76 protein-coding genes (2 of these 76 only partly in view) are annotated in these 115,343 nt (G+C 41.8%); 43 read left to right on the forward strand and 33 right to left on the reverse strand.

Annotation, left to right across the window (positions count from 1 at the left end):
- Positions 1 to 105, forward strand: the final stretch of a protein-coding gene (locus POV27_RS00730; protein ID WP_272860808.1) for a hypothetical protein. It extends 777 nt beyond the left edge of the window; the window shows 105 of its 882 coding nt (coding positions 778–882); its start codon lies beyond the left edge, outside the window; the stop codon is at positions 103 to 105.
- A gap of 27 nt (positions 106 to 132) precedes the next feature.
- Complete coding sequence (locus POV27_RS00735) at positions 133 to 2,136, forward strand: T9SS type A sorting domain-containing protein (RefSeq protein ID WP_272860809.1); 2,004 nt, start codon at positions 133 to 135, stop codon at positions 2,134 to 2,136.
- A gap of 91 nt (positions 2,137 to 2,227) precedes the next feature.
- On the opposite strand, the gene POV27_RS00740 is transcribed toward POV27_RS00735, so the two are convergent.
- Both POV27_RS00740 and POV27_RS00745 read right to left on the reverse strand, forming a co-directional pair.
- Positions 2,228 to 4,075: a T9SS type A sorting domain-containing protein gene (locus POV27_RS00740; RefSeq protein WP_272860810.1), complete on the reverse strand. Its 1,848-nt coding sequence runs from the start codon at positions 4,073 to 4,075 to the stop codon at positions 2,228 to 2,230.
- Between the two features lie 270 nt (positions 4,076 to 4,345).
- Positions 4,346 to 5,098 carry a LytR/AlgR family response regulator transcription factor gene (locus POV27_RS00745; RefSeq protein WP_272860811.1) on the reverse strand — a complete coding sequence of 251 codons (753 nt, stop codon included), beginning with the start codon at positions 5,096 to 5,098 and terminating at the stop codon, positions 4,346 to 4,348.
- A gap of 16 nt (positions 5,099 to 5,114) precedes the next feature.
- On the opposite strand from POV27_RS00745, the gene POV27_RS00750 reads away from it, so the two are divergent.
- The 10 genes from POV27_RS00750 (at position 5,115) to POV27_RS00795 (ending at position 20,138) form a co-directional block, all read left to right on the forward strand.
- Positions 5,115 to 7,022: a histidine kinase gene (locus tag POV27_RS00750; RefSeq protein ID WP_272860812.1), complete on the forward strand. Its 1,908-nt coding sequence runs from the start codon at positions 5,115 to 5,117 to the stop codon at positions 7,020 to 7,022.
- A gap of 69 nt (positions 7,023 to 7,091) precedes the next feature.
- A complete protein-coding gene (uvrC, locus tag POV27_RS00755; protein ID WP_272860813.1) occupies positions 7,092 to 8,879 on the forward strand; it encodes an excinuclease ABC subunit UvrC in 1,788 nt (595 codons plus the stop codon).
- A gap of 28 nt (positions 8,880 to 8,907) precedes the next feature.
- Entirely contained in the window at positions 8,908 to 11,145 is a 2,238-nt protein-coding gene (locus POV27_RS00760; RefSeq protein ID WP_272860814.1) for a patatin-like phospholipase family protein, read from the forward strand.
- A 162-nt stretch (positions 11,146 to 11,307) separates the two neighbouring features.
- A complete protein-coding gene (locus POV27_RS00765) occupies positions 11,308 to 12,468 on the forward strand; it encodes a homogentisate 1,2-dioxygenase (RefSeq protein ID WP_272860815.1) in 1,161 nt (386 codons plus the stop codon).
- A gap of 94 nt (positions 12,469 to 12,562) precedes the next feature.
- Positions 12,563 to 13,726 (forward strand): 4-hydroxyphenylpyruvate dioxygenase, encoded by a 1,164-nt coding sequence (gene hppD, locus POV27_RS00770; RefSeq protein WP_272860816.1) that lies wholly within the window; start codon positions 12,563 to 12,565, stop codon positions 13,724 to 13,726.
- 103 nt (positions 13,727 to 13,829) lie between these two features.
- The gene (locus POV27_RS00775; RefSeq protein ID WP_272860817.1) at positions 13,830 to 14,600 is read left to right on the forward strand and encodes a DUF3108 domain-containing protein; all 771 of its coding nucleotides are present in this window, start codon (positions 13,830 to 13,832) and stop codon (positions 14,598 to 14,600) included.
- Positions 14,601 to 14,606: 6 nt separating this feature from the next.
- The gene (locus tag POV27_RS00780) at positions 14,607 to 15,539 is read left to right on the forward strand and encodes a tryptophan 2,3-dioxygenase family protein (protein WP_272860818.1); all 933 of its coding nucleotides are present in this window, start codon (positions 14,607 to 14,609) and stop codon (positions 15,537 to 15,539) included.
- Positions 15,540 to 15,552: 13 nt separating this feature from the next.
- On the forward strand, positions 15,553 to 16,788 hold the full coding sequence (locus POV27_RS00785) for a M23 family metallopeptidase (protein ID WP_272860819.1): 1,236 nt from the start codon (positions 15,553 to 15,555) through the stop codon (positions 16,786 to 16,788).
- A 186-nt stretch (positions 16,789 to 16,974) separates the two neighbouring features.
- Positions 16,975 to 19,590 carry a TonB-dependent receptor gene (locus POV27_RS00790; RefSeq protein ID WP_272860820.1) on the forward strand — a complete coding sequence of 872 codons (2,616 nt, stop codon included), beginning with the start codon at positions 16,975 to 16,977 and terminating at the stop codon, positions 19,588 to 19,590.
- 104 nt (positions 19,591 to 19,694) lie between these two features.
- Positions 19,695 to 20,138: a hypothetical protein gene (locus POV27_RS00795; protein ID WP_272860821.1), complete on the forward strand. Its 444-nt coding sequence runs from the start codon at positions 19,695 to 19,697 to the stop codon at positions 20,136 to 20,138.
- Positions 20,139 to 20,202: 64 nt separating this feature from the next.
- On the opposite strand, the gene POV27_RS00800 is transcribed toward POV27_RS00795, so the two are convergent.
- The gene (locus tag POV27_RS00800; protein WP_272860822.1) at positions 20,203 to 21,258 is read right to left on the reverse strand and encodes an endonuclease/exonuclease/phosphatase family protein; all 1,056 of its coding nucleotides are present in this window, start codon (positions 21,256 to 21,258) and stop codon (positions 20,203 to 20,205) included.
- A 127-nt stretch (positions 21,259 to 21,385) separates the two neighbouring features.
- Between POV27_RS00800 and POV27_RS00805 the strand changes: the two genes are divergently transcribed.
- The gene (locus POV27_RS00805; RefSeq protein WP_272860823.1) at positions 21,386 to 24,241 is read left to right on the forward strand and encodes a TonB-dependent receptor; all 2,856 of its coding nucleotides are present in this window, start codon (positions 21,386 to 21,388) and stop codon (positions 24,239 to 24,241) included.
- 36 nt (positions 24,242 to 24,277) lie between these two features.
- Positions 24,278 to 25,747, forward strand: coding sequence for a DUF5689 domain-containing protein (locus POV27_RS00810; RefSeq protein WP_272860824.1), 1,470 nt, complete (start codon positions 24,278 to 24,280; stop codon positions 25,745 to 25,747).
- A 51-nt stretch (positions 25,748 to 25,798) separates the two neighbouring features.
- Here POV27_RS00810 and POV27_RS00815 read toward each other — a convergent pair whose 3' ends face one another.
- Entirely contained in the window at positions 25,799 to 27,172 is a 1,374-nt protein-coding gene (locus POV27_RS00815) for a glycoside hydrolase family 113 (protein WP_272860825.1), read from the reverse strand.
- A gap of 210 nt (positions 27,173 to 27,382) precedes the next feature.
- Here POV27_RS00815 and POV27_RS00820 point away from each other — a divergent pair, with 210 nt between their 5' ends.
- The 12 genes from POV27_RS00820 to POV27_RS00875 all read left to right on the forward strand — a co-directional run bounded on the left by POV27_RS00820 (position 27,383) and on the right by POV27_RS00875 (position 60,894).
- On the forward strand, positions 27,383 to 28,771 hold the full coding sequence (locus tag POV27_RS00820; RefSeq protein ID WP_272860826.1) for a cytochrome c peroxidase: 1,389 nt from the start codon (positions 27,383 to 27,385) through the stop codon (positions 28,769 to 28,771).
- A gap of 240 nt (positions 28,772 to 29,011) precedes the next feature.
- Positions 29,012 to 30,592, forward strand: a complete 1,581-nt coding sequence (locus tag POV27_RS00825; RefSeq protein WP_272860827.1) for a hypothetical protein — start codon at positions 29,012 to 29,014, stop codon at positions 30,590 to 30,592.
- Positions 30,593 to 31,043: 451 nt separating this feature from the next.
- Entirely contained in the window at positions 31,044 to 32,918 is a 1,875-nt protein-coding gene (locus tag POV27_RS00830; protein ID WP_272860828.1) for a tetratricopeptide repeat protein, read from the forward strand.
- A gap of 518 nt (positions 32,919 to 33,436) precedes the next feature.
- Positions 33,437 to 38,893, forward strand: coding sequence for a DUF6443 domain-containing protein (locus POV27_RS00835; protein ID WP_272860829.1), 5,457 nt, complete (start codon positions 33,437 to 33,439; stop codon positions 38,891 to 38,893).
- A gap of 14 nt (positions 38,894 to 38,907) precedes the next feature.
- Entirely contained in the window at positions 38,908 to 39,606 is a 699-nt protein-coding gene (locus POV27_RS00840) for a hypothetical protein (protein ID WP_272860830.1), read from the forward strand.
- 41 nt (positions 39,607 to 39,647) lie between these two features.
- Complete coding sequence (locus tag POV27_RS00845) at positions 39,648 to 43,256, forward strand: hypothetical protein (protein ID WP_272860831.1); 3,609 nt, start codon at positions 39,648 to 39,650, stop codon at positions 43,254 to 43,256.
- A gap of 589 nt (positions 43,257 to 43,845) precedes the next feature.
- Positions 43,846 to 44,301: a hypothetical protein gene (locus tag POV27_RS00850; RefSeq protein ID WP_272860832.1), complete on the forward strand. Its 456-nt coding sequence runs from the start codon at positions 43,846 to 43,848 to the stop codon at positions 44,299 to 44,301.
- A 170-nt stretch (positions 44,302 to 44,471) separates the two neighbouring features.
- Entirely contained in the window at positions 44,472 to 45,776 is a 1,305-nt protein-coding gene (locus POV27_RS00855) for a hypothetical protein (protein WP_272860833.1), read from the forward strand.
- A 101-nt stretch (positions 45,777 to 45,877) separates the two neighbouring features.
- Complete coding sequence (locus POV27_RS00860) at positions 45,878 to 47,344, forward strand: T9SS type B sorting domain-containing protein (RefSeq protein ID WP_272860834.1); 1,467 nt, start codon at positions 45,878 to 45,880, stop codon at positions 47,342 to 47,344.
- 1 nt (position 47,345) lies between these two features.
- Complete coding sequence (locus POV27_RS00865; protein ID WP_272860835.1) at positions 47,346 to 50,096, forward strand: PorP/SprF family type IX secretion system membrane protein; 2,751 nt, start codon at positions 47,346 to 47,348, stop codon at positions 50,094 to 50,096.
- A 75-nt stretch (positions 50,097 to 50,171) separates the two neighbouring features.
- Positions 50,172 to 59,861 (forward strand): T9SS type B sorting domain-containing protein, encoded by a 9,690-nt coding sequence (locus tag POV27_RS00870; RefSeq protein WP_272860836.1) that lies wholly within the window; start codon positions 50,172 to 50,174, stop codon positions 59,859 to 59,861.
- Positions 59,862 to 59,904: 43 nt separating this feature from the next.
- Entirely contained in the window at positions 59,905 to 60,894 is a 990-nt protein-coding gene (locus tag POV27_RS00875) for a PorP/SprF family type IX secretion system membrane protein (protein ID WP_272860837.1), read from the forward strand.
- Between the two features lie 200 nt (positions 60,895 to 61,094).
- On the opposite strand, the gene POV27_RS00880 is transcribed toward POV27_RS00875, so the two are convergent.
- A complete protein-coding gene (locus tag POV27_RS00880) occupies positions 61,095 to 63,686 on the reverse strand; it encodes a LytTR family transcriptional regulator DNA-binding domain-containing protein (protein ID WP_272860838.1) in 2,592 nt (863 codons plus the stop codon).
- A gap of 323 nt (positions 63,687 to 64,009) precedes the next feature.
- On the opposite strand from POV27_RS00880, the gene POV27_RS00885 reads away from it, so the two are divergent.
- From POV27_RS00885 to POV27_RS00900, 4 genes are all read left to right on the forward strand, one after another.
- Positions 64,010 to 67,501: a T9SS type A sorting domain-containing protein gene (locus POV27_RS00885; protein ID WP_272860839.1), complete on the forward strand. Its 3,492-nt coding sequence runs from the start codon at positions 64,010 to 64,012 to the stop codon at positions 67,499 to 67,501.
- A 113-nt stretch (positions 67,502 to 67,614) separates the two neighbouring features.
- Positions 67,615 to 68,760 carry a T9SS type A sorting domain-containing protein gene (locus POV27_RS00890; protein WP_272860840.1) on the forward strand — a complete coding sequence of 382 codons (1,146 nt, stop codon included), beginning with the start codon at positions 67,615 to 67,617 and terminating at the stop codon, positions 68,758 to 68,760.
- A gap of 419 nt (positions 68,761 to 69,179) precedes the next feature.
- Positions 69,180 to 69,761: a hypothetical protein gene (locus tag POV27_RS00895; RefSeq protein ID WP_272860841.1), complete on the forward strand. Its 582-nt coding sequence runs from the start codon at positions 69,180 to 69,182 to the stop codon at positions 69,759 to 69,761.
- An 84-nt stretch (positions 69,762 to 69,845) separates the two neighbouring features.
- Positions 69,846 to 70,226, forward strand: coding sequence for a nuclear transport factor 2-like protein (locus POV27_RS00900; RefSeq protein WP_272860842.1), 381 nt, complete (start codon positions 69,846 to 69,848; stop codon positions 70,224 to 70,226).
- Between the two features lie 64 nt (positions 70,227 to 70,290).
- On the opposite strand, the gene POV27_RS00905 is transcribed toward POV27_RS00900, so the two are convergent.
- From POV27_RS00905 to POV27_RS00920, 4 genes are all read right to left on the reverse strand, one after another.
- Positions 70,291 to 72,177 (reverse strand): OmpA family protein, encoded by a 1,887-nt coding sequence (locus tag POV27_RS00905; RefSeq protein WP_272860843.1) that lies wholly within the window; start codon positions 72,175 to 72,177, stop codon positions 70,291 to 70,293.
- A gap of 20 nt (positions 72,178 to 72,197) precedes the next feature.
- Positions 72,198 to 73,112, reverse strand: coding sequence for a PorP/SprF family type IX secretion system membrane protein (locus POV27_RS00910; protein ID WP_272860844.1), 915 nt, complete (start codon positions 73,110 to 73,112; stop codon positions 72,198 to 72,200).
- Between the two features lie 37 nt (positions 73,113 to 73,149).
- Entirely contained in the window at positions 73,150 to 76,302 is a 3,153-nt protein-coding gene (locus POV27_RS00915; RefSeq protein WP_272860845.1) for a T9SS type B sorting domain-containing protein, read from the reverse strand.
- 123 nt (positions 76,303 to 76,425) lie between these two features.
- Complete coding sequence (locus POV27_RS00920; protein WP_272860846.1) at positions 76,426 to 77,385, reverse strand: endonuclease/exonuclease/phosphatase family protein; 960 nt, start codon at positions 77,383 to 77,385, stop codon at positions 76,426 to 76,428.
- A gap of 73 nt (positions 77,386 to 77,458) precedes the next feature.
- Here POV27_RS00920 and hflX point away from each other — a divergent pair, with 73 nt between their 5' ends.
- Positions 77,459 to 78,667 carry a GTPase HflX gene (hflX, locus tag POV27_RS00925; protein WP_272860847.1) on the forward strand — a complete coding sequence of 403 codons (1,209 nt, stop codon included), beginning with the start codon at positions 77,459 to 77,461 and terminating at the stop codon, positions 78,665 to 78,667.
- A gap of 54 nt (positions 78,668 to 78,721) precedes the next feature.
- On the opposite strand, the gene POV27_RS00930 is transcribed toward hflX, so the two are convergent.
- The 18 genes from POV27_RS00930 to POV27_RS01020 all read right to left on the reverse strand — a co-directional run bounded on the left by POV27_RS00930 (position 78,722) and on the right by POV27_RS01020 (position 96,996).
- Positions 78,722 to 79,639, reverse strand: a complete 918-nt coding sequence (locus POV27_RS00930; RefSeq protein WP_272860848.1) for a DUF3078 domain-containing protein — start codon at positions 79,637 to 79,639, stop codon at positions 78,722 to 78,724.
- Between the two features lie 109 nt (positions 79,640 to 79,748).
- Positions 79,749 to 80,258 carry a DUF2480 family protein gene (locus POV27_RS00935; RefSeq protein ID WP_272860849.1) on the reverse strand — a complete coding sequence of 170 codons (510 nt, stop codon included), beginning with the start codon at positions 80,256 to 80,258 and terminating at the stop codon, positions 79,749 to 79,751.
- Between the two features lie 19 nt (positions 80,259 to 80,277).
- Complete coding sequence (locus tag POV27_RS00940; protein ID WP_272860850.1) at positions 80,278 to 80,601, reverse strand: SUF system Fe-S cluster assembly protein; 324 nt, start codon at positions 80,599 to 80,601, stop codon at positions 80,278 to 80,280.
- Between the two features lie 6 nt (positions 80,602 to 80,607).
- Complete coding sequence (locus POV27_RS00945; RefSeq protein ID WP_272860851.1) at positions 80,608 to 81,042, reverse strand: SufE family protein; 435 nt, start codon at positions 81,040 to 81,042, stop codon at positions 80,608 to 80,610.
- Positions 81,029 to 81,463, reverse strand: a complete 435-nt coding sequence (locus POV27_RS00950; protein ID WP_272860852.1) for an META domain-containing protein — start codon at positions 81,461 to 81,463, stop codon at positions 81,029 to 81,031. The genes POV27_RS00945 and POV27_RS00950 overlap by 14 nt, the downstream gene beginning before the upstream one ends.
- A gap of 52 nt (positions 81,464 to 81,515) precedes the next feature.
- Positions 81,516 to 82,733: an aminotransferase class V-fold PLP-dependent enzyme gene (locus POV27_RS00955; protein WP_272860853.1), complete on the reverse strand. Its 1,218-nt coding sequence runs from the start codon at positions 82,731 to 82,733 to the stop codon at positions 81,516 to 81,518.
- Between the two features lie 14 nt (positions 82,734 to 82,747).
- Positions 82,748 to 84,061 carry a Fe-S cluster assembly protein SufD gene (gene sufD, locus POV27_RS00960; protein ID WP_272860854.1) on the reverse strand — a complete coding sequence of 438 codons (1,314 nt, stop codon included), beginning with the start codon at positions 84,059 to 84,061 and terminating at the stop codon, positions 82,748 to 82,750.
- Positions 84,062 to 84,079: 18 nt separating this feature from the next.
- Positions 84,080 to 84,829: a Fe-S cluster assembly ATPase SufC gene (sufC, locus tag POV27_RS00965; protein ID WP_272860855.1), complete on the reverse strand. Its 750-nt coding sequence runs from the start codon at positions 84,827 to 84,829 to the stop codon at positions 84,080 to 84,082.
- 1 nt (position 84,830) lies between these two features.
- Positions 84,831 to 85,238, reverse strand: a complete 408-nt coding sequence (locus POV27_RS00970; protein WP_272860856.1) for a hypothetical protein — start codon at positions 85,236 to 85,238, stop codon at positions 84,831 to 84,833.
- A gap of 25 nt (positions 85,239 to 85,263) precedes the next feature.
- Positions 85,264 to 86,712, reverse strand: coding sequence for a Fe-S cluster assembly protein SufB (sufB, locus tag POV27_RS00975; RefSeq protein ID WP_272860857.1), 1,449 nt, complete (start codon positions 86,710 to 86,712; stop codon positions 85,264 to 85,266).
- A 15-nt stretch (positions 86,713 to 86,727) separates the two neighbouring features.
- The gene (locus tag POV27_RS00980) at positions 86,728 to 87,057 is read right to left on the reverse strand and encodes a HesB/IscA family protein (RefSeq protein ID WP_272860858.1); all 330 of its coding nucleotides are present in this window, start codon (positions 87,055 to 87,057) and stop codon (positions 86,728 to 86,730) included.
- Between the two features lie 151 nt (positions 87,058 to 87,208).
- A complete protein-coding gene (locus tag POV27_RS00985) occupies positions 87,209 to 88,279 on the reverse strand; it encodes a cytochrome-c peroxidase (RefSeq protein WP_272860859.1) in 1,071 nt (356 codons plus the stop codon).
- 2 nt (positions 88,280 to 88,281) lie between these two features.
- Positions 88,282 to 89,094 carry an MbnP family protein gene (locus POV27_RS00990; RefSeq protein ID WP_272860860.1) on the reverse strand — a complete coding sequence of 271 codons (813 nt, stop codon included), beginning with the start codon at positions 89,092 to 89,094 and terminating at the stop codon, positions 88,282 to 88,284.
- A gap of 54 nt (positions 89,095 to 89,148) precedes the next feature.
- Positions 89,149 to 90,570, reverse strand: coding sequence for a hypothetical protein (locus POV27_RS00995; protein WP_272860861.1), 1,422 nt, complete (start codon positions 90,568 to 90,570; stop codon positions 89,149 to 89,151).
- A gap of 6 nt (positions 90,571 to 90,576) precedes the next feature.
- Positions 90,577 to 91,986 carry a choice-of-anchor B family protein gene (locus POV27_RS01000; protein WP_272860862.1) on the reverse strand — a complete coding sequence of 470 codons (1,410 nt, stop codon included), beginning with the start codon at positions 91,984 to 91,986 and terminating at the stop codon, positions 90,577 to 90,579.
- Positions 91,987 to 92,104: 118 nt separating this feature from the next.
- On the reverse strand, positions 92,105 to 94,024 hold the full coding sequence (locus POV27_RS20300; RefSeq protein WP_336375823.1) for a choice-of-anchor B family protein: 1,920 nt from the start codon (positions 94,022 to 94,024) through the stop codon (positions 92,105 to 92,107).
- A gap of 34 nt (positions 94,025 to 94,058) precedes the next feature.
- Entirely contained in the window at positions 94,059 to 95,495 is a 1,437-nt protein-coding gene (locus POV27_RS01015; RefSeq protein WP_272860863.1) for a choice-of-anchor B family protein, read from the reverse strand.
- Between the two features lie 241 nt (positions 95,496 to 95,736).
- The gene (locus POV27_RS01020) at positions 95,737 to 96,996 is read right to left on the reverse strand and encodes a choice-of-anchor B family protein (RefSeq protein WP_272860864.1); all 1,260 of its coding nucleotides are present in this window, start codon (positions 96,994 to 96,996) and stop codon (positions 95,737 to 95,739) included.
- Between the two features lie 170 nt (positions 96,997 to 97,166).
- On the opposite strand from POV27_RS01020, the gene thiL reads away from it, so the two are divergent.
- The gene (thiL, locus tag POV27_RS01025) at positions 97,167 to 98,219 is read left to right on the forward strand and encodes a thiamine-phosphate kinase (RefSeq protein WP_272860865.1); all 1,053 of its coding nucleotides are present in this window, start codon (positions 97,167 to 97,169) and stop codon (positions 98,217 to 98,219) included.
- Position 98,220: 1 nt separating this feature from the next.
- Here thiL and POV27_RS01030 read toward each other — a convergent pair whose 3' ends face one another.
- From POV27_RS01030 to POV27_RS01040, 3 genes are all read right to left on the reverse strand, one after another.
- Positions 98,221 to 98,424 (reverse strand): hypothetical protein, encoded by a 204-nt coding sequence (locus POV27_RS01030; RefSeq protein ID WP_272860866.1) that lies wholly within the window; start codon positions 98,422 to 98,424, stop codon positions 98,221 to 98,223.
- Positions 98,405 to 98,674: a hypothetical protein gene (locus POV27_RS01035; RefSeq protein ID WP_272860867.1), complete on the reverse strand. Its 270-nt coding sequence runs from the start codon at positions 98,672 to 98,674 to the stop codon at positions 98,405 to 98,407. Before POV27_RS01035 ends, POV27_RS01030 begins: the two co-directional genes overlap by 20 nt.
- A 62-nt stretch (positions 98,675 to 98,736) precedes the next feature.
- Positions 98,737 to 99,507: an alpha/beta fold hydrolase gene (locus tag POV27_RS01040; RefSeq protein WP_272860868.1), complete on the reverse strand. Its 771-nt coding sequence runs from the start codon at positions 99,505 to 99,507 to the stop codon at positions 98,737 to 98,739.
- Between the two features lie 31 nt (positions 99,508 to 99,538).
- On the opposite strand from POV27_RS01040, the gene brnQ reads away from it, so the two are divergent.
- Positions 99,539 to 100,822, forward strand: coding sequence for a branched-chain amino acid transport system II carrier protein (gene brnQ, locus POV27_RS01045; protein WP_272860869.1), 1,284 nt, complete (start codon positions 99,539 to 99,541; stop codon positions 100,820 to 100,822).
- Between the two features lie 258 nt (positions 100,823 to 101,080).
- Positions 101,081 to 101,377: an isoamylase early set domain-containing protein gene (locus POV27_RS01050; RefSeq protein WP_272860870.1), complete on the forward strand. Its 297-nt coding sequence runs from the start codon at positions 101,081 to 101,083 to the stop codon at positions 101,375 to 101,377.
- A gap of 37 nt (positions 101,378 to 101,414) precedes the next feature.
- On the opposite strand, the gene POV27_RS01055 is transcribed toward POV27_RS01050, so the two are convergent.
- Together POV27_RS01055 and POV27_RS01060 are read right to left on the reverse strand one after the other, a co-directional pair.
- On the reverse strand, positions 101,415 to 102,707 hold the full coding sequence (locus POV27_RS01055; RefSeq protein WP_272860871.1) for an aminopeptidase P family protein: 1,293 nt from the start codon (positions 102,705 to 102,707) through the stop codon (positions 101,415 to 101,417).
- Between the two features lie 71 nt (positions 102,708 to 102,778).
- Positions 102,779 to 103,363, reverse strand: a complete 585-nt coding sequence (locus tag POV27_RS01060; protein ID WP_272860872.1) for a Crp/Fnr family transcriptional regulator — start codon at positions 103,361 to 103,363, stop codon at positions 102,779 to 102,781.
- 126 nt (positions 103,364 to 103,489) lie between these two features.
- On the opposite strand from POV27_RS01060, the gene POV27_RS01065 reads away from it, so the two are divergent.
- From POV27_RS01065 to POV27_RS01090, 6 genes are all read left to right on the forward strand, one after another.
- On the forward strand, positions 103,490 to 106,336 hold the full coding sequence (locus POV27_RS01065) for a WD40/YVTN/BNR-like repeat-containing protein (RefSeq protein WP_272860873.1): 2,847 nt from the start codon (positions 103,490 to 103,492) through the stop codon (positions 106,334 to 106,336).
- Positions 106,337 to 106,371: 35 nt separating this feature from the next.
- Positions 106,372 to 107,136, forward strand: a complete 765-nt coding sequence (locus POV27_RS01070) for an SMI1/KNR4 family protein (RefSeq protein ID WP_272860874.1) — start codon at positions 106,372 to 106,374, stop codon at positions 107,134 to 107,136.
- Positions 107,137 to 107,300: 164 nt separating this feature from the next.
- Positions 107,301 to 107,975, forward strand: a complete 675-nt coding sequence (locus POV27_RS01075) for a succinate dehydrogenase cytochrome b subunit (RefSeq protein WP_272860875.1) — start codon at positions 107,301 to 107,303, stop codon at positions 107,973 to 107,975.
- An 11-nt stretch (positions 107,976 to 107,986) separates the two neighbouring features.
- Complete coding sequence (locus tag POV27_RS01080; protein ID WP_272860876.1) at positions 107,987 to 109,990, forward strand: fumarate reductase/succinate dehydrogenase flavoprotein subunit; 2,004 nt, start codon at positions 107,987 to 107,989, stop codon at positions 109,988 to 109,990.
- A gap of 10 nt (positions 109,991 to 110,000) precedes the next feature.
- The gene (locus POV27_RS01085) at positions 110,001 to 110,747 is read left to right on the forward strand and encodes a succinate dehydrogenase/fumarate reductase iron-sulfur subunit (protein WP_272860877.1); all 747 of its coding nucleotides are present in this window, start codon (positions 110,001 to 110,003) and stop codon (positions 110,745 to 110,747) included.
- 79 nt (positions 110,748 to 110,826) lie between these two features.
- Positions 110,827 to 111,303: a very short patch repair endonuclease gene (locus POV27_RS01090; protein ID WP_272860878.1), complete on the forward strand. Its 477-nt coding sequence runs from the start codon at positions 110,827 to 110,829 to the stop codon at positions 111,301 to 111,303.
- Here POV27_RS01090 and POV27_RS01095 read toward each other — a convergent pair.
- Entirely contained in the window at positions 111,296 to 113,533 is a 2,238-nt protein-coding gene (locus tag POV27_RS01095) for a response regulator (RefSeq protein ID WP_272860879.1), read from the reverse strand. The genes POV27_RS01090 and POV27_RS01095 overlap by 8 nt on opposite strands.
- A 115-nt stretch (positions 113,534 to 113,648) precedes the next feature.
- Here POV27_RS01095 and POV27_RS01100 point away from each other — a divergent pair, with 115 nt between their 5' ends.
- The 3 genes from POV27_RS01100 to POV27_RS01110 all read left to right on the forward strand — a co-directional run.
- Positions 113,649 to 114,788, forward strand: coding sequence for a methionine aminotransferase (locus POV27_RS01100; protein WP_272860880.1), 1,140 nt, complete (start codon positions 113,649 to 113,651; stop codon positions 114,786 to 114,788).
- 77 nt (positions 114,789 to 114,865) lie between these two features.
- Positions 114,866 to 115,339 carry an ankyrin repeat domain-containing protein gene (locus POV27_RS01105; protein WP_272860881.1) on the forward strand — a complete coding sequence of 158 codons (474 nt, stop codon included), beginning with the start codon at positions 114,866 to 114,868 and terminating at the stop codon, positions 115,337 to 115,339.
- A protein-coding gene (locus tag POV27_RS01110; protein ID WP_272860882.1) for an amidohydrolase crosses the window boundary here: on the forward strand, positions 115,336 to 115,343 show its 5' end (the start). Its footprint extends 772 nt past the window's final position; the window shows 8 of its 780 coding nt (coding positions 1–8); its start codon is at positions 115,336 to 115,338; its stop codon lies off the right edge, out of view. The genes POV27_RS01105 and POV27_RS01110 overlap by 4 nt, the downstream gene beginning before the upstream one ends.

Genomic DNA, 115,343 nt, shown 5'->3' on the forward strand with positions numbered 1-115,343 from the left:
CGAATTCAGCAGGAAAAGATAGAAGAATTAACCCTTTACATTATCGAGTTACAAAAGCAAGTAGACGCGCTTAACCAAAAGGTGAGAGATCTTTCTGAAAAATAATTTAAGTCGAACTTTAAATTGAACGTCATGAAAGATTTAAATAGAATTTGCATAGCGCTTATTTGCATGCTGTTTTCCGTATCCCTAACGGCACAGGAAGACAGAATTGATACGAAGATTGATAACTGGAGGTACTGGAAAGAAAGAGCCGAAATGGGGCTTATTCCTTTTAACCCAGACGATCCGGCCGATCCGGCCACTTATGTGGGAGACCAAAACCGAATGATGGATGGTCCAGATGTTGTTTTGATTAGTGGAGGAACTACCACCCAGAGCGAAAACTCTGTATTTGTAGACCCTAATAACAATCAGACAGCTTTGGTGTCCAATAACTCTACTTTGGGAAGTTCCGTCCAGGGAACCAATGCGCTCTTCTCCTTCGATGGAGGAGCTACTTGGACCGGAGGCACCGGTGGAGCCGGAGGAAACAATTCTGGAGACCCTGCCGCAGCCATTAGTTTAGGAGGAACCAGTTACATTGGGCATATTGCGCCTGGCTTTAAACAAGGGGTTTCCATTTCTAACGACAATGGGGTTACTTGGAGCGTGAGTAGCGTTTCCGCAGCTGCCGGATTTTTGGACAAAAACCACTTATGGGTAGATAATTCTGGGGCGAGTTCCTTCCAGGGCAATGTATACAGTGCCTGGACCAATTTTGGAGGAGCTAACAATAACCAGATTGAGATTTCGAGATCTACCAATAATGGTACGACTTGGTCTGCTCCCCTTAATATTAGTGGAGCGGTAACAGCCGGAAGCCATAACCAAGGAGTGAATATTCAAACCGGACCCAATGGGGAAGTATATGCGGTTTGGGCTATTTACGACAGTTGGCCTTCTCGGGAAAATGCGATTGGATTTTCGGTGTCTACCGACGGAGGAGTCACCTATAGTCCTGCAACCCGTATTTTCAATAACATCCAAGGGGTGCGTTGGCAACCTGGATTTCCAATTGCCAATCCACATGGAAAGAACATGCGCAGTAATTCCTTCCCCGGGATGGCCGTGGATATTAGTGGTGGACCCAACAATGGGACTATTTACGTAACCTGGGCCAATGTTGGGGTTCCTGGAGTTAATACTGGGTCCGACGTTAGTATCTATGTAATGAGTTCTACCGATAGTGGAGCTACTTGGTCTACTCCTTTGAAGGTGAATACGGATCCCTCGGGGAACATTCAGTATTTTCCTTGGATCACTTGCGATCCGGTAAACGGAAACCTAAGTATTATTTTCTATGATGATAGAAATGTAGGTGCCACAGAAGTGGAAGCTTGGGTAGCCGATTCTACCGATGGCGGGCTTACTTGGAGTGATTTCCGTGTAAGCGATGTATCCTTTACACCTGCTCCGATTCCCGGATTAGCTGGGGGTTATATGGGGGATTATCTAGGAATTTCTGCCAACGGAGGCAATGTATATCCAGTTTGGACGGACAACCGATCCGGTACAGTTTTAACCTATACATCGCCCTATACCTTGGCAGGTTGTGTGAACAATTTGGTAATTACGACCGATGTGCTTAGTGGATCGACAGATAACCAAGAAGCACTGAATACCATTACAGCGTCCAATACCGTGAATTCTGGTGCAACTGCGGTATACCATGCTGGGGATGAGGTGCTTTTGGTCGATGACTTCGATGCATTGAATGGTTCTGTCTTCAGAGCTTATATCGAGGCGTGTACGGGAGTATTTACCCCATTGACCGATGGCGATATTACCCGAGCCAGCAAGCCGAGATTGAATGAACATTATGAGGAAGATCCCAAGGCAATGGGACTTAGTATCTACCCGAATCCCACACATGGTGTTTTCAATGTGGGCTTAGATAATGCTAAGTTGAATGCTTTCGAAATTGAAATCTATAGTATTAGTCGAGGGTTATTGTATTCCAATGCATTTCAGCAGGATGGAGTGGATACCTTTCAGATTGACATTTCGAACTTCCCAGATGGGGTTTACGTAGTAAAGCTGATAACATCCGACACCCAACAAATATATACGGGTAAAATTATTAAGGATAGGTAATTTTTTAGGTTGCACGAGTACCTAGCTCTTAAAAATGAAATCGCCGTGAATTTTCACGGCGATTTCTATTTCCAATTATTTGATTAAGAATTTATTCCTTGATGATCTTCTTCACAATAGAGCTACCATCTTCAAATTTTATTAGAACAAAATAAATTCCTTCCTTTTGATCATTTAGCATTATCTCACGGGATAGTTGTGTATTCATTTTCCGAATCAGCACCCCGGCCATGTCGGTAACCTTAACTTCGGAAATTGCTTTGTCCCCTTGGTTAAGGATCCGGAAGGCCCTATTGGTAGGATTGGGAGATAGTGTTAGTTGGTGTCCACCACCACCATTTCCACTACAACTCAATAGTCTGGTGCCCGTTTTCTTGGGACAGCTTGTACCATCGGTAAGCGTGGGATATGCATTAACGATAAGAATACAATTGTCGTAATTATTCCCTGGAGGCAAGTAAATAGGAACTGTATGCATATTCCAAGCATTCCCAGTGGTAGTGCCGAGGAATACCTCGTTACCGCCATTTACACCGCAGATTCTATAATACCAGTTTATACTTGCAATATCTGGGTAGCCACCAAAACTTGCCTGATAATCCACACAGTTTTCTACTTCTGCAATGAACATTTGGGCTGAGGTAGGAGGACACGTAGGATCTGGGTCTGGACCCATACAGGAAACAGTTATGTTTTCTTCATGGGTGTCTTGACATATCTTAAATGGTGAAGTTGGATTCACAATTCTGAATTTCACATTATAGGTTCCGGTACTCTGAAAATCGTAGGTAAAGTCCTCTGCGGTACTTACCAAAACATTGTCGACAAACCAACGGTATTCAAATTCTGGGCAATGCTGTCCAGTGTTGATTCCATTGAAATTCACAACGCACTGATCAATGTTTGCATTGAAATCGGCTACCATTCCACAGGCTGTTGGACCACATGTGGTGACAGAGCAATTGGTTAGAATTGAACTTTGGATTTCCAAGGGAGGAATTACATTTTGAGGATCTTCCAAGAAGTATTTCATTCGTCTTACCTGTAGGGGTGTAAATCCATCTGCGCACGAAAGAGGATTACAGCTCGAGGTAAACGGGAACATATAGTTCGTGATATCGGGATTGGGAAATTCTGAGCTTCCGCAGCCCAAAGGAATGGTTGTGTTATCATTTACAGCGGTCGCAGTACATGTGCTAGTGTTGCAAATATAATCGCTATCAATAGCACTAGTATCTCCTACGTAATCTCCAGCAAAGTTAGCATTGCTTCCGCTAGGACATTCGGCTACGTGGCCAGAGAACCCGTCCCCATTTTCACAATTACTATTGTTCGCCCCAGAAGCGCCATATCCAATAGTTCCGTGGTAGGGATGAAACAGTCCAAGAACGTGACCCAATTCATGAGCTAGTGTTGCCGTACTTAAATGTTCTGGGGTAAATGCTGCCATGGCCTGATCTGCTATTCCGTTGGCGACAGAACCCCCAATACTTCTTCCGTAAAAGAAAAGATCAATACCATCGCTGTGGGCATAAGAGTTTAATGGGCCAAAATTGATGGTTGGGCACGTACCTCCCTGAATGATGTCCCAATCGTAAACAGTATCATCGTTAATCTCCATGATATTGCCGTCCCAGACAAAACTGATCCCGGTTCCAGAGAACTGACTGTTCAATTGGTTTACTTGCGTATTCAGGACAGATTCGGAAACACCTCCCGTAAGATCACTGCGCATAACATTATGCACATAAACCTTGAGGCAATAAGAATTGGTATTCACATGAGGAAATGTATTCACATGAATGTAATCGCTCATCTTCTGCCCACCGTTGGAATGGGTTGTGGCACAAGAATGTTGTGCTTGAGTACTCATACTGAAGAAAAGACCCAGCACCATAAGGAACAAAACCTTACGCAGGTAATTGAATGCATTTTTCATATTATTTGATTTTTGAGTTACTACAATCGGGATATAACCGTATACCAGTTAAGCTCTTTTTTTGATGATGAATAGAATGAAGCTTAAAGAGCTTAGTACTGTTGGCAATATCGCTCTGGAGTAAGTCTGCAAATAAATGTCAACACACGCTACCTTAGTAGGGAATATATCAAATGTACGGCTTTACACTAAATTTTGTGGAATGTAATGGATAAGCGTAGTTAAATGAATGATAGGCGTTTATAATTGGATGATAAGCGTTAACGCTACTTAAGATAGTGCATTGATAAGTCGGGTTAGACTGGGTTTGTTCCGTACCGAAACATGGATCTTTTCCTTCGTCGTTAGGATAATGGTCTCCTTTTTATAAATGGATTTTATGAAATCGATGTTTATGATCACCGAACGGTGGGGCTTAAAAAAGCCTTTTTCGGTTAATAAAGATTCGTAATACTTCAAGGATTTTGAAGCCAAATGGGTTTTGCCATCTTCCAAAAAGAAAAGCGTATAATTTCCTTGCGCTTCACATTTCACGATTTCCTTTATGGCTATGGAAATATGTTCGTTCCCTACCTGTACTAGAAAACGACTGTCTTTATTGAAAAGGAAGTTGGAAAAACTCTCTAGTTTATGTTGGTTGAAAAGCCGTTCCTTGAGTTTTAAATAACGATGGGTGGCATCGATCAATTTTTGCGGATCGATGGGTTTTATGATGTAGCTAAAGGCATAGTGATCCATTGCCTTTTGAATGAGATTATCGAACGCGGTGACGAAAATCACTTCAAAATTAGGTTTGGGAAAATGCTCGAAAATACGAAAGCAATAGCCGTCCTTAAGTTCAATATCCATGTAAATAAGCTCAGGATCTTTTCTCTGGATAAGAGAGACCGCATCCTTGATACTTTCCGCACAGCCAATTACCTCAATATTCGGTAAGTCTGTATTTATGAAATCTAGTAGATATTCTTGAGAACGGACATCATCCTCTACTATAATTGTATTAATTTTAAGCGCTTCATTCATAAAAACTAATCATCGCATGAAATTACTGTTTTTTTTTGTTCCGCTATGGTGTAGTGTGCTTTTTGCACAGGAGGGTGAGTTAATAACATTCAATCCAGAGAAAGAATATACGCAAGAATACATAGATTCCCTCATCGGTGAACTAAAGGTTGCCCGGCAAAAGCGAATTGAACCCCAAGAACTTAAAAAAATGCTAGAGTCCAACCCGGAACTAACGGGATGGAGCTATTATTATTTGGGAAGAACCGTAGTCGCATTCCGTGAGCAGAAATACGATTCTGCTATTTACTACGGGAATCAAGGGATTGCTAAGTTTTATGAAACCAAGGAGCAGCGCGATTTTTACAAGCAGAATGTAATGCTCATTTACAATGCCATGGCCGATGCCCATACGGAGGCCAAAAGGCATAAGGAAGCCATTCAATGTTACCAGAAAGCATTGGAAATTACCAAAGAGAATCCGTACGCCTTTAGCGCATTTTTTGTCGCAGGAATTGCTTCGAGTCACTATAAAATGGGAAATGATAGTCTTGCCTTTAATTACTACCTAGAAACCGTAAAGGATTCGGCATTCATGAGTTTTCCGCGTGCAGCAGGATCTACCTATATCCGGTTGGGTGTCCTTCAGGCAAATTGGGGAAATGATGACGAAGCGAAACTCTATTTTAATAAGGCCCTGAAAATTGGGGATAGTACAGATTATAAGGGGGATGTTACCCCGGCCAATACCAAATTGGGGAATATGGCCTTGCGCGATTCCAATTTGGATCTAGCATTGGACTATTATAAGAAAGCAGCCGTTGCCATAGATTCGTTCGGATCGTCGCAATACGATGGCTCCATAGAACAAGAGCGTTTCGTGAAAGCCAGTATTAAAGTTCTGGAGGGTCCCGTTAACCAAGGAATCGAAGAATTGGAGGATTTGGTGGAGATTCTCAAGAATGAAGAAGTCAAAGCCAAACATGATTATGACCAGATCATGCGGGCCTTCGATGTTTTGGGAATTGCCTATCAAAAACAAGGGGATTATTCCAAATACCAGACTTTACTGCAGGATTCTTTCGAGTATTTCAATGCTTTTCAGGAAGATCAATTGCAAGAGAATATCCAACGTTTGGAAACAGAGTACCAAACCAAGGAAAAAGATGCCTCCATCGCCCAATTGGAGCAAAACCGGGAACAACAAAAGACCATCATTAACCAGCAGCGAACCATTGGTTTTATTTTGGGGGGCTCATTGCTCTTTATTTTAGGATTGGGCGGATTGCTTTGGAGACAACGCAAAATAAGGACCCTGTACGAAAAGGAAAATCTGGAGCAACGATTGTTAAGAACCCAAATGAATCCGCACTTCATAGGAAATGCCCTAAACACTGTGGGAGCTTTGGTAGAAAAAGGTTCGGAAAATACGCAGCCCTATATTCGGAAACTGTCCGAACTTTTCAGGCTTATTCTTACCAATAGCCGGGAGGAATTTGTGAGTTTGGAAGATGAGGTGGTTACCTTAAAAAGCTATCTGGAACTGCAATCGAATTTCTCCAAAAACTTCGATTATTCTTTCAATATTGAAGATGACTTGCACGAGGATGAAGTGATAGTTCCTCCTATGCTTATTCAACCGTTTATAGAGAACTCTATTCTTCACGGTCTTTCACATACAGAAGAAAGAGGGCGTATACAAGTCAACATTTCAAAAGAAGGAAAAGGATTGCTTCGCTGCGATATCGTAGACAACGGAATTGGATACAGTGAAAGCCTTAAGATAAAGCGGGATGTGAATCATAAATCGGTTTCCCAGAACATTATCAAGGAGCGATTGGAGATTTTAAAGAAACAGTTTAAAGTGAATTCGCGCTTCCTTATCAATGACAGTACCAAGGGAACCCATATTTCGTTGTACCTTCCTTATTTATTGGATGAGTAAGGCTAATTTAAGGGGAGTATTTCAACCCTGTAGTTATTTCAAAACAAAAATACCCAGTATCTTTGGGGCATGGCAGAGGCACCTGTAAAACTTCAGATTTCCACCTTACCCAACGATCCCGGAGTGTATCAATATTATGATAAGGAAGGGAAGCTTTTGTATGTGGGGAAGGCAAAAAACCTGAAGAAAAGGGTGAGTTCTTACTTCAATAAGGAACATGACAATGCCCGCACCCGATTGTTGGTTAAAAGGATCCACACGATAAAGCACATTGTGGTAGCTACCGAAACGGATGCCTTATTACTGGAAAACAATCTCATTAAAAACTACCAGCCCAAGTACAATGTGATGCTCAAGGACGACAAAACCTATCCTTGGCTTTGCATTAAAAAGGAACGTTTCCCAAGGGTCTTTCCCACCCGGAAACTCATAAAAGACGGGAGTGAGTACTATGGGCCTTACACCAGTATGAAAACGGTGCATACCCTATTGGATCTCATTAAGGGGCTCTACCCGTTGCGTACCTGCAACTACGATCTTGCCGAAGACAAAATAAGAGCCGGGAAGTACAAAGTGTGCTTGGAGTATCATTTGGGCAATTGCCTGGGACCATGTGAAGGCAAATATTCGGAAGCTACCTATAACGAAAACATCCAATCCATTCGCAATATCATTAAAGGGAACTTTAAGGAATCGTTGAACGGTTTCAAACAACAAATGAAGGAACACGCCGAGGCCCTTCAGTTTGAGGATGCCCAGCGCATAAAGGAGAAGATCGATGTATTGGAGAACTATCAGGTCAAATCGACGGTGGTAAATCCGAAGATCAATAACGTAGATGTATTCTCTATTGTTAGTGATGAAGGTTACGCCTATGTGAATTACCTTCAGCTTTCTTTTGGGAGTATCATTAGGTCGCATACCTTGGAAATGAAGAAAAAACTGGACGAAACCGATGCGGAATTGTTGGAATTGGCCGTGGTAGAATTGAGACAACGATTTCAGTCCCAATGCAAGGAAATCTATGTGCCCTTTACCGTTAATGTGGAGGAAGGGCTCAAGGTTCATATACCCAAATTAGGGGATAAAAAGAAGATTCTGGAATTATCCACAAGGAATGCCAAGTACTACCGTATGGAGCGCTTTAAACAGGCCAAAATTGTAGATCCCGATCGTCATGCTAATAGAATCATGGCGCAGATGAAAAAGGACCTGCGATTAAATGAAGAGCCTAGACATATCGAGTGTTTCGATAATAGCAATATACAAGGAACCAATCCTGTGGCTGCATGTGTGGTTTTTAAAAACGGAAAGCCTAGCAAAAAGGACTATCGTAAATTCAACATTAAGACCGTAGAGGGGCCGGATGACTTTGCTTCTATGGAAGAAGTCGTGTACCGTAGGTACAAAAGATTGAAGGAAGAAGGGCAACCCTTACCACAATTAATCATCATAGATGGGGGGAAGGGACAGCTGTCCTCGGCCCTGAAAAGTTTGGAGAAGTTGGAGTTAAGGGGGAAGATTGCCATTGTCGGGATCGCCAAACGCTTGGAGGAATTGTTCTATCCAGATGATCCCATTCCGCTCTATTTGGACAAAAAATCCGAAACTTTAAAGATCATTCAACAATTAAGGAACGAGGCGCATCGTTTTGGTATCACTTTTCATCGCGATAAACGAAGTAAAGAGGCCCTAGAATCGGGATTGGAAACCATTCCTGGGATAGGCGATAAAACCATCGTAGAGCTGCTTCGGCACTTTAAAAGCGTGAAAAGGATTAAAGAAGCCGATTTCGATGCCTTGGAAAAAGTAATCGGAGCCAGTAAAGCAAAAAAAATTGTATCGCATTTCCAATAAGTGCGTCTAATAAAAGAAAATTGTATCGTTGAGAAAAGCACTAACCATATGCATACTACTTGTACATTGCTTTTCTTTCTCACAGGAAAAGGAAGATGTCAAGGTAGGATTGGTACTCAGTGGCGGGGGAGCCAAGGGGTTGGCACATATTGGAGCCCTAAAGATTATTGAAGAGGCCGGCGTTGAGATTGACTACATTGGCGGTACCAGTATGGGAGCTATTGTTGGTGCGCTCTATGCTTCGGGGTACAAGGCGCAACAGTTGGACTCTATTTTCAATGTGCTCGATTTCGAAACCCTCATACAGGATGATGTTCCCCGCGGAGCCAAGACGTTCTATGAAAAAGATGATGCCGAAAAGTACGCCGTTACCCTTCCATTCGATGATTTTAAACTGAAGGTCCCTTCGGGAATATCCAAAGGACAAAACGTTTACAATTTACTTTCCCGCCTACTCTTGCATGTTAAGGATGTAAACGATTTTAACGAACTACCCATTCCATTTTTTTGTGTTGCCACTAATATTGAAACTGGAGAAGAAGTTATCCTGGACAAAGGATATTTGCCTAGGGCGCTAACGGCCAGTGGAGCCTTACCTTCCCTTTTTCAGCCCGTAACCATTAACGATACTATTTATGTAGATGGCGGGGTGGTAAATAATTATCCCATCGATGAAGTGTTGGCCATGGGGGCGGATATTGTGATTGGGGTCGATGTGCAAGACGAATTGAGGGATCGGGAAAAACTAAAAAGTGGGGTAGAGGTTTTGGTGCAGATCAACAATTACAGGACCATTAAGGACATGGAAGCCAAACGGGAGAAAACCCATATCTATATCAATCCCTCCATTGATGATTTTTCGGTAGTTTCCTTCGACGAAGGGAAGCGGATCATACAATCGGGTGAAATGGCGGCGCAAGAGATGCGCACTGAGTTGGAGAACTTAGCAGGTTCACAAACAAAGAAGGAAAAACGGGAAGCTATTCCTTTTGTGAGTAAGAACTCCCTGTACATTAAGAACGTGTTCATTTATGGAAACCAAGATTATACAAGGTCGTATGTGTTGGGAAAACTCAAGTTGAAGACCCCTTCCGAAATTACCTATGAAGCCTTCAATAATGGTGTAAATAACCTTTCAGCTACGGGAAATTTTGATGGTATTGACTATAAGTTTGTAGAGGATCCGGATAATACAGGAGAATATTCTTTGGAGTTTTATCTTCGGGAAAGTGAATCCCGGACCCTACTCCGTTTGGGGGCTCATTACGACGACCTTTTTCGATCCGCTGCCTTATTGAATGTCACCCAAAAAAGACTGCTTACCAACAATGATGTGGCTTCCTTGGATATTGGGATTGGAGACAATATCCGGTATAATTTGGATTATTACATAGATAAGGGATTCTATTGGAGCGTGGGGCTTCGGTCTGCATTCAATAGTTTCGACAAGGACGTTGCCATCGATTTTATTCTGAATGAAAACAACGTGCCCGATACAGCGGAGGTGAATGCAATTAACCTTCAATATGACGATTTTACCAATCAGTTGTTTGTGCAGACCGTTTTCCAAAGGAGTTTCTTGCTTCGATTGGGTGCCGAGCATAAATGGTTGAGGTACCTTTCAGAAACCATCGGTATTGATGAAAACAACCTTCCTAGAACAGTGTTTGAGAATACCAACTACTACAGCACGTATGGCATTTTGAAATATGACACCTTCGACAACAAGTATTTCCCCAGAAAAGGGATTTATTTTGAAGGCGATTTTCATTGGTACCTCTTTGCCAAAGGGGGAAATAGGGACTTTGAGCCTTTTAGTATAGCAAAGGCCCAAATGGCCTATGCGCATTCCTTTACTCCCAAGCTTTCCGCAGTGATTACGAACGAAGGTGGGGTGAAGGTTGGAAACCGCTTTACGAAGTCCCTCGATTTCTTTCTGGGAGGCTATGGCTTTAAACCATTGAACAACATTGTGCCATTGTATGGATACGAAGGGCTCAGTCTAAGAGGGGATACCTACTTAAAAGCTTCCCTTTTGGTAGACTACGAGATTTTCAGAAAACACCATATAAGCGTTGCCGGAAACATTGCCAATGTGGGGGACGAACTCTTCGAACGCGGGGAATGGATCGATGGGATCGACTATAGTGGTTATGCTATAGGATATGGACTGGAAACCATTTTAGGTCCTGTAGAAGTGAAATATTCCTTTTCACCCGAGAGGGATACGGACGAATGGTATGTAAACGTGGGCTTTCGCTTTTAGTGAATTCTTAATCAGGCGGAAACTTTTTTTTCCGATATTTGTAATATGGTAAACAAGACTTGGAAATATACATTGCTTCTTCTCAAGATGCTCATCAAGAGAAATCCAGAATAGTACGCTTCTTTTTTGCTGAAAAACAAGTACTAACGTAAATTTACTACCATGCCATTTTATCATAAATTAGGGAAGATTCCTCCCAAACGTCATACCCAGTTTCGGAAACCCGACGGAAGTCTGTATGCCGAACAATTATTTGGAACCATTGGGTTCGACGGAATGTATAGTAACTCGTACCACGAGCACCGTCCTACTCAAGTAAAAGCGATTAAAAATCAATACAGCGTTGCGCCCAAGGTGGCCAAGGCCAATAATATGCAATCCTATCGTTTCAGGGGCTTTCAAGTGCCTGCCGAAGACGATTATTTGAAAAGCCGAAAGGTGATCCTCACCAATAGCGATTGTAACATCATTTTATCGGCACCCAAAAAATCGCAGGACGATTATTTCTATAAAAACACCGATGCAGACGAACTGCTCTTCATTCATAAGGGAAGTGGGAAATTGAGAACCCATATGGGGAATCTCGACTTTGGCTACGGGGATTATTTATTGATTCCCCGGGGGATGATCTATAAATTGCAATTTAACGATGAAGATAATAGATTATTCATTGTAGAATCGAGAAGACCAATTTATACCCCCAAACGTTACCGCAATTGGTTCGGCCAATTGTTGGAGCATTCTCCATTCTGTGAAAGGGACATAAGAAAACCTGAAGAGTTGGAGACTTATGATGAAAAAGGGGACTTTCTCATCAAGATTAAAAAGAATGATGAAATCATCGATATGGTATATGCCACACATCCCTTCGATGTAGTGGGATATGACGGGTACAATTATCCGTATGCTTTTTCCATTCACGATTTTGAGCCCATTACAGGACGGATTCATCAACCCCCACCAGTGCATCAAACGTTCGAGACCGATGCCTTTGTGGTATGTTCTTTCTGTCCAAGATTGTACGATTATCACCCCGATAGCATTCCAGCACCTTACAATCATAGCAATATAGATAGCGATGAGGTGTTGTACTATGTAGATGGTGATTTTATGAGCCGTAATGATATCGATGCCGGCCATATATCCTTGCATCCTGCAGGGATACCCCACGGACCACATCCAGGGGCTGCCGAACGAAGTATTGGACAGGTGAAAACGGACGAATTGGCGGTGATGGTAGATACCTTCAAGCCGTTAATGGTGACCGAAGAAGCCTTGAAGATAGCAGACGAAACCTACTTCCAAAGTTGGTTAGAAGAATGAAAAACCTTTTAGACATAGCACCCCATTCAAGGGCCATGTGGTAATTGGGTCTTTTCTTTTCATGAAGTATTAATGCACTAAAAAATTAAAAGAAATGGCACGAGAAATAAAAGATCTAACAGAATTACAAAATACAGAATATACACTCAAGAAATTATTTGACGAAGCAGAGGATTTTCTTCCGCTTTTGGGAACCGATTATGTCGAATTGTATGTGGGGAATGCCAAGCAGGCCGCGCACTACTACAAGACCGCTTTTGGATTTCAATCCGAAGCTTATGCCGGTTTGGAAACGGGCCTAAAAGACCGAGTTTCCTATGTATTGAAACAGGACAAAATCCGTTTGGTACTTACTTCTCCACTTAATAAAGGCGGAGACCTTAACCGTCATATCGACGAGCACGGAGATGGAGCCAAGGTCATTGCCCTTTGGGTAGAGGATGCCACCAAAGCGTTCGAAGAAACGACCAAGCGCGGAGCAAAACCGTATATGCAACCAACGAAGGAAGAAGATGAACATGGGCACGTAATCCGTTCTGGAATCTACACCTATGGAGAAACCGTTCACATTTTCGTGGAGCGCAAGAACTACAATGGAGTATTCCTTCCTGGATTCGAAAAATGGGAATCGCACTACAATCCACCTCCGGTGGGCTTAAAGTTCATTGACCACATTGTGGGAAATGTTGGGTGGAATGAAATGAATACTTGGTGTAAGTTTTATGCCGAGGTAATGGGTTTTGCACAGATTATTTCGTTTGTAGATGACGATATCGCTACCGAATATACGGCCCTTATGAGTAAGGTGATGAGCAATGGGAATGGCCGAATTAAATTCCCTATCAATGAACCGGCGGAAGCTGAGAAGAAATCGCAAATCGAAGAATATTTGGATTTCTACAATGGCGCAGGGGTGCAACACCTTGCTTTGGCCACCGATGATATCGTAGCGACCGTATCGGCCATGAGAGAACGAGGGGTAGAATTTTTGTACGTTCCAGAAACCTATTACGACGATATTACAGAGCGCGTAGGAATTATTGATGAGGATATTGAAGTTCTGAAGAAACACGGAATTTTAATAGATCGAGACGAAGAGGGGTATTTGTTGCAGCTATTTACCAACAATGTACTGGATCGACCTACGATGTTTATTGAAATTATACAGCGCAAAGGAGCACAATCCTTTGGAGTGGGGAACTTTAAAGCCCTTTTCGAAGCCATTGAGCGCCAGCAAGCGAGAAGAGGAACCTTATAAACCGTAACAACGGCAAAGCTCCGTCGTCTAAATAGATGGGGCTTTGTCCATTTTTGGAACAGTCCTTGCGTACCCCTTTGCGATGACCTCAAAATCTATACGAATGAAATATGCAATGTTCCTCTTTTTTACAATGGTATTTGGCCTGTCCCAAGCACAGGAAAAAGCCTATGATGCCGGAGAATGGTTTAAGTTTCGGGTGCACTACGGTTTTGTGACTGCTGGATATGCCACCTTGGAGGTGAACAATGAAGTACTCAATAACAAGGAAGTGTACCACATTAAAGGATATGGTAAAACGACGGGATTGTCCAGGGCATTTTTTAAAGTAGAGGACAATTACCATTCTTATGTAGACAAGGAGAAGGATATTCCCTACCGTTTTATACGGGATATCGACGAAGGAGGCTACACCAAGGATATTCAGATCGACTTTAACCATACCACCCGACAAGCACTCGTTCATAATAGAAAGAAGGACACAAAGGATTGGGTTACCTTTCCGGCAGATGCTCAAGATATGGTGTCGGCTTTTTACTATCTGCGAAATCGTTTGGATGCTTCTTCGTTAAAAGAAGGGGAAACCATAGATATAAATATGTTTTTCGATAAGGAAAACTACAAGTTTCGTTTAAAGTTTTTAGGGCGGGAAGTAATCCGCACCCGATTTGGTAAGGTGCCTACCCTAAAGTTTCGTCCCTATGTACAGTCCGGTAGGGTATTTCGTGAGAAGGAAAGTTTAACCGTATGGGTGTCGGACGACGAGAACAAAATGCCCATGCTTATCAAGGCCGATTTGGCTGTCGGGTCCCTTAAGGCTTCCCTCACAGAATTCAAAGGACTTAAAAATTCATTTAAAATACACGTAGACTAACAACCCATGGAGATCCAACCAGAAACCAAAAAACTCCTAGAGCAACTTCAGAAGAAATACAATGCCATAGATCAGGATTTAGATACCCACTTAGAAGGCCTGTTATATGGAGAACCCATTACCTATTGGGATTACATACAAACCGAAGCCTTGCTCAACCTCCAGGTGCAACGTACCACCTTACCCGATGAGATGGTATTTATCATGTACCATCAGATCAACGAACTATTGTTTAAAATGATCCTTTGGGAAATTGCCCAAGTATCGCATCACGAAAATCTAACGGCGAAGTTCTTTTCGGAGCGCCTTATGCGTATAAGCCGTTATTTCGATATGCTTACCTCTTCCTTCAATATCATGTCCGAAGGAATGGAAGTGGAGCAGTACCTTCAATTCAGGAATACACTTACACCGGCTAGTGGTTTTCAAAGTGCTCAGTACCGAAAGATCGAATTTGCTTCTACGGATCTTATTAATCTAATAGATGCGCGGTACCGTGCAACGATCGATAGAAACACTTCCTATGAACATGCTCTGGAGCATTTGTATTGGCAAGCAGCTGGGAAGAATTTTAAGACTGGAAAGAAGAGCTATTTGTTAAAAGCGTTCGAGGAACAGTATAAAAATGAGTTTATTGCCTTCACAAAAGAATATAATACTATAAATTTGTACGCTAAATTTAAAAGTTTACCGAAAGACGTTCGGGAAAACCCCAAATTAAGGGAAGCCATGCGTCATTACGATTATACCGTGAACGTTACTTGGGTAATGGCTCACTATAATACCGCAGTGAAGTATTTGAATCATGGCAACGAACCGGAAGAGGCAACTGGAGGCAGCGATTGGGCAAAATACATGCTTCCCAAATATCAGAAGCGAATTTTCTTCCCAGATGTTTGGACTGCCGAGGAACTCGAGAACTGGGGTCAGGACGTTTAGAAAAATTGAAGTATTGAAGCAGCTACTTATTATCCCCATACTCGTTTTTTTCTTCGTGGCTTGCGAAGACACTAAAGACGATTTAGATACAATTGTCCCCGTAGAAGAGGAAGTGGCCCCTATCGTCCTAGAAGAATATGGCTATGTGCTTAACGATTATAATGTTGTACGGGATACCATAAGGAATGGGGATACTTTCGGAGCCATTTTAGATGCCAATGGAGTTTCCCAGAACAAGATTTTTGAAGTAGCTACCGTTTTTAAGGATAGCTTCGATGTTCGGAAGTTGGTTGTAGGACGTCCCTATGTGTTATTGAATTCCAAGGATTCCCTTCAAAATACACAAGTATTTATTTACGAGAAAAACCGGGTGGATTATGCCGTAATCGACCTTCGCGATAGTATTGCCGTTTTCAACGAAAAGAAACCGGTAAACTTTGTAGAGAAGGAAGCCTCTGGAATTATTACAAGTTCCCTTTCCCAAACCATGTCGGACAATAATTTGAGTCCATATATGACCGAACGATTGGCCAATATCTATGCTTGGACCATTAACTTCTTTGCGCTGCAAACGGGGGATAACTTTAGGGTTATTTATACTGAAAAGTATATTAACGATACCATTCCTGCTGGGTTAGATGAAATCAAGGCCGTATATTTTGAACATAGAGGGAAGCCCCTTTATGCGTTCAATTATGCACCCGAGGTAGATACCACCAATGTCGTGGCCGATTTTTACGATGAAGAGGCTAATAATTTACGCCGGGCCTTCCTGAAAGCTCCAGTGAAGTTTAGCCGCATTTCTTCCCGCTACAACTTGAAAAGAAGAATTGCCTATTATGGATACAAAGTGCGTCCGCACAAGGGAACTGACTTCGCAGCACCTATAGGAACCGAGATTCTCGCAACGGCAGATGGGGTGGTGACCAAATCGGAACGAAGGGGAGGAAACGGGAATTATGTAAAAATTAAACACAACAGTACTTACGAAACCCAATATCTACATATGAAGGCCCGTAAAGCCAAAGTGGGAGATTTCGTACGGCAAGGAGAGGTGATTGGATGGATTGGGATGACCGGAAATACGGGTGGCCCGCACGTATGTTATCGTTTTTGGAAGAACGGTAAACAAGTGGATCCCTTTAGAGAAGACCTGCCGGCTTCTAAGCCATTGGACGCGTTATACCATGAGGACTACTTTGCCAAAATGAGCGCATTAAAAGAGCAATTAGACTGCATTCCTTATTAATTTTTTTCGGTTGAAAAATTGTTAATAACCCTGTTCTTAATTTAATCCTTTCATTTTCAGTAAATACAGTTAAAATTTGTTAAATTTCACTGAAATACTGTTAGCCATTTCTTAACATTTAAAATTAGCCATAACCTGTAGGTTAATAGTATTTTTGCAAACACTTATTTAATTAAACAAACAATTATGAAACAACTATTACTATTTGTAATGCTATTGGGTAGCGTTGCTACCTTTGCACAAGGAACGGTATCTGGGACAGTGACCGACGCTGACCTAGGTGGTCCTATGCCAAGTGCTACGGTAATTGAAGCAGGAACCAGCAATGGTACTGTAACCGATTTTGACGGAAACTTCTCTCTTTCCGTTAGCAGTAATTCTGGTGAGATTGAAATTTCTTACATAGGGTATGCAACCAAAACGGTTTCCTATACACTATCTGGAGGGTCTGCAGATTTAGGATCTATCGGGTTAACCGCCGATGCGAACACTCTTTCTGAGGTAGTAATCGTAGGTACTGGGGTAATTGACCTTGCCGAGGATCGTAAGACTCCTGTGGCAGTATCTACTATTAGAGCTCAGGAAATTCAAGAAAAAGTAGCCGGTAACGTTGAGATTACCCAAGCACTTAAGAGTACGCCTTCTGCGTATGTCTCTGGACAATCTGGATTTGGTGATTCTCAGTTGTTCTTACGTGGATTCGACAATAGTAACATCGCGGTACTATTAAACGGTCAGCCTATTAACGCTATGGAAGATGGTCGTATCTTCTGGTCCAATTGGTCAGGTATTGCAGACGTTGCAAACGCCATTCAGGTACAACGTGGATTGGGATCTTCTAAATTGGCAATCTCTTCTGTTGGGGGTACTACCAACATCGTAATGAAGGCTGCTGAGCAAAAAGAAGGTGGATTTGCTCGTTTCTTAGGAGCAAACGATAGCTACATGAAAGGAACCGCTGCTTACAACACTGGAGTAAGTGATAGCGGATGGGCCTTCTCTGTATTGTTAGATTACTGGCAAGCACACAGAAAATGGTCAAGAGGAACCTACGGTGAAGGGCAAAACTACTTCTTCGCTGTTGGGTACAAGCCAAACGACAATCATAACTTCAACTTCTTGATTACGGGTGCTCCTCAGTTGCACGGACAGAAATGGTCACAACCAAGAGACCGTATCGAAGCAGATCCTAAGTGGAATCAGCACTGGTGGTATGATGAAGACGGAATTACTTCCGAAAGACAAAACTACTACCACAAACCCGTTATGAACCTTAACTGGGACTGGAATATTGGAGAGAAAACAGATCTTTCTACTGTATTGTATGCATCCTTCGGACGTGGAGGAGGAACTGGACCTAGAGGGATAAGTACTTCTAGAGGAAGCAGTATCCTAAGAGGACCAGACCCTGATGGAGACGGACCCTTATTCGGACAGTTGGATAGAGATCTAATTTTTGAATACAACGCAGGAATTGGTACTGGAGACAACGCAGAGCGCGAAGGATACATCCGTAGAGCTTCTGTAAACAACCACCAATGGTATGGTATGGTAACTAACCTTAACCACCAATTTACTGAAAACTTAAGTGCTAATTTTGGTGGAGATATTCGTTTATATACAGGAGACCACTTCCGTCAGATAGTAGACTTATATGGTTTGAACGGTTGGGCTAATGACCGTCCTGATGGAGCTACTGTAACTAACACATTCGATGCAGATCCATGGGCAGCACTTTCTAATTTTGCCGATGAGGGAGACCGTATCGACTACGATTACTCTGAGGATATCAACTACATTGGTGGATTTGGCCAATTAGAGTATAGTACCGATGACTTCTCTGTATTCTTCCAAGGAGCTGTTTCTACGCAGTCTTACCAAAGAGAAGGAAGATTCGAAACTGATGCAAACGGAAATCAAACAACCGAAACTTCAGATCAAGTAAATAAGTTAGGGTACAACCTTAAAGGAGGTGTTTCTTACACCATCGAAGGTGAGCACTCTATCTTCTTCAACGGAGGATACTATTCAAGACAACCTTTCTTGGATAACATCTTTACCAATGTTAGAACTTCTAATGATCTTGTAAACCCTGAAGTAGACAACGAAATCATTCGTAGTTTCGAGGGGGGATACCACTTCCAGTCTAGCAACATCCGTGCTAGCTTCAACGCTTACGTTACAGATTGGGCGAATAGAACTACTGTTTCTACCGGTGAGATCGATCCAGATCCAAAAGTGGAAGGAGACGAAATTTTCACGAACAGATTGCAAAGAGGAATCCGTCAATTCCACAGTGGTGCCGAGTTGGACTTCAGCTGGAGAACTACAGACTGGTTAACGCTTAACGGATACCTTTCTGGAGGTAGCTGGATTTTCAAAGGAAAGTCTACTGTTGCAGAATACAACGATGATACAGGAGAGCTAATCTCTGAAGTAGCTGGTATTGACCGTCAAGGGGTAAAAGTATCCCGTGCGCCTCAGTTCACCACAGGTTTAGGATTTAGAGCTAAGGTTGTAAAAGGACTAAGCGTAGATGCCAACCTTAACTATAGAGCGAGTCACTATGAGTTCACCGATGAGTTCACTAGTGCTGTAGACTACACACCTGCTGAGTTGAAGCCTTACTCTCAGACAGACGCTGGTCTTACATACAAGTTCGATCTTGGAAGTAACAAGTTAACTTTAAGAGCTAACATGTATAACGTATTCGATTACATCGGAATTTCTAACACAGATCGTTTTGGATTCTTCACTGAAAACGGAAGAACTTACAACGCATCCCTACGTTATACTTTCTAATACAAGATTGTAGTTAATAAATTAGGAAGAGGTCGGCATTTGCCGGCCTCTTTTTTTATTGAATAATCCCTACCTTTGAAAGGAAACCAAAAACACTTCTATCTATGTATACCACCGTTCAGTTCCTGCATTCGTATTGGGCCTATTTAACCCTTTTCATGGTCCTCATCGCAACCTTGAATGCCCTGGCAGGGTTCTTCGGAAATAAGGAATACCAACCCAAGGATTTCCGCATTTCCCTTTTTGCACTTATCGTAACCCACATACAATTGCTTATAGGATTACTCTTGTATTTCATTTCACCTTTGGGGCTTAAATCCATTACCAACAATGGCATGGGTACGGTGATGAAGGACTCGATGCTTCGGCTATATGCTGTAGAGCATATAACGGTGATGATTCTAGCCGTTATTTTCATAACCATAGGATATTCCAAACACAAAAAGAAACTGGTTTCTAAACCTAAATTTAAGATGCTGGCCATTTTCTATACCATAGCCTTGGTATTTATGCTGAGCCGAATTCCATGGCAACAGTGGTTTGCCTAAAGACATTAAAAAAAGCCCTGAGATATCAGGGCTTTTTTTATATGATTTAAAGAGTTTTTGCGTCTTATGGTGCTGTTTCCTTGATGAGGTAGATATACACCGGGAAATGGTCGCTATAGCCTCCTGTGTAGGCGCCATTAGCGAAACTTCGGTAGGGATACCCCTTATAACGTCCTCGCGGATTCGCCAAATAGGTTTTGTTGAAGATTCCGGTCTTGTACAAGCGGTAGGAAGAGTAGTCCTTCTTGGTAAGCTCGGTAGAAACAATGATCTGATCGAAAAGGTTCCAACCATCACGCCATGCCAAGGTACCTAGACCCTTTTTGTGCATGTCTTCCATAGGATTGTATAACTCCTTAATATCCATCTTGTTTTTCTTCTTTTGGGTCTTAAGAACCTCCTTTACACTGGGACTGGTAGGGTCGTCGTTAAGGTCGCCCATGGTCACGATCTTGGCATAAGGATCATCGCCAAATAGAGAGTCGATAATACGCTTGTTCAATTTGGCCGCTTTTATTCGTTTTGGGCGACTACGGGCTTCACCACCACTACGGGAAGGCCAGTGGTTTACGATAACGTGGATTTTTTCACCATCCAACAGGCCACTCACCAATAACTGGTCGCGCGTGTAAATACGCTTCGTAGCATCGTTGTTATCGTAGATTTTCAATTCGTACTTGTCGTAGTTCGTAGGCGTAAACACCTTTTTCTGATAGAGTAATGCCACATCGATTCCCCTTCTGTCGGGAGAGTCGAAATGAATGATGCCGTAATTTCTGTTAAGCAGGGGCTCCTGTACGATAAGGTCTTCCAGTACCCTGCGGTTTTCAATTTCACACACTCCAATAATGGCTGGGGCGGTTCCCGTAACATCCTTTCCTATTTCGGAAATGACCTGAGCCATATTCTTCAACTTGGCCTTGTAGATTTCTTCAGTCCAGTGATCTTTTCCGTCCGGAGTTCTATCGTCATCGAACGTTAGAGGATCGTCTTCATAGTCAAAAAGGTTCTCCAGATTATAAAAGGCAACGGTATTCACCTTATAGGTTTTTTCGTTCTGGGCGAACCCTGTAAATACGGTTGCAGTAAAGAGTGCAATCAGCGTATAGGTTAATTTCATTTTTGCGTTGTATTAAGTTTGCGTAAAGTCAATTACAAATGCTGGGCCAAAAGTACTTAATTCATTGAAAAAACGTACTTTTGCACCCCATTTATAACAATTTTTTAAACCAAACACTATTTACTAAATGAAACATGTATTAGGAGCTCTTTTCTTGCTGTTTTTCAGCGGTTTCACAATCGCGCAGGAAGCAGTGGTGAAGGGAAGAGTGGTGGATACCAATTCCAATGAGCCAATTTTGGGTGCACAAATTCGCATTCAAGGGAGCAATTTGGAGGCGCAAACCGACGATAACGGGTTGTTTTCCATCACAGGAATGGATCTCCCTCAAGGAGAACAAATCTTAATTGTAAATAAGGAAGATTACCTGTTGCAGCGCATACCCATTACCATTCAGAATGGTAGCACGGTAAATCTGGATCCCATTCTTTTACAGTTGGATCTCACCGAAGTAGAGGCCCAGATTGGAATTATTAGTCTTTCCGACAACGAATTGAACCAAGACGAAGGTACTTCTTTTAACATCTCAGGATTACTACAGGCCTCGCGCGATGTGTTCTTAAATGCAGCTGCGTTCGACTTTAGCGCTACCTTCTTCCGTCCAAGAGGATTGGACAATGCCAATGGAAAGGTATTGATTAACGGTATCGAAATGAACAAGCAATTCAACGGTCGCCCACAATGGGGGAACTGGGGTGGATTGAACGATGTGCAGCGTAACCGTGAATTCACCATGGGACTTAAGGCTAACGAATATACCTTCGGGGATTTAGCCGGTACCACCAACATTATCATGAGAGCTTCCCAATACCGTGAAGGCGGGCGGGTTTCTTATGCCATGGCTAATAGAAGTTACGAAGGCCGTATCATGGGAACCTATAATAGTGGTCTATTAGGAAGCGGATGGGCTTACTCTGTTTCGGCGGCAAGACGCTTTGGGGACGAAGGGTATATAGACGGAACCTTGTACGATGCGAATTCGTTCTTTGCTTCTGTAGAGAAAAAATTGAATGACGATCATAGCATTAACTTTTCGGCTTTCTACACGCCTAATAGAAGAGGTCGTTCTACGGCAATTACCCAAGAGAATAGGGATCTTAAAGGGATTCGATACAATCCCAACTGGGGATTCCAAGATGGGGAAATAAGAAACAGTAGAACCCGTGAGATTGAAGAGCCAGTAATCATGTTGAACCATTACTGGAACATTTCAGATAACACCTCTTTAAATACCAATGTTGGGTACCAATTCGGAACGATAAAGAATAGTCGAATTGATAACAACGGAACACGTTTGGTAACCATCGATGGACAAGACTTTTTTGCTGGAGGAGCTAGAAACCCTCTGGGGAACTACTACCAATTATTACCTAGTTATCATTTGAGAAATGAGAATCCTACGGAGTTCGAATTCCAACAAGCGTATTTGGCACAGCAGGAGTTCATTAACAATGGGCAGATCAACTGGAATTCGTTGTACGAAGCCAATATCGATGGAGCTACAGGATTGGCTAGAAATGCTACCTACATCATCCAGAACGATGTAAATGAAGACACACAGTTAACCTTCAACACGATTTTAGATACTAGAATCAATGAAAACATCACCTTGAATGCCAGTGCTTCTTACCGTACCTTGAAAAGTGAAAACTATGCAGAGGTAGAGGACCTTTTAGGAAGTACAGGATACCTGGATATCGATAACTTTGCTGAAGCTGCTGCGGAGGATGCTACCGATGAGCTACAAAGCAACTTGGCACAGAGTGATATTAGAAACCCTAATAGAATTGTTACTGAAGGCGATCGCTACAAGTACAACTACGATCTAAACGCAGATGTATTCACAGGATTCGCACAGGCTCAGTTTAAGTACAATACGGTAGATTTCTACCTAGGTGCTACTGTGAGTCAAACTACATACCAAAGAACGGGATTGTATGAAAACGGAAACTTCCCAGGAGCCGAATCTTTCGGAGATAGTGAGGAGTTGAGTTTCACCAATTTCGGAGCCAAAGGAGGTTTGGTCTACAAAGTTACCGGACGTCACTTAATTGACTTGAACGCCGGGTACTTCACCAAAGCACCGACTTTGAGAAATTCCTTCACGAATGCCAGACAGAACAACAATACTGTAACGGGTCTTACTGAAGAGAAAGTCCAAGCCTTGGACTTGAGTTACATTTACCGTTCTCCTATCGTGAAGGCAAGGGTTACCGGATTCTATAACACTATTCAAGATCAAACGGAAATTGGGTTCTACTTTACTGAGAACCTTTCTGGATTGGGAATAGAGCAAGATGCCTTCGTTCAAGAAGTATTGACCGGAATCGATACCCGCAGAATGGGAGTTGAGGTAGGTATTGAAGCGCAGGTAACGCCAACCGTGAAGGTGAAAGGTGCTGCTTCTGTGGGTCAGAACATATTCACCAACAACCCGAACCTATATCTGAACAGTGATGATTTCTCTGGCGACCTTACCTTTGGTGATGGTACTGCCAAATTGAAGGACCTTCACGTGGCAGGTGGACCCGAAAGAGCTTACCAAATAGGAATGGAATACCGCGATCCAGATTTCTGGTGGGTTGGGGTAACTGGAAACTATTTCTCCAATGCTTATATCGACGTAAACAACCTGGCGAGAACTTCGAATTTTACCAGCGATTTCGATGGACAAACATTCAATGATTATGATGAAGAAATCGCAAGAGAACTATTGCAACAAGAGCAATTCGATAGTTATCCATTGGTAAACGTAGTAGGAGGTAAGTCTTGGAAGATCAAGCAATATTTCGTTGGGTTCTTTGCTACCATCAACAACGTATTCGGAGAAGAATTTATAACCGGCGGATTTGAGCAAGGGAGGAACACGAATTACCGTGATGTCCTTACCGATAAGTCACGACCTAACGGACCTGTTTTTGGGCCGAGGTACTTCTTCGGAAACGGAACCACGTATTACGTTAATGTATACGTACGATTTTAATTAAACAATTCAGCAAAAAAATAATATCCATATAACATGAAACATTCAAACATTTATAAACTGATCTTGTTCCTGATGGTAGTAACCTTTGTTACTTCCTGTGTGGAGGACGATGAATTCGGAACACCCGATCTTACCGTAAACGATCCGCAATTGGAGACCACTCCAATTTCTATCGATGCATTGTACGGGCAATTCTTGCAGGATGCCATCGACGCGGTAGATGACCTTGGGGTAGATCCTAGCGATCCAAATTATGATGAGGTGCTTGCCGGGGTACTTTTAGACCTTAAAGTGACCTTTGACGAAGGAACAAACTATATTGAAGGATACGTAATTTCGAGTGATGAGGCTGGAAACTTTTTCGAAGAAATCATTCTTCAGAACGCTCCTGCCAATCCAACGCGTGGGGTACGTTTCTTAATCGACGTAAACCCATTATTTACAAGTTATGATTTAGGAAGAAAGGTATTTGTTAAGCTAGACGGTCTTTCTATGGGAATCTCTAATGGAGTATTTACGATTGGAGTATTGGATGCAAACGACCTAGAGAAAGTAGCCTCTTCCCAGTTGGAAGAAACGTTACTTCGTTCTTCTGAAGTTGCTACATTGGAGCCACTTCCTATCACCTTCTCAGACTTTTCGGCTGATTTAACGAACCTATACGTTCGTTTGAGTGATGTTCAGTTTAACCGTAACCAAGTATTGGGAGAGGATGCCTTGACGTATGCTGCGGAGCCTACCGATGAGTTCGACGGAGAGCGTATTTTGGAAAGCTGTTCTACCGGTGCGAACATCATCTTTAGCACCAGTACCTTTGCAGACTTTAAAGCAATTAACTTGCCTTCAGGAAGAGGAACGATGGACGGAATTTTCACCTACAACTTCTTTGGAGATACTTTCAATATGGTGATCAACGATCCTTCTTTCGTCAACTTCGACAGTGCCGATCGTTGCGACCCCGATGTATACGAATGTAATGAGCCTAGTGGTGGTGGATCCGATATTTTCTTCGAAAACTTTGAGCAGTTCAATGCGATCGAAGATTACGTAGACCAAGGATGGACCAACGTGAACACTGCAAACTCGAATGGAGAGCTTTGGGTGATCGGAAACTTTAGTAACAACAACTACGCTCAAATTTCTGGATTTAACTCTGGAGAGGATATTATCGATACATGGTTAATTACACCGGCCATCGATATGTCTGCTACTACAGGAGAAGAACTTTCTTTCGATATTCAGGTGAATTTCGACAATGGGGAGATCCTAACGGTATTGTTCTCTAACGACTTTACTGGAGATCCAACAACCGCGACTTGGTTCCAATTGGATGCTGACATTCCAGAAGGACCTTCTGGTGGGTTTGGTGATTTCGAGCCTGTAGGGCCTATTAACGTATCTTGTGTAGAAGGAAGCATGTATGTTGCTTTCCGTTACCAAGGAAGCGACCCAGATGCTACAACGCGTTACCATATAGACAACCTAACGGTTACCGGTAACTAAGGAAACACATAAAGCAAATTATAGAAAAGCGTCTCGAAAGAGGCGCTTTTTTTATGGGGAAACAAATCGTTTGGCCACGAGATTCATGGCGGGTTTGAATTCTATACTGAAACTGGTATTATCCCCGTGGGTCATACTGCCTTGCCATTCCCAAATATGAACTCCATGAAACCAGGGTTGTTTCCAAACAGTGTTGAAAAAGGATTCATAGCAATGATACTGCTCCTTTTTTGAAATTTTGGAAAACCAATGCGAAAAGCTGCCCCATTCCCAAGGGATACGGGAAGTGCCTTGTAATGAACGATAACCCATTTCGGTGAACAGCACGGGTTTTTGGAAACGATCACTCACTTCTTTCATTTCTGAAATAAAAGGCTGCCAAGCATCTTCTAATTGCTCCAAGGAAGGGTTGCCTCCATCACTCAAAGGAAAGTAAGCCTGAATCCCAATATAGTCCAATTCACTCCAAAAGGGCACTTCCTGATACTCTCGGTTCCAATTGGCTGCATAGGTGAGCTTACCCGTATATACTGTTTTCACATTCTGAATAAAAGCCGACCATTTTTCGGGCTTTTCCCGTACGGTGGATTCCAATTCGGTTCCCACACAAAACTGTTCGAAGCCCAGGTCTTGGGCAATTTGGGCGTACATGAGCATGACCTTTTCATAGTTGTCGAACCAAAGGTCCCATTGGTCGCTGTCATTCATTTCAATGTTCGAGCGCCATTTGCCGGGCACATTTTCGCGCATCCAGATGTGTGGTTTCAACATGATCCGAATGCCGTATTTGTCGCATTCCTCCTTGATCTGGGTATACCGCTCCTTGGTTTCCTGAAATCGAACTTCGGAAGGAATTCCCATTTCTGGCTCATTGTAATTGGCTTGCCAGATAAAGGGGGTGAGCGTAATCCATTCGAAATTATGTGTCTTTAGCTTTTCAATGTCGTTGAGGTTGGATGCGATATTAAAGGTATGGATGCCTCGCTGTTTGTCGTCTTGAGCTTCGAAATCTTGTATGTAAGATGATGAGTTCTCTACGGTATGATCCCATGTGTAGTCGAACGATTCTGAAAGACGATAGTATTGTAGGCTTTCTTTGATGGTAAATAAGAGAAGTAAGGGAAGGATAACTTTTAAGCTTAGACCTATAAGAAGTCCTTTGGTGCCTTTTTTACGATAGTTGGAGATCAAACCTTTCACCAAAAGAAACAATAGAAAAGGAATGAGCAAAAGGATCCAATAAAACGGATGGCTTAAGATGTTGAGGCATACTTCTACCAAGATACTCCAAGCCTGCTTTAGGGTACGGCCATTCCCAACATAAATGAGCAGGAATAGTACCACCCAAGAAATGAGAAAGGTGATTCCGTAAAAGACAAGGAACCTTTGTGCTTGTTTTTTTAGCTTTACCTTGTTGAGTTGCATGGGCTATGCTTTTTCCATTAGTAGTCAATCCCAAGATTTTGATACAAATTATGGATTGTTTTTGCTTTTCGCTTTGTAACCCGCAAAAGTTGAATAGGGATCAAATATTTGCATCCGGCTAGTTTTTAGGTATAACTTACCCCAATAAATTACTATCTTGGAATCGAATCCAAAAAGATAACGCCCAATCCGAATCAATAACCTAACATTATGAAAAAGATACTGGTAAATGTAACGCTTCTATTGGGTTTTGGATGGTTATTTATTAGTGCTACCGTCGATTTGGATAACCTTTTCAATTATGCCAACCAGGAGGTTCCAGACTATATTACAGAGGACAATACCGATGGAAATCCCATAGATGATAAAACAGCGACCCTAGGTCGTGTACTTTTCTATGATAAGAACCTTTCCAGTACTAATACCATAGCCTGCGCCAGTTGCCATATCCAAGAACGAGCCTTTGGGGATCCCGCAGTTCAGAGTGTCGGGGTGAATGGGCTTACGGGAAGGCATTCTATGCGCTTGGTAAATCCTAGGTTCGCACACGAACATCATTTCTTTTGGGACGAACGGGCCGAAACCTTGGAAGACCAAACCACCCAACCCATACAAGATCATATAGAAATGGGTTATAGCGGAACCAATGGAGATCCTACGATGGAGGATCTTATAAATCATTTGGAAAGCCTTGATTATTACAACACGCTTTTCGAATTTGCTTTTGGTGATACAGAGATTACAGAAAACCGTTTGAAATTGGCACTAGCCCAATTTATGCGAAGCATGCAATCTTTCGATTCCCGATTCGATGAAGGGATGGCATTAGTAGACAACTACACAGAACCTTTTCCAAATTTTACACCCCAAGAGAATATGGGGAAAAGCTTGTTTATTAACACGCCCAATGAGGGAGCGGGTTGTGCAGATTGTCATTTCCCTCCAGAATTTTCTATTACGACCAATACCCAGAACAATGGAGTGATAGGTGTTGCTGGAATGCCCGGTGAGATCGATTTAACAAATACCAAGCCGCCCACCTTACGGGATTTGGTAAACCCCGATGGTACCTTAAACAGTCCCTTAATGCACGATGGAAGTTTTAACAGCCTTATGCAGGTGGTGAATCATTACAACGCAATTCCCGACAATCCTGAAAATACCAGTTTAGATGGACGATTAACGGACCTTAATGGAGATCCACAACAGCTCAATCTTTCTGAAGCCCAAAAACAAGCCCTCGTTGCCTTTTTAAGAACACTTACCGGTTCGGATATTTATACCAATGAAAAATGGTCCGATCCCTTCGATCCCGATGGTTCTATAACCATTATCGGAGGTACTTTGGGTATTTCTGAAGCGAGTTTGGCCCCTTTCGTTTCCATTTCGCCCAACCCTGTGGATAGCAACGCTGCCATTGAAACTAATCTGGGTCAACTCAAATTATGGGTGTACAGCAGTACTGGAAAGTTGTTGTCGTACCAAGAAGCCCATACTCGAATCACCTTGGATTTTAGCAACAAAGCTTCTGGATTGTACTTCGTAAAAATAATGACCGAAGATGGCTTGCAAATAACCAAGCGTTTGCTCAAGAAGTGAGACATTAAAGGTTCTCCTTAAAATCCAAACACGCTTCCACTTTATCTTCTAAAAAGACACAATTATAGCTAAGCTTATTAGCGAAACATTAACAGCTAAAGCACTTATTTTTAGATTATTTAAAATAAGAAAGCGTAAATTTAATAGATGTAAAATTATACGTTACAACTGAAATTTACGAACGAAGAAATGCAACCCGAACGCCTCAATTTTTATTCGTTTTTCACCAAATATTCGCTCATGGAGGATTACGGGTTCAGTTCGGGTCTTATAAGCCGTTTGTTCCGAAAAATATTGCCCATTGTCCCCGAAGCACACACGATCGAATATATATTGCTAAAGGAAGAAGATCCTGTTCCTTATGCACTGAATCTTCTGGATTTCGGAACATTATCGAATGGTGTTATCTCCAATCAGTTGGATCTTAGTATCAAGGCACTTTGCTCCAAGGTCATTGCATTTGGGTTGGATAGCAATATTAAAGGCAAGTACAGTTTCCTTCAGTTAAATTCAAAACCCTTCGAAACGTTGCTTGAAAAAGTAAATCACCTTACACAATGCAAAAGGGAAGAGATTGAAGGGATTACCGCTTCATTAAAGGCCATAGAGTCATTGATTACCGATCTGCGGAAAAACAAAAATAAGATTGGAACCAATTTTCACCTTACCATTACTACAAGAAGAATTTTAGAATACACCCGTAGAATAAAAGAGTTACTACACCTTAAACAGAATATCGAATCGAAAGAAGCATGGGAGCACCTATTTCTAAAATACATTGCCTATGCAGAGCATAAGAATAGCATAAGACGTTATATCGATAGACATTCTGATTTGGTGGCTTTAGAAATTATAGAGCATACGTCCAACAAGGGGGAGAAGTACATAGCCGAAGGCAGAAAGGGATATTGGAATTTCTTTTACAGGTCGCTATTGGGAGGCGGTTTAATTTCGGTATTTGCCCTGTTCAAAATCATGATAGATTCCTATCAATTACCCCAATTGAACAATGCCTATTGGTACAGTATAAATTATGCGCTCTGTTTCGTGCTGGTGAAAAAGGTAGGAGGTATCATTGCGACCAAGCAACCTGCGATGACGGCATCTACTATTGCTAAGAACATAGACAAACAGGATGATCTTAAAATCGATTCGATTCAAAGTATCACTATCCTTGTAAAAAAAGTGTTCCGAAGTCAGTTCGTTTCTATCCTAGGTAATTTTATTATGGCATTAATGCTTGCAGGAATCATTATGTATTCTTTACGTGCTTTTGGTGCGGAAAATTTCACACGGGCTGTTGATTCCGAATATCTTATCCAAAATGCCGTACCCAGTTTCGGCTTGCTGTTCTTTTCTGCGGTGGCCGGTTTGTTCCTTGCATTATCTGGTTTGGTGTCGGGATATTTCGACAACAAAGCGGTGGCTTCAAATTTTGCATATCGCATTCAGAACAGTAGTTTGTTTTTCAATAGTAAAAGACTCGCGCGTTACGTAGAAAAGAAGGCAGGTGCCATTCTGGGGAATATATCCCTTGGTTTTTTTCTGGGGTCGGCATTTTTATTGAGCAATCTCTTACCCTTTTCCATAGATATTAGACATATTGCCTTTAGTTCGGCCAATGTGGGATACGCCGTTATGAACCAAGATTTTAATATGAGCATGATCCTCTTGGCGCTGTCGGGTGCTCTTCTTATCGGTTTGGTAAATCTTATTGTTAGTTTTTCAATTACGCTGTATTTGGCATTGAAATCTCGGGGTGCCAGTTTCAGGCTTGTTCCCAAAATACTTACGAATCTTTTCCGTAGTCCATCTCAATAATGGATATCATATGGTGATAAAAAAGGACCGGAAATACACCCACCAGTCCCAAGGGTAACCAAATCACCAAGCTCCATTGCCAACTTCATGGTCTTGTGTATTTAGGGCAAGCCGGCGAAATTTTCCTTATGGGTCGGGGTCCAAGTGATCTGAGAATAACAGAAGAACAGTTTTGACAAAATTTTTGATTCGTTCCATACAATCTGCCATCCAGAACTCTAACTTTCTTTGGTTTTTGTTATCAGCTTGCATAATCTCCATAGCGTGTAGGTTTGTATACGATAAGTATATACTCTAAGTAGGGATATACCTATTCGTTTTTTGATTAATGATGCTGCTAAAGTCACTGGAAATGAGATGGTAGCAAAAAATGTCCTATACCATTATTATACTATAGTAGTAGATTCTTATACTAATTACACTACTTTAGGGGAGCAAATAATTGTGAGATATGATACGCGGATTCGCCAAATACCTGCTCATATGCATACCCCTATGTTCCATGGCACAGGATGAGTTGCCTGAACAAAAGAGGAAACTCCAAGTAACTACTAGTGAAGCCGAAAGGATTGAACTACTAAAAGATGTTACGGAATACTACTTACAAGAGGATCGAAATGCCGATAGTGCCTTTGTGTATATCGAAAAGATAGAGCGCATTGCGAAAAATGATCCCGACCATATATTACATGCTTGGGTATATAAGTATAAAGCACATGCCCATTATCTCAATTCCGAATTTGAAAGCATAGATACATTTTCTGAAAAAGCGCTGGATATATTCGAGTCCCAGAATATGTGGAGGGAATGGGCAGAGGTAAATTACTGGTTGGGGAATGCACATCAGGTACGATATAATAATAAGGAAGCCTTGGATGCGTACTATGCGGCCAAGCCCTATCTCGATGGAACGTTTAAAATTAGGTTACACATTGGGTTGGGAGCGGTGTATGCCCAAATAAGCGATCTGGATCAGGCCATGGTTAGTTATAATGAGGCCTTTTCGATTTCCAATGAACTGAAAACAAAGAAATTTCACTACGATATTTATAATGGCCTGGCGGTAATAAATAATCGAAGCGGTGATTACAACAAGGCGCTGGAATCTATGAACAAAGCACTGATGGAAGCTAGAGCATCCCGGGACGCACTGGCGCAAGTAGTCTGCCATCATAACATGGGCTACCTTTTAAAAACCTTAGAGCGCTATGAAGAGGCCAAAAGACAGTTCGAAATGGGAATAGGGTTGTTCCCGTCCATTACCACAACATATTTGAAGGCGTCTACCTATATGAATTATGCCGAAGTACTTTTCGAACTGAACGCCCTAGAAGAAACCAAACGAAATCTGGAAGAGGCAGAGCAATTGTTTAACGAGATTCAAGCGACGGACCGATTGGGGGTTATTTATAATATACGAGCCAAAGTTCATTATAAGGAAGGTAACCCAGAAAAGAGTATTGAACTACTTAAGGAAGCGATCGCTATGTATGACATGGAAGATCTCAGTTATATAACCGAAGAGAACCACCTGTTCCTTTCCGAGATATACGAGAAACTTGGAGATCCTATAGAGGCCCTAAATGCCTATAAGAAATATGAATACGTTAAGGATAGTCTTCAAAAACGCATCAAGAAGGAAGAAACCGAAGCCCTTAAGGTAAAGTTCGATATTGCGAATTACCAACAAGATTTACAAACGGCCAATCAGGAGTTAAATTTATTAGAGCAAAAAAAGAAGACGAGTAATTATCGCAATATTCTGTTGGGGGTGCTTTCGCTGGGTCTTATTTTCTTTATCTATAGACAGCGTAAGTTGAATCGAGCGAAACGACATGCACTGGAAACCGAAAAGGAGTTGATTGCACTTAAGGAGATCCAGCTCAATATGGAAATGGAGCATAAGAATACCGAGATTACCGATTTTGCCTTACAGATCACGGAGCGTAATAAACTTTTGGAGATGTTCCATGAAAAGATCAGGGATATCAAAAAACACGCCTCTACCGAGATCAAAAGTCAGTTAACCGAGCTTCAGCTGTTTGTTGGGAATCATATGGAGTTGAACAAGGCAAAGGTCTCGCTTAATGCCAAGGCCGAGGAGACCCAGGAATCTTTCCGCTATAAATTGCGACAAAACCCTGCGAGTTTAAGTCCCAAGGAAATGCAGGTAGCCACTTATTTGCGGCTCAACCTTTCCTCCAAGCAAATTGCCACCCAAATGGGCATCGCGGAGCAGTCGGTTAATAATTATCGTAGATCGATACGGAAAAAATTCGATCTCAGAAAAGAGATCAATTTGGGTGAATTCCTGCGCAATATTTAGTAATACCCAAAATTCTTCAAGGCATAATTCGAAAAAACCATGGTCTTTTGAGAAACCTAAGGCCCATAATGACAAACACAGTTATCATGCTCATAGGGACATTTCATCTTAGATAGGGACCCTTCTCCGTTTTCAAAAGAAATCATAGATCAAAAAAGTGTATTCAATACAGTAATTAGTTCCTGGCATTGGCGGCACAAGATTCATGAATCAAGATAGGCATTCATGAATCTTCAATATCCTATTAGTGCCAGATCGAAATTATATTCTTAATTTCAAACTGAAAGAGTCCCTCCTCCATTTATTGAAACAACTTTTAGAAAGTTTTTTAAGTGATTTCCATTAGCATATTCTGTTTGAATTGTTCATGAGATATGTTTTTCACTTGAAAGGCCTAGTGCACGATTTACACTATCGACATTGCTGTTGTATACCGCAAATTATTGAAAACCCTCCCTTTACTAAGCAATCTAATAGGTGTTTTTGTTAGAAATACGAATCATCAAAAAAATGAGCAAATGACTTGGAGAATTTTAAACAAACTTCTTTTAATTACTTTCTTTTATGGTTGTTTTTTTCAGATCCATGGGCAATCTGCGAACCAGAATTATATCAAGAAGGCAGAGTTTCTGGAGCCCGCAACAGTGGATGACGTTAATAACAATTATCATTCTTTAGAAAAGATTGAGAGTGTTACCTATTTGGATGGTTTTGGGAATGCGAAGCAAACCGTAGCCGTAAAGCAAAGCCCTCAAAAGAAAGATTTGGTGCAACATATAGAATACGATCAGTTTGGTCGTAACACACGGCAGTACCTTATTCTTCCATCCTCTCAAAATAATGGTAATTATGTTGCCAATGCGTCTTCGGAAATAGTATCCTATTATCAGGAAAGTTTTGGCGATCAGCGCCCATTTACAGAAATAGTATATGAAAATTCCCCGCTTAATAGAAAGAGTAAGACTGCTGCACCTGGAGAACTTTGGCAGGCAGTTGAGAATTCTGAGACCGACCATACCACCAAGTATTCGAATAGTGTTAATGGCGCAGGAGAAGTTTTACGTCTGGATATTGACGAAACAAACTCAGAATTCCCTCTTGTTAGTTCATTTTATTTGCCTGGGGAACTTTTAAAGAATACGGTAAGAAATGAGAATTGGGTTCCTGCGGATGATAGGATGAATACCAGGGATATATTTTCGGATAAGAATGGAAGAACCATTGCCGAATTCACCTATGAGTCTAACGACGTATTCACGACATATTATGTATACGATGATATAGGGAATTTACGATATGTACTACCCCCCAAGATATTCGATGATGACAATACTATTAATGTTGATAATTTTCAGGAACAATGGTTCATAAATGATTTCTTACAAACAGGGAATGCACTGTTGAGTAAGATCACCTTCGATATCACAGATAATGTTCTGACACTGAAATCTGGAAGGCAAAAATTAAGCCTCGCGGTTAATGTGCTAGCCAATCAAACCATAAAAATATTGAATACCTCTAGCCCTTTGCCGGATATGTACCTGGGGGTTGTAAATGCGGCCAGTGGACTTATTGGTCCAGATGGGCCGGTTGTTTATCAAATAGGAACGGCGAGCATTGAAAATGGTAATTTGGTGATAAACAGAACTTCATCCGATGCCTTTTCCCGCCTATTGATTGATATAGAAATAGACTTGGACAATATACCATTTAATGAGTCTGCATTAAGTGATTTGGCTTTTCAGTACAAATACGATAAATACAATAGACAGATTGAGCAGAAAGCGCCAGGGATAGGTTGGGAATATATGGTATATGACCGTTTGGATCGACCAATTTTGACTCAAGATGCGAATTTTAGATCGCAAGGGAAGTGGCTTTTTACTGCCTATGACATGTTAGATAGGGTAGTATATAGTGGAATCCATGAAAACAGTTTGGATCGCGCTGCATTGCAATTACAAGTGGATGCCTTTATTGCTTCAAATCCCACAAATAGGAACAATGTAGAATCTAGAAAAAGCACTCCAAGCAATATAGGTGGCGTCAACATTAATTATACAAATGAGGCCTTCCCAACGACCAATTTGGAAATTTTGAATGTAAACTATTATGATGATTACAGTTTTACGGACGGTGATCTACCCACGTTACCATCTTCAGTTCTTGGGCAAGAAGTAACCGGAAGAACAAGGGGGTTAACGACATCTGTTTGGTCCAAGACCATTGGCGAAAGTTCATGGTCCAAGGTCTATTCATTTTATGACAAGAGAGGTCGCACAATTCTTCTTTATGAAAAAAACCACTTAGGGGGTTATACACAGACTCAAAGTAAATTGGACTTTAGGGGGAAGGTGGAGAAATCCATAACCTTACATAAAAGACTTAATTCTGATGATGATATCATAATCGCGGAGCGCTTTGAATATGACCATGCCGAAAGACCTAAAAAACACTATCAAAAGATAAATAATCAGGCCGAAGAGCTAATCGCATTAAACAATTATAATGAACTGGGGCTATTAGAATCTAAAAGTATTGGGGGTAAGACCGCTTCAGACCCTACGAATTTCACGGATATAACTAACCTGTCTATCCATGGTAACAAAATTAAAAAAGTTGCTGGAGGAAATTCATGGAATGCCGGATTGGCTTCAGAAAAGATCGTGTACGGAGATGGATATGTAGAATTCTCGCCAACCCAGAACAATAAGAACGTTATGGTGGGCCTTTCCACCACAAATACCAATGCCAATTACAATACCATCAACTATGCCATTTACGCACAATGGGAGCAGAAGGTTATCGTGTATGAAAATGGTGTTTTCAAAGGGAATCACGCTACATACGAAGCTGGGGATATCTTACGGGTGGAACGCGTCGGAACGACGATCTACTATAAGAAGAACAACGAAGTGATTTATACTTCTACTGTAGCCTCTACAGGTAACTTAATTGCAGATATTTCCGTATACCACGGCAATACGGTTATTGAAAATCTGGCTGTACAGGCTTCCTATAAAGATATGGTTGGTGTAGAAACGAATTACGATACCAATACCATTACCAAAATAAGCGGTGGAGGCTGGAATGCAGGATTTGCCTCGGTGAAATCGATACATGGAAATGGAAGTATCAACTACCGATTGGGTTTTGCCAATAAGGCCATTGTGGTAGGGTTGTCCACTTCTAATGATGACTTGCATTACAATTCCATAGACTATGCGATATATGCCGTTTCCAACGGACAGGTAAGGGTTCACGAATCTGGAATAAATAGGGGGGTTATGACCACCTATGAACCCAACGACAGTTTTAGCATTGAACGAAAGGGAAGTACTATCTACTATAGTAAAAATGGAGAAGTATTCTATACTTCGACCATTGCGTCCTATGGTAACCTTATAGGAGATGTTTCTATGTACCATACAGGAGGGGTTATCTACAATCTTGAAATTGGAAATGAAGAAGCCGGACTACAAACCATTAATTACACCCGAAACATAAGGGGCTGGTTAACCCATATAAATGACGTAAACGAATTGGGGAACGATCTGTTTTCCTATCAGATGAACTATACCTATACTGAGGGGGGTAATTTCGGAAATAATCCATACTACAATGGGAACATTGCTCAGGTAATTTGGAGCTCCGTAATAGATAATACAAAAAAATCATACTTCTTCCAATATGACAAATTGAATCGCTTGGCGTATTCCAGATATGGAGAGGGGCAGAATCTAACGGACAATTGGCAAAAATACCTGTCCTCAGTTGCGGGTTATGATAGCAACGGGAATATTCTTGGGATCTATAGAAGGGGGATTACGAGTTCGGGTAGCGTTGGAAATGTAGACGGTCTTGTCTATACCTACGATGATGGAAACAAGTTGCAGAGCGTAAAAGATGATTTTGGAGATCCGAACGCTGGATTTATTGAGGCAACCAGTGCCACTGTCGATTACGATTATGATAGGAATGGTAATTTGATATTTGATGCCAATAAGAAAATAGATCTTATAGAATACAACCACCTTGATTTGGTCGAGAAGGTTACTTTCAACAACGGCAACACCATCGAGTTTGCATATAGTTCGAAGGGGGAAAAACTACAAATGAAAACTACCGAAGGTAGTACTGTAATGACCGTAGATTATCTAGGGGGCTTTCAATATATCAATGCCGAAATGCAATTTTTTGCAACTCCTGAAGGATTCGCCAAGGTAAATGGAAGCACTTTTGATTATGTATACGTGTTTAAGGATCATGTAGGAAGTTCCCGTCTTGGTTTTAGCGATTTAGATGGGGATTATCAACAGGTCTTGGATAGTAATTTCAATGAAGATAGGGATAGTTGGTGGCATAATGGAAATGTAACTTCAGAACTTGTTAATGGAAGGCTCAAGGTGTTCGTAGATGGTGCCTGGGAAGGGGTTAAAAATGAGCTTGCTGGACTAAGTACCGAGCCGGGTGATGTCATTAATGTCTCACTGAAATTCGATAAAGGAGATACTCAGGCCAATGTGAGACTGTATTTTCAAGAATTGGATGCCGACGGAAATCATTTGAGTTGGAATCTACTCAACGGAAATCTTTCAACAGGTTCCCATGAATATGCCTATACCGTGAACGCAGCGAATAGGCTACGCTTGCGTATAGACAAACAAAATACGCATTTGGGAGACCTTACCCATTTCTTCATAGATCATGTGAGTGTTTCAAAAGGTGATCTGGAAATAATATCCAACACGGACTACTATCCCATGGGGATGGCCCATTATGGAGAACTCATCACCTATTCCCGATACACTTATAAGTTTCAGGCAAAGGAACAATTATCCGCCTTCGGATTTAACATGTACGATTTTGGTTCTCGTATGTATGACCCTTCTGTAGGGAGGTGGTTTAATGGAGACCCTCAAAACCAGTTTTGGAGTCCTTATGTTGCTATGGGGAACAACCATGTTATGATGGTAGACCCCCATGGTGAATTTTCTTGGCTCATTGGGGCTCTTATAGGCGGAGCGGTAAATACTTTGGCCAATTGGGCAAGGGGGAATATTAATGGTTGGGATGATTTTGCACTGTCATTTTTAGGAGGAGGAGCAAGCGCCTATGCCAGTGGATATAATAGTATTGGCAGTTTGGTCTCCGGAACGCTGTATAATCAATTCTCTTCGATAGCCAGTGGAGATACTGGTGTAAGTTTTGGATTCTCGAGAAGTGTTGTCCTTAATTTCATTAAGGAACCCAGTAAAATATTGAATGCCCCAATGGCAGCAAAATTGTATTTGGCGAAAAAGCTGGATGGGACTGTGGCTGGAGATGTGCTCAATTTCGGAATTGGATTTGAAAATGGTTTTGGAGAGGCCGTAATTGATACCGGCGAATTTATTGGCGGACTATTTACTGGGGAAAGTTGGGTAAGTATATACGACGGGATTGTGTATTCGGCAAAACATAGCCTTACTTACAGTCCGGGTGGAGGATTTAATCCCTACTTCATTGCAACCGATGAAAAATTTAGAGAGCAGAACAATGCCATGTACGAGTCTATGCGCGATCTCGAAAATCGTTGGGTAAATGGAAGTTGGCGTGATCGAGGTTTTATTGTAGGCTATGCTACAGAAAAAGTTGGAGAAGGCTTTGTCCTTAAGAGGTTGCCCTTGCCTAAGATAAATTTAAGGGGAGGTCCTACCTTTAGCCAGTATAAATACCAATTTTGGAAAAATAATCCGCAAATAAATAGATCTATTGAAATTTTGCATGGGCCAGATGGTCAATATTTCAAGAATTTTATGGAATTGCACCATAGATATATTCCGCAGAGATGGCAAAAGAGGTTTAGGTTGCCTAATTGGCTAATAAATAATAAATTCAATTTGAAGCCCATGAGGTCCTTGGACCATGGATTGGTTGATCCTTACAGGTATCAATTTTTCCCCAAATGGCTGAAAAATGAGTACCCTTTTTGAATTAAGAGATAAATATGTTTGGTTTTTTTAAGAAAAAGAAAATAGAAAAGAAAAAGTATTGGGAGGTAACGGATACCGATCTGGAAAACCTTAAAAAGATACTTTTGGCTTTGCCCAAATCGTATCACTTTATTGTAGATACCATAGATAAGAATGTATTGCTAAGCAAGTACAGGAATACCCGATTGGGGGATCATTGGTTTTCCTTTTCTTTCGAAGAAAAGGGATTTGAAAGCCTTGAAAAAACAGACGTGGATTTTCCTTCTCGGATTGTTTCGAATATTGTTTTAGAATCTGAAGATGGAGACAAGTTACATGCAGAGCTTTATTTTTTAACTAAAGGAATCTTAACCAGTTATAATTTAAACTCGGAAAAGACATTGGAAACCCTAAAAATTAAAGATATCGATGTCCAAAAAGTTCGGGCCAAAATTTTTACCAATGAAGAACACGACCTTTTTAAGCGTAACTTAAAAGAGACTCTAAATAAGGACCTTTTTAATTTTCTGGATACAGAGGATTCCTTTGTTCTGGACGCCTTTCAGACAAAGTTAAGAACAATCAAGTATTTCAATAACGGAGACTACCTGTGCGTCGATGATGACTGGAATTTATACAAAGCCTATCACGATCCTTTCGAGCTTGTAGAAACTTCCATAAATCTGAAACAACTGAATAGTGTATCGGAAATAGAGAATCTTTTAAAAGAATAAAGGGTCCAAATAGTAAAAGCAAACTGTCAAATTACAAGATCATGCACAAACATTTTTCATATAATACAAGAATAAGAGCCATCCTTTCGGTGGTCATTTTAATCTGTTTACCATGGGGTTCTTTTTCGCAAACAGAAGATCATGAAATTCCTTCATATAATGCCGCAGATGTTTCTATAGATGACGTCTCGACAGAAAACCTAAATCTTAATCGGGGTAAAGTTAATTTTAAGATTCCGGTCGCCAGTGTGTCATCAAATGGGGTTGGTGTGGGCTTAAACTTGATCTATAGTGGAGAACAAGGATTGAAGAATGCTTTATACACGAACAAGAAAAGGCCAACGGGAATCGTTGGATTGGGTTGGGAACTTAGTAGTTCGCGAATCGTATGCGATAATAAACAGACAGGTTATCGTGATGATGATGACTTTTATTTAATGGAGAATGGAGCCCTTCAAAAAATGATTTGTGTGAAAAAGACGGGCACCAGTTTCTATGAGTTCAAAATAGAGAACCTGCCCAATTGGAATGTCCATTATTTTAAGAATTCGAATTATTGGAGAATTACCAAGGATGATGGCGTAGTCTATTATTATGGAGACTCGGACCCAAATGTGGATAATAATGCCAACGAAAACATTATTAGGTGGAATAATTGGATTGGAGATTCGAAAGATACGGGAGGAACCACTCAATCCATTGCATGGAATTTGTCAAAGATTTGGGATCAATGGAATAATGAAATACAATTGTATTATGAAACTGTAGATCGGGCAGTACAGCCTGATAATATGGGACCAAAGCATACCGAAGCTTCCTACTTGGTAAGTGTGGAAGCTACAAACGGAAATACGATAGAAATCAATTATGCAGAAAAGACAAATAACGCTTCTGTAAAAGAATACTACGAGCCGCATACGGAAATAAACGAACCGGATGCCTATCAGGAATACTATCAGACCCGATATATAGATGACGTTCAGTTAAAAAACAGGAACAACAATTTGGTGCTTAAGTATGATTTCGATTACGGTATATTTGGTACTGGTCTTATGGCGAAACGATATCTTACGAAAATCACAACGCTGAACTCGGCAAATGAATCCCTAAGGCCACAAATCTTCGAATATCATACTTCCGGGGATTTTCAAGGAGCACTGCACAAGACAATTAATTCCATGGGGTCGGTAATAACCTATTCCTATCAGAACAAATTGTTATATACCAATTCGGAAAACAGATATCATCCAGATTACCAATACGACAATAGTGTTAAGTTAAAAAGTAAGTATTTAAACGACAATTCCATATTCGTCAAGACCGGTAGCGATATAAAATTAATGGATTGGGATGGGCAGTATTGGCGTGTTACAGAAATAAATGGCGATGATTCCATGTTTTACGAAAACACCTATTTTGGATTTCAGGATGCGGATGCAGATGAGCTACATCTATGGTCGAAAGATGCAGATGGGTATAGCTATTCGGAGACTATTATCCCTCTGGACGATGGGGGCAATGGATTGTTAAAGTATGACGATTTCCTATTGTACATTAAGGATAAAATATATCCTATTTATTACGATGGGAAAAAATGGATTAAATCTGTTGGTATTCCTTTTGCCGTCGATGGAGAAGGAGTGGATCACAGTGACATCAATACCTATGGTGAACAGGGGAACCAAATTTGGTTTTCTACCTCCTTGGGCCACCCAAATTTTCATACAAACGTAATTGATGGGATTGGAAGAACCACGAACCATTATATTCTAAGTAAGGAAATGGACAACTCCTTTAAGTTGGAGACCTTTCCGCCTCCTTCTAGTACGGGGACCAATACTATATATGACATCAATTTTGTAATGGAAGACATTACATTGTCTAAAAACTTATTTCGCGACGATTTCATCCATAACAGGGCATACCATGGTACTACTCCACGTTTCTTTAGTGGGGTTAATTGGCAATATAGTGGTACGGGCAGTAATATGATTCGTAAATCCTATGGCGTGAACAAACTTTTTCATGCCGAAAGTGATTATGTATATGCGGATCAGAGATATTATAATACGGCGTGGCAAAGAACCTATGACCCTAATACGGATATTGTTACAGAATACCATATGACAGATATAGATGGGAAGTTCGATTTGCGCTTTATATACGAGCTCGAGGATTATAGATTTATTGGAAACTCTATTTTCGAAGACGATGATAACAATTTTAGTTTTGTATCCCAGTACGATACGAGTACGTTCGATGATGATTTTTTCCAGTACACAGGATTCTCGTCCTACGATAAGATTATAATGCAAAAACTGGTAGATAGGCCTAATGATCTCGATGGGGTCGAGGACAAGTCATGGTATTTTTACATAAAGAAAAATGGAGATATGGCGCAGATGGAGTTACCCAATAGTCGGGCTTCTGCAGTTTGGAATGATTTTTCACCTCCCACTTATACGTATACGGGCCTTTCCAATTCGGCATTGTTTATTCAAAGATTGGATCAAAGCAGTTATTTTCAAAATCTGTATCATCTGTATGAAAATGAAATGAATCAGGATGTATACGATATTGTGGTTGCTTCCATAGATGTGGATAATGGCAACGGCCAGAGCGTTGTATATGCCTATGACTTTAATGCCCCAAATTCCCTTCCCAACAATAGCACATACTATGGGGAAACCATCGTTGAGAACCGAGGGGATGGGAGTTCCAGTCTAGGGAAAACCTACTATTATTACAATGATGGAGCTCAGGATATTAGATTGGTGGGGTTAAATGAAAGAACGGTGATAAAAGATAGATTAGACGTTACCGTGAGTGAAAGTGAAACCCAATATACATTGAACACCGATGTTAGTTATGATAATTCCAATGGAGAAGCCATATATATAGGAAGCCATCTCCTCCCAACGAAAAAAACATCAAGTTCCTTTTTCACGAATGGAACGGGCACCACTTCTTTGGTGAATATTGAACAATTTGAATACAACAATAAAGGACTTCTTCAAAGTACAAGGAAAACTAATAGCAAAGGACAGATTGAAGAAGAGCTAATAGAATATGCCTATGAGACATCTAATGCTTTCGAGAATCTCAATAAATTGGATGCGATTACCAAAAGAATACGTAAAATCGATAATTCGGTGAGGAAAGTTTCTCGTATCGATTGGCAGAACCTTACCGGACATCTTACGCCTTACAAAGTTTACGGAGGCCCAGACGAGAATAATTTACGTTTGGTGACGGAGATCCTTCGTGTAAATAATAGGGGTATTGTAGAAGAATCCAGTAATGATGCAGTTTCTACGGTAAACCTCCTGGGGTATAATAACCGATATTCGGTAGCCAAAGTGCTTAATAGCACATTTGCTGAAGTGATGGGTGCATTGAATATATCCTTTTCAGAATTGCAGAATTTGTCGACACCAGAGCTTAAAACGGAACTAATGAACCTGTATGCTAATTTGCCCAATGCTTTAATTACTTTAACATTTTACAATGAGAATGGGAGGGCTATCAATACAGTGGATGCAAGACAGGATGAGTTTTTCTATTATTATGATTCCTTCGGAAGGTTGGATTACACAACCGATGCCGAAGGTAATGTCTTGAACAAGAACGAATACAATTTCGGAAATTGAGAAACGGAAGAAGTACTAATATTCCCGAAACAAGGAGTAACTGAAGGTTCGGTGTCGGTCCTTGGTTGTTTTGTTGTCTTTCCTGTCGCAGTATGAGGTAATAGGATGCAAAGACTCAATTAGGTGTCCGTTGGGCAAAGGGTGTTATTTTCAGAAAGCTTGATGGGACACTTTAATGGATGGACTGGCGAAAAAATTAGGGCTTAAGCACAAATTATGAGTCGCCGAACTACTGAATAAATATCTCCTATCCGCTATACCTCAAAGTAATAATGTCATTTCCCTAAAGCTTTTGTTCATGATTGCATTTTGAACAAATTGATAATCTTATCTTTAATCATTACTAAAATACTACTGCCGTCTTACTTAAATATTATATCTTTGTAGTCTTAATCTTACAAATTAAATATATGTTTTTTAGGCAATAGCTTTTTTTTCAGCAGCTCCGCACTTCTGCATTTTTCGGGCCTTTGCGGCGATTGAAACCTCCAAAAAATGCATTTTATCGATGAAATTTGCATTTTATGGGATTTAATTGTAGAATTGGGGAGCAAAACTTATTGCCCCCGAACCTTTAAATCTAGTTGTTATGACTTTAAAATCTAAATTTAACCTACTTACTGTTGTGCTTTTGCTATGTACAACTTTTGCTTTTGCTCAGACCAATTCAGGTGGACAGCCTTCCATCATCACAGGTGATGTAGCGATCAACAAGTATCACGAACGTGAGGAACTTGAAAGAATGCGTAAAGGTCACTTGTTGCAGTTGTACAATAAACGTATAGAAGTAATTATCAAGATCCTTCCTAACATCGCATTCGCAACAAAACCGGGTGTTACCATGAGTTCCTTAGGTATTCCAGATACCAAAGAAAACCGTATTGCACTTCAGGAGAATACAAATGCGACGACCACCTATTTTCAGAACACTCTAAAGTTTCAGAAAATTGTATTGCCTTATTCGGATAAGAGTAATTTGATTGCGGCTATCCTCTTCTACGAAGAAACTCTCAAGGCATTGCACACGTACGAAGACTTCAATTAATGAAGTGAATATACTCGGCGAATTTTAACAACCTTCTGAGGCACAAATTCCTACGTTTAAGAGGATTCTTTGTTAAATTTCGTGTATTTCATCGATATTATTTGCATTTCGTGGAATTTGCAGTATATTTATAATCTTCTTTATGAAGTATTTAACACAAACGAAAGCGTATGAACAAAAACTACCCTACAATATTTTTATTACTACTATTACCTCTTCTGTGTTTTTCGCAGCAGGAGAAAGGGATTTACGGTAATGAAAATTGGCTGAGCATCTGGACCGAATTTAATTCGAAGTCCAAGCAATACCCCGAACCTACACAAATTCTTTCCGGAACAATTTCGAAGGACACCAAGCTAATGAAGAAAGAAACTTATCTTCTGCTTGGAGACGTATTTGTGACAGACAGTACCACACTTTCCATCGAACCTGGTACAGTGATCCTTGCCGACTACAAGTCGAAAGCGTCATTGGTTATCAGCAATGGTTCCAAAATCATGGCCGAAGGTACCCAAACTGATCCTATTATCTTTTCATCCAACAGAGGCGTGAAGAAAAAAGGTGATTGGGGAGGAATCGTTCTTCTGGGAGATGCCCCTGTGAACAAGGTTGGCGAAACTTGGGATTTCGATTATGGAATGAGAGCTCCATCTGCAGGTCTACTGCGTTATGGAGGTCAGAACCCAGAAAGTAATTCTGGAGTGATGAAGTACGTAAGAATCGAATATGCTGGTAAAAGAACCAAAGATCATGGTTATTTCAACGGTTTAACGTTGGCTGGAGTTGGCGACGGAACTGTGATCGAAAATATTATGGTATCCTACAGTGAAGGAGGTTCCTTCTATGTGCTAGGTGGAAATGCCATCATGTTCCAATTGGTTTCTTTTAGAGCAAAAAGAAATGACTTCATATTCAACTATGGGGCGCAAGCGCTACTAACGAATTCGTTGGCGGTAAAGTCACCCTACCATACTACCTCAGGAAAAGCAAGTAGTGTTTACTTGGCTTCTTATGAAGAGAAGAGCGAAGTGGATCCTACGAAAAAAGGTACTTATCTCTATGCAGAGAACCTTACTCTTATGGTCTTAAGTGACAACTTGGAGGCCGATACCAATGTAGGGCTTGTACACGAAGCTATGTATGTTAAGGAGGGAACGTCGTTCTTAGTGGATAAAAGTATTTTCTCTGGTTTCAATCCAGCAGTTGTATTGGATAACAAGATCTTCGTTAACAACGAAAATCTTAGCAAGATGCGATTCACCAATATGTATTTCAACAACTGTAAAGGAAATATTTTCACCGAAAACGTACCCAACAACGAAGACCTAGAGAATTGGTACGGCAACAGTGCCTTTGGTAATGTGTACTCTCACGGATCAGATTCTGAAACATTTATCAATGTTAAGAATATGAGCGACCCAGATTTCAGACTGAGAATCAACAAAATCATTGCGAGTAGTATTCCTGAAAAATAAGAAAAGCATACATCAAAAGATTTTTTAACTAGTATATCTGGATCTCTTTCTAGATGTACTGTTAGCTACCTTATTGGTTATAAACAGCAAAAAACATCTGGATGGAAAAAACTACTTTTCTAAAATTCTTATCGCTCCTAATTGGCTTTTTCATGGCTTCGCACATTGGAAAGATCAACGGGCAGATTGTTATTGGAACTCCGGATCTCCAGTTTACCCAGGCATGCGCCAACGAAGACTTTAATACGTATGCGGTAAACTTTGTATTCAACCCAGAATCTGGAGTAAATCCATCCAATCAGTTTATCGTTGAAATGTCCGATGCCGAAGGTGATTTTTCCGAACCCGTAGTCGTATACACGTCCAATCCGGGAGATATAAGTACTTCCCCAGCCACGGCAAACTTTTCGATTCCAACAACCACTGGAGGCGAAGGGTACAAGGTAAGGATACGCAGTACCCAGCCAGAAGCTACGAGTACACCTTCAGATAGTTTTCCTGCTTATTACAAAATACAGGATAGCCCCTTTACCATTAACAATTTGGATCCTGAAGCCAGTTTTTGTCCTGGGGGGAGTTACCTCCTTACCATAGACAACCCTGGAGAAGGTCAGAACGATTCACCTTTAAATTACCCGTCCCTTACCTTTAATTGGTTCAAGGAAACAGGTCCTACTTCCTCTGTTTTGGTAGCCCAAACAGAAACGCTATCGGTTACCCAACCCGGTGTTTACTTCGTAGAGACCAATTATGGAACCTGTACGTCAGATTCATTTTCCAATCGGGTTACCGTGACCGAAGCAACCGGACAGGACGAAGTGTCTGCGCCGATTATATCCAGCTTAGGGAATCCCTTTTGTGCAGAAGAAGGTCCCACCGAATTGAGTACCGTTCCAGGAAATAGCTATCAGTGGTTCCTAGCAGGTTCTCCAATTCCCGGTGCGACAGGACAAACGTATGTAACAGATGTTTCCGGTTCGTATTCTGTAGTCGTAAATTTTGGAAGCTGTGAAGCCACTGGAACCATAGAATTGGATGCAGGAGATTTCACTAGCAGCATCGATGTACCCGACTTAAATATGCTTGAAGAAGGCGATACGCTTTTTGTGACGGTTACAACAGATGCGACAAGTCCCGTTTTCGAATGGTTTCTCAACGAGGAAGCTATTCCAGGAGCTTCCCAAAGCACATTTAGCGTTACCGAATTTGGAGCGTATCGCGTTGCCATTACACAAACCGGCGATTGCGTAATTACTAGAGAACACACCTTTCAGGTGGATGAATTTATAAACCCTTTTCCTGAAGTGAGTAATATCCCTAACCTAATAAGCCCAAACGGAGATGGAATTAATGATACTTGGATTATTCCCGTCTCTTACGTAAGTGGTACAAATACAGAGGTTATTATTATTTCAAGCAGAGGAGAAACCGTATTGAGCACCAAAGAATATTTGAATGATTGGCCCCAAGATCAGCTCACCCTTAATAGTGTTAACCAAATCTACTATTACATGATCATTCCCGAGGGCCAGGACCCTAAAAAAGGTTCTATAACCATCGTAAAATGACGTGAGAACATTAACCATCTATATCATTCTATTTTTCTGTTTTGCGACAACAGTTTATTCGCAGGACGGGGATGGTGTGGTTGCCCTAGACATACCTGCTAGAAACTCCCTGATGTTCAATAGGTTCATCGCACAACCTACCTTTAGCTTCGTGCGTGAGCAGAACAAGTATATCACGGTAACCAACAAAAGGGAATTGGTCGAGGTGGAAGACGCCCCTCTTACCTATTTTTTCAATTACTCAGGACGTATTAGAGAAAACATAGGTGCAGGAATTGGGGTGTACCAACAAAATTATGGGGTGCTCACGACTTTTGGTGGAATCCTAAATTTCGCCTATAACATTCAGGCAGAAGAAGACAGTAATATCACATTTGGAATCAATGTGGGTGCCTACCAAAGTGGTTTGGACAGTGGAAAGGTAGTCACAAATTTCGACGACCCTGCCCTAAATAACATTCCATCCAATTTCCTACTTACCATACATCCTGGAATTAATTACGGGACCGGTTTTATGGATTTTGGTCTTTCCCTTAATAACGTAGTGACCTATAACTTCAACACCTCTGGATTGGTAGAAGACAATCCGAAACAAGGTGTTCAAGGTCATATGATGTACACGGGATATTTCAGCGGATATGGCTTTTTCGGACAGAGTAGATTCTCTGCTTTGGCCAGATCCGAATTTCAAAAAGACAACACCATAGTATCGGGGGCAGTTATGCTCACGGTACCCAAAGGAATATGGGCACAGGTAGGTTACAATACCATGTACGGAGCCTCAGGTGGATTGGGGGTTAATTTAACGCCTCAGATTGCCGTGGAATACAACTACGAAAGACCTATCGTAGGTCTTACCAACCTGGGTGCGGCCCACGAGATTACCCTTGCCTATAGATTCAAAAACAATAATTACTACAAGTACAGTAGGGATGACGAATTATCGGGTCTATTCAATCCCGATAGACCTAGAAGAAGGAGAAGTACAAAGAAACCTGTTGCCAAGGTACAGGAGCCTAAAGAAGACGATCAAGCTAAACTTGAAGCTGAAGAACAGGCTAGGATAGAGGCCGAAGAACAGGCCCGACTTGCTGCCGAAGAACAAGCAAGATTGGAAGCTGAGGAACAAGCCCGATTGGATGCCGAGGCCGAAGCACAACGTGAAGCTGACGATGAGGCGAGAAGAGAGGCGGAGGCACAAGCCAAGCGTGAAGCTGAAGCACAGGCGAGAAGAGAAGCCGAAGCACAAGCCAAGCGTGAAGCTGAAGCACAGGCGAGAAGAGAAGCCGAAGCACAAGCCAAGCGCGAAGCTGAGGAACAAGCGAGAAGAGATGCCGAAGCACAAGCCAAGCGCGAAGCTGAAGAACGGACAAGATTAGAAGCCGAGGCACAGGCCAAACGTGAAGCTGAAGAACAAGCAAGATTAGAAGCGGAAGCTCAGGCCAAACGAGAAGCTGAGGAGCAAGCCAGAAGAGAGGCCGAAGCGCAAGCCAAACGTGAAGCTGAGGAGCAGGCTAGAAGAGAGGCCGAGGCACAGGCCAAGCGTGAAGCTGAAGAACAAGCAAGATTAGAAGCGGAAGCTCAGGCCAAGCGTGAAGCTGAGGAGCAGGCGAGAAGAGAAGCCGAAGCACAAGCCAAACGTGAAGCTGAAGAACAGGCAAGATTAGAAGCGGAGGCTCAAGCCAAGCGTGAAGCGGAGGAGCAAGCCAGAAGAGAAGCTGAAGAACAAGCAAGATTGGAGGCAGAAGAACAAGCGCGATTGGAAGCCGAGGAACAAGCTAGGATAGAAGCAGAAGAGCAAGCCAAGCGTGAAGCTGAAGAGCAAGCGAGATTGGAAGCAGAAAGATTGGCGAGAGAGCAACGCGTTAAAAATCCTCAGGATGCTATTGGTAGGTCCATAAGTGAATTGGCACAGGAAACTGAGGAAACCAGAAAGGAACAGGAGGATCTTATCAAGCAATTAGAGGACGCGGTTGCAGTGAAGGAACAAGACCTTAAGGACCTTAAGGAAGAGAATGATCTTAGTGAACAAAACATTTATGTAGAGCCTAAGCCTTTCAAAAGTGTGACGGCAGAAAATCAAGCTATTGAGCTTCTAAAGATCGATTTAGATACGATCATCCTAAGGCAGGAGAAGAAGATCGCCATGTTAGAGTCCTTATTAGAAGATAGGAAGCGAACCATTAGTGATCCTAGGGACGAAACGAATGTTTACTACCAGAATGAAATTGCTACGCTGAAGAAGGAGCAGGCAGAAGCGATTCGAAGACGCGAGTTCTTAGTATCCTCCTTGGAGCAGATATCCATCGCTACCGACTTTGAGCGCAAGCGAAGAATTAAGCGTGCTGCCTATGACAATGATCAGGATAGGTACCAACAAGACAGAAATACGCTGAGCAGTTTAAAACGAACTGTTACGCCAAGTGATACTCCATTGCCCTTAGAGGAATACGATTTTGGTAAACAGCGAAGCGGTAATATTGAAATTCTTAAGGATGTTAAGAATACAGAAAACGGCTATTACTTAGTACTTGCCGTACATAATGACGTGTTAAAACGAGACAAGTTCTTGGTACAGGTGCTTTCATCTGGATACAAGGATGTGGATTTCTTCTTCAATGTAGATACGAGTGAGTATTACATCTACGCTAAGAAATTCACCTCGATTAATGAAGCGGAAAATGCTTTAAGAAACAAAGGCAATGAGCCTTACAACGAAAAGATGAGTATAATAAAAATTGAAAATCAATAATGACGTAAGAAAGTAGTGCGCCGCCCCCGGCTCTCCTAAGATATGGGAGATAGCAAACCATTAATACCAGCCACCATGAACAAAACTACTGTTAAAAGATTCCCCGTATATCTTATAATTCTATTTTTAGGTATACAAGCCTACGCTCAAAACTATGTCCCATTCACCCCTAGATTCGATCAAGATCTCAAAGGAGATATTGTACTCATTGGAAACAATATTTTAGGGCCAGACAACAATCCTTTCAACGACAATACTGCATATAACCACCAAGTGGACATGCAGTATATTGACATTGATAGTGATCCTACAACTTTTAGTTCTTCCAGTGCCGACTTACAGTTGGCAGATCCGAGCTGTTATCAGATCATTCATGCAGGACTCTATTGGAGTGCTGTAACCAAAGGAACAGAACCTTTCGATACGGTAAAGTTCCAGGGTCCGGGAGGAAGCTATGTCGATATTACCGGTACGGTTATTTTCGATGCCAACGGTGTTTCGGTAGATGGGGGAGATAGCTTTCCCTACGCCTGTTATGCCGATGTTACTAGTATCGTAACTGGGTTAGGTTCTGGTGCTAATCTGGGTACGTATACCGTAGCCAATATATCGAGTGCTTTGGGGGAAACAAGTACATTCGATCCGTATAATGGAACAGGGTATTCGGCTGGTTGGTCCCTTTTCATTGTATATGAAGATCCCAGACTTCCTGGGAAATCCATTACAAGTTTCGATGGTTTTAGCGCTATTAGTGTACCCGGTGGAAATACAAGTTTAGATATTCCAGTTTCAGGTTTTAGAACGGTTCCTGCTCCGGCTCCGGTAAGAGCAAATTTTGCATTTGCCACCTTAGAAGGAGATAAGCCAATTACCGGAGACCAACTAAACCTTAATGGAAGTACCCTTTCTACGATAGACCGTCCGGCGACGAACTTTTTTCATAGTTCGGTTACCCAGCTCAATGCAACCCCAGTAAATGATAGGAACCCCAATAGTACCAATACACTCGGGTTCGATACAGGGGTAATGGTGGTACCGAATCCTGGAAACACGGTAATTGCTAACGACGCTACGGCGGCAACGATTACGGTGTCTACCAGTGGGGATACCTATTTCCCCTATTTTATGGCGATGGCCGTAGAAATCATTGAACCCAATATCGTCCTCACAAAGATCGTGGAAGATGAGTTTGGTAATGATATTGGTGGACAAGTGGTTGGCCTTGGCCAAGATTTGAATTATGTGATTGGTTTTCAGAATACAGGAAATGATGATGCGACCAATTTTACCATACGGGATATTCTACCTATTAATATTATCTACAATCACCCAACTGATTTGGTACTCCCAGCGGGGGTGACCGTTCAAAGTTACAATCCGACAACACGGGAACTTATTTTCGACATCGATGATTCTCTAGTAGAAGAAAACGATCCCGCCTACGAAATCAGAATTGAAGTTCAGGTGGTAGATACCTGTCAACAATTGGCGGCTGCCTGTTCCGATTTAATTCAGAACCAGGCATTTGCTACCTATCAAGGGACATTGAATCCTACATTCATTATTACCGATGATCCGAGTCACAACTCAAATGCTGGATGTCTAATTAATCCAGAAGCAACTAACTTCTTAGCAGATTTGGATGACTGTGTATTCGTTCAAAATGAAACCTTGTGTGGTGATAGTTTGACGTTAACTGCTGCCGATGGTTATGTGGCCTACTCATGGTCTACCGATATTTCGGGAACCCCGGTTATTGGAACAGGACAGAGTATCACGGTTACTGCGACAGGGACATATTATTCCTTCAATACGGCTGCAGCACCCTGTAGATCGATTGTTCAGCAATACGATGTAACCCTCTTTGGGGGTAGTATACCCAACCCCATTATTCCGTATGCAGATGAGGTGGTTATCTGTCCGAACGACGGAAAGGAATTACCTAATATCTATTTATGTGGGGAAGATGATTTTAGGGACTTAAATGTAGACATAGCCAGTGCCATCGATATCTTTTGGGAAGTGCTGGATGAGTCTAGCTGTCCTCCCGTTTCCGATCCCGATTGTGCCAACGAAGACAATTCCTGTACTTGGAACATCGTAGGTACCGGCCCGGACTACACGGCCAATACGGCTGGTCAATACAGATTGACCATTAACTACGAAGGGGGATGTTTTAATCAGTTCTTCTTTAATGTCTATCAAAACGTTTTAGATCCAGTAGTTACGGTAACCGATATTATCTGTACTACTCCGGGAACCATTACCGTTAGTAACGTACCGGCCAATTACGAATATAGTCTGGATGGCATAAACTTTCAGGCCAGTAACGTATTTTCTGTAACCTCTCCAGGTATTTATACAGTATACATTCAGCAAGTAGGTGTGCCTACAGGAGCTTGTTTGTTTACAGTACCCGATGTTTTGGTTCGAGCACGCGACTTTACTGTTTCTTCCATTGTTGAGCAACCGCTTTGTAATGGAGATTTAGGAAGTATCTTTTTGGCAGCCAACGATGCCGAACCACAGTATTTCTTCTCTCTTTATCAGGGAGCCACTTTGGTAAATGCGGTAGGACCCATTACGGATAACACGCATTCTTTCCTAAATCTTAATCCAGGAACTTATACTGCGGTAGTTGAGACCGAAGATGGATGTACCCATACAGAGGACATCACAATTATCGAACCTGATTTGTTAACGGTTACGGCGGCCCTCACGGTTCCGTTAACCTGTACCGATGGTGAGATTACTATATATCCAGTGGGAGGAACACCACCGTATTTCTATTTCATAAATAGTTCGACAGTCTTTCAAACAGTTCCAGAATATGTGGTCACTGCACCTGGAGTATACAATATTACAGTGGTAGATGCCAATAACTGTAGTGCACAGACTTCCATTACAGTAGAAGCTACGCCACCTCCCGAATTTAACGTACTAACTACAGATATTCAATGTGCGGATGACGGCGATGCCGGAATCATAACCATAGACGTTATCAACGCCAATGGTCATACCCTTCAATTCAGTATAGATGGGGGTGCGACCTTTAGTACTTCTCCTGTTTTCACGGGACTTGCTGCGGGTAGTTACGATGTGGTTGTAGAATATACTATTGGTCCTTCGGTTTGTTTATCAGACCCACAAACCGTGACCATTGACGCCGCAACGGCGATTTCGGGAACTGCCGAATTAACATCACCCTATACCTGTACATCGAGCGGAACCATTACTGTTACCACGGTAACAGGTGGAGATCCTCCATATACCTACAGTATTGATGGTATTAACTTTCAATCGAGCCCAACATTTACTGGCTTAACAGCAGGGACTTACACTGTGACCATCATGGATAGCAGTGGTTGTACCGCTATTACCAATGATATTACCATCCCTGCGTTGGATCCTCCAACGGATCTAATGTTTAGTAACACCCCACTTACCTGTCCAACTAATCTGGTCGATATTACCATTACAGGAACTACTGGTGGCGTGGCTCCATTAGAGTATCAAATCATTGCTCCAGCTGCTGCAGCTACTCCATATCAAGCTTCTAATGTATTTACAGGATTAGCGCCAGACGTATATACCTTCCAAGTAAGGGATGCCAACGACTGTACCTATAGCGAATCGTATGCAGTTGCACCATTACCAACCATCGATATTGTTGCGCAGACAATTAGCAATGTTACCTGTTTTGGTGCGGACGACGGAAGTGTACAATTTACTGTTTCAGGAACTACTACTTTTGAATATACCATCAATGGAGGAGCCCCAATACCAGGAGCATCACCAATCACCTTAAATGGATTGGGTGCGGGCAGTTACACTATCTTAGTTACCGATCTTGTTACGAACTGTCAGGCTACCGCCACTGCAGATGTAGCCGGGCCAACGACCCCATTGTCCATAGCATTGGAAATTTCACCTATTACCTGTGTGGCCGATGGTAGCGCCGTGATTAATGCCGCAGGTGGTTGGGGAGGATATGTATACACACTTACATTACCGGACACCACGACCTTGCCTCCACAGGGAAGCAATACATTTACCAACTTGACTCAAGCGGGGACTTACACTATTGAAGTAGAGGATGCAGGCGGATGTGTGGCGACCGATACTTTCGATTTGACCACTCCAACACTTCCTACCGCTACTATTAGTACCTCGTCAGATCTATGTTTTGACTCCGGCGATAATGCAAGTATCATTGTGGATGCTACTTCAGGACAACCTCCTTACGAGTATAGTATTAATGGAGGACCTTATCAGAGTAGCAATGTCTTTGCCGACTTAGGACCGGGTAGCTATGTCGTTACGGTTAGGGATTCTTTCGGTTGTGAAGTCACTTTACCAGCTCAAATAATCGCGCCAGAACTATTGGTAGATGCGGTATTGACTGATTCTCCCGATTGTACTCCAACTCCAGATGCGGCCATTACCGGAACCATTACCGGGGGTACGGCAGCATATACCTACGCAGTGTCTATTAATGGAGGTGGCTTTACTCCATTAGGAGCAACAGGCCCAATATTTACGTATTCAACTGCCACGCCTGGAACGTATCAATTTGAAGTGACCGACGCCACCGGGTGTACGGCAACTTCTCCGATTGTAACTATCAATCCAGTGATACCACCAGTGATTGATTTGGTAACACAAACAGAACCAATTCTATGTAATGGCGATAGCAACGGAGCCATCGATATTTCCTACGATCCTACAGTAGGTACTCCTCCATTCCTTATCAATGTATTTAACGATACTACAGGAACGGACTATGGAACTCAAACCACAGGATTACCCGCTGGGGACTATACCATTACCTTAACGGATGCAAATTCCTGTACCGATACAGAGACCATTACAATTACGGAACCAGATCCGATCGTTGTAGATTTTACTACGATCGATATCCAGTGTTTCCCAGGAGGTACTTCGCAAGGATCCATTATTATTAACAGTGTAGTTGGGGGTACAGCACCGTACAACTACTTCGTTACCGGTTCTAATGGATATTCTGCTTCCGAGTTTAATGCCACCGGAACTACTTCGGTTACCTTTAATGTAATCGATTTCGGTTTGTATGAAATTAATATTGTCGATTCCAACGGATGTTCTGTACTCTTCCAAGATGTACTCATTGCATCTCCACCGGATGATCTCGATATTACGGTAGCGAGTACCGTAGATTGCGCAACCGGAGGACAAGCTGTGGTTACCGTAAGTTCTATTTTGGGAAGTACCGGACCGTTCTGGTTTACCATATACCAAGGGCCTATCTCCGTATATCCTAATCCGCCAGGATCATGGATACCTGAAGATGCCCCAGGAAGTCAATCGGCTACCTTTACTGGCTTAACGCCGGGTCTTACCTACACGTTTATTGTATATGACGAATCTACCATGTGTAGTTATTTTGAACCTGCGACTACACCGATCCCAACGAACTCTACTTTGACCACTTCGGCAGAGAGCTCGGATAATGTTACTTGTACGGGTAGCGACGATGGAGACGTGTCTTTCACGGTAAATAGTATCTATGCTGCACCGGTGAACGTGAGTTATGAAATTTTCGATTCCCTAACGCTTATTACCACGGGAATCTCTGGAACCGGAGTAGTGCCAGCAGGTGGTTCATTGACCGTTTCCGACTTAGGCCCACTTCCTTTTGGAAACTATTATGTGCTTATTGAAGAGACTTCTGGACCGAATGTAGGTTGTGGTGTCGCTACAGCACCATTCTCCATTACGGAGTCCGCAATTTTATTGGAGCTTACCGCTTCGGTAGATCAAAATGCCAATTGTAATCCTAACTCAGGGGTGGTGAGTGCCATTGCACAAAACGGAACCGCACCTTATGTGTACCAGATTACAACCACTCCGGGAGCACCTGCTCCAACAGATCCTTCTTGGGATCCTGCTAGTACATTCAATGTAGATGCGGGGAGTTACTATGTACATGTAATGGATGCCTTCGAATGTATTATTACCAGTCCTGTACAAGTAGTGGATATGGACCCAGAACCAGTTATTGATGCTGTTACGGCCAACCAGTGTTCTACTCCGCAAGGGCAATTTGAGATAGATGTTACCTTAACAACGGCAGGAATTCCCCCATATAGTGTTAGTATTGATGGAGGTGGTTTCCAAGCGCAAACCTTCCCATTCACGATTTCCGGACTATCCTCTGGAACGCATACTGTAGAAGTAGTAGATGCAAATGGATGTGGAAACCTTGTGACTTTAGATATTGAACCTCCATTAGGATTGACTCCAGAAGTTACGGCTCAGCCAACTTGTGATGACGACGATGGAGAAATTACGATCACTGCTACGGGTGGTACAGGAGGCTATTCGTATAGTATTAGTCCGAACCCACCAACTATTGTATTGACTGGAAACGTATTTTCCGGTGTTCCTTCAGGGACGTACACCGTAACAGTGACCGATACGACTACCTTATGTACAGAAGATATTTCGGTGACCCTAGAGAACGCTATCCCTGTTACTTTCGATACGGAAGTGACCGATGTAAGCTGTAATGCAGGTAACGATGGTCAAATTATCGTGGATCTACTTCCAGGGAATGACAACCCAGTTTATACTTACGAAATTACTGCCCCTATAGTAGTTCCACCGCAAACCAGTAACATTTTCACTGGACTTACTGCAGGAACCTATACGGTACAAGTAACATCGGGAAGGGATTGTGTTGCCACAGCAGATGTTCCAATTGCTGAGCCGTTGTTGCTTGAAGCAACAGGAACAGCTACTGCCTTTGTTTGTATTGGAGATAATGTTCCTTCTACCTCTACCATAACCATTACGGAAACAGGAGGAACGGCCGACTTTGACTATAGTATTGATGGAACGAATTACTTTGACACCAATGTCTTCGAAGTAATCGATACTGGAATTACGCAAGTAATTACCGTATATGTGAGAGATGCAAACAATTGTATTGCAACAAATACTGTTACCATAGACCCATTACCTATTATAACAGCAACCTCGTTTACAGAAGTTACACCTATCGATTGTAACCAAACGGGATCTGTTGCTATTAACGTAACTGGCGGTTCTGGAAATTTCGAATACGAATTATTACCAGATGGTCCTACGCAAGCTTCTAACGTGTTTGCTATCCCTGGGCCGGGAACTTACTACTATCAAGTTAACGACTTAGATACCAACTGTTATTTCCTAACCGATGCCTTTGAAGTGCCCCCATTTGATCTGATTGATGCCACATTGGCCGTAACACAAGAAAACGACTGTTTCGGTGCCACCGATGGCGAACTCGAATTAACCATTTCCGGATATAGTGGCGCATATACATACCAAATCCTGGATGGATCGGGAGCACCCATAGGAGGTCCAGTTGCGGCCAATACATCAACAAATCCACAGATAATTACTGGATTGCCGGCTGGAAATTATTCCATAGAAATTGTGGAGACCGATTCACCATTCTGTTCAACGAATACGGATGTGGTGAACATTGGATCGCCTCCAACCCCATTGGTATTAGATGCTTCAGAAACATCGAATGTTACCTGTAATAACAACGTGGGTATCATCACTGCATTGGCAGATGGTGGAACCGCTCCTTATGAATATGAGTTGACAGGTGATGCTACAGTTCCGTATTCTTCCAACAATGTGTTCGAAAACCTAAGTGCTGGAAACTATGTTGTAAACGCGAGGGATGCGAATGGATGTATCGAGAGCTTTGCTATCGTGTTAATGGAACCAGATCCGATAGATGCAGATTTTGTTCCAAGTACTACGACCTTATCATGTTTCGGTGATCAGGACGCGTCCATCACCATAGAAAATGTTACTGGTGGTCAAAATGGAAATTATACATATACCCTAAACACTATTTCTCCAACACCTTCTACGTCAGGACCACAATTGTCTAATGTATTTGAAGGATTAGGAGCAGGTACCTATACCGTGACCATTGAAGACGGTTATGATTGTTCCTTAGTGTCTTTACCTATTATCATTAGTGAGCCAGATACGATCATTTCGAACCTAGTAGCAGAAACAACCCCAACCTGTTTGGTTGAGGCCCAACTCACACTAAGTGCTGTTGGTGGAACCGGCGGAACGTATGAATATAGTGAAACACCGAATTTTGCCGTGATCTTAGGATCCTTCACCACTTCGGTTACCTTCTCCGTACCTCCGGGAACTTACAGTTATTACGTGCGAGATGTGAATGGATGTGTGGACAATGCGTCCAACGAAATTACCATCGATCCGCTTCCAGAGTTGATGGTTGAGGTACTTTCAGATAATCCGCAGATTAACTGTGCTGGAGATAATACAGGAGTAATTGTCGCTACTGCACAAGGTGGACTTGGAAACTATGTGTACGAATTGCAGGATGCCAACGGAAACCCAATTGCTGCTACCCAAGATCCTCCGGGAACATTTACAGAGTTGCCTGTGGGGGTTTATATAGTGCAGGTGGAAAGTGGAGATTGTTTGTCTACTTCTGAAGATATCACCATTACAGAGCCGGAGTTTGCATTACAGGCAGACTTTGAGGTGACCAATGTACTTTGTCAAGGTGAAAATAACGGAAGGTTAGAAATCTTGGCCGAAGGCGGATCGGGAATTTACCTGTATGCTATTTCACCGCGATTGGATCAGTATTTTGAAACTGGAACTTTCGAAAATCTAGAGCCTGGAAATTACGATGCCATCGTTCAGGATGAGTTAGGTTGTTTCTTAACCTTCAATTTCAATGTTACGGAGCCACCAGCAGTATTGCTAGGAATAGTGCCAGATTCTACCATTCCTGAAATCTGTGAAGGAGATATGGACGGTTTCTTCAGTATAGAAGTTGAAGGAGGAACACTTCCATATAGCGTAAGCTTAGACGATCCTGATGGTGAATATACCCAGGGTGGACCTACTCAAACAATGTTCGATTTCGATAACCTTGGGGGAGGAGATCATATTGTATATGTTCGCGATAGCTTAGGATGTGAGTCCGAATGGAACATTACATTCCCAGAATCCGTGGCTTTAGATCCAGGGGTTAATGTAGAAGTGCAATGTATCGATAATGTATCCACCAACGTGGTTACCGTAGAAGTAGATGAAACGGCCGTAGACTTAACACAGTTGGAATATTCGTTAAACGACGGACCGTTCCAAAGTAGTAATATATTTACGGATCTACCGGCAAGTACAGACAATTTTATTACCGTAAGACATACTAACGGTTGTACGAAGATCACAGAGCTTTTCGATGTGCAAGCGGTGGCACCAGTTTGGCTTTTCTTAGAAGAAGGTGAGCTAAACGAAATTGTGGCCATTGCAAATGGTGGAAACGGAGAATTTACATACACCTTTAATGGAGAAGATTTCGGTGGGATCAATGTATTTACGATCACCGCATCTGGAACCTTTGAAGTGATAGTTACCGATAGCAGTGGTTGTTCGGCCGTTGCTTTAGTGGAAAGAGAATTTATAGACATATGTATCCCCGATTACTTTACACCAAATGGCGACGGTGTACAAGATGGTTGGACTATAGGATGTGCCCCAAATTATCCGAATCTAATATTCTCCATTTACGATCGCTACGGACGTAAGGTGGCTACCTTGCGCGCTGGTGAGATGTGGGATGGTAAGTATAATGGTTCGGAGTTACCAACTGGTGATTATTGGTTCATTGTTGAAACCGATAGATCCGGAGAAGTACGTGATTTTGTAGGCCATTTTACATTATACAGATAATGAAAGTCCCCATGAAATCAATCGTCACCCAAAACTTAACCCTATGAAGAAAGTTTTACAATACCTACTCTTAGTAATGGTAGCTGCGCAAGGCTACTGCCAAGAACTTAACTTACCTGTGTTTACACAGTATTTAGCAGACAATGATTTTGTAGTATCTCCCACATTTGCCGGTATTGGTGATAATTTTAGAATTAGAGCCAATGGGTTAACACAATGGGTAGGGATAAAAAATGCACCACAAAACTTGGCATTGTATACCGATATTAGGATTGCAAATCGTTCGGGTGCCGGACTGTCGGCCTATGTGGATAGAAACGGTAATACCCGTCAAAATGGATTTAAACTTTCCTTTGCCCATCACCTTATCTTGGACTTAACAACCCAACAGTATTTATCCTTTGGGTTGTCTTATAATGTCAACAATTTCAGGATTGCCATAGAGGATTTTAATACCACGTATGAAAATCCGACCATAGACCCTAGGGTGACCGACGATCGTTCTACTACGAATCATAATTTCGACGTAGGGGCGCTGTATAGAATAGGGGAGTTTTGGTTAAGCGCCAATGCAAACAATCTTTTACCAAAAGATGAAGATATTTTTACTGGATTTGAGCCCAATGCACTGCTCAACCTCCAGTTTTATTCAGGATATATTTTTAAGTTGAGTAATTATTCCGAAGTTGAGCCTTCGACCTTTGTTCAATTATTTGCTAGTGACGGAAGGTCTAGTACCGATTTAAACTTTAAGTACAGAAAGTATAACGGAAATGATGATTTCTGGTGGGTAGGAGGTTCCTTTAGGTTTTTGAATGACCAAGGAATGATTCCCCTCAATTTAGGTCCTATGGTAGGACTTAAGAAGTCATTTTTCTATGTTTCCTATGCCTACCAGCTTACACTTAATGATTTGACGACGTATAATACCGGAACGCACGCCTTAACGGTTGGGTTCGATTTATTCCAATCCTTAAGTGTTTGTCCGTGTACCAAAGGAAAGTATAGAAAAGGAAACAAATTGTATCAATAAGAAAAATAGTATTTAAGTACTTCGGCATTCATAGGGTTTGCCGAGTGTGCCGATAATTTAAAAAGGAACTATGGAAATTGAAAAAGTAAAGACTGGCTAAAATCTAACCTAGATTTTAAACTTTACTCGAAAACCGGCTGTCATTTTTTGTTCATACGCACAGTCGGTTTTTTCTTTTTATATGGGATAGAAAACGGGTTTTAAAATAAAATCCTATTCAAGTTTTCTCGATAGCTTTTACCCACAGGGATTTCTTCACCTTTTATGCGTACACATTTAGGGTTCTTCGCTTCAACTTTGTCTATCCGTATCAAGAAAGAACGATGTATTCTTGTGAATTCCATTTTATCAGGTAATCGGTCATAAAACTCGGAGATTTTTTCTCGGATAAGGTGCTTTTGATTGTCGGTATGTATTTCAAGATAATTCCCCGACGATTTTGCGTATTGAATGTGGGAAGTTTCCAATTTGATATCATTTCCAGATTCTCGAATAATTATTTCATATTTTTTGCCATTTACCTTTTTCAATAGTATGCGCAGAAATTCTCTTAAAATATCTCTATTATAGGTAAGTATTCTTACTTTAAAGAAGGAATAGATAGCCAATGCCAATGCTAGTAGGATAAGGGAAATGAACCACCAACGTTTCCAAAAGGGAGGTAAAATATAGAATTGAAGTTTCTGGATTTCGATGTTTTCCTCAGCATTATGCGGTTTGCGCCTTATCATAAAGGTATATGATCCAGGTTGCAATTCGGGATATTCTACAAATCTTGATGTTGTGGTATTCCATTCATTTTCGGCTCCCAAAAGACGATATTGATATTCCGTGTTTGGCCCTTTCCTTAATGAGATTGAATTGAAATGAATAGATATGTTGTTTTCATTGTGCTTTAAAGATGCAAGTACATCTTGGTTCGCGACTTCTTGTTTGTTTACCTTCACATTTTCAATTCTTAACCAGCTATGAGGAGGCTTTTCAAAGTTATTGTCTAAAACGCTTTTATGAAAAGAGCACAGTCCATTTTTCGTACCCACCCAAACCGTGTCGTTTATGACCTCAATGTCGTTTACTTCATTGCTTGGTAAGCCTCGGGATGTAGAAATGCCAGAAACGCTATAAGATGATAAGTCTTCATTGAAGTGAATTTTATTCAAACCAGTATTGGTTGCGACATAAACTTCTCGCTCATTTTCTATAAATACTTCCGTGGCTAAATCACTGTAAAGCCCTTTGGATGTGTCAATGGAAAAAACAGAATCTTTTGCCATTACGATAAGGCCTGCTCCCATGGAGGCCATGTAATACCCATGGTTATATCCGTCGATGTCCTCAATTCTATAGGAAAATAAGTTGTGATCGTTACTCAGGTCATACATACTGTCATTCTTAAACTTTTTAAGGCCTAAAGGTGAAGCTATGTAATATTCCAAAGGGGAATCTTGTATGGGCTCTACGTCATGAACCCGATTGTATCTTCGGGAAATATCATTGTAAGTTATTTTTTTTACAAGTTCTTGACTTTCAATAGGAGATGATTCAGAATTATCCGGTAAAATCCAATTGAGAAAATCAGAAGTTAATTCTCCTTTTTGCTCTTCCCAGATTTTAAAGAAATTGGGTTTAACGAGTAGGCGATTTTCTTTGCTGTAGTAAGCCACGTTCATGTTATTATTCATATTGGATGTAAAAATGAGGTTGAAGTCATCTTTATCCTTTTTGAAAACCTGGCCATCCAAATAACCAATGTATAATTGTTTTTCATTGTTTGTTTCTAGTTGAACAGCATTATTACTTCTGGCTAATGTGTGATCTGTATAGTGATGAATACTGCCATTTTTAGCGTAGTAAACTCCCGAATCCAAGGTGCTTATCCAAAATCCCCCCTCATGATCTTCAAAAAGCTTAGTGGCTGACGAGTTAGGTAATAAATGCTCTATGAGCCTTGCATTAAAATCATAAATCTTGACACCACCATGTCTTAGGCCTATCCAGAAATAGTTGTCTTTATACATGCCGGACATGATAATTTTTTTCGTCTCCCCTATGCTTTTTTCGAAAGAATGGGATACCCCCTTAATAGTAAAGCGGTTGTCCTTTACAATTACGCATTTATCGTTTTCCTCAGAATAAAGAACATCGTAGTAATGCCTTTTGGATTCGGATGACGGAATGGTATGAGTAATGTACTTATCTCTATCTAATTCTTCACTCCATAAAAACGTAAGTCCCAATTTCTTGGGTTCAGAATGGATAATGGCATTTTCATGATACAAACCAAATTGGGTGAGATCCTCTACAGTACCTGCCGAATCAATTTTTAAGTATCCAAGGTGCCCATTAAAGATTAAATAGACGGTACCGTTTTCTACATAAAGATCAGTTATAATTCTTCCGTCATTTTCATGGCTTAATAAATGATTGAAGCAATATTCTTCGAACTTCTCTAGTTCTGGATCGTAATAGAATAGTTTTTTGTTCAGGGTAGAACACCAAAAAGTACCATCGGGTTGTTCGTAGAAGTTAAAAACAGTTATGTCTGTAAGTCCTTCCTTTAATCCGTATTTTTTGAAATCGTAACCGTCATATCTTGTAATACCACGATCCGTGGCAAACCAAATAAATCCATTCTTATCCTGTACAATATCATATGTTTCAGAGCTCGTTAAACCGTGATTGGTATTGTAATTTGTATAGATCCATTCTTGAGCGATACCCCAATTGGGAAGAAGTAAAAGAATGATTGTAAAAAGGTGTCTGTTTATTTCGGATAGAAGTTCCGTAAGCATATTGTTTTAAAAGGGGCTTTAATAATAATACTGCATTCTTTGAATCATCAAATAGTAGTAGGCAATCGAAATTAGGATAATTGTTACACAGGAAACCACGATAACTTAAAATTGTTGTGAATTTTCATCACATTTTCTTACTAATTAGTCCCAATATGAGAAATACGCGGAAAATATTTGTCCCTTTTTTCAATGTTTTTGTCACAAAGGGGTTCTATGGCTGAAGAATCTATAAGGTCCGCACGTTAACTTCGGGACCGTCCTTTTGTATTCTTTTATACAAGGAACACAAAATTTTTTAACCTTCAACCATTACATTGATTATGATGAAAACCTCAAAATTACATCTCAAATTAGTATCCCTCTTTTTATTCTTTATTTCCGTTTCTCATATCACCAATGCACAACAATATGATACCTGGGCCTTTGGGGAAGGTGCTGGGTTCAATATCTTCGATTTTACGGCTCCTATTCCTTCAGATATAAATATGTTGGAAGCAACAGCATCCTATTGCGATGGTGCAGGAAATCTTCTTTTTTATACCGATGGGACAAACATATATAACCCAATAGCTGGTGATTGTTTGGGTTGCCTCAATGGAAATCCGAACGGTACTTTGGCATACCAAGGCGTGGTTATCGTTCCTAAACCCGGAGGGGCTGTTGATGAGTTCTATATTTTTACAGTTTCTGATACTGGGATTATAAATCACGGACTGAGTTATTATGAATACAATGCAACTACGGGAGCACTTTCTGGTATTACAACCATGGGTATTTCTGCAGGGACCAATGGAGGCTATTGCCAAGAAAGAGTGACGGCAGTCCCCAATTGTGATGGTACGGGATATTGGGTAGTGGTAAAACCCATTATTTTACCTTCCGGAACGTTTGCGCTACCGTCCCCAGTAAATCCTGGTACTGGAACCAATTCTTCTTTGTATGCCTATGAAGTAACAGCTGCGGGTGTAAGTAACACGCCTGTAATAAGTGATGCTGGGTATGCATCCACTACTGGCTTTAATATGAAAGGACAAGCCAAGTTTTCTCCCAATAAAGATTATTTCGCGATTTCAGAGCATGTGTCACCTATACAAGGAAGGGTTCACCTATTTCGATTTAATGCTGCGACTGGAGTTTTTCACAAACTTCAGGTAATGCCCTATCAGTCGAGTCAGACTTGTTTAGGGGCATCTTTTAGCCCTAATTCTAACCTACTATATGCTAGTGGTGGGGGTATGTTTTTGGGACAGGCCAGTGTGCGCCAATACGACCTTTCTACCATTCCCGCAAACCCAACCGCAGCACCTGCTAATTGTGATTTTAATGTTCCAAATATTCCTACCATATCCAATCCGAATACGAGCCTGCAACTAACGACCAATGGGGAAATAATTAGTTCTAGGGATGGAAGCTATGAGATCGATGTAATTTATACTCCCAATTCCGTGGGATGCGCTGCAATGAATTATACCGAAGGTGACGTTACCGTGGGTACTCCTGGGGGTGCATTAAGCCGATGGGGATTACCCAATAATATAGATGGAACTATAGAAAGTATAGAACCGACCCTTCAAGCGTTCGAACGGGATTGCTTAACCTATCGATTTTGGCTTTCAGGTTGTGATGATACAATTCAATGGGATTTTGGGGATGGCGAAATTATCACTGGATCTCCCGATGATTCTGTTAGTACAGGAACTACCAGCGGGACACTTCTGTTTCCCGAACATATCTTTCCTGGGAATGGCACATACAATGTAAGCGTAACTTTTGGCGGAACTACCCTCAATACAGTTATTGAAATAATGGGAGAGACTCCAGAGATCGAAGCTGTTGGTTTTCCCATATGCGATGGAACTACCACCGCTACGATAAATGTTACCAATTCAGCATTGTTTCCGGGAGGAATTACCTGGACCGACTGTTCGGATCCTTCGAATCCCTATACATTGCCTACAGAATCGGGAACAAGTTATACGATAGACCCTTCCGTTGTACCTGATGGGATTTATACACTGTGCATAGAGGGTATAGACGATGCAGGCTGTATCGGATCTGCAACGTATACTTTTTCTACCGATCAAGGCGAATGGCCCAAAACGAGTAACGACACAGACTCTTGGGACCAAGGGAATGCTACCGATATGGATCAGCATCATGACATATATATGGCAGGGGAGTTCGATGATTATGTGGAGTTCGATGATTTTCCCGTTGTGGGAAGCACACTGGCCTCCAGAAATGCTTATCTCACTAAGTACGATGATTGTGAAGGCTTGGAATGGGTAGCAAGAACTATATCCAATCAAATGGTGTCCCGTACGAGCATGTCTGTAAATAGAGGTAATAATAGGGTATATGTAACGGGACGTTGTGAAGGCTCTACCCAATTTTTCTCAGGAGATGGTCCTGACGGCCCTAGTCCAGGTGGTAGTATTACGAAGAATGGAAATGGTATTTACATTGCCATTTATAAATACAATGGGCAACTGGTTCACGTAGAGATGATTTATGACACCCCTGTGTTCCGACATAAGTCTTCCCATATTGCTGCAAGTCCTACCAATGCTCCCGTGGAGCACAATGTTTATGTCGCTATAAACGAAGAGGTTTTGGTGCCTGGAAATGATACTAGAATACGTGTGGTTGCATTTTCACATGTAAGTGGTCCAACACTAAATTTTAAATGGTCAACCCCGTTGGAGTCTAGCCGTTGGGAAACTCAGATACAGGATATTAGTGCTTATAAAAGAACCGTTGCCATTACGGGATATTTTAGAAGGGACTTGTTCTATTTTAACCCAACAATGACCGCTTTAGGAGCGAATACGGGGAATCAAGAAGCCTATGTTGCGACTATGGAAGATAACGGCACTTTTCCATCGTATGATTTAGACCTTACCAAACCCATGGTGAACTCCTTCAACAATGTGATGAATTCGGTAGGAAGGGGAGTACAACTAGCAAATTCGAATACCCTCTACCTTATAGGGAATTATACAAATGCGGTGAACGAGCCTTTTGGGATTGCTGGAGTGTTGCCTCATGACCCGAATCCTAATGTATTTGCAAACTATGCTGTTAGATTAGGAACGATTGCTTCACAGAACTGGCATAGATCGATTTGGAGCAAGAGTAATATGTATGCCGGCGATGTTGCATATCCGTATACTAGTGGAGAAGTGTATTTTACCGGAAATTTTAAAGGTGAAAATTTCTTCATTCAAAATGATAATTTAGCCTCATTTTCCAGTATTCAACGAAGCTATGTACTTTCAATGTCTACAAATGGGGATTACCTGTCCCCGGAAAGTTGGCAGAATTTTTCTACGACCACATCAGGAAATGAATATATCTATCCCATCCGTATGACTGCCAATCATGAAAACGTATATGTTACAGGTGTTTATAAGGGAACCCAAAGTATGATCAATGATATTGCCACTAATTCACCACTTACTTCCACTCCCGGAGCTATAAACAACAGTTTTTTATGGCGTTTTGATGCCAATGTGGGAGGAATTTCAAAACTTTCTGGTACGACCCCCGAAGAGGAGAAAGGAAAGTCAGTATTGGATAAAGTAACCATTTACCCTAATCCATCGGACCATATGGTGCACATACGGTCCCTGAAAACCGAAGATGAGAATATGGAAGTTTCTGTTTTCGATACTACAGGAAAATTGATCCATAATCAATCTGCCGATGCTCGCGGAATGGATATAGATGTGACTGCATGGAAATCTGGAATTTATTTTGTTCAAATACGTGTTAACGGAGAAAAATTCATGGAAAAATTAGTGCGAGAATAAGTTACGATCTTAATCATATAGATGAATGCCCAAACACTTCCCTATATGGTCATTTTAAAGAATCCTAATTCGTATATGCAATTCAATAAAGTCATAATTTAAAATTCTTGTTTATGAAAAACCCACTTATTTATTATCTGATATTTGTTTCAACCACCCTTCAAGCCCAAATTGTTAATGTACCTGATCCGAATTTTAAAAATGCATTGGTGAATGATAATGTGGCTCTTCTATATAGTGAACCTGGAATGCCTCCACAAGATGTTGATACGAACGACGACGGAGAAATTCAGATTTCTGAAGCCTTGGATGTGTGGAGGATAGATCTTGACTTCAAGAATATATCTTCCTTACAAGGGATTGAGGAATTTATCGAAATAGAATGGTTATTGTGCTATCAGAACGAAATTTCAACTTTAGACATTTCCAATAATGTTAAACTTGAGTTTCTTGTTTTATCATTTAATGAAATTACTCAGATAGATGTATCACAGAACATAAATCTAGAAGTACTCCGATTAGGTCATAACCAACTGAGTCAGCTTGATGTTACAAACAATCAAAACCTAATAGAATTGAGTTGCGGTAATAATGAACTATCCAGTCTGGATGTATCCCAAAATATTAATTTATCCACCTTGTTATGCGGGTTTAATGAACTTGACTATCTAGACATACAGCAGAACGTTAACCTGATAAACTTGTGGTGTTCGACCAACCAACTAGAGAATTTGGACATTAGCAACAATCTTGATCTTGTAAATTTGTCTTGCGACTTTAACCAATTAACTACATTGGATGTCTCACAGCACTCAAATTTGCAAGATTTATGGTGTAGAGGGAATAAGTTAATTGAGTTAAACCTAAAAAATGGAAATAATGTGAATCTTGATTCGATGCTTGCTGATTTAAACCCTGATCTTTATTGCATTTCGGTAGATGATATTGAATATGCTAACACAGCGGAAGATTGGTTTATTGATTCACAATCCTATTATAGTGAAAGTTGCAAATTAGGTGCTGAGAGTTTTAAGGACTCAGAGTTTGTTGTATTTCCAAATCCCGTACGGAATGTACTAAGCATAGGATCACCGTCTGATATTCAACATTATGTGATCGAAGTTTACTCGACCAAAGGTGAATTATTATTAAGTACCGCTAAATCTGAAATCAATGTTTCAAACTTTCCTTCGGGTATTTATTACATTAAGATTTCAACAGACGAGCATTTTACCGTTAAAAAGTTTATGAAATCGTGATTCACTTTTAATATCTTTTAAAATGGGATGCCATCGTGTTTCCATCTATAAGCAATTGAATGAAGTAATTACGTAGTTCAAATGAATACTAATAGCTATGATTTTAAGGAAAAGTTGATTCGTAACTAATGGACCTGCTATTCCAAATAGGATAATATGGAATTAGGTAATAGATATCCTCATTTCATTCATCACCCATATTGTTAAAGAGCACCTCATTCGGGGTGCTTTTTATATAAACCTATCTATATGTGATCAACGCGTATGGGGCGTAAAGATTATAAATTGTAAGTCGTAATTGCTCAGGAATTGTCCTGCCGAAAATAAGGCTTTTAACTACTTGATTATGAAGCCTTATCCTTATGTATTCGCTTTTAATTGGTTGATATTTAACTCATTAATATTTGAAGCGAAACATCATGAAAACAATCAAGAGATTAACTTTACTTTTTATTCCCCTAGTACTTATCGGGTGTCGGGTGCCCATTGCTGTAGAGACTACGCCAATAGATCCAACGGATACGTCACAACCCATGCTAACCCAACAAAGCCTTAGCGTCATTGGTGTTGGGGGGCATATTTTCGATCTGGAACGTTACGAAACCATTCAGACAATAAATATAGACCAAGGCTTGTCCCTCGTCTTCAATGCACAAGACAGAGGGTCTGGAGTTCAGAGTATTCGGGTACGAGGAGAATTTAGGTATAACTGTGGTGTTGGTTCGGGAACCCAAAGAACTTGGGAGATCGATTTGGACAATACGTTGGCTGCAGAGCCGGGGGAACGTGTACGTGTGGCTGCCGGCGTGAGTAAAATGTTTAAGATCAGGGATGTCTATGACGAATCGGACTGCGATATAGATGCTATGGATATTAACCCTCCTTTCATTACATGCACTTTAGAAGTTACGGCTATGGATTATATGGGTAATTCGGGAACAGAAAATTTCAGATTCACATTGATCCCGACACGGGGAGCGAATGATCTAGTTATCCTATAGTTCGAAGGTTCATTTAAACAGTAAGAGCCTTTGGAACCTAATAGCAGTTAAAGGGATTGTACGGTTTTGTGTTACATTAGCAACATGAATCCGAAACAGATCACAAACGCATATCTAGATGCTCTAAGAAAGGGAGACCTTTCAGCGGTTGTAAACCTCTTTTCTGAAAAGGGTGAGGTGATATCTCCAGTGTATGGAAATATGCCCGCTAAGACGTTCTACGAGACCTTATTTGCAGATACGAAGGAATCTCAACTCATCCTCAAGGGAATATTTAGGGAAATAGACAAGCCCAACGAATTTGCCATTTATTTCACCTATCAATGGACGTTGGCGGATGGCAACCAGGTAAAATTCGATGTTGTGGATGTCGTAGTACTAAATGGAGCAGGAAAGATTGAAACCTTGACCATTATCTACGATACCCAAGAAAGCAATCCTGCAGTGGCTCAACTAAGAAAATAAAAAAACCCTCTTTGGTTAAAAGAGGGTTTCTATGGTCATTTGGTTAGCTGTGGGGATAAATAGCTTAACGCTCTACAATAATAAACTCGGAACGTCTATTCGTTTGGTGATCTTCCTCAGAACAGTTCTTACCGCATTCTACGGCAGGCTTGTCCAATCCGAATCCTTGACCACTGATTCGGGAGGCATCGATCCCTTGAGAAATTACATATTGCACCGTAGACTGTGCTCTGCTATCGGATAATTTTCTGTTGTAGTCGGCATTACCACGGGTATCGGTATGACTCTCTACCTTAATTACCATATTCGGGTATTTCTTCATAATACCTACCAACTTATCCAATTCGAAAGCCGCCTGAGGCTTAATGTTGTGTTTGTTATAATCGAACAAAATAGGATTCAATACAATCTTATCGTCTACGATAATAGCTTCGATAGGACGGAGCTCAATGGTTTTTGTAACTTTTCCATTTCCGCTAGCTTCTACAGCAACAGCATTACTCTCGAACCCTGACATCACGGCTTGCACCACATGCTCCTTCTCGCATTCTGCCAATAGGTTTCCACGTCCATTTTCGGCAGTGGTTTTAGAACTCAAACGGTTCTCCTGATTGTCGTATAGATCCAAGCGCGCTCCAAAAATAGGCTCACTAGTATATTCGTTCACTACAAGAATGTCCATATCTACATCGCAAGGAGGCTCAACCGCCGTAATGCGATAGATATCGTGATTTCCTTTTCCTCCCGCTCTGTTGGACGACATAAAACCTGTTTCGGTAGCCGGATCGAAAGTGAAAGCGATATCGTCTGCTTCACTATTGGCCCCTTTTCCTAGGTTCATTGGTGACTGAAATGATCTTCCGTTCGCTGCTGCATAGAAACCATCCAATCTTCCCAGTCCTTGGTGTCCATCACTAGAGAAGTATAGGCCACCATTAGAATCTACATAAGGGAATACTTCATTTCCTTCGGTATTGATGTGATCTCCCAAGCGCTCGGGAGTTCCCAGTTCACCACTGCTTCCAATAGAAACTTTATAGAGGTCGAATTTTCCTTTTCCGCCAGGCATATCGCTAGAGAAATATAGCGTAGAGCCGTCAGAACTTAAGGCTGGATGCTGAATGGAATATTCTGTACTGTTGAAAGGTGCAGAAAATACCCCTTTCCAGTTTCCATCTATCAATTCGGTATAGTACAAGTTTATTTGGTTAATTCCATCTTCACTTTTCTGGAATTTACCATTCAAGTAATCATTTCTATCGAAATACATGCGCTGTCCATCCTTGGTAATGGCAATAACCCCTTCGTGGTACTTGGTGTTTACATCACCCTCTAATAAGTCGGCATTTTTAATCGTGTTACCTACGGTTTTTGCCTTATAGATATCCAAGAAAGGTTGCTCATCCCAATGGTATTTCTTACGTGCTGCATTTCGTGCAGAGGAGAAATAGAAATCCTTACCTATCAAAATACCTCCAAATTCGGAAGCAGGCGTATTGAGATCCTCTAGGTTCTTTGCTTCAAATCGAGCAAAGTCTTCCATGATTTGTGGTACATAATTCGGGTTTTTCATGAATTCTTTCGCACGTGAATCGTTGGGCGACATTTCGGCGAATTTCTTCATCCAAGTATTATAGTCGCTAAACTTTCCATTAGCTTTTAAGGCCTGTGCGTAGTTATAGATAACCTCCGGCTTAACCTTTCTTCCTTTAGCCACCCTTTTGTAATAGGTTTCCGCTTTTTTTGTGTCGTTAATATAATAGTAGCTGTTCGCCAGTCGCTCGAACACATAGCGACTTCCTTTTCCTTTTTTCAGGAGTTTTCTATAAGCATCGGCAGCATCTGTATAGGCGAGACGGTCGTATAATTCGTCTGCTTTTTTAGTGTCTTTATTCTGTGCGGATCCAATCGTTACCGCCAAGATCATAAGAAGTGTACATATTTTTTTCATGAGAATGTCTTAAGCTTTGATTAGAAATATAATGGTGAGCGTAACGATTTTTTCTTGAATAGAAGATCGAACGACAAGATCACTTCGTGAGAAGCACTTGCTACCTCGCTCAAATCACTGGTTACACTATCGTAAGCGTACCCGACTCTAAGATACGGAGTTACTTGAAAACCTACCAAACCACTGAACGAGTCATCCAAGCGGTAGGAGGCTCCTATTTCGAACTTCTCATAGAAAAGGGCATTTAAGTTTCCGTCGTAAGACAGAGGAGCATCGAATGCCGATTTCACCATTACAGAAGGTTTCAACTTCACATTGTCCGAAACTTGGAATACGTATCCCGCGGTTCCGAAGTAATGCTGTGTTTCAGAACCAATCTTAAGCCCATTTTCGTCGATATGTACCGAGTTTAGCATGTTGGGTACAGAAACTCCTACATAGAAGTTTTCTCCGTAAAAGAAGGCCCCAGCCCCCACATTAGGGTATACATTGCTAATGTCCTGGGTGAAGAATGGATCGTTAGGGTCCTGTAATTCTAATGTGGAAAGTCCTACATCGTGAAAAGTAGCTCCGGCTTTTACCCCCAATGCCAGTTTCAAGTTATCCGAAACTTGAAGCGTATAGGAGTAGTCGATCATTACATTGGTCTCCTTAACAGGTCCTAGTTCATCTTTAATGGCCGAAAGTCCTAATCCCATTTTATCGGTGATAGGAGTGTGCCCCGAAAAGGTAATGGTTTCGGGAGCTCCATCCAGACCTGACCATTGTTGACGGTACAGTGCCGTTAGTGATAGATTTTCTTTAATACCGGCATAAGCGGGATTCACCACATTCATGTTGTACATGTACTGGGTGTACTGCGGATCCTGCTGGGCATTCATGTCTTGCAGAAAGAATACGGCCAGTAAGAAGGGTACTATATATATATTTTTCATTGTATACATGTTGACTATAATTTTCGGTTAGCAGTTTTTAGCGTTCTTTGTTTAAGTAAATCCATCCTGTGGCCTGTGGCCCGTAGACATCGTCCGCGTTCAGGAAGTCGATTACATAGAAATAAGTTCCTGTTGGCAGCTCATTTCCGTCCGTATCCTGTCCAACCCATTCGTTAATGTAGTTGGATTTTTCGAACACTAATGTTCCTAGTCTGTTAAAAATTTGAAGTTTAGTAATTCCGCCGGTTCTATCGGAAAGGAATTCCAAATCCAATTCATCGTTCATTCCAGGGGATCCATTCGGGGAAATCCCTTGAGAAATCACGCAATTATCAACATCATACAAAGTAACTGCAACTTCATTCTCACCCGTACATTCGCCTTTGGTGGCAATCACAGAATAAAACTGTGTACCCATGGTTCCTGCTGGGATTGTGAAAGTTAAAGTGCTAGCCGTTTCTCCAGTTAAAATATCCCCGTTTAGGTACCACTGGTAGGTGGCTTCTGCGTCGCTTGCCGTCGCGGAAATCGTTTGGGCTTCTTCTGGACACGTTCTAAAATCGGGAGTAACCTCTACTGTAATGGGGTCACTTATAAAGATATCAATACTATCGGTAACCACACAAGGTCCTACCGTAATTTCTAAGGTGTACGTGCCAGTAGCATCTACTGTAATAGAAGATGAAGTCTCGCCCGTGCTCCAAGCATAGCTAATGCCGTCGGTATTTCCAGTAATGTCTGGAATGATATCGAAGATACCTCCGTCACATAATATTTGGTCTGGTCCTAAATCCAAAGTTGGGATTTCGGTAACCTGAATGGTAGTCGAAAGTGTTTCTTCACTACAAGGAAGCGAAGTAACTACAACCGTATAGGTTCCCGCAGCAGAAGGCGTGTAAGTAGCATCGGTAGAAACTACGGTTCCTCCACCATCGGTCCATTCGTATGTTACGATGGAAAGGTCTACATCCGGATTCTGCGGAGTAGCATCCAAGGTAGGGAAACCATCGGAGCTACACAGATCGTAGTCTGATTGTAGGTCGATTTGGAAATCCAAAATTAAATCTAGAATAAGATCGAAGTCTACCACACTGAAACAGGTAGGCTCATCAAAATCTTCCACCCTTACATATATGGTCTCTGGACTTGCAGTGTTCACATAAGCATCTGGCGTTGCAATTGCATTTACACCAGCGTCCGCTTCTAAAGAAGTAACGTGGAAGCTTACGTTGAACATCGCTGGATCTTGACCATCCAATACCGTATCGATTACCGAAGTAAGATCGAAGGTGGCATTTCCAGAATCTTCTTCACAAATCATGATATCGTCTGGTTCTACGATTTGTGGTGGTGTGTTTTCTAAAGTTAAGGTAATGTCATCTATAGCAAGGTCGTTTCCACAACCTCCCGGTGCGTTATTAATAAGCACCAATTGAATATCGGTATTACTTCCTGTGTTGAAGTCGATAAAGAACTCCTGCCAATCTGGTTCTGGACCGTTAGGGATATCCCCAGTGTTGGTTTCGGCGATGAGCGCTCCTACCGGATCTTCAATTCTAAAGATTACGTTCGAAGGAATACTACTTCCGCCACAGATGCCTGTATCGGTATCATATACGGTGGTAATCCATGCACTGAAGGCGTAATCGGTATCTTCATTAAGTGTAATCGTTCTTCGGTAGAACTCACCCACTGCGAAATCTGCATTCACAAATAAAGCACGACCACCTACATCATCTGGTGTGTGGTCTTCCATATCCAAGTGCCAACCACTATTCAATCCATTGGAAGTGTTCGTAATGGTATATTGGCCATCTTCTACTTGGGTGGCGTCATTACAAATGTAAGTTGTAGTAGCAGTTCCCAAGTCGCAAACACGTCCAGATCCCGTTCCAAAGTTCTCTTCAAAATCGATGAAGGAACATTCAGGATCAATTGTACAATCTGGACTGGTAAGGAAATTAATGGTAACTGAATCCGTTAGGGTACATCCAGCAACGGTCACCTCTACAGTATAAGTGTCTGTAGAAGTAACAGTGATACTAGAGGTAGTTTCACCCGTACTCCATAAGTATGTGGCTCCAGAAGTATTACCTTCTAACTCGGCAACTATTTCATGTGAAGGGGTATCGCAGAAATAACGATCGTCTCCTAGTTCTACACTAAAATCGGCGTCTGGAATTACTTCCACTTCATCGGTCAATATTACTTCGTCACCATTACAGTTGGTGTAGGTAATTCTAGCGGTGTAGGTAGCATTTCCACTGGGGCATACATTTACGGTAGGATCGGTGCCTATTACGTTTCCGTCTGCATCCAACCATTCGAATTCGTAGGTAGGAGCACCTGCAGGTGAAAATTGCCAAGCCTCGTTATTGGTAGTCCATGGAGAATCCGAAGTCTGTCTTCCTGGTGGAACGTATGCAGTATCACCAGCGTCATTCTGGATTCCGATTACGGCATTTCCACTGTTCCAACTATCGCAAGTAGGCTTGTCTTGAATGTATACTTCTACTACATTAGAGAATTCATAGAAAACCATCATTTGTGTAGCAAGAAGGTCATTACAAGAGAACATGGGTACTTCGAAGTAAGAAACCACCAATACACGATTGGGGAATTCTCCTAACACCTCGTAGGCAATCTCTTCGGTGGTCGATACCGAAGGATCGATATCATGACAGGGACTAAAAACATTGGCCTCACTTAGTGTCTCGTTAGTGTTGTTAGGCAAGTCTTCTGAAAAAGACCATCCGTTGGTTGTATCTCCTGGATCCACATCGAATCGAATAACTCCGTTGGATCCTACTTGAAATTGGGTTTCAATATTTTCGAAAAAACAAAAATCAAAAGGTAGATCATCTACTACCGACCAGGCATCATCAATGTCTGGGTTTAATGGGTTTGCCAATCCGTTAAATGGGAATGGGGGGTTATAATCGATGCTATTTACATTGTAAGCATTCGATATGGTCTCGAAAGTCTCCAAGAAGGAGGCAGTTAGGTCTACACATCCTCCACTACCACACGGGATCGATACATCGGGTCCAGCATCCACAAAAAGAGAACCAGGACCTTGTGCATGAAGCTCGTCCGAAGTAGTAATGAAAAAACAGGTTATAAAGGAAAATAACAAATAGTAGAACTTGCGATTCCTAACGGAATCGAAGTTAAGTAGTGGTGTATTCATTTTTTGGTATTGGTTTTGGTCACGCTAAAATATAGAAATTTGAAGATTCTTACCTTAATAGTAACTTTTTTAGATGAAATGTGAGAATTTTAGGATAAAAAACTGTGATTTTTCGGTTAAATGTTAATGAATGTCGAAAATGGCATATACGGGAAAATGATCGCTATATCCACCAAGATATTTCTTCCCGACATAGGTTCTAAAAGGAAGTCCTTTGTACTTTCCTTTACGTTCCCGTAACTCTTCAGGATTAAAAATGGAAGCCTTCTTAAATCGGAAGGGATTTTCATGTCCTTTCAAAAAATTATGGGATATGATAATTTGATCGAACAAATGCCAGTTTTCACGGTGCTTTAAAGTGCCTTCATATTTGGTTAAAAGTACTTCCATGGGATTGTATAACTCCCCATTCACAAGGGTTTTTATGCTTTCACTATTGGGGTCATCATTAAAGTCGCCCATGATGACGATTCGAGCTTCAGGATCGTTGGCGTATATCTCATCCAGAATCTCTAAGTTCTTCTTTGCAGCAGCAATACGCTTGTGGGCTGTTTCTTCCGTACCTTTTCTACGCGATGGCCAATGATTCACTAGCAGGTGAAGCATTTGTCCTTCCAGTTCACCCTTTACGTAGAGAATGTCTCGGGTATAATCCCTCTCGCCAAACTCATTGGTGAGATATACGGTATAGGTATTGGCCTCTATCACCTCAAATATCTTCTTACGGTAGAGTAGGGCTGTATCAATGCCCCGTTCATCGGAAGAATCGAAGTGCACAAAGTCGTAGCCTTTTTTCTTGAGGAATTTGGAGTCAATAAGATCCCTTAAAACCGCGGCGTTTTCCATTTCGGCTAAACCCAATATAGCTGGCGGATAACCGACATCCTCATATCCAATATTCGAAATAACGCGGCCCATTTTCTTCAGCTTCTTGCGGTAGCGTTTTTCATTCCAATCCTTATCCGAATCGGGAGTGAAATCGTCATCCAATGTGTTTGGGTCGTCTGTAGTATCGAAGAGGTTTTCGAGATTGTAGAATGCTATGGAATAACGATGGTCTTTTTTTGAGGAGTTTTTCGACATGCATCAATTTTGAACCTAAAATACAAAATTTGGCAACAAACACTTTCGTACCTTTGCGCCATTGCAATGATTTATGTTAGATAAACAAGAAATAGAATACGAAAAAACGGTCCTTATAGGTCTGGTAACGAGGCAACAGGATGAGGAGAAGGCCAAGGAATATTTGGACGAATTGGAATTCTTGGCATATACGGCCGGAGGGGAGGTGCTAAAACGCTTCACCCAAAAAATGGAAGTGCCCAATCCCAAGACCTTTATTGGGAGTGGAAAGCTGGAGGAGGTGCGCCTATATGTGGAAGAGAACAAGGTAGGAACGGCCATCTTCGATGATGAATTGTCTCCTGCCCAGCAAAAGAATATAGAACGGATCCTGCAGTGCAAGATCATAGATAGAACCAATCTTATCCTGGACATATTCGCCCAACGGGCCAAAACGAGCTATGCCCGCACCCAAGTAGAATTGGCACAATATGAGTACTTGCTCCCACGCTTGGCGGGTATGTGGACACACTTGGAAAGGCAACGAGGGGGTATCGGGATGCGTGGACCAGGGGAAACGGAGATTGAAACCGACCGTCGTATTGTTCGCGATCGCATTTCCTTGTTGAAAAAGAAGTTGGCCACTATCGATAAGCAGATGGCCGTGCAACGCGGAAATAGAGGAGCTTTGGTACGCGTGGCCTTGGTAGGTTATACCAATGTGGGTAAATCTACGCTGATGAATGTCATTAGCAAGAGTGATGTTTTCGCAGAGAATAAGTTGTTTGCTACCCTAGATACCACAGTGCGTAAGGTAGTGATAGGGAATCTTCCCTTTTTGCTGAGTGATACCGTAGGGTTTATTAGAAAATTACCGACACAATTGGTAGAGTCTTTCAAAAGTACTTTGGATGAGGTGCGCGAAGCGGATATGCTATTGCATGTCGTTGATATTTCGCATCCTTCCTTCGAAGATCATATTGCTTCCGTAAATGGCATTTTGGATGAAATAGATGGTGCGGATAAGCCTACCTTGATGGTTTTCAACAAAATCGATGCCTACCAACCAGAGGTGATCGATGAGGATGATTTGGTGACCGAAAGAACCAAAGCGCATTATACCATTGATGATTGGAAGAATACGTATATGAACCGTGAAAACGGAGATGCGATATTTATCTCTGCGTTGAACAAGGAAAATTTAGATACGTTCAGAAAGGTGGTTTATCAGAAGGTGCGTTCCATTCACGTAACCCGCTTTCCGTACAATAACTTTCTCTATCCGGAATACATTGAAGAATAAAAAAAGCCCGACAAAACTGTCGGGCTTTTTTTATTCAATTAGTCAAATGTGTTTCTAGATTCCAAACGTAACCCCTACTCCTAGGGCTTCACGAATTTGAAAACCTTGAACGGCGTTGTCGTCATAAATGGCTTGGAAAGTGGCATTGGCAGTAATCCACTTGTTCACTTTCATCACCAAGTTCATGGTGTAATCCAAATCTACGTTCTGAGGATCTTCCAAGTAGTTGCTATACAAGTTCAAGATGTTTTCCATGGAAATGTTTTCCATAAGATCGATTTTGGCGTAGGCTCCTAACGCAGCACCAAATTCGAAGCGTGAGGATTCATTAGCTTCTACCCCAAAGTAACCTCCTGCAGCATTGAAAGCATCGATCGCTGCCTGATCACTTCCTACATTGGTAAAGTCACCGCTAACGAAGATAAAACGCGCCGTAGCGGGTGCGATATTCACTTTAAGGTTGTCGCTCTTTTTCCAAAGAAAACCAGGACCTGCTTGTAAATACCCCGGAGACATGAATCGTGTAAATTCGGTACGGGTTTCGTTTCCGTTTTCGTCGGTTCCAAAGTTATATCCAGAGGTAAACTGAGTTCTGAAGTTCATAAAGAAAGAGTAGTACCAAAGGCTCTCCTTAATTTGGCGTCCTATGATGGAGTTCAATTCCAAACGATCGTTCGTTTTACGGGTAAATTCCTGATCACGGGTTTGGGTAATACCATAATCGGCCATGATACGGTTGTCCCATGTCAATTTACCTTGTTTGTAGTTGAAATCGTAGGCAAGGGTTCCGTTTATCGCATAATTGGAAGTACCCCCACCAGTCCATTCGGCGTTGAATGCTGCCTGACTGAACAATAGGGAGATATTTCCTGCTTTGGTCCATCCGTCCTGAGGGCCATCTGCCGCATCATCCTGCGCAAAAGACGCAAGGGGAAGCACAAAAAGAGCGGATAATAACAAAAGTTTTTTCATGATGTTGAGTTTAATGTGTGTTGCAAAATTAGCATTTCTTTGCTTCAAGGGAAGAAACCATCCCTTTAAAAACAATGCTTTCGACTAAAGACAGGGAAAAAACGACAAGCTACTTTTTTCTTTTGTACAGGGGAACCGAAGAACAGGCCTCTCCGTACATGATGCTCTTTGCTAGGGGTTGTAAGCGCTGTGCCAATTGCACATAAGCGTTGTCGGGTATATACTTATCTGAACAGCCTTTTATGATAACAGGCTTGTCTTGATATTCAGAAAGGTCTAGGTTGGATATAGTGTCCATGTAAAGGGATGCCTCCATTTCCTCACGAGAACCAATATGGACTTTGGAAGCGATACCGCTTAGTTGAAGGGAAACCAAAAGAAAAGCCCAACCCGGAATAATGGCATCGGTAGCGCAATGAATAAACACATAGGCATCCTTGTACTGATCCCAATCGTGATTGTTTATGTGCTCACGATATTCCTTTTCCCGAAGGATAAGGCCTTCGTACAGCCATTGGCTAATGTCCAATTCCATTCGTTCACCAGCAGGATACAATTCCTCCAAATCGATGGTAACAAGCGGACTGTTGGCAACTCTATTTACGATTTCCTTTTCCATAATTCAGGGACAAAAGGCATTATAGCATGCCCAATTCTAATTTGGCCTCTTCACTCATAAGGTCTTGGCTCCATGGCGGATCGAAAGTGATTTCCACTTCGGCATCGGCCACCATCTTAATACTTTTCACCTTGTCCTCCACTTCCACGGGAAGCGTTTCGGCTACTGGGCAATTGGGAGTGGTAAGGGTCATCAATATTTTCACTTCCTGATCCTCATTCACAAAAACATCATAGATCAATCCCAATTCATAGATATCTACAGGGATTTCCGGATCATAAATGGTCTTCAGGACCTTCACTATTTTTTCACCCAATTCGGTGGTATCTACTTCGGTACTCATAGCATTTTATTTAAGCTGTGCCTGATAGGCCACAGCATACAATTTCATTTGTTTTATCATGGACACCAACCCATTGGCTCGCGTAGGGGATAGGTGTTCCTTTAAACCGATTTCATCGATAAAGGAAGTGTCTGCATTCACGATACTTTCGGGTGTCTGGTGTGAAAACACACGAATGAGAACGGCAATGATTCCTTTGGTGATGATGGCATCGCTATCTGCCGTAAAGACAACGGTATCGCCATCCATTTCAGAATGTAACCATACTTTACTCTGGCATCCTTTAATGAGTTTGTCGTCGGTTTTCAATTCAGGCTGAATTAAAGGGAGGCCTTTCCCCAATTCGATAAGATGTTCGTATTTGTCCATCCAATCTTCGAAGAGGGAAAACTCATCGATCAATTCTTCCTGCAAGGCTGCAATGGGCCTAGTTTCCTTCATTTCTTTCTTTTCTTGCAATTAACAATTCGCTTCTATCAGTCTTGGAATAAAGGGTGAGCATACTGTTTTCCAAGTCATACGATCCCGTATTCCGTAGGGCATTCAAAAAAGCATTTTCTACGTCCATTATTGGCTGGTCGCAGGCCATTTCGGTATTTCCAATGTCGCTCATGGTTAGGGCATACAGATCCAAGGCATATTTCCCGAAGAAACTGTTGCAACCTGTATTTCCACGAATGGTTTTGTCTAAGGCAACAAAGGTAATCGTAGGGGCATTTTCGGATATCTCAGAACCTCCAATACTGGTCACCGTATAATTTCCAGTAAGATGTACATTACCTGCCACGTCGATTACTTTTTTGGTTTCATCGCAGCTGCTAAAGAGCGCTATGCTAAAGAGAATTGCAATTACTTTTTTCATATGGTTGAGGTTTAGTGTTTTGAAGTCCTAAGATACGGAAATATCCAAGGCTTTAACTCAACATCATTTTTGCTTTTTTCACCGCACTCACCAATCGATCCACTTCTTCCATCGTATTGTAAAACGCAAAAGAAGCCCTTACTGTTCCAGGGATTTGATAAAAATCCATAATGGGCTGTGCACAATGGTGCCCAGTTCGTACGGCTATTCCCAACTTATCAACGATGGTGCCAATATCATACGGATGGATTCCTTCGATATTGAAAGAAATCACCGAAGTCTTATCGGGTCCCGTACCGTAAATCTTTAGCCCTTCAATCTTTAGAAGTTCCTCTGTGGCATAGGCCAACAGTTCACTTTCGTATTGAGCGATGGCTTCGAAACCAATATTATTTAGGTACTCTAGAGCCGCTCCAAATCCGATACCCCCAGCAATATTGGGCGTACCCGCTTCGAATTTATGCGGAAGATCGGCATAGGTGGTCTTTTCGAAAGTTACCTCCTTGATCATTTCCCCTCCTCCTTGATAGGGAGGAAGTTTATTGAGCCACTCCAATTTTCCATAGAGCATTCCCACTCCTGTTGGGCCACACATTTTATGGGCAGAAGTTACATAGAAGTCGCAATCCAATGCCTGAAGGTCCGGTTTAACGTGCGAACAGGATTGTGCCCCATCAATCAATACAGCAGCACCTACTTCATGCGCTTTTTCTATGATTTTAGCAATGGGGTTGATGGTTCCCAAAGCATTCGAAATATGGTTCACAAATACCAACTTTGTGGCCGAAGAGAGTAATTGTTCGTACTCTGAAAAAATCAGCGTTCCATTTTCATTCAGTGGAATGACTTTGAGTGTTGCTCCCGTCCGTTCGCACAACATTTGCCAAGGAACAATATTGGAATGGTGTTCCAAAGCCGAAACGATGATCTCATCGCCCTCCTTCAGAAAGGAAGAAAAGCCATTGGCCACCAAATTGATCCCATGGGTGGTTCCCGAAGTGAAAATCACTTCATGGGTATGCCTTATATTGAAATGGGCCTGTATCTTTTTTCGTGCGATTTCATAGGCATCGGTTGCTTCTTGGGATAGCGTGTGCACCCCGCGATGGATATTGGCATTGTAATGGCTATAATAATGCACCAAGGTATCTATGACCTGCTGCGGCTTTTGCGAAGTGGCCGCATTGTCCAAGTACACCAAAGGGTGGCCATTTACCTCACGATGAAGGATGGGAAAGTCATTGCGTATTTCCTGAACATTCAAGGCCATATGGGATACGCTTTTTATAGGTTGAACCCTAAATTAACACCAATTTTATTGGCTATCAGTTTGTTGATACGTCGCTTAAGCTCAGGAATCTTAACACCTTCCAATACATTGTTGGCAAAGGCATACATGAGCAAGGCTCTGGCCTCTTTCTTGGCGATTCCCCTCGAACGAAGATAGAAAAGGGCATCTTCATCCAGTTGCCCAATAGTACAACCGTGAGAGCACTTCACATCATCTGCAAAGATTTCCAACTGTGGTTTCGAATTTATCGTGGCCTTATCACTGATAAGAATGTTGTTGTTCTGCTGAAAAGCATCCAGTTTTTGGGCTTCTTTCTCTACGTATACCTTTCCGTTGAAAACCCCAGTGGAATTATCATCGAAAATCCCTTTGTAATCTTGGTGACTTTCGCAATTCGGAGCAATGTGATGCACCAATGTATTGTGATCTACATGCTGTTTGCCTTCCAAAATGGTAATCCCATTCAGTACCGAATCGCAACGTTCCCCATGCTGATAGAAGTTGAGGTTGTTACGTATCAATTTTCCACCAAAGGAGAAGGTGTGTACCTTACAGATACTATCGCGCTCTTGCTTGATATGGGTATGATCGATAAGCGAAGCCGAAATGCGATCATTCTGGATTTTATAATAATCTACAAACGCTCTTTTTTCAGCAAAAATCTCGGTCACCGAATTGGTAAACACGGCATTGTCTGAAAGACTTTGATGACGTTCTATGATCTGAACATGTGCATTTTCTTCAACCACCACCAAATTACGTGGTTGTAGAAGCATAGCAGCTTCATTCCCTGTAGCGAAGTTGATAATCTCGATAGGCTTTTCTACTTCCGTATGCTTCGGAATGTAGATATAAGCCCCTTCCTTGGCAAAAGCTGTATTAAGGGAAGTTAAACTACTTTCTTGGGCAACTTTGTTGTAGTACGCTTCGATCACAGGCTTGTACTTGTCCTTGCTTAAAGCAGAAGAAAGTAAGCACACATCCATGCCATCGTGCGTAGTTTCGGATAGGAAGGAACTGTAGACCCCATCTACAAATACAATTTTGTAGGTGTCTACATCGTGAAGGAAATATTTCTTCACATCTTTTAGTTCCAACGTATTTTCCTTCTTAGGGAAAATGCTGTAATCCGGTTTCAGCAAAGTTTTTAATGAGGTGTATTTCCAAGCTTCTTGTTTTTTGGTAGGAAATCCTAGATCCTCAAAATTCTTTATAGCTTGTGTCCTAAGATCATGAATAGGGGAGTCTACCTCCAAATGGTCTTCGAAAGCGAGATAGGACGATAATAATTTTTCTTTTAAGCTCATCTTGGTTTTGGCTTGTCTTTACACCAATTCTTCCTTAATCCAATCGTATCCTTTTTCCTCTAACTGGTATGCCAGTTCCTTGGGTCCGGATTTCACGATTTTTCCATCCATAAGTACATGTACAAAATCAGGCACGATGTAGTCCAATAGACGTTGGTAGTGTGTAATAACGATCACTGCATTGTCATCGCTCTTTAACTTATTCACCCCATTGGCAACAATCTTAAGCGCATCGATATCCAATCCGGAATCGGTTTCGTCTAAGATCGCCAATTTAGGTTCCATCATAGCCATTTGGAAAATCTCATTTCGCTTTTTCTCACCTCCGGAGAACCCTTCGTTCAAGGAGCGGGAAAGGAACTTACGGTCAATTTCCAAAAGATCGGCTTTCTCTTTTATTTTCTTCAACATTTCGCCCGCTGGCATATCCTCTTGGCCTTTGGCCTTTCGGGTTTCGTTAATGGCGGTCTTAATGAAGTTGGTTACGGTTACCCCTGGAATTTCTACGGGATACTGAAAAGAAAGGAAAATACCTTTATGTGCTCTTTCCTCGGGATCCAATTCTGAAATGTCTTCTCCTTCCAGCATAACATCACCGTCGGTAATTTCGAATTCTTCTTTTCCTGCAACCACGGCAGCGAGCGTACTTTTCCCAGAACCGTTAGGTCCCATAATGGCATGTACTTCACCTGGATTTACCTCAAGGTCTATTCCCTTCAGGATATCTTTCTCTTCTACGCTTGCATGCAAGTTTTTTATGTGTAGCATATTAACTTTTCTTTTCTTCTATTTTTATATCTGCCTCCGCTGGTGCATCGCTAACAGTAACGATTTCTTTGATGGTAAGAACTTCGTCCCAACCTTCATCCCCGGCTGCTTTTTTATTCAAAATTCCTTTTACCACTACAGGAACCATGTCGAATTCTTCATTCTTAACAGGGGCTACTCTTTTCGCTAATTCCTCAGCCATTTCGTCCAAAGCCACTCCGTAAATGAAATTGTTTCCTTTTAACACGGCACCGTCGTCCAAATAGATAAACTCACCGCTATACATGCTGTATTCGTTTTCCAATAACTTTGGAGTTTCTTCTTGAGCAGCGGTTTTTTCTTCACCGTTCTTACAGGAAAATAGAACAGCAGCTAAAGCGAAAGTGAGTAGTAAAAGTGATCTTTTCATTGTATTTGGTTGTTTTTTATGATGATTATCCAACAGAGCCTTCAAGGCTAATTTCCAATAGTTTTTGAGCCTCCACTGCAAATTCCATAGGAAGCTTGTTAAGTACTTCTTTACTGAATCCATTTACGATAAGCGCAATGGCCTTTTCGGTATCGATTCCACGTTGGTTGCAGTAGAAAATTTGGTCTTCCCCAATCTTACTTGTCGTTGCTTCATGTTCTACCTGGGCCGTCTTGTTATTGGTTTCGATGTATGGGAAGGTATGAGCCCCACACTTGTTCCCCATAAGCAGGGAATCACACTGTGAGAAGTTCCTGGCATTTTCTGCGCGGGGATGGATTTTTACCAATCCACGATAACTGTTCTGTGATTTTCCGGCCGAAATTCCTTTCGAAATAATCGTACTTCGGGTATTCTTCCCTAAGTGGATCATTTTTGTTCCTGTATCGGCTTGCTGGAAGTTATTGGTCACTGCGATGGAGTAGAACTCCCCGATGGAGTTGTCGCCTTTAAGTACGCAACTTGGGTACTTCCAGGTAACTGCACTTCCTGTTTCCACCTGTGTCCAAGAAATTTTTGCGTTTTTCTCGCAAATTCCACGTTTGGTCACAAAGTTGAATACCCCACCATTTCCTTCTTTGTCCCCAGGGAACCAGTTCTGAACGGTAGAATATTTTATTTCCGCATCGTCTAGGGCGATCAATTCAACCACTGCAGCGTGTAACTGATTTTCATCACGCGAAGGAGCCGTGCAACCCTCTAGGTAGCTTACGTAACTTCCTTCGTCTGCAATAACCAGCGTACGCTCAAACTGTCCGGTACCGGCCTGGTTAATCCTGAAATAAGTGGAAAGCTCCATAGGGCAACGAACCCCTTTAGGAATGTAACAGAATGAACCATCGCTAAATACTGCACTATTTAGGGCAGCGTAGAAGTTATCTTTTTGAGGTACGACACTTCCAATGTATTTCTTTACCAATTCTGGGTGTTCCTGAATGGCTTCTGAAATGGAACAGAAAATGATCCCTTTCTCCGCCAAGGTATCTTTGAAGGTAGTGGCTACAGAAACCGAATCCATAACGATATCTACGGCAACACCGGCCAATTTCTTCTGCTCTTCTAAAGAAATACCCAGTTTGTTGAAGGTTTCCAGCAATTCTGGATCTACCTCGTCTATGCTATTGTATTTTGGCTTGGTTGAAGGTGCCGAGTAGTAGGAGATATTTTGAAAATTCGGTTTTTCATAGGTCACATTGGCCCATTCGGGTTCTTCCATTGCTTTCCAAATGCGGAAAGCTTCCAATCGCCATTCGGTCATCCATTCGGGCTCGTTCTTCTTTGCGGAAATAGCACGAACAATATCCTCGTCAAGACCTACCGGAAAAGTTTCCGATTCTATATCGGTATAGAAACCATACTCGTATTCTTTGGTCTCAAGTTCTTTTTTTAAATCGTCTTCAGTGAATTTTCCCATTTCTTGATCCCAGTTTTATAGTGAAAAGCTTTCTCCGCAACCGCAGGTACGGTTGGCATTTGGATTATTGAATACAAATCCTTTTCCGTTAAGCCCACCGCTGTATTCCAGTGTGGTACCTACCAGATATAAAAAGCTCTTTTTGTCTACAATGATTTTGACAAAGTTGTCTTCAAATAGCTTATCGGTATCCCCTTGTGCATCGTCGAACTTGAGTTCGTAGGACAGGCCGGAACAACCACCACTCTTAACACCTACGCGCACAAAGTCCTTCTCAATACTGAATCCTTCTTCGGACATTAGCTGAGAAATCTTGTCTTTTGCACTTTCACTAACCTTTATCATCTATATAGAGTTATTCTAAATTAGGACTGCAAATATACTGCAAATAGCATTTTAAACCATGTGCACGGCACATTAAAAGCTTATGCTACTATAGATTTATGTAATAATTAACAAGTAAGGTGTTGAGCGCCTGTTACTGGCCAATATTAGACTATTGGCGAAAATCGGGATTGTTGATGAAACTCTCATCAGAAAGGGTGAGGAGAAATGCCTTAAGATCTGCCTTGTCGCTCTCGGTCATATGGGCACCTCCGGTGGATACATTCTTCATAAGGGGATCTATGGTTTCCGAGAATACCAGGCCTTCACTGTAGTGATTAATCACTTCCTCTATGGTAGCAAAACGTCCGTCATGCATAAAGGGGGCAGTGTACGCTAGATTACGTAAACTTGGGGATTTAAAATGGCCAAATTCACGCGGATCTCCAGAGAATCCACCAAGACCTAAGTCGGTAATGATTTCGTCCATCCCATTGTTGTGGAAGATATTATCGGTCCATAAGGGGTTGGCTGGTAAACCGTGACAGTGAAAACAATCGCCGCGTCCTTCATCCAAAAAAACATTAAGCCCGTTTTCCTCTTCCGGGGTCAACTCGGCTAGACCTAGTTGAAAACGATCGAATTTAGAGTTGGCCGAAACCAAGGTTCTCAAAAATTGGGCAATGGCTTTACTCACATTAACGGAGTCGATTCTGCTCGTGCCAAAAGCCTGTTCAAAAAGTTCAGGGTATTCGGCATCGGCTTGTAAGGTGCTTTCGGCATTGGGCCAGGTATTGGCCATTTCATTGGGATCTACCACTGGATCGAAGATTTGTGCCTCCAAACCGAGGGCTCTACCATCCCAAAAGAATTTATTTTCAAAGTTCCATGCAATATTGAACAACGGCATAGAGTGTCGGGTGCCAGGATTGCCATTGATACCCAAACTAAATTGTCTAGGATCGGAGAATGCATGCTCGGGGCGGTGGCAATCTGCACAGGCCTGTGTACCATTTCCAGAAAGAATGGGATCGAAGAAAAGTTTCTTGCCCAAGGCAATACCTTCTTCGGTTAAAGGATTGTCCTCTGGAATTACAGGCGGTAATAGTTTTCCCTGAAAAACTTCGGGTACCCCTAAAGTCACTGGAGTAGGGGTATATGTGGGCTCATCATCGGTGTCCTTGCAAGCATGCAAGGCAATGATCAACACACATACACCCAAATATTTCCAGTACTTATTCATGTTTAGTCTTCTGTAATAACGGTTCCTAGGCTGAAAACTCCAGCAGATCCATTCTCGTTCATATCCAATTGTGCCTCGTAGTTAGGCATCAAAACGGTGAACCAAGTGTTCAAATCCCAAGTGTTTGGGTTGGCGAACCATTCTGCTACGTCCATTTGAACTTCCACAGAAGTAGTACTACCCACGCTAACAGTTCCTAAGTTTACCGTAAAGGAAGTATCTGTTAGTTCGTCTAGAGTTCCTGGCCCTGGAGGCAAGGTATTGTGCCTGTTGGCTCTAATGGTGTGGTATTGGAAGTTCTCTGTGGCACCAAGGCTATTTACATAGGTTCCTTCCATACGCATATAGTGGTATCCGCCACCCAATGGGTCTGGCACACCCCAACCACCGTCGGCAGTATTAAGGTCTTCATAACCACCAGCAGCATCATTGTCCTCGTCGTTAAATCCAAACGTGAAAGACACGGTGTAATCTCCTTTAGGAAGATCAAACCCTGGTGTAAAGTTGATGTTACTTCCCGTACGGGCATTCACCAAATTATAGTCTCCAGCAGTATATGCTGTTCCGTCTGTGGCGGTAAAGGTAATATCCGAGATTAGGTATACCAATTTGGAAAGCGTAAGGCTTTCTCCGTTCGCGTTGGTATAGGAAGTGGTTTCATAATCTGCATTTTCAATAGCCGTACCACCAAAGTTGTGCGTAAATGTAAAGTCTACAGTCACATTTGCTGGGGCAGACGAATCATCATCATTGTTACAGCTTACTAGGGCGATAGTAGCTACCAATAGCAAAGCAATTTTTTTCAATTTCATCATTTCTTTTTTTTAGTATTTAAAGGGTTAAGGTTTATTTTATGGTAAGCTGTAGGCTTATTTGATTTTCGCAATCATTAAGTCTTTAATTCCTTTGTTTTGGGTAATATCTCCGTCGTTACTATCGGTTTCTCCCACTAGGATTAGTTTGTTGTCTGTAGTTTCGATAGCCCCATTACCGAAGTCAAGCTCAGAACCACCCAAGTTCATTTCAAACTGAGGGACTCCACTTTCGTTAATGACCAAAATCCAAGCATCGTTTTGTCCGTTGTTTTCGGCAACGTCCCCATCAACACTTCGTGAAGATCCGGCAATAACATACTTGCCACTGGACATAGGAGTAATACTTTGTGCAGAGTCGAATTGGGTTCCCCCGTAGGTGCGTTCCCAAATAATAGATCCATTGGTGCTGGAGAATTTAACAGCCCATAGATCGGCATTTCCTTTAAGATTGGAAACATCTTGATCGGCACTTCGTGTGTCTCCCACAAAGATGAAATTACCATCGGTAGTTTCCGTCACACTAAATCCATTATCAATTTCAGAACCTCCAAAAGATTTTTCCCATTGGATGTCCCCTTGATCATTGATTTTAATGGCCCAATAATCGTAGGATCCTTTAGGGTTTGTAATATCGAAATCATTACTCTCGGCAGCTCCAGTTAAGAGATAACCATTATCGGATGTTTGCAATACATCGTAACCACGATCGTTATTGGTGCCTCCAAAATAGCGACGCCATTCTTTGTTTCCGTTGGCATCCAATTTAATACCCCAGTATTCACCCAAACCGTGTCGGTTGTTACGGGAGTCTCCTTTGTCATCGGGAAGTAGGTCGTCTCCTTGTCCGCCACTACCGGCAAGGTCTAGGAACCCAACAGCAAAATAACCGCCATCACTGGTCTGAACGACACTCAGGCCTTGTTCGCCTCCTAAAAATCCATGGTGGGTTTCCCATTGTAGGTTGCCACTACCATCAATTTTTACGATCCAAATATCCTGAAAGCCTTCATTCCCTCCTACGTCGCCATCGCTACTTCGGCTGTATCCAATAAGAATATAACCCCCGTCATCGGTTTTGCTTAGGGAATAACCTTCGTCGTCATTGCTTCCGCCGTAGGTTTTGCTCCAAACTTTTTCACCTTGAGGATTTACTTTTAGTACCCAAAAATCATTGCTGGGATCTGATTTATCTGTAATGTCCCCGTCCGTACTTTTGGTAGAACCGATGATGACATAGCTTCCATCATCTGCCTGTACCACGTCATTGGCCTCATCGATATCGCTACCTCCAAAGGTTTTTACGAAGTCGATTTCACCCAAGAATCCTGTAGGATCGGGATCTGGATCCGGGTCAGGGTCCGGATCTACTATGGTATCATCAGACGGAGCGTCGTCTCCACCGCAAGAGGTGAAGACGATACCCGCCATAACCATAAAGGTTAATAATAATATGAACTTTTTCTTTTTCAATAGCATAAAAAATTATTTTACCACCAATCGCTTGGTCGTAGTGTTATTTATCGTAACGAGGTACATTCCAGTGTTTAAGCTTGTAATGTTGATTGTTTCCGATAAACGTGAAGCGTAGGTATTGTCCAACACTTTTTGTCCAAGGACATTAAAGATTTCTACACGAGCAATTCCTTCTTCCGTAGAAGAAACGGTCAATCTGTCCGTTGCTGGATTCGGGAAAAGTGAGAATTTAGTTTGCTCAAAGTCCTCGGTAGAAAGAGACCCAGACGCTTTCACAAGTGTCATACCTGCATCTCCGGTAATTACAATATTTTCACTGGCAAAAAATGGATATACGTTCCAAGAACCAGAGTAGTTGGCACTGTTGTTAGAAGGATATGTATCGAAGTATCCATCTAGGGTAATATTTCCATTTTCAATATCACTAATATCCAAAACACGTAGTCCAGCAGCATAGTTAGATAGGTAGAACTTATCACCAACCACATATCCATTGTGGTCTACAGCTGCAGTATCGCCCTCGTAGGCAAAATCGTATAGTGGGTTATCTAGGTCGCTTAGATCGAAAACCACAGTACGCGTATTGAATCCGAAGTCGAACTCATCTCCTTCGTCTCCCAATAGGAAGTATCTCTGGTCTTCAGTAAACCATCCTTGGTGGGTGTACCCTACATTAGGATAGTCGGTGCTTCCCAATTGTACGGGATTAGACTTATCTGTAATATCAACAATAACAAGTTCATCGGCATTACTACCAATGAAAATCTCTTTTCCTGCATGCTCAGTATCAGGTCCGTTGTAGGTTACGATTTGAGCATCGTGTGTGTATCCGTCGGTGGCATAACCTCCTTCGAAAACAGGGTTTGTAGGATCTTGGATGTTAATGAAAATAGGTCCTCCACTAAAAAGACTGGAACCAATAGGATAGGCATATCCGGTATCTTCATTAATCGCAATATTGTGCGCGCTTCCGAAACTGTTGTCGTGCGCATCATTTGTAAAGGTAGTTGGAGGGCTGGCAACATTTCTAAGACGAGTAAGGTCGAATACTTGCATTCCGTGTCCGCCAGCTTCACTTACAATAAAAGCGTGGTTGTCGTATACCTTAACATCTCTCCAGATGCTACTGTCTGTATGCGTTGGAAGTTTTCCTAGGTACACAGGATTTACAGGATCGGAAACATCAATAAATGCCGTTCCATTGGTTAGCCCAACAATGGCATATTCTTTTCCGTCTTGAGGGTCGGTCCATCCCCAAGAGTCGTTTGCTCCAGAGGCTCCCATAGTCCCGTTAGAAATTCTTGATTGTAGATCGTATCCAGAGCAGGGGAAGGTATCGGCTGTACCACCCGTACATGGGCTCTGTGCGAAGGTGATGCCGGTAGCCAAAAGTAGGATAGCCGTAGTAATTTTTTTCATCGAAGTTTTAATTAGGGTTCTTAATAACTGTTTTAAAAGGTTATAACTAAACCATAACGAAATATGTTATGGTTTAGTCTATAAACCTGAAAATTTTGCCAAATTTACAACAAAACGCTTATTTCTTTACGATTCTTTTAGTTATAAGGTTGTTAATATTTATAAAATAAATTCCTTCCGCAAGGGATGAAATGCTAATGTTTTGTCTTTGTACATCCATGTTACTCATATCGATCAACTGCTTCCCAGTAACATCAAAAATTGCGATGTTGTTAATGTTCTGATTTTCAGAAACTACTGTAATTTGATCGCTGGATGGATTTGGGAAAATGGATAATCCTTGTTCCAATAGCGATTCAGAAACTCCTAGAGGTTCGTCTACAGTTAAAACGAAAGAACAGGTGTTCGTATTTCCTTCATCATCTGTAGTTTCAAAAGAAATTGTATGTGTTCCTACAGCCATCTCGGTTCCGGACACCGGGTCTTGGGTAATAGCTAACGTAGAAGTACAGTTATCGGCTGCTGCCACATCTCCATTCAACACATAGTCCGGTAACGTATAGGTGCTGGTTGCCTCATCGGCTACCACGGTTTCATCTAGGTGGCAGTCCGTGAATGACGGTGCCATGGTATCTTCTATTGTAATGGTAGCAGTACATGTATCTGTATTTCCTGAAGGATCCGTTACTGTAACTGTTACCACATGATCTCCTAGGTCGCTACAATCGAAGCTGTTTTCACTTAGGGTTACGGTATAGGAACCACTGTCATCGCTAGAGCCTCCGTCTACATCACTTCCTGCAACAATTACGTCTCCGTTACTTCCCAATTGCGCTGTGAAGTCTTGACAAACCGCTACAGGATCTGTGTTGTCTACACCGGCAGCTTTTACCAAGAAAAATCCACGGTTAATATCACTAATTACGATGTTTCCACTTCCGAAGTAAGGATAAACGCTCCATGCTCCGTCGAAACTAGCACTGTTGCTTGGTGGATAAGTGTCGAAGAAACCTTCTTCGGTCATGCTACCACTAGCAATATTGGAAAGATCGATTACACGAAGTCCAGCTCGGTAATTTGCCATATAATATTTGTTGCCTTTTACATAACCATTGTGGTCAATTGCTGCAGTAGGTCCCGTATAGTCGAAATGGTGTTGAGGGTTGTCTAAGTCTTCGAAATCGAAAACAATGGTTCGAGTATTGAATCCAAAATTCAATTCGTCGGTTTCGTCTCCCAAGATGAAATATCTCTGATCTTCAGTGAACCACCCTTGGTGCGTATACCCCACATTGCCATAGGAAATGGAAGAAATGTTTTGTGGATTGGACTTATCGGTAATGTCTACAATCACTACTTCATTTTCGTTACTTCCAATAAGAATTTCCCTTCCTGTATAATCTGAATCTGGACCATTGTAGGTAACCACCTGTGCATCGTGACTATAGTCATCCATTCCGTATCCACCTTCCCCAACTGGGTTCTGAGGGTCTTGGATATTGATGAAGACAGGACCTCCGTTGAATAGGCTGGACCCAACAGGATAAGCATATCCTGTATCTTCGTTGATTACAATGTTGTGGGCATCGCCAAAACCATTGTAGTGAGCATCTTCGGAGAAGGTTACCGGTGGGTTGGTTACATTTCTCAATCGAGTTAGATCGAATACCTGCATTCCGTGTCCACCAGCTTCACTTACAACAAAAGCATGGTTGTTGTATGTTTTAACATCTCTCCAAGAACTACTCGTGGTATGAGTAGGTAACTTTCCAAGATAAACAGGGTTTACGGGGTCGGATACATCAATAAAAGCCGTTCCGTTGTTCAGGGCAATGATGGCATATTCTTTTCCGTCCAAGTCATCGGTCCATCCCCAGGAATCATTTCCGGAGCCGGCATTAAGCCCACTAAGGTTTATGTGTGATTGCAGATCGTACCCATTACATGGATACGCTCCTGCAGATCCTCCGGTACATGGGGTCTGAGCTACGGCACATTGAATAGAAACCGCTGCAAATAGAAAAAGTAGGTTTTTCATAAGTAAGTTCAATTAGGGTTTGGTGAATTTAAGTTTATTGTTTTACGATTTTTTTTGTTGTCTTGTTGTTCACTTTTACATAGTAAATACCGGCCGAAAGTGATGAAATATCAACAGTTTCAGACGTATTTCCAGAGGCATTCCTTACAATTAATTGTTGTCCAAGGACATTGTGTACAGCAATCGAATTAATCGGGGCATTTGCTGTACGGATGTTAATTGCGTTTTGCGCTGGGTTAGGGCTCAGGGTAAGTTGGCTCGCTAGGCTGAAATCTTCAGTACCTAAAGAAGATTCACGTAAGATATACATCCCTCCCGTATAACTGGTATCTGAAAAGAACAGCGAAGAAACCAAGATGTTTCCACTGTTGAAATAAGGATATACATTCCAGGCACCATCATATCCAGCACCATCGCCACTGGTATAAATGTCGAAGTATCCAACTTCGGAAGCATTTCCATTTTCAATATCCGAAATATCCACTACGCGAAGTCCAGCTTCGTAATTTGCTAAGTAGAAAAGATCTCCGTTTACGTAACCGTTATGATCGGTTGCCGAAGTTGGCCCTGTGTAATCAAAATGATGTACGGGATTGTCCAAATCGGTAAAATCGAAAACCAAAGTTCTCGTGTTGAATCCGAAGTTCAATTCGTCGATCTCATCACCTAAAATAAAATAGGCATGATCGTCCGTTAGCCATCCCTGGTGGGTGTATGCAACATTGGTGTATCCTATGGTTGAAATGGTCATTGGGTTCGCTTTGTCCGTAATATCTGCAATGACAATCTCGGTAGTATTACTTCCAATATAAATCTCGCGTCCCGTGTAATCCGTATCAGGGCCGTTGTAGGTTACAACCTGTCCATCGTGGCTATAGCCACCATCACTGTATCCTCCTACACCCACTGGATTTAGAGGGTCAGAAATATCTACGAAATGAGGTCCACCTCCGAAGGTTGTGGTTCCAACCCCATAAGCATAGGCTTCACTTTCATTGATTACCAAATTATGAGCGTTACCAAATCCGCTGTAATGCGCATCTGCCGTAAAGGTCTCTGGGGGAGAAGCAACGGATCTCAATTTGGTAAGATCGAACACCTGCATTCCATGTCCACTAGCCTCACTTACCACAAAAGCATAGTTGTCATATACTTTCACATCCCTCCATAAACTGGGGGCAGTATGTGTGGGTAATTTTCCAAGGTATAGTGGATTTACAGGATCTGAAATATCCACAAAAGCAACACCATTGTCTACACCGACAAGTGCATATTCCTTTCCGTCTTGTGGATCGGTCCATCCCCAAGAATCATTTGCATTGGTAGCACCAAAAGTGGTCCATGGGATAAAGGACATTAGATCATATCCATTACAAGGATAGGAACCCGCCATTCCTCCAATACATTCAGTTTGGGCCGTAACGGAGTAGGAAATAAATAGTAAGCCAAGGGATAGTAAAATTCTTCTCATTTCTAAGCAATTTTTTAAAATGCGACCAAATCTAACAAATTATACCGAGCAAAAGCGTTAAATACCTATATATATGGCCTATTTATGAGATTTTTAGGAGTCTCATATGGTGCTATTCAGGGTAAGCTTTCGTCAGGAACTGTGCTTTCGCGGCTACTTGGTCTTCATAATGAAAACTACAAGACACATAAATATGAGAAAAAATGTCGCAAAACTATGAGATGGATCATGGTTTCAAAAACTAATTTTTTCTAACAATAAAGAGTCCTTTTTCGATATCGCTTATGGCAATATTTCCACTGTTGAAAAAGGGGTAGACATTCCAAACACCGTCGAAACTTGTTCCGTTGTTTAATGGGTATGTATCGAAGTAGCCAATTTCGAAAATGTCCTGACTGCCAATATCCGAGATGTCCATCACACGCATGCCACCCGCATAATTTGCCTGGTAAAACAGATTTCCTTTCACATATCCGTTGTGATCTATGGATGAGGTTTGTCCGAAATAATTAAAATGGAATTGTGGGTTGTCCAGATCGAACAAATCCCAAACAATGGTGCGGGCATTAAAGCCGAACTCGATCTCATCGAATTCATCCCCCAATAAAAAATAACGTTGGTCTTGTGTAAACCATCCTTGGTGTGTAAAACCTGTTTGCAGATAGGTAACTGAAGCGATATTTTGTGGATTGGCCTTGTCTGTAACATCTACAATGACAAAGCGATTTTCGTTGCTGCCAAAGAAAATTTCTTTTCCCGTATGATCGGTGTCGGGTCCTTGATAGGTAATGACCTGTGCATCGTGGCTATAGTTGTCCAAACCATAGCCGCCCTCATCAATGGGATTTAATGGGTCTTGAATGTTTATGAAATAAGGGCCGCCACTGAAGGAATCCGAACCGAGGACATAGGCATATCCCACATCTTCGTTTATGGCAATGTTATGGGCACCCCCGAAATTGGTGAAATGGGCGTCCATTTCGAAAGAGGCGGGAGGGTTGGTGATGTCCCGTAAACGAGTAAGATCAAACACCTGCATTCCATGGTTTTCACCTTCGCTAACAATAAACGCATAATTGTTGTATACCTTTATATCCCTCCAAGGACTGCTAAAGGAGGCAGACGGAAGTTTCCCTAAGTATACCGGATTTTCCGAATCTGAAATATCGATAAACGCCGTTCCGTTAGAAAGCCCCAACAACACATATTCCTTCGCGGTCATGGGATCTGTCCAACCCCAGGAATCGTTGGCACTCCCAGCATTGAAAAAAGAAAGGGGGATATGACTTATGAGATCGAATCCGTTACAATCGAAATAACCCGCTTTTCCATTTACACATGGGGTGAACGAAAGTTGGGCGCTGGGATCATAGGTGACGGTTTCTTCGGTGTCATTTCCATTTCCATTGGTATTCGTGTTAGAAGATTCACGGGAATCGTCATCACTGGAGCAGGACATCGACAATGCAAAAACCAAAAGCAAACCTGTTATCTTTTTCATACTTCCTAAAGTAGCCATTTTGAAACTTCAATTTTCTTACAAAGTAGTTAAACTGTTGTTTTTTAGGTCTGTATTTATAAAATAAGACTTTGAGACCGAAGAAATTATTTTTGAAACCGGCTTACCTCCTTAGTATTTAAGCTGTATTTTTGCAGCGCTAAATGTAGATTATGCTAGAAGATAAAAATAAGGCGCGCACCCCTATTTCAGAATTGGGAGAATTTGGACTCATAGACCACCTTACCCAGAACATAGAAATTAAACATACTTCTACCGTTAAAGGCATTGGTGATGATGCTGCGGTAATTGCCCCTGAGAAGGGAATGCAACAAGTAGTTACCACCGATTTATTGGTAGAAGGGGTGCATTTCGATTTGGGATATATGCCCCTTAAGCATTTAGGATACAAATCGGTGATGGTAAATCTGAGCGATGTGTATGCGATGAATGCCACCGCCAAACAGATCACGGTTTCCCTAGCAGTTTCCAATCGATTTCCTGTAGAAGCTTTGGAAGAATTGTATGACGGTATTAAGACTGCTGCCCGTATTTATGATGTAGATGTTATTGGTGGGGACACGACTTCTTCTACCGCTGGATTGGTGATTAGCATAACCGCTATCGGAGAAGCGGCCAAAGACAAAATCGTATATCGTAATGGAGCTCAAGAAAATGACCTTTTAGTGGTTACAGGGGACCTAGGAGCGGCTTATTTGGGGCTACAAGTATTGGAACGTGAAAAGCAGGTGTTCCAAACCAATCCCAATGCACAACCCGAATTGGATAGCTACACCTATTTGGTAGAACGCCAGCTAAAGCCGGAAGCCAGAAAAGATATTCCTAAGTTATTGGAGGATTTGGAAGTGGTTCCTACGGCCATGATCGACATAAGCGATGGTCTCTCCAGTGAAATCATTCATATATGTAAGCAATCTAAAGTAGGTTGCAATTTGTACGAAGATAAAATTCCTTTAGATCCTCAAGTGATTTCTACCTGCGAGGAATTTCAGTTAGACAGTACTACCATAGCTCTGAGTGGAGGGGAGGATTATGAATTGTTGTTCACCGTTAAAATGGAGGACTTTCCAAAAATTAAGGCCAACCCCAACCTAACGGTCATTGGACACATAACCCAAGAAAAAGAAGGGATGCACCTCATTACACGAGCCGATACCAAAATTCCTTTGGTAGCCCGTGGATGGAATGCCTTAAAAGAGGAATAATTTAAATAGCCTTTCTATTACTGAAATGCTGCTCGAAAAGAGTGTTGTTCTCTTCCCAGTATTTGGTAAGCTTTACAATCTGTCCGTAACCGTCTTCGGTATATTTTTGTTTACAACAAGTACATTGGTATTCACGGATTTGGGAATTCTTGTCTCGTAAGGAGACAAAATTATGTCCTACGATTTTACAGATTAGCTTTTTCATAAGATACAGGGATTTTGCGCCTCATTTTTTTCTGAAAAAAATCGGCAAGCGAAGTGTTCAATTGTCTGGTTTTACTGGTGAGGATTTCCAGTCGGCCCGTCATGCTGTCGGTGACCTCTTTGCCACAATTGGTACATCGGTATTCGTTAATATGGTTTGTTATCTTCCGAGTCACCACGTAATCATGGCCTAAAGTGCTGCATAATAGTCCAGAAAAGGTGAACGATTGCTTAGGGGATTCAGTTCTCATGGTCGGTAGATTTGGTGATTAAACTTACACAAAAAATCCAAAAAACCGACAAAAAGCACAATTTATTCGATGAAATGCACAATTTTAACAATTTCAGACCTATTTTCTATCCAACTCATATGACTTCCATCCAAAATCTTGAGGGTTACTCCAGTAGCTTTTGCCATTTCTTTAGATACCGATAAGGGGACAACGGGATCCTTACTGCCACATACGATGGTTTTTTCACCGGGGAAATTTTTAAAGACATCGGTACGGTCCTTTCTATCTTTCATACCGCGAATTGCTGCCATGATTCCTTCTGTAGGAAATTGAAGGGCTTCCTCTTTAAGTTTTTTGATTTCGGAGGCATAGGTATTTCGTACTTCTGGATAGAACAGATTGGAAATGGCCATGCTCACAATAGTATCCTTATCGGCTTCGATAAAACGCAAAGCACGATCACGTTGCTTTTTGCGGTCCGCACTGTCTGCAAAGGTGGTAGAGTTAAGCAATACCAGATGATTTATTAAGGTGGTATGCTTTTCGGCAAGGGCCAAGGCTATGTAACCACCCATAGAGTGTCCTACAAAGGAGGCATTTTTAAGGTTGAGGTGATTCAATAATTGATAGACCACATTTGCCATAAGTTCCATAGTGTGAACTTCATCGATAACGCCACTTTTTCCATGGCCCGGAAGATCTATATATATAAAGGTATATTTTCCAGAAAGAGCGCTTACAATTTCTTCCCACATCGTACTGCTTTCCAAAAAGCCATGCAAAAGGACGATAGCAGGACCTGTTCCGGTCTGTTCATAAAAAATCGGGACCTCGTTGTAGTGATAAATCATTTTTCTATATTCGGCAGACAAATATCCGCCAATGAGCCCGACCAAACAAACCTTCGTTACTGCTTTTGCCCTTTTCTCATTATTTTTTGGCGCCGGAAACTTAATTCTCCCTCCCTTTTTAGGATACAATGCAGGAGATGCTTGGTTTTGGGTAATCCTGGGATTCGCCATTTCTGCGGTGATCATTCCCATCATGGCTATTTACGGTCATGCACGGCTTCAAGGAACCATGCTCGATTTCGCCAATAAGGTATCGCCAGCATTTGCCATGGTCTATGCCATTGCAGTATATATCATTTCTATCACGTTGCCTTCACCTAGAACGGCTTCCGTTACCTATGAAATGGCCATCCAGCCCTATTTTTCCATGTCGTCTCTTACCCTGAGTTTTATATACTTCGCCTTGGTATTGGTTTTTGTGTTGAACCGTACCAAGATATTGAGCATCATTGGGAAGTTCCTTACACCTTTAATCATCATCATATTATTGCTCATCATTGGGATTGGTCTATTTGCCGATGTGGAACCTATTCGTGCTACCCTTTTCAATTCACCATTGACAGAAGGAATATTGGAGGGCTATCAAACCTTCGATGCTATTGGAGGCGTGGTCGTAGGAGGTGTCATTGTGATTTCTTTTGCGCTTCAAGGGACCTATAACTATGAAGACAAAAGAAGGATGATTGGTAAGTCGGGATTGTATGCCGGATTGGGATTGCTTTTCATCTATGGAGGTCTCATCGCTTTGGGGGCGTATTATAGCGGAACCCTGGAAATTGAAAACCGTGTAGAATTGCTAACCCTATTAAGTACCAAAACGCTGGGTGATATAGGAACTGCCTTTCTTGCCGTTCTCGTGGCATTGGCTTGTTTTACCACTGCGGTGGGAATTGTGACAGGAGTGGCCGATTTCGTAAAAGGCGTTTTCGGGAATTCCCAAAAGGCCTACATCTTCACAGGTGTCTTGGGATGTATCCTTGGGGTTGTTATCGGTCAGTTCGATGTGCATTATATTATAGACGTAGCGCTTCCCGCCCTTATGTTCATTTACCCCATTACCATTGCCCTTATTTTTCTAAATGTCCTTCCCGAACGGTATCGTCCACGAAGGGTATTTCAAGGTGTGATTCTAGTAACCTTTTTGTTTAGCATTCCCGATTTTTTAGGTTTTCTATTACCAAAAGGGTCTCTTCAATCTATAAAAGATATCATTCCATTTAGCAATGAACATATGGGATGGATACTTCCTGCGCTGCTTGCTTTTGTGCTTTTGAATCTTTTCGGAAATCGTGAAAAAAATACGGCCGAATCCTAAAATTGACGTTTTCGACCTTATTTTTCGAAAACCCCTAATAATCGAAAACGTTGTAGTTTTTTAGGACTGAAATTTTTGTACGTTCAAGGGCATCATTTTTTTGAAATATTCTGAATTTAACCCCCTTCATTTTTTGAAATTTTCAATAAAGGGCACCTCTTTTTGTCAGTATCGTAAATCGCTCATTTTTTATCACTTAAGTGTTGGTTACAAGGGTCGGCTTCTATAGATTTGAAACCATATCAAACACTGAAAATTATGGCAATTACCAAGCAGTACTTGAAAAGCAAACCGGTATGTAAAGTAACCTTTACCGTGCCGGCAGAAGAGGCTCATGAAGTAAAAGTAGTGGGGACCTTCAACGAATGGAATACAGAAGCAACTCCTTTAAAGAAACTAAAGAATGGAAACTTTAAGGGAACCGTAAATTTGGATAAAGACCAGTCATACGAATTTAGATATGTAGTAGACGGTAGTTATACCAACGACGAGCAGGCAGATGCCTATGCTTGGAGCGATTACGCTGCGGCGGAGAACGGTGTGTTGCACCTGTAACAAAAAAGAAACTCCGGACACTGTCCGGAGTTTTTATTTATGAGTTCATCAAGTCTTCGATTTCTTCGGCCTCGATGGGAATATTGCCCATGAGGTTGACAGGATCACCCTGTTGCTGAACGACAACATCGTCCTCCAATCGGATACCGAAACCTTCTTCTGGAATATAAATCCCAGGCTCTACCGTAAATACCATATTGGCTTCTATGGGTTCCCAAAGGATACCGTAGTCATGCGTGTCTAAGCCAATATGATGGGACGTCCCGTGCATGAAGTACTTTTTATAGGCAGGCCAATCGGGATTCTCGTTCTGTACATCGGCCTTATCCAATAATCCCAACCCTAGAAGTTCTGAGGTCATGAGCTTTCCAACCTCTACATGGTATTCTTTCCAAAAAGCACCTGGCACCAACAGTTTAGTGGCCTCATTTTTTACACGATTCACCGCATTGTAAACGTCCTTCTGGCGATCGGTAAATCGTCCATTTACCGGAATGGTACGGGTCATGTCGCTACTGTAATTGGCATATTCGGCACCCACATCCATTAAGATAAGATCCCCATCCTTACACTGCTGATTGTTTTCAATATAGTGTAGAACATTGGCATTGTTACCACTTGCAATGATAGGGGTATAGGCAAATCCTTTGGATCGATTGCACAAAAATTCATGCATGTACTCGGCTTCTATTTCGAATTCCCAAACATTGGGTTTTACAAAATTCAATACCCTGCGGAATCCTTTTTCAGTAATGTTGCAGGCGGTTTGCATCAAATCGATTTCAATAGCATCCTTAACCGATCGTAAACGTTGGAGGATAGGATTACTCTTCGCCCAGCTGTGTGCAGGAAATTTTTCCTTGGTCGCTTTTATGAAACGATCTTCACGGGTTTGGGTTTCTACGGCTTGGCGGTAATGTTCGTTGGTGTTGAAATATACGGTATCGGCTTGCGTCATCAATTCGAAGAAAACCTTATCGAATTCACTGAGCCAATACACGGTTTTTACTCCGCTTACTTCGAAGGCGCGATCCTTGGTTAATTTCTCTCCTTCCCAAACGGCAATATGCTCATTGGTTTCCCTAAGGAAAAGTACTTCGCGATGTTTCTCCTCTGCAGCATCTGGAAATAATACCAAAATACTTTCTTCCTGGTCAACGCCACTCAAGAACAGAATGTCCCTATGCTGATTAAACGGCATGGTACTATCGGCACTCACGGGATAGATGTCATTACTATTGAATACCGCTAAACTACTGGGTTTCATACGCGCCATAAAGTTTTTACGGTTCTTTATATACAGGTTGCGGTCTATGGTATGGTATTTCATGGAATTGTACTTAAAGGATTCGTTCTTCCAAATGTACGCAATGGCGCAAAGAACTACCTAGCCAAATGTCCTTATTTCACGTTTTTCCGAATTCGGCTCATGTGGCGGGTAGAAATGCCCAAAAAAGAAGCGAGATAATGAAGTGGTACTTGTTGCAGTAATTTGGGTTCGTTTTCCAGCATTTTTTGGTAGCGCTCTTCTGGGGTAAGAGTGAGCAGATCGATGCGATAGTCGTCTATTCTATAGATCTGGTTTTCGATGAGGTTGTAATAAAAGGTATAGAATGTAGGGTTATTTTTAAGGAGATATTCAAAAGCATTCAGTTCGATCACCCAAAGATCGCAATCGCTCAGGGCACGGATGTTTTTTCGGGAAGGAGTACGAAACCGAAAGCTTTTCAAAGCAGCAGTGCAGGAATTCCGTAAGGCCAGATAGGTGGTTTTTTCCTCTCCCAAGATGCTTAGGGAATGCTGCAGGATGCCGTTTTCTATGTAACAGAAATAAGGGCATATTTGGCCTTCTTCCACAAAGAAGCTGTTTTTGAAAAGTGATAGGGGGCGGAAGGCGTTCTGAATATCGGAAAGCCCAGATTCCATCGCAGGATTGTCGATGATCGTCTTCAAATAAGTTTCAAAATGTTCTGGAGATCGTTCCATGGTTTCTCGTTCTCGTTACCGAAGGTAAAAAGATTCGGAGAATTGCGGGCTGGGATGTTAAACTTCCCCAAATAATTTTGAAGTATTTTTATCAAACTGTACTTTTCAAGAAGAAAAACCACCAAAATGAAAAAAATACTCTCCATCGCTCTAGGGTTGCTTTCGTATGTCGCATTTTCACAGCAACCGGCAACCCCAGCTTCAGAAGTAGAAAAAGGAATTACCCAAAAGACCGAAATGGCCAAGAATTCTATGGTTAGGAACTTACCTTTCAAAAATATTGGCCCTACCATAATGAGTGGACGTGTGGTCGACTTTGCGGTAAACCCCAACAATCCTATAGAATTCTATGTGGGTTATGCGAGTGGGGGGGTATGGCATACCAAAAACAACGGAACCACCTTCGAACCAGTATTGGATAGCAGCCCGACCCAAAATGTGGGAAGTTTAGCCGTAGATTGGAAGAGTAGAACCATTTGGGTAGGAACCGGAGAGGTGAATTCGTCCCGTTCGTCTTATGCTGGTATTGGTATATTGCAATCTACCGATAATGGTAAGACTTGGAAGAACATGGGACTTAAAGATTCCCATCACATCAGTAAGATCATTATCAATCCCAACAACTCCGACGAGCTGTTGGTAAGTGCCGTGGGGCATTTGTATTCCAAGAACACAGAACGAGGTGTTTATAAAACCATTGATGGCGGGAAGTCTTGGAACAAGACATTATATGTAGATGATCAGAGTGGAATTATTGAAATGGATGTACATCCTTCCAATTTCAATATCGTATATGCTTCCTCTTGGGATAAGGACCGAAAGGCGTGGAACTTCAGGGGAAGTGGTGCAGGAAGTGCCATCTATAAAAGTACCGATGCCGGAAATTCTTGGACTAAGATTTCGGTGGACGGTAGTGGATTCCCAACAGGAGAAGGTGTAGGACGTATTGGTTTGGCAGTAGTAAATGAAAATGTGGTTTATGCCATTCACGACAGTCAGTTCCGTCGCGAAAAGGAGAAGGATGATGAAGAAACTAAGGATGAACTTTCTAAAGACGATTTTAAGACCATGACCAAGGATCAGTTCTTGGCGTTGGATAACAAAAAGCTAGAGCAATTTTTACGCGGCAATCGATTTCAGGACAAGTACAAGGCGGAAAATGTAAAACAAATGATTCGCAGCGGCAGTGCAGAACCCATAGATCTCGCCAAGTATTTGGAAGATGCTAATACATTGTTGTTCGATACTCCAGTGATTGGCGCAGAGGTATATAAAAGTGAGAATGGAGGAAAGACATGGAAAAAGACACACGATGGGTATTTGGATGGATTGTACTACAGTTATGGATACTACTTCGGAAAAATCCACGTAGATCCCAGTAATGCAGATGGTATTTACATTTATGGAGTTCCTATATTAAAGTCTAAAGATGGCGGAAAGTCTTTTACTTCTATTACTGCCGATAACGTTCACGCCGATCATCACGCCCTTTGGATCAACCCTAAACAACCGGGACATCTTATTGATGGGAATGATGGAGGGGTAAACATTTCGTATGACGACGGGGAAAACTGGATTAAGTGCAATACGCCTTCGGTAGGGCAGTTTTATGCTATTAATGTAGACAATGAGAAGCCCTACAATGTGTATGGTGGATTGCAGGATAATGGGGTTTGGGTAGGAGCACATACCTATGAAGAAAGTGTTGAATGGCACCAAAGAGGCCAATATCCTTATGAAGGCATCATGGGCGGTGATGGTATGCAGATAGAAATAGACAACAGAGATAGTAATATTGTGTATACCGGATTTCAGTTCGGGAACTATTTTAGAATTAACCGAAAAGCAGGTCAGAGGAAATATCTCAACATAAAACACGAATTGGGAGAAAACCCCTACCGTTTCAATTGGCAAACACCTATCGAGTTGAGTGATCACAATCAGGATATTCTTTACTTAGGAGGAAACAAATTGATGCGTTCTATGAATCAAGGGGACGATTGGACGGCTATTTCGTTCGATCTTACCCAAGGAGGAAAACCTGGAAATGTCGCTTATGGGACCATTACGAGCTTGAGCGAATCCCCGTTCCAATTCGGATTGATTTACACGGGAAGTGACGATGGCTTGGTGTATGTTACCAAGAATGGAGGAGGTGATTGGAAGAAACTATCCAATTCCTTTCCGAAGGATTTATGGGTAAGTCGTGTCATTGCCTCTAGCCATAAAAAATCGAGGGTGTACGTTACCTTGAATGGTTATCGTTGGGATGATTTTAAACCCTATGTCTATGTTTCTGAAGATTTCGGAGCGACGTGGAAGAACATCAGTTCTAATTTACCCACTTCTCCCGTAAACGTTATTAAGGAGGATCCAGAAAATATGAATGTGTTGTATTTGGGAACGGATAATGGAGCCTACGTATCCTTGGATCGCGGTGTCAATTGGATGCCTTTTGTAGAAGGATTAACGAATGTGGCCTATCATGATTTGGTCATTCAGGAAGAAGCGAAGCATTTGGTGTTGGGAACGCATGGACGTTCTATTTACGTAGGGGATATTTCCTTAATTCAGCAGTTGTCTTCAGATACTATGGGTGAGGTGCTAGTCGCAGGAATAAAGGGAATGAGAGCTTCTGTCCGCTGGGGAAGTACTGGGTTCAATAGTTTCGGAGATCCCTTTGTGCCGGAGATGAATATTCAGTTTTACAGCCCTTCCGATGGAAAAGCTACCCTCACCGTAAGTACAGAAGATGGAGCAGAATTGCAGCAAATGACTCAAGACGCTTCCAGGGGAATTAACATGGCCGTGTATGACCTTACCCTTTCCAAAAAGGGAAGAAAGGCTATGGAGAATGCTGGGAATAAAATAAAGGAAGCGGACAATGGCGAATACTACTTGCCGAAAGGATCTTATAAAGTAGTTGTATCCGTAAATGGCAAGAGCCATGAGCAAATGTTTGAGTTGAAATAGCCCAAGAGCACATACATTAACATTAATCTTGTTGTATGGCTACATATACGGAACAAGTAGATCGAATATGCTATAAGCTTAAGAAAGCCCGAAAGAAGGATACGGGGTATAAAGTATTTGGTTCTTCTCACCATAAGTATAAAATCGGGAAAGTCATTGCCGAAAGTGAAGTTAGCTCGTTTGAGGAAAAGTATAAGGTAGCATTACCTGAATGCTATAAAAGTTTTGTTACGAGAATAGGTAATGGCGGTGTATCCCATTCTAATTCTGCTGCGGGGCCTTTTTATGGCATTTATCCCTTTGCCGAAAATATACATGAGATTGTGGTTCCGGCTAAAATATTTTTATCTAATGAAGTAAAAATCTACCCCAATATGAGTGATGCGTATTGGGATGAACTTACGTATAGGGTTGAGAATGATGAGGACATTTCGGAGAATGATTACGATGAAGAATTAAGTAAGATTTTTGGTGGGATTTTACCTATTGGCTCGCAGGGATGTTCTTACGTGCACGGATTAGTGTTGCAAGGAGTAAATAAAGGGAAAGTGGTTAATTTGGATATTTCCTTACAAAAACCTCAATTTACCTTTGAGGATAATTTTTTGGATTGGTATGAGCGCTGGTTGGACGAGGTAATATCGGGAAAACTTATTAACGATGGACCAAATTGGTTTGGTTATTCAGAACGATCTTTGGAAGATATTCAAAATCGGGAAGCCTTGGATGATCAAATTGAAGACTCGAACGGTCAAATAAAAGAAAGTAAGAAGCGAAAGTGGTTTGAGATATGGAAATAAGTAAACAAATCATATAAAAAGAACTCCGAATCTTTCCGGGGTTTTTTTATGCCCAAAACCCTCTTTTTGGATTCAGTCTAAATAAGGTAAAAATGGGTAATTTTTTGGCAATCGCTCATTTGAGACGTAAATTTGCAATTCAAAATTTTGAAAAGAAAACCATAATGGGAATCAACTCATCTTCCATCGCCCGGAAAGTAGCCATGGCACTCTCGGGACTGTTTCTAGTTTTTTTCTTAGCACAACATTTCACCATTAATTTAACCTCGGTTTTTTCGCCGGATACCTTTAACGAATGGTCCCATTTTATGGGAACGAATCGGTTGGTGCAAGCATTATTGCAGCCGATCCTTATTTTCGGTGTGATTTTCCACTTCGTAATGGGCTTCATCCTTGAGATCAAGAATCGTAATGCTCGAAATGTAAAGTATGCTTCTTACAAAGGAGGTGCAAATGCCTCTTGGGCATCGAGAAATATGATTATTTCCGGTATAGTAGTACTTGCCTTCTTGGTGTTACACTTTATCGATTTCTGGATTCCAGAAATCAATACCAAATACATCGTAGGGGATATGTCCGGTATGCATGATGGTGAGTTTAGATACTACCATGAATTGCAGGAGAAATTCGTAAGCCCTTTGCGTGTAGGTGCCTATGTACTTGCTTTTGCCTTGTTGGCATTGCACCTATGGCATGGATTCGCAAGTTCCTTCCAAAGTGTTGGATTCAACAATAAATATTCTAAGGCACTGACCAAATTTGCAAAGGTGTATGCGATTGTGATTCCGCTTGGATTCATTTTCATCGCCTTGTTTCACCACCTAAATCATAACCACTAATAAAGGAAGCTATGTCAGTACAAGATTCAAAATTGCCCAAAGGACCACTAGCCGAAAAGTGGACAAAACATAAAAACGAAATCAATCTCGTAAACCCTGCCAACAAGCGTAATATAGACGTGATCGTTGTAGGGACAGGTTTGGCTGGAGGAAGTGCCGCTGCTACCTTGGCCGAATTGGGATATAACGTAAAGACTTTCTGCTATCAAGATTCCCCACGTAGAGCACACTCTATTGCCGCTCAGGGAGGAATCAATGCAGCCAAAAACTATCAGGGAGACGGAGACTCCACCTATCGTTTGTTTTACGATACCATTAAAGGGGGTGACTACCGTTCCCGGGAAGAAAATGTATACCGACTTGCTGAGGTTTCTGCCAATATTATCGACCAATGTGTGGCGCAAGGAGTTCCTTTTGCCCGCGAATATGGCGGATTGTTAGACAACCGTTCCTTTGGAGGGGTGCTAGTATCGCGTACCTTCTATGCGAAGGGACAAACGGGACAACAATTATTGCTAGGGGCTTACTCTGCTATGAACCGTCAAATTAACCGTGGGAAAATACAATCCTATAACCGACATGAAATGTTGGATTTGGTGGTGGTTGGCGGAAAAGCGCGAGGAATCATTGCTCGTGATCTGGTAACCGGTGAAATTGAAAGACATTCAGCTCACGCAGTAGTGATTGCTACAGGTGGATACGGAAATGTATTCTTCCTGTCTACCAATGCGATGGGAAGTAACGTAACCGCTTCTTGGAAAATTCATAAAAGAGGGGCCTACTTTGCCAACCCATGTTACACTCAGATTCACCCGACCTGTATTCCTGTTTCTGGAGATCACCAATCGAAACTTACTTTGATGTCCGAGTCACTTCGTAACGACGGACGAATTTGGGTGCCCAAGAAAAAAGAGGATGCCATTGCCATTCGCGAAGGGAAAAAGAAACCCACAGAATTGAGCGAAGAAGAGCGCGATTACTATCTAGAGCGTCGCTATCCTTCCTTCGGTAACTTAGTGCCAAGGGACGTAGCTTCTAGAGCTGCTAAAGAGCGTTGTGATGCTGGTTTTGGTGTAAATAAAACAGGAGAGGCTGTGTATTTGGATTTCTCCAGTGCTATCATGCGCTACGGGAAAGAGCAGGCGGCCATTCAAAAAATTGAGAACCCAAGTGAGGAAGTGATCCGTGGATTTGGAGAAAAGGTGGTCGAAAACAAATACGGAAACCTTTTCCAGATGTACGAGAAGATCGTAGATGAGAATCCGTACAAAACCCCAATGATGATTTATCCTGCGGTACACTACACTATGGGTGGTATTTGGGTAGATTATAACTTACAGACGACTATCCCAGGATGCTATGCGGCTGGGGAGGCGAATTTTAGCGATCACGGAGCAAACCGATTGGGAGCTTCTGCATTGATGCAAGGATTGGCCGACGGATATTTTGTACTACCTTACACTATTGGAGATTACCTTTCTCACGATATTAGAACCGGAGCAATTTCTACTGACCTGCCCGAGTTCGAGGAGGCCGAGAAGAATGTTAGGAATCAATTGGAAAAATTGATCAACAACAACGGAACAAAGAGTGTGGATCATTTCCATAAACGCCTGGGAAAAATCATGTGGAACCAGGTTGGGATGGCGCGTAATGAAAAAGGATTGACCGCGGCAATTGCCGAAATCAAATCTTTACGTGAAGAATTCTATAAAGAGGTACGTGTTCCTGGAGAAATGAACGAAATGAACCCAGAATTGGAAAAAGCCATGCGTGTTGCCGATTTCCTGGAACTTGGGGAATTGTTTGCCAAGGATGCCCTGCACAGAAACGAATCTTGCGGAGGCCACTTTAGGGAAGAGTATCAGACCGAAGAAGGGGAAGCCCTTAGGGATGACGAAAACTTTATGTACGTTGCTGCTTGGGAATACAAAGGAGAGCCAAGCGATGCGGTATTGCATAAGGAGCACTTGGAGTACGATAATATTGAAGTAAAAACTAGAAGTTACAAATAAACATACAGCTATGAAGTTAACCTTAAAAATTTGGAGACAAAAGAATGCGACGGCCAAAGGAAGTATGCAAACTTATCCTATCGATGGGATCGATGGCGATATGTCTTTCTTGGAAATGCTGGATGTTTTAAATACGGAACTCATTGAAAAAGGAGAAGAGCCTGTAGTATTCGATCACGACTGTCGTGAAGGAATTTGCGGTGCTTGTTCCCTACAGATTAATGGAGAGCCTCATGGACCAGACAGATTAGTTACTACTTGCCAGTTGCACATGCGTAAGTTTAATGATGGAGATACCATTGTTATTGAACCATTTCGTGCGAAGGCATTCCCGGTAATTAAGGACCTAATGGTAGATCGTAGTGCTTTCGATCGCATTCAACAAGCAGGAGGATACATATCTGTAAACACCTCTGGAAATACGATCGATGCAAATGCCATTCCTGTTGAAAAGGAAGATGCCGATGCTGCATTTAACGCTGCCACCTGCATTGGTTGTGGAGCTTGTGTTGCTGCTTGTAAAAATGCAAGTGCGATGCTATTTACCTCTGCCAAGGTGAGCCAGTATGCACTATTGCCACAAGGAAGGGTAGAAGCTACGCGCCGTGTGCTTAATATGGTAGAGCAGATGGACAAAGAAGGATTTGGTAACTGTACCAATACCGGAGCTTGTGAAGTAGAATGTCCTAAGGGAATTTCTCTGGAGAACATTGCGAGAATGAACCGAGAATACCTTACGGCTAGTTTTAAAGGATAGACAGTTTTAGATATACTTATATATTATCCCGGACCTTTGGTTCGGGATTTTTTTATCTGTTTTGTACTTTTAAAGAGTCGTGGAATACAAAGAAGACAAAATAAAAGTACCTAGGTTCGAAGAAGAGGCGGGGTTTTATACTACTAAAAAACGTTCTAGGATTATGAGTAAGATTCGGGCGAAGGATACAAAGCCCGAAATGCGCTTTAGAAGGGCGCTATGGGCTCGAGGGATTCGATATCGGGTAAATGCGAAACGACTTCCCGGTAAGCCAGACGTTTCCATCTTAAAATACAAATTGGCCGTTTTTATCGATGGTGAATTTTGGCACGGCTATGACTGGGATGTAAAAAGGGAAACCATTAAAAGCAATCGCGGATTCTGGATTCCAAAAATTGAGCGAAACATTCAGAAGGATCAGGAAGTAAATCGGCAGTTACAAGAAATGGGCTTTACGGTATTCCGGTTTTGGGCAGGTGAAATTAAAAATGATGTAAACACCTGTGTAAACGACGTCGTGGGTTACATTAAATCCTACCCGTATTTGGCTAGATAGCCTGTAAATGATTTTTGTTTTCCCGGTGGCGCAGATTCTTCAAAATCGTTTGTATGAACTGATTTACATCGTATGGTTTTACAATGATATCATTCATACCCGATTGATAGATCTTATGACGCATTTCCTCTATTTCTACTGCCGTTAATGCGATGATTGGTAGGAATTCGTCGAATTCGCGAATCGAAGCGGTCGCCTGTATTCCATCCATAATGGGCATATTGATGTCCATAAGTACTAAGTCGAATTTTTTGGACTTGACCATGTCTACCGCTTTTTGACCATTATCGGCGATGGTACAAACCACCCCTTCTTTTTCCAGGATCTTTTGGGTAACGATTTGATTAATGCGGTTGTCTTCTACGATGAGAATTTGTTTTTCCTCTAGGATCGTAATATCAATAAGGGTAGAGGCATCTTCCTTTGGAGCTTCTTTTGCATCGGCAATTCCATATACCAAAGAGAAGCGGAAGGTTGATCCTTTGCCTAATTCACTTTCCACTTCCAGATCGGAATTGGATAGGGCTAATAACTTCTTAACAATAGGCAGTCCCAAACCAGTACCTTGATAATTGTATTCTTGGGAGGCAGCTTGCGAAAACTCTTCAAAAATGGTGGTGATTTTCTCCTTGGCGATCCCAATTCCATTATCGGCAATATCAAATTGAACATCCACATGATTTTCTGAAACTTGATGGGCTCTGGCAGAAACCTGAATAACTCCATTCTCGGTAAATTTCACAGCGTTTCCAATCAGATTCATCAGGATTTGAGATAAACGCAACGGATTCCCAGAGATCATGGTTGGAATGGTCGGGTCCACATAAATCTTGATCAGGTTTTTGTTTTGAATCTTCATGTATTCGAAAGAAGAAACAATGGTTTCCAATAATTCCTTGAGATTGAATGCCGAGTGTGAATCCTCCATATTGTTGGAGTCAATCTTATTAATTTGAAGCACATCGTTGATTAGTGCCAATAGATAATCTGCCGAGAATTTTAGGGATTTTAAATCCTTTTCATGGGCTTTAAGCTCATCGTTTTCCATAAGGATAGTACTTAGCCCAATCACCCCATAGAGCGGCGTTCGCAATTCATGACTCACGGTAGAAAAGAAATTACTCTTGGCCGTTGCATATTTTTCCGATTGTTCCTTGGCCTGAAGGTACGCTTGATTTTTGTCCTTTAAAAGAAGCACCAATTGCTTCCTTCTTCTAAAAGCCATCCATAAAACGACAAGTAAAGAAATTACCCCTATTGAAGTGGCGATGAGGATTTTGTTCAGCAAACTTTTACTCCTCACTTTTTCTGCCTGGAGCTTATTTTGCAATTCGGCCTCCATGATGCCCCTTCGGTATTCATTAACTTGGAATTTGGCAGACATGGCTTCCACCTCCGCAGAAGTCATTTTCAGTAGATTTTTCTCAAAGTGGTCTTCGTATTTCTTTCGTAGCTCTAAGGATTCTTCAAATTTTCCTTGACCGGCCAAACTTTCACTAAAGTCGTAATAAATATTCTCCAACTCGGCAGTATAGTTCCCCTCTTCGGCCCATTTCATAGCTCTGTTTAGATAGATATCGGCCATTTCATAGTTTTCCTTTTCCAGATAATACTGACCGTATAATGCTTCTACAGTAATGCGAAATGCTGGGTGCGGATCGTGCTTAACGAGCTTCTTCACCTTTACCAAACTTAAAAACGCCTGATTGTATTCCTTGGCTTCCAAGGCAGTGATGATCTTATTGTAATGCGCTTTGGCAAGATAAGAGGAATCCCTTAATGCTTCGAAGGCCCTAATCGATTTGTTGTGATACTCAAGGGCTACATCGGTTTTGTTGTACAGGTTGCTGTTTATATTCGCCAAGTCCATATAGGTAATGGCCATGGCTGTGTCGTTTTTGGCAACTTGCGCAAACTTTTCGGCTTTCTTAAAACTTTCCAAGGCCAAAATACTATCGTTTAGGGCCATATAATCGTATCCTAAATGACGGTACCCTTTATAGATGTAGGCAGTTTTATTGCTGATAAGCGCATTTTTAAGAAGCTCGATATTTACTCCTAAAGAAGCCTTATAATCACCATCTAAATAATAGGTGTTTGAAGAGTCAACAAGTTTTTCGAAATACGTCGTGCTAAGCAAATAGGAATCTCGCTCCTGCGCAGATGTACCTTGGGATAAGGCAATTGCGGGGCATAAACAAAGCAGTATGAAACAGAAGTTCCGTACCATGTTCGAGGTTAAGTTTATAAAATTCGGGTGGTGCAATGTACGGATTTTCTTTCAATTAGCTAAATTTTGGGTCAAATCTTGCCCATAAGAAGGCCTTCGTTTAATTTTATCGGCTATGATCATATCCAAACTTCCCAACGTTACTACCACCATTTTTACTGTGATGAGTAAAATGGCCAAAGACTATGGCGCCATTAATTTGTCGCAAGGATTTCCCGATTTTCCAAGTGATTCATTATTAACTCAATATGTGAGTGAAGCCATGGATGCGGGGCACAATCAATATGCTCCTATGCAAGGGGATCTGGGCTTACGAGAGATCATTACCCAGAAAACGCAATCACTATATGGAAGAACGTACGACCCCAATACAGAGATCACCATTACAGCAGGGGCGACGCAGGCTATTTTCACTGCAATTGCGGCTACCATTAACAAGGGAGATGAGGTCATTGTATTTAGTCCAGCCTACGATTGTTACGAACCGGCCATAGAGTTGTTTGGCGGAATTAGTGTGCCCATTCAACTACGGCCTCCGAGTTATGCTCCCGATTGGGATAAGGTTGCCCATCATATTACCGACAGGACCAAAATGATTATGGTCAATACACCGCACAATCCCAGTGGAGCCATTCTTTCCGAAGACGATATGCTGCAACTTCAGGCGTTGGCCGAGAAGCATAATCTTTGGGTCATAAGTGACGAGGTATATGAGCATATTATTTTCGATGGACATGCACATCAAAGCGCAGCGCGTTTCGAAGGCCTTTCTAAGCGTTCCTTTATTACAGCTTCCTTTGGAAAAACCTTTCACAATACCGGTTGGAAAATGGGCTATTGTTTGGCACCCGAGCCTTTAATGAGCGAATTTCAGAAAGTACACCAGTACAATGTGTTCTCTGTGCACCATCCGGCACAAAAAGGATTGGCAAAGTACCTTCAGAAGGAGTCACACTATTTGAGTTTGCCCGTCTTCTACCAACAGAAACGTGATGCTCTGTTGCATCTCATCAAAGATTCCCGTTTCAACATCCTTCCGGCGAAAGGAACCTATTTTCAGTTATTGGATTATTCGGCTATTTCGGATGAAGGCGATGTTGCTTTTGCTGAACGTTTGACCAAGGAGCATGGCCTCGCTACCATCCCGACTTCCGTATTCAATAAAAACCAGGAGGATTTCAAACAGATTCGGGTGTGTTTTGCGAAAAAAGAAGAGACCCTTACTGCCGCCGCCAATATTTTGAACGGATTATGATAAGAAAAATATAAATCGTTTGTCGATCTGAGGGCGGAACACTACATTTATCCTACTGCTTTTTAAATGCTTCCTCTATGAGTGCACCCTTGTTCGACGCGATACGAAATGATGATCTGGAAACGGTTTCTACCCTGTTGAAATCGCAACCCGGAATGGTAACTTCAAAAGACCCAAGAGGGTCCACTCCTTTGTTATTGGCCACCTACTACGGATATAAAGGCATTGCCGAAGAATTGTTGAAACATCCTCAGGATGTGGACGTTCAAGATGCTTCTGGCAATACGGCACTTATGGGTGTATGTTTCAAAGGCTATGAGGAGATTGCCCAATTGCTTATCGATCATGGTGCCAATGTGAATCAGACCAATTTTAACGGCGCTACAGCATTGATTTTTGCGGCTACTTTTGCACGAACAGGTTTGGTACAACTGTTATTGGAAAATGGAGCGGATCCTACGATGAAGGACGATCGTGGTAATACGGCTGCAGATCATGCCAAGATGCAGGGTGTTGAGGCAATTGTAGAACTATTAAACGGAATGGAGTGAGCGA

The organism is Aureisphaera galaxeae, assembly GCF_028561275.1.
Taxonomy (GTDB): domain Bacteria; phylum Bacteroidota; class Bacteroidia; order Flavobacteriales; family Flavobacteriaceae; genus Aureisphaera; species Aureisphaera galaxeae.

Bases quoted from the DNA above. Each gene is read 5' to 3' on its own strand.
- hflX (WP_272860847.1), top strand. From the start codon at position 77,459: ATGTTAGATAAACAAGAAATAGAATACGAAAAAACGGTCCTTATAGGT.
- POV27_RS00860 (WP_272860834.1), top strand. From the start codon at position 45,878: ATGGAAAAAACTACTTTTCTAAAATTCTTATCGCTCCTAATTGGCTTT.
- POV27_RS00880 (WP_272860838.1), bottom strand. From the start codon at position 63,686: ATGCTTACGGAACTTCTATCCGAAATAAACAGACACCTTTTTACAATC.
- sufC (WP_272860855.1), bottom strand. From the start codon at position 84,829: ATGCTACACATAAAAAACTTGCATGCAAGCGTAGAAGAGAAAGATATC.
- POV27_RS01085 (WP_272860877.1), top strand. From the start codon at position 110,001: ATGAAGTTAACCTTAAAAATTTGGAGACAAAAGAATGCGACGGCCAAA.
- POV27_RS00800 (WP_272860822.1), bottom strand. From the start codon at position 21,258: ATGAAATTAACCTATACGCTGATTGCACTCTTTACTGCAACCGTATTT.
- POV27_RS00900 (WP_272860842.1), top strand. From the start codon at position 69,846: ATGAATCCGAAACAGATCACAAACGCATATCTAGATGCTCTAAGAAAG.
- hppD (WP_272860816.1), top strand. From the start codon at position 12,563: ATGGCACGAGAAATAAAAGATCTAACAGAATTACAAAATACAGAATAT.
- POV27_RS00930 (WP_272860848.1), bottom strand. From the start codon at position 79,639: ATGAAAAAACTTTTGTTATTATCCGCTCTTTTTGTGCTTCCCCTTGCG.
- POV27_RS00740 (WP_272860810.1), bottom strand. From the start codon at position 4,075: ATGAAAAATGCATTCAATTACCTGCGTAAGGTTTTGTTCCTTATGGTG.
- uvrC (WP_272860813.1), top strand. From the start codon at position 7,092: ATGGCAGAGGCACCTGTAAAACTTCAGATTTCCACCTTACCCAACGAT.
- POV27_RS00910 (WP_272860844.1), bottom strand. From the start codon at position 73,112: ATGAAAAATATATATATAGTACCCTTCTTACTGGCCGTATTCTTTCTG.
- POV27_RS00745 (WP_272860811.1), bottom strand. From the start codon at position 5,098: ATGAATGAAGCGCTTAAAATTAATACAATTATAGTAGAGGATGATGTC.
- POV27_RS01055 (WP_272860871.1), bottom strand. From the start codon at position 102,707: ATGAAATACCATACCATAGACCGCAACCTGTATATAAAGAACCGTAAA.
- POV27_RS01100 (WP_272860880.1), top strand. From the start codon at position 113,649: ATGATCATATCCAAACTTCCCAACGTTACTACCACCATTTTTACTGTG.
- POV27_RS00820 (WP_272860826.1), top strand. From the start codon at position 27,383: ATGAAAAAGATACTGGTAAATGTAACGCTTCTATTGGGTTTTGGATGG.
- POV27_RS00750 (WP_272860812.1), top strand. From the start codon at position 5,115: ATGAAATTACTGTTTTTTTTTGTTCCGCTATGGTGTAGTGTGCTTTTT.
- POV27_RS00885 (WP_272860839.1), top strand. From the start codon at position 64,010: ATGATGAAAACCTCAAAATTACATCTCAAATTAGTATCCCTCTTTTTA.
- POV27_RS00775 (WP_272860817.1), top strand. From the start codon at position 13,830: ATGAAATATGCAATGTTCCTCTTTTTTACAATGGTATTTGGCCTGTCC.
- POV27_RS00995 (WP_272860861.1), bottom strand. From the start codon at position 90,570: ATGCTATTGAAAAAGAAAAAGTTCATATTATTATTAACCTTTATGGTT.
- POV27_RS00840 (WP_272860830.1), top strand. From the start codon at position 38,908: ATGTTTGGTTTTTTTAAGAAAAAGAAAATAGAAAAGAAAAAGTATTGG.
- POV27_RS01000 (WP_272860862.1), bottom strand. From the start codon at position 91,986: ATGAAAAAAATTACTACGGCTATCCTACTTTTGGCTACCGGCATCACC.
- POV27_RS01080 (WP_272860876.1), top strand. From the start codon at position 107,987: ATGTCAGTACAAGATTCAAAATTGCCCAAAGGACCACTAGCCGAAAAG.
- POV27_RS00940 (WP_272860850.1), bottom strand. From the start codon at position 80,601: ATGAGTACCGAAGTAGATACCACCGAATTGGGTGAAAAAATAGTGAAG.
- POV27_RS00980 (WP_272860858.1), bottom strand. From the start codon at position 87,057: ATGATAAAGGTTAGTGAAAGTGCAAAAGACAAGATTTCTCAGCTAATG.
- POV27_RS00895 (WP_272860841.1), top strand. From the start codon at position 69,180: ATGAAAACAATCAAGAGATTAACTTTACTTTTTATTCCCCTAGTACTT.
- POV27_RS01015 (WP_272860863.1), bottom strand. From the start codon at position 95,495: ATGAGAAGAATTTTACTATCCCTTGGCTTACTATTTATTTCCTACTCC.
- POV27_RS01050 (WP_272860870.1), top strand. From the start codon at position 101,081: ATGGCAATTACCAAGCAGTACTTGAAAAGCAAACCGGTATGTAAAGTA.
- POV27_RS00815 (WP_272860825.1), bottom strand. From the start codon at position 27,172: ATGCAACTCAACAAGGTAAAGCTAAAAAAACAAGCACAAAGGTTCCTT.
- POV27_RS00825 (WP_272860827.1), top strand. From the start codon at position 29,012: ATGGAGGATTACGGGTTCAGTTCGGGTCTTATAAGCCGTTTGTTCCGA.
- POV27_RS00890 (WP_272860840.1), top strand. From the start codon at position 67,615: ATGAAAAACCCACTTATTTATTATCTGATATTTGTTTCAACCACCCTT.
- POV27_RS00790 (WP_272860820.1), top strand. From the start codon at position 16,975: ATGAAACAACTATTACTATTTGTAATGCTATTGGGTAGCGTTGCTACC.
- POV27_RS20300 (WP_336375823.1), bottom strand. From the start codon at position 94,024: ATGAAAAACCTACTTTTTCTATTTGCAGCGGTTTCTATTCAATGTGCC.
- POV27_RS00955 (WP_272860853.1), bottom strand. From the start codon at position 82,733: ATGGCCTTGAATGTTCAGGAAATACGCAATGACTTTCCCATCCTTCAT.
- POV27_RS00850 (WP_272860832.1), top strand. From the start codon at position 43,846: ATGACTTTAAAATCTAAATTTAACCTACTTACTGTTGTGCTTTTGCTA.
- POV27_RS00985 (WP_272860859.1), bottom strand. From the start codon at position 88,279: ATGAATAAGTACTGGAAATATTTGGGTGTATGTGTGTTGATCATTGCC.
- POV27_RS00970 (WP_272860856.1), bottom strand. From the start codon at position 85,238: ATGAAAAGATCACTTTTACTACTCACTTTCGCTTTAGCTGCTGTTCTA.
- POV27_RS01075 (WP_272860875.1), top strand. From the start codon at position 107,301: ATGGGAATCAACTCATCTTCCATCGCCCGGAAAGTAGCCATGGCACTC.
- POV27_RS00920 (WP_272860846.1), bottom strand. From the start codon at position 77,385: ATGTCGAAAAACTCCTCAAAAAAAGACCATCGTTATTCCATAGCATTC.
- POV27_RS01065 (WP_272860873.1), top strand. From the start codon at position 103,490: ATGAAAAAAATACTCTCCATCGCTCTAGGGTTGCTTTCGTATGTCGCA.
- POV27_RS00935 (WP_272860849.1), bottom strand. From the start codon at position 80,258: ATGGAAAAGGAAATCGTAAATAGAGTTGCCAACAGTCCGCTTGTTACC.
- POV27_RS01030 (WP_272860866.1), bottom strand. From the start codon at position 98,424: ATGAAAAAGCTAATCTGTAAAATCGTAGGACATAATTTTGTCTCCTTA.
- POV27_RS00805 (WP_272860823.1), top strand. From the start codon at position 21,386: ATGAAACATGTATTAGGAGCTCTTTTCTTGCTGTTTTTCAGCGGTTTC.
- POV27_RS00735 (WP_272860809.1), top strand. From the start codon at position 133: ATGAAAGATTTAAATAGAATTTGCATAGCGCTTATTTGCATGCTGTTT.
- POV27_RS01105 (WP_272860881.1), top strand. From the start codon at position 114,866: ATGAGTGCACCCTTGTTCGACGCGATACGAAATGATGATCTGGAAACG.
- POV27_RS00945 (WP_272860851.1), bottom strand. From the start codon at position 81,042: ATGAAGGAAACTAGGCCCATTGCAGCCTTGCAGGAAGAATTGATCGAT.
- POV27_RS01040 (WP_272860868.1), bottom strand. From the start codon at position 99,507: ATGATTTATCACTACAACGAGGTCCCGATTTTTTATGAACAGACCGGA.
- POV27_RS00765 (WP_272860815.1), top strand. From the start codon at position 11,308: ATGCCATTTTATCATAAATTAGGGAAGATTCCTCCCAAACGTCATACC.
- POV27_RS00835 (WP_272860829.1), top strand. From the start codon at position 33,437: ATGACTTGGAGAATTTTAAACAAACTTCTTTTAATTACTTTCTTTTAT.
- POV27_RS00855 (WP_272860833.1), top strand. From the start codon at position 44,472: ATGAACAAAAACTACCCTACAATATTTTTATTACTACTATTACCTCTT.
- POV27_RS00830 (WP_272860828.1), top strand. From the start codon at position 31,044: ATGATACGCGGATTCGCCAAATACCTGCTCATATGCATACCCCTATGT.
- sufD (WP_272860854.1), bottom strand. From the start codon at position 84,061: ATGAGCTTAAAAGAAAAATTATTATCGTCCTATCTCGCTTTCGAAGAC.
- POV27_RS01035 (WP_272860867.1), bottom strand. From the start codon at position 98,674: ATGAGAACTGAATCCCCTAAGCAATCGTTCACCTTTTCTGGACTATTA.
- POV27_RS01060 (WP_272860872.1), bottom strand. From the start codon at position 103,363: ATGGAACGATCTCCAGAACATTTTGAAACTTATTTGAAGACGATCATC.
- POV27_RS00795 (WP_272860821.1), top strand. From the start codon at position 19,695: ATGTATACCACCGTTCAGTTCCTGCATTCGTATTGGGCCTATTTAACC.
- POV27_RS00950 (WP_272860852.1), bottom strand. From the start codon at position 81,463: ATGAAAAAAGTAATTGCAATTCTCTTTAGCATAGCGCTCTTTAGCAGC.
- POV27_RS00990 (WP_272860860.1), bottom strand. From the start codon at position 89,094: ATGATGAAATTGAAAAAAATTGCTTTGCTATTGGTAGCTACTATCGCC.
- POV27_RS01095 (WP_272860879.1), bottom strand. From the start codon at position 113,533: ATGGTACGGAACTTCTGTTTCATACTGCTTTGTTTATGCCCCGCAATT.
- POV27_RS01020 (WP_272860864.1), bottom strand. From the start codon at position 96,996: ATGAAAAAGATAACAGGTTTGCTTTTGGTTTTTGCATTGTCGATGTCC.
- POV27_RS01070 (WP_272860874.1), top strand. From the start codon at position 106,372: ATGGCTACATATACGGAACAAGTAGATCGAATATGCTATAAGCTTAAG.
- POV27_RS00870 (WP_272860836.1), top strand. From the start codon at position 50,172: ATGAACAAAACTACTGTTAAAAGATTCCCCGTATATCTTATAATTCTA.
- POV27_RS00915 (WP_272860845.1), bottom strand. From the start codon at position 76,302: ATGAATACACCACTACTTAACTTCGATTCCGTTAGGAATCGCAAGTTC.
- POV27_RS00780 (WP_272860818.1), top strand. From the start codon at position 14,607: ATGGAGATCCAACCAGAAACCAAAAAACTCCTAGAGCAACTTCAGAAG.
- sufB (WP_272860857.1), bottom strand. From the start codon at position 86,712: ATGGGAAAATTCACTGAAGACGATTTAAAAAAAGAACTTGAGACCAAA.
- POV27_RS00845 (WP_272860831.1), top strand. From the start codon at position 39,648: ATGCACAAACATTTTTCATATAATACAAGAATAAGAGCCATCCTTTCG.
- POV27_RS00875 (WP_272860837.1), top strand. From the start codon at position 59,905: ATGAAGAAAGTTTTACAATACCTACTCTTAGTAATGGTAGCTGCGCAA.
- thiL (WP_272860865.1), top strand. From the start codon at position 97,167: ATGCTAGAAGATAAAAATAAGGCGCGCACCCCTATTTCAGAATTGGGA.
- brnQ (WP_272860869.1), top strand. From the start codon at position 99,539: ATGAGCCCGACCAAACAAACCTTCGTTACTGCTTTTGCCCTTTTCTCA.
- POV27_RS00810 (WP_272860824.1), top strand. From the start codon at position 24,278: ATGAAACATTCAAACATTTATAAACTGATCTTGTTCCTGATGGTAGTA.
- POV27_RS00905 (WP_272860843.1), bottom strand. From the start codon at position 72,177: ATGAAAAAAATATGTACACTTCTTATGATCTTGGCGGTAACGATTGGA.